This is a genomic window from Streptomyces sp. NPDC048277 (assembly GCF_040652235.1).
In the GTDB taxonomy this organism is placed as follows: Bacteria; Actinomycetota; Actinomycetes; order Streptomycetales; family Streptomycetaceae; genus Streptomyces.
In genome coordinates this window covers 857,123-970,608 of sequence record NZ_JBEZLQ010000001.1, presented here as the reverse complement: position 1 = coordinate 970,608, position 113,486 = coordinate 857,123, and the positions used below count along the sequence as shown (strand labels likewise).

The window sequence follows — 113,486 nt, the reverse complement described above, 5'->3', positions numbered from 1 at the left end:
ACTGTCTATGACCGACGCCACGCAGGGGGTGATTCTCAGGATTTTCTGAAGAACCATGAGGGGTCAAGACGAACCATATGAGCCGCTTCCGGCCACCGGCGCGCGCGAAGCGCCGGACGGCCCCTCGAACGAGTGACACCCATGCGACTGTCCGACACCGGTAATTCGCGTGGCCGCAAAGCCCTGTTGGGGCAGGATGGCCGACATGACCACCACTCACGACACACCCGTGGTCCTGGACCGGCGCGAAGGGCCGTACGGCGAGGTGGTGCTGCGCAGACACGGTGAACTCCTGCAGATCATCGCCAACGGCTGCTTCCTGATGGACACCTCCGACGGGCGCTCGGAGCGGTTGCTCGTGGACGCGGCCGCCGCGCACCCGGCCCTGGACGGGCGGGCGGAGCCGGCGGTGCTGATCGGCGGGCTCGGCGTCGGGTTCTCGCTCGCCCGTGCCGCGCAGGACCCGCGCTGGGGCCGGATCGCGGTCGTGGAGCGGGAGGCGGCGGTCGTCGCCTGGCATCGCGACGGACCGCTTTCCACTGTTTCCGCACGCGCGTTCACCGATCCCCGTACGGTGATCATCGAGAATGACCTCGTGGAGTACGTCAATGTGACGTGCGACACGTTCGACGCGCTGTGCCTGGACATCGACAACGGGCCCGGCTGGACCGTCGACGAGGACAACGCGGGGCTCTACTCGCCAGCCGGACTCGCGGGCTGCGCAAGGGTGTTGAGGCCGGGCGGGGTACTCGCCGTATGGTCGGCGCAACCCTCTGCGGAATTCGAAGAAACCTTGTGGAATGCCGGGTTCACGCAGGTGCGTACCGAAGAGATCCCGGTTGCCCGGGGCGTTCCGGACGTCGTTCACCTTGCCGTCCGCCCTGGATAGCGAGTGCGCCGCCTGTCCCCGTAATGTGCATCCCTGACGCGAATCATTCAAGCGTCAATCGCAGTCATGGGATCACCCCACTGGTTCCGGAAAGCACACAGGGGCGGGCGATGGAGCAGACACACACCTCCCACAACGGCACGGCGACGGCGACGCCCGGCGCCCAGCGCCGTGTTCTGGTCGTCGAGGACGACCCCACGATCGTCGACGCCATCGCGGCCCGCCTGCGCGCCGAGGGATTCCTCGTGCAAACCGCTGGTGACGGCCCGGCCGCCGTCGACACCGCCGAGGCCTGGCAGCCCGACCTGCTGATCCTCGACATCATGCTGCCCGGCTTCGACGGTCTGGAGGTCTGCCGGCGCGTGCAGGCCCAGCGGCCGGTGCCGGTGCTGATGCTCACCGCGCGGGACGACGAGACCGACATGCTGGTCGGCCTCGGGGTCGGCGCCGACGACTACATGACCAAGCCGTTCTCCATGCGGGAGCTGGCGGCACGCGTGCACGTGCTGCTGCGGCGGGTGGAGCGGGCGGCCATCGCGGCCTCCACGCCCCGCTCCGGCATCCTGCGCCTCGGCGAGCTGGAGATCGACCACGCGCAGCGCCGGGTGCGGGTGCGCAGCGAGGACGTGCACCTCACACCGACCGAGTTCGACCTGCTGGTCTGCCTCGCCAACACCCCGCGCGCGGTGCTCTCCCGTGAGCAGCTGCTCGCCGAGGTCTGGGACTGGGCGGACGCCTCGGGCACCCGCACGGTCGACAGCCACATCAAGGCGCTGCGCCGGAAGATCGGCGCCGAGCGGATCCGCACCGTGCACGGTGTGGGCTACGCGCTGGAGACCCCCACGCCATGAGCGCCGGGCCGACCGGACCAAGAGGCCCCGGGGGGTCCGGGCTCCCCGGGAGCCCCGGAGAGGAGCCCTGGGGCGGGGTACGCCCGTTCTCGATCAAGACCAAGCTGGGCGCGCTCGTCGTCGTCTCGGTGCTGATCACGACAGGCCTGTCGATGATCGCGGTGCACACCAAGACGGAGCTGCGCTTCATCACGGTCTTCTCGATGATCGCCACACTGCTGATAACGCAGTTCGTGGCGCATTCGCTCACCTCGCCGCTGGACGACATGAATCTGGTGGCCCGGTCGATCTCGCAGGGCGACTACACACGCCGGGTGCGCGAGAACCGCCGCGACGAGCTGGGCGACCTGGCCGAGACGATCAACGTCATGGCCGACGAGCTGGAGGCGCAGGACCGCCAGCGCAAGGAGCTGGTCGCGAACGTCTCGCACGAGCTGCGCACGCCCATCGCGGGCCTGCGGGCCGTCCTGGAGAACGTCGTCGACGGAATCGCCGAGCCCGACACCGAGACGATGCGTACGGCCCTCAAGCAGACCGAGCGTCTCGGCCGACTGGTGGAGACCCTGCTGGACCTCTCCCGCCTGGACAACGGCGTCGTACCCCTGCGTCAGCGCCGTTTCGAGGTGTGGCCGTACCTCTCGGGCGTGCTGAAGGAGGCCAACATGGTCGTCGGGGCACGCGGGCTCGCCTCGAACTCCGGCAGCCACACGCGTACCGATGTCCATCTGCACCTCGACGTGTCCCCGCCGGAGCTGACCGCGCACGCCGACCCGGAGCGCATCCACCAGGTCGTGTCGAACCTCATCGACAACGCGGTCAAGCACAGCCCGCCGCACGGCCGGGTGACGGTGAGGGCGCGGCGCGGGCCGCAGCCGGAGTCGCTGGAGCTGGAGGTCCTGGACGAGGGCCCCGGCATTCCGCGCTCGGAGTGGCACCGCGTCTTCGAGCGCTTCAACCGGGGGGCCGTACGGCGGCCGCACGGGCCCGGCAGCGACGGCGGCACCGGACTGGGTCTGGCGATCGCCCGGTGGGCGGTGGATCTGCACGGCGGCCGGATCGGCGTGGCCGAATCCGACCGGGGTTGCAGGATTATCGTCACCCTCCCGGGGCTTTCATCCATTCCAAGTTGACGTAAAGTTCGATCCGGAGCCTCAAGATCCACCTGTGGTCCGCACGGTCGTCGGCACAGCCGGACACGTGTGATCAGGTCCGGCCTTCGCGCACGTCGCGACGGGGGCCGGTGTGAGGTGATCACCGGGCGTGGCGGAGCCATGCCCGGTTGCATCCTTTCATAGCGGAACCACGCTTGTTTCCCGCCATTTCAAGCCCTGAAACACGTTTTCTGGTGTGACTTACACGACGATGCACCGGCCCGACCTGACCTTCGGGGTCCGGAAGGCGTAGCGTTTATTCCCGCTGTCCATAACCTTGTGAAGCGGAAGAGGGCGGTTGCCGCCGTGTCGCCACAGTCCCCCAGTAACTCGAGTGTCTCGACCGACGCAGACCAAGCGGGCAAGAACCCCGCGGCCGCGTTCGGACCGAACGAGTGGCTCGTCGACGAGATCTATCAGCAGTACCTCCAGGACCCGAACTCGGTAGACCGTGCCTGGTGGGACTTCTTCGCCGACTACAAGCCGGGAGCGCCCGCCGCCTCGGCTCCGGCGGGTACCGCGGCCGCGGGGGCCGCGGGCACCACGACGCCCGCGCCGGCGCCGCAGGCCGCGGCTCCGGTCGTCCCGGCGCCCGCGCAGGCCGCTCCCGCCGCCCAGACGCCCGCGGCGCCCGCCCCGGCCGCTCCGAAGGCCGCAGCGCCCGCTCCGGCGCCCGCGAAGCCCGCCGCTGCCGCTCCGGCTCCCGCCGCCGCCAAGCCGGCCGCCGCCGCGAAGGCCGCGCCCGCCACCGCGGCTCCCGACGGTCCTGACCTGGTCACCCTGCGTGGTCCGGCCGCCGCCGTCGCGAAGAACATGAGCGCCTCGCTGGAGGTGCCGACGGCCACCTCGGTCCGCGCGGTCCCGGTGAAGCTGCTGTTCGACAACCGCATCGTCATCAACAACCACCTCAAGCGCGCCCGGGGCGGGAAGATCTCCTTCACGCACCTGATCGGCTTCGCGATGGTGCAGGCCCTCAAGGCCATGCCGTCGATGAACTACTCGTTCGCGGAGAAGGACGGCAAGCCGACCCTGGTCAAGCCGCCGCACGTGAACTTCGGCCTGGCCATCGACCTGGTGAAGCCCAACGGCGACCGCCAGCTCGTGGTGGCCGGCATCAAGAAGGCCGAGACCCTGAACTTCTTCGAGTTCTGGCAGGCCTACGAGGACATCGTCCGTCGCGCCCGCGACAACAAGCTGACGATGGACGACTTCACCGGCGTCACGGTCTCCCTGACCAACCCCGGCGGCCTCGGCACCGTCCACTCGGTCCCGCGTCTGATGCCCGGCCAGTCGGTCATCATGGGCGTCGGCTCCATGGACTACCCGGCGGAGTTCCAGGGCACCAGCCAGGACACCCTGAACAAGCTCGGCATCTCGAAGGTCATGACGCTCACGTCGACCTACGACCACCGGGTGATCCAGGGCGCCGCCTCCGGCGAGTTCCTGCGCGGCGTCGCGAACCTGCTGCTCGGCGAGAACGGCTTCTACGACGACATCTTCGAGGCCCTGCGCATCCCCTACGAGCCGGTCCGCTGGCTCCGGGACATCGACGCCTCGCACGACGACGACGTCACCAAGGCCGCCCGCGTCTTCGAGCTGATCCACTCCTACCGGGTCCGCGGCCACGTCATGGCCGACACCGACCCGCTGGAGTACAAGCAGCGCAAGCACCCCGACCTGGACATCACCGAGCACGGCCTCACCCTGTGGGACCTGGAGCGCGACTTCGCGGTCGGCGGCTTCGCCGGCAAGTCGATGATGAAGCTGCGCGACATCCTCGGTGTGCTGCGCGACTCGTACTGCCGCACCACGGGCATCGAGTTCATGCACATCCAGGACCCGAAGCAGCGCAAGTGGATCCAGGACCGGGTGGAGCGCCCGCACTCCAAGATGGAGCGCGAGGAGCAGCTGCGGATCCTGCGCCGTCTGAACGCGGCGGAAGCCTTCGAGACCTTCCTGCAGACGAAGTACGTCGGCCAGAAGCGCTTCTCCCTGGAGGGCGGCGAGTCGGTCATCCCGCTCCTGGACGCCGTCCTGGACTCGGCCGCCGAATCCCGTCTCGACGAGGTCGTCATCGGCATGGCCCACCGCGGCCGCCTGAACGTCCTCGCCAACATCGTCGGCAAGTCGTACGCGCAGATCTTCCGCGAGTTCGAGGGCAACCTCGACCCGAAGTCGATGCACGGCTCCGGCGACGTGAAGTACCACCTGGGCGCCCAGGGCACCTTCACCGGCCTGGACGGCGAGCAGATCACGGTCTCGCTGGCCGCGAACCCCTCCCACCTGGAGACGGTCGACCCGGTCATCGAGGGCATCGCCCGCGCCAAGCAGGACATCATCAACAAGGGCGGCACGGACTTCACGGTCCTGCCGGTCGCGCTGCACGGCGACGCGGCCTTCGCGGGCCAGGGCGTGGTGGCCGAGACCCTGAACATGTCGCAGCTGCGCGGCTACCGCACCGGCGGCACGGTCCACATCGTCATCAACAACCAGGTCGGCTTCACGGCCGCCCCGGAGTCCTCGCGTTCCTCCATGTACGCCACGGACGTGGCCCGCATGATCGAGGCCCCGATCTTCCACGTGAACGGCGACGACCCCGAGGCCGTCGTCCGCGTCGCGCGCCTGGCCTTCGAGTTCCGCCAGGCGTTCAACAAGGACGTGGTGATCGACCTCATCTGCTACCGCCGCCGCGGTCACAACGAGTCGGACAACCCGGCCTTCACCCAGCCGCTGATGTACGACCTGATCGACAAGAAGCGCTCGGTGCGCAAGCTCTACACCGAGTCCCTGATCGGTCGCGGCGACATCACCCTGGAAGAGGCCGAGCAGGCCCTGCAGGACTACCAGGGCCAGCTGGAGAAGGTCTTCACGGAGGTCCGCGAGGCCACCTCGCAGCCGGCCACCGGTGCCGTCCAGGAGCCCCAGGACGGCTTCCCGGTCGCCGTGCCGACCGCGATCTCCACGGAGACCGTCAAGCGCATCGCCGAGTCCCAGGTCAACATCCCGGACTACTTCACCGTCCACCCGCGTCTGCTGCCGCAGCTGCAGCGCCGGGCGGCGATGATCGAGGACGGCACGATCGACTGGGGCATGGGCGAGACGCTCGCCATCGGCTCGCTGCTGATGGAGGGCACCCCGGTCCGCCTCTCCGGCCAGGACTCCCAGCGCGGCACCTTCGGCCAGCGCCACGCGGTCCTCATCGACCGCGAGACGGGCGCCGACTACACGCCGCTCCTCTACCTGTCCGAGGACCAGGCCCGCTACAACGTCTACAACTCGCTGCTCTCCGAATACGCGGTGATGGGCTTCGAGTACGGCTACTCGCTGGCCCGTCCCGACGCGCTGGTGATGTGGGAGGCGCAGTTCGGTGACTTCACCAACGGCGCCCAGTCGATCGTCGACGAGTACATCTCGGCGGCCGAGCAGAAGTGGGGCCAGACGTCCGGCGTCACCCTGCTCCTCCCGCACGGCTACGAGGGCCAGGGCCCGGACCACTCCTCGGCCCGTATCGAGCGCTTCCTGCAGCTCTGCGCCCAGAACAACATGACGGTGGCCATGCCCACCCTCCCCTCGAACTACTTCCACCTTCTCCGCTGGCAGGTGCACAACCCGCACCACAAGCCGCTGGTCGTCTTCACCCCGAAGTCGATGCTGCGGCTCAAGGCGGCGGCCTCGACGGCGGAGGAGTTCACGAGCGGGCAGTTCCGCCCGGTCATCGGCGACGCCTCGGTCGACCCGAACGCGGTCCGCAAGGTCGTCTTCTGCACCGGCAAGGTCTACTACGACCTGGAGGCCGAGCGGCAGAAGCGCGGCGTCACGGACACGGCGATCATCCGCCTCGAGCGCCTGTACCCGCTGCCGGGTGCGGAGCTCCAGGCCGAGGTCAACAAGTACCCGAACGCCGAGAAATACCTGTGGACCCAGGAGGAGCCGGCGAACCAGGGCGCCTGGCCGTTCATCGCCCTCAACCTGATCGACCACCTGGACCTGGCGGTCGGCGCGGACGTCCCGGCGGGCGAACGCCTCCGCCGCATCTCCCGCCCGCACTCCTCGTCCCCGGCGGTGGGCTCGGCGAAGCGCCACCAGGCGGAGCAGGAGCAGCTGGTGCGTGAGGTGTTCGAGGCGTAGGCCTCACGGCACGGTGAAGGGCCCGGTCCCCGTTACGGGGGCCGGGCCCTTCGGCGTGTACTCCCCGCCTCAGCTCGCCTGGGGCTCGAAGTCCCAGTACGGCCGGTTGCGGGCGCGCGCCGAGATGGTGTGGACGTGCTGCTTGCCCAAGGTCGCCTCCAGGTCGGACAGCGCCTCCTGCTCGACCTTCTCGGCCTGTTGCCGGGAGCGCAGACCGCGCAGGTCGGCAGCGTAGGCGACCCTGGCGGACAGGGTGAGGGGATGGGTGCGGCCCAGGGTTTCGGTGGCCCGGGCGATGGTGATCCTGCTCAGTTCAGCGGCGGACTCCGTCTCGCCGATGAGGTTGCGCAGGGCGGCCGCGTTGATCGCGCACCCCAGCGTGTAGGGGTGGTTCTCGCCCACGGCCTCGGTCATGTCGGCCAGCGCCTGCTCGATCAGGACGTGGGCGTGTTCGCGCTCGCCGACGTTGCGCAGCACCAGGGCCTGGTTCGCGCGGGCGCCGATGATGAACGGGTGTCCCTCCGGCAGCAGTTGCTCGTAGCGGGCCAGGATCGACTCGCTGGTCTCGCGGGCCAGGTCGATGTCGCCGTGCTCGCGGTTGAAGCAGCTGTGGCTGACGGCTGCGGAGAGGGTGAGGAGGTGGCGGTCGCCGAGTTTGCGTTCAAAGGCTTCCAGTACGCGGGTGAGCAGCCGCCCCGCCGCCGCACGGTCACCGCCCCGGAGCAAGCAGAGCGCCAGATTGTGCTCGGCACGCAGCGTGTCCTGGTTGGTCTCCCCCGCGACGATCCGGTACTCGCGCACATTCCTGGCCTGCACGGACTCGGCTTCCGGGTAGCGGCCCAGCAGCCGGAGGCCGATCGCGTACGACACCTCGGAGAAGAGCGTCCACAGGTGGCGGCCCGTCAGCACCAGGCGTCGTTGCTCCAGCGTCCGCTGGTCGATGTCCAGGGCCTCCTGGTAGCGGCCCATCAGCCGCAGGGTGAAGCCCCAGTTGTTCAGCGCGTTGAGGGTGCGGGAGTCCTGCTCGCCGAGGAGTTCCCGGTAGGTGGGATACAGCTCCTCGTCCAGTTGGAGGGCTTCGTCGTAGCGACCGAGGGCGCGTACGTCGGCGGCCAGTCCACTGAGCACGCGCAGATAGTCGAGGTCGCGTTCGCCCCGTTCCTGGCGCAGCCGCTCCACCGCCGCGCGCTCGATGGACTCCGTCTCCTCCAGCATGCCCGCCGCACGCAGCAGGTTGGCGTAGTGGTTGGTCACGTCCCAGATCCGCGGATGCGACTCGCCCAGCAACTCGCGCCAGGTGTTCAGGGCTCGTCGGGCGAGTTTCCGGCCGGAGGTGTACTCGCCCGCGAAGTACATGTAGCGCAGGCAGTTGAGGACCAGGGTCTGGACCTTGCGGTCCTTGCTGTTGAGGACATCGGCGTACTTCAGGTGCGGCACGAGCTCCGCGTACACCTCCCATTGGCGGGTGTCGGTCGGGCGGCCGGGGTCGGCCTCGGCCAGTGCCCGCCGCACCACGTCGATGAACTCCCTCCGGTCCTCCTCCGGCATGTCCCTGCCGACGACCTGGTGGACCATCCTGTGCAGGTACACCGACTCACCGGGCGACGGTGCCTCGTCCGCACCGATCTCGTGGGACTCCAGCCGGACCACGGAGTACTGGCGCAGCTGGTTGATCGCCTTGTTCCACAGCAGCGGATCGTCCAGCAGCCCGGTCAGCTGTTCCGGCAGGTCGTCGTGCGGCATCTCGCGCAGCAGGCGTACGGGGATGAAGCCCGGCGCGAAGAACGTGCACAGGCGCAGCAGGTCGACGGACTCCGGGACGGTGTCGCGCAGCTTGTTCAGCAGTATCGACCACGCGGTCTGGAAGGCCACCGGGAAGTCGGCGGACACCCTGACGACGTCCGAGTCGACGCCGCCCTCCAGCAACGCGATGTAGTCCTCGACGGACAGGTCGGAGTCGTTGAGCCAGCCGGCCGTCTGGTCCAGCAGCAGGGGCAGGTCCTCCAGGGCCTCGGCGAGCTGGTCGGCGTCCTGCTCCGTCAGCCGGGTCGCGCGGCGCCGGATGAAGGCGACCGACTCGTCACGGTCGTACACGCGTACTTCGAGCAGCCTGCTGTTGTGCTCGCCCCACTCCGGGTTCCGGGAGGTGATGATCACATGCCCGGGGCCGGTCGGGACAAGGTCCCAGATCTGGTCCGGTTCGTCGGCGCCGTCCAGGATCAGCAGCCAGCGGGAGAAGGGGGTGCCGCGGCGCAGGGAGTCACGGAGCACACGGAGGCGCTCGCCGTACTCGTCGCCCGTGGACAGGCCGAGTTTCGGGGCGAGTTCGGCCAGCAGTCGGCGGTAGGTGACCCGGCTCTCCGCGTTGACCCACCACACCACGTCGTACTCGGAACCGAACCGGTACACGTACTCGGCGGCCATCTGGGTCTTGCCGACCCCCGGCATGCCGTGCAGGGTGAGCACACCGGCGCCCGGCTCACTGCCCTGGAGCAGGTGGTACGCCTCGTTCAGCAGCGGCTCACGGCCCGTGAAGCGGGTGTTGCGGCGCGGTACGCCGCCCCATACCTCGGGCAGCGCGCCGGGGAAGCGGGGGCCGTCGGAACCGTCCACCGGCGGACGGGCGTCGGTCGGCAGGTCGAGCCGGTCCAGCAGTCGCCGCTCCGCCTGTTCCTCGCCCATGTTGGTCAGATCGACCGGTGCCAGTACGGCGATGGCCGAGGGCACGGACGTGTTGGTGACCGACACGGCGGCGAATCGGGAGCGGTCCGGGACCACCACCTCCTGCAGCGCCGCGTTCCACTCCTCGAAGGTGCGGGGACCGAGCTGGAAGTACCGCTCGCTCACGAGAATCAGCACCCGGCCCTCGGCCAGGGAGAGGCCGCGCAGGAGGTCCACCAGGGTCTCCTCGGCCGGGGAGTCCCAGCGCATGTAGACCACCCGGACACCCCGCCGCTCCAGCCTGTCCCCGATCCACGCCGCCCAGGCCCGGTTGAACCCTGCGAAGCTGATCGTGACCGACTGCCTCGCGGCCCCCCTCTCGGTCGACCTGACCGGCGTACGAGTTTCAGACATGCGACGGCCTCCACGCGTAGTCATAAAATCCTAGAACTTCGGTGCGGCTCTGGGGAGTCCGACGACCCCGGAACCGACACCTCGGCTCGACGATCTTCGCGCAGCGGGCCCTGAGAAGTCGTCATTTCGGCGATTCACCACGGGGCGGCCGCTGTGTCCACAGCGCACGCGCCGCCCGTACATACGCCTGGGCGCGCGCCCGGTGGCCCCGGGGCGCGGGATGCGCGGCGAGCCGTTCGTGGGTGGCGGCCATCTCCTCCACGAAGCGTCTGCCCACCACCGTGAGATCCGGCGAGGCCACCAGCGCGGGCAGCGCGGCCCCGACCTGGGCGTGGTAGCGCGCGTACTGCGCCCACGCGTCCTCGGCCCGCGCCGGGTCCGCGGTGCGCGCCAGGCGCTGGAAGAAGTCCGCGAGGGCCAGGTGGGAGTACGCGCCCTGCAGCAGACCGTCGTACGGCCGCGGGTCCGGGCGCCAGGGTGCGAAATACCGTGCGGCCGGGCCCGCCCGGTGCAGTTCCGTCATCTCGCTCAGCGCCGCCAGCTTGGTGTGCTGCAACTCGTGGACGAGGGTCGCCGCGAAGGCGACCGGGGTGACCGGGGCGCTGCTCAGCAGGGCGCCGAAGGCCTCGCGCCGGGTTCCGCTGCAGCTGCCCCGGTCGTCCGAGCCGGGCGGCATCTCCAGCGGGACCAGACAGCGCAGCAGCGCGAGCGCCTCCGTGAGCCGCCCCTCGCCTCCGGAACGCAGTGCGGCAGCCGTGCCGGACCAGGACTGCAGCCAGCGCTTGCGTTCGGCGTCGTCCGGGCCCGCCGGGCCGCTGAGCGGGTACTGGTCGGGTTCGCGGGGCGGCACCCGGTAGGGGTCGAGGTCGTCCAGGGGCATGGGGGCGGCGCCGGGCACCAGGCCCGGCAGCGCGTACGCCGGGGTCCAGGCGGGGGAACCGGACCACGCTCCGAAGCCGTGCTCCAGGCAAACGGTGACATCGGTCTCCCGATGATCCTGATGAAACGTCATACGGCCCGCGTCGTGCGTGACCCGGACCCGCCCGGCTTCCCGCCCCGCCGTGCGCAGCGCGCCCAGCGACGGCAGGACCAGGGTGCCGTCCCGGGCGGTCAGTTCGACGGTGAAGGGGATTCCGGCACGGGCCGCGGCCACCGCCGCGACGGCACTGAAGTAGGCCAGGTCCAGGGCGAGTTCGCGGCGCCGACGGGGGGCCGGGGTGCCGGTTCGCGGGTCGAGACCGGCCAGGCAGCGGCGGGCCCAGGCACCCGTCAGCGGGTACCGCAGCCGCGTCCGCGCCGAGGAGCCCGGGGCCGCCCGGTCCGCCTCCGTCAGCAGCGCCCAGTCCTCCCTGAGCCGCGACTTCGCCGCCGGTGGGCACACCGTCGCCTCCGCCGCCTCCGCCACGTCCAGCACCGCGCGCAATAGGAGCAGCCGCCGGATGTCCTGGTCCCGGACCAGGAGGGCGAGTGTGTCGGCGCCGCCCTCCGTACGCCCGAGTTCGGCGAGGGCCGGACCCGGGACCGCCGGAAATATCACGGGGTGCCCCCTTCATGAGAGGCCGGGGCCGGTGTCCCGTCCGCGGCGAGCCGGCCGGCCACATGCCGGATGAATCGCTCCAGGTCGGCGCAGTACACGGAGGGGTTCCGGAAGCCGTGTCCGGCGCGGTAGCGGTGCGCGTAGTGGCCGCCGCCGCACACCGCCAGCAGGGGGCAGGCCCGGCACCGGTCGGCCAGCGCGGCGATGCCCGCCTGTCGCGCCACCACGCCCGGATGCCGTAACGCGTCGTCGAAGGCGTGCCGGAAGACGTCCAGGCCGGTATGGGCGGCACCCTCGTAGGTCGACTTCAGCGAGTCGGCCTGCTCGATCGCCCCGTCCGTCTCCACCACCAGCGCGTCGAACGGCGCGAGCCCCAGCGACTCGGTGGCCGCCGGCAGTCCCAGCAGCAGCGCGATGCACTCCTCGAAGAGCCGCACCCGGGTCTCCCGCCGCCCGGCCGACCACCAACGGTCGAAGACGGCGCACAGCCAGTCGCCGTAGCGGATCCCCTTCCCCTCCGGTGGCGGTGCCGACCAGTTGCCGTAGGGAAGCAGCAGGTCCAGGCCGGGCGGGCGGAGTTCGAGGAGGGAGTCGTATGTCTCCACCGGGTCGAGAGCCGGGTCGACGACGGTCAGGATTCCCGCGTACGACTGCGGGAAGCGCTCGGCGAGCAGCCGCGCCCCTCGTACGGCGGCGGGCCAGGACGCCCGGCCGGCGTGGTCGACGCGACGTGCGTTGTGCTCCGGGCGACCGCCGTCGAGGCTGATGCCGACCTGGATGCCGTGCCGGGCCAGCACGGTCAGCCGGGCCTCGGTCAACAGGGTGGCGTTCGTCTGGACGACGGCCCGCACCGAGCAGCCCGTGGGGACGCGCGTGCGAACCGAGTCGGCGAACCGGGCGAGGGTGTCGACGCCCGCCAGCAGGGGTTCTCCGCCGTGCAGGACGAGGGAGACCGCGGTCAGGCCGTGGGCGTGGGCGTGTTCGGCGATGCGGTCGGCGGTACGGTCCAGGACGGCGGCCGGCGCGGCGGCCGGGCGGGTGCGCCAGGTGTGGTCGGGGCCCTCGTAGAGGTAGCAGTAGGTGCAGGCCAGATTGCAGCGGCCGTGCACCTTCACGATGAATTGGCGGAACGGGTGACCGGTCGTAGACACCCCAGCACCCCCATGCCGTACAGCTCCACCCGTGTCGAGCCGCATTCCCGGTCGGAGACCGGATGCAAACCCATTGCGATCGAAGTTGTCGTTTTCTACCTCTATTTGACCGAGCGAGACGGTCCTTCACAGCGCCATGTGGCTCACACCGCGTACTTCTTTCCTTCGCGCCCTGTGGTCACATCGTCTGGTTGAAGCCCCACAGCGTCTCGCTCGGCCGCTCCGCCCGTTCGCGCAGTTCCTCCAAGACAGCGCGCAGGACCGGATGCTGAAGGTTCCTCAGCTCCTCCAGGTCCAGGTCCAGCAGCTCCGGCAACGGCTCGTCCGTCATGTCCCCGTTCCTCTCCTGGTCCCTCTCCACGCAGCCGCTCCGCGGCGCGCTCACTCCAGTTCCGCGAGCCGCTCCGCCGTGTCGTGCGCCGTCGGGACGCCCGTGCTCAGCGTGCCCTCCGGCAGTCGCGACCACTCCGTGCGGGCGGAGCGGTAGGCCTCGCGGGCGGCCCTCGGGCGGGCGGCCGTCTCGTAGGACATACCCCGCCAGTGGTGTGCCTGCGCGCCCAGCACCACCGCTTCCTGGCGGCCGCGCTCGGTACGGGCCCTCTCCTCCGCCTCCCGGGCCGACTCGGCGGCGAGCCGGAAGGCGTCCACCGCCTCGTCCAGCCGGGTCGGACGGCCCAGGCTCCGGTAGGCCTCGTACTGCGCCTGGCCCAGCTCCAGCCGGCAGCGGGCGGCCAGCAGCGGGTCGTCCGCCGCGGACGCGGCGTGCGCCGCGAGGCCGAAGAGGTACTCCGCCTCGCGGAGGTCCACCCGGTCGCCGCGCCCGCGGTAGCGGAGGATCAGGGCCCGGCCGAGCAGCAGCAGGCGGTAGCCCGTCTCGCGGTGTCCCGACGGGGTCTCCCGGCGGCAGTCCCGGAGCACCCGGATCGCCTGGGACAGGGGCGCCCAGGCGCGGTCGCCGGGCTCCGAGGCCGCCCGGCGCAGCAGGGCCTCGCCCCACTCGGCCAGGACCTGGGAGTAGGCCGGGTCGTCCCTGGGCATGTCCGCGGCCGCGTTGGCGAACGAGGCGGCCGCGTCCTGGAGTTCGCGCGGGTCGCCCGTCTCGGTGTACCGGGCGACCCGGATGCGCCCGGCCCGGAGGTGCAGGGCGGCGCGCTGGCTGCGTTTCCGTGTGACCGCCAGGGCCTCGTCGACCCGGTCCTGGGCCTCGTCCAGGGCGCCGCCCGCGCGCAGCAGGGCGTCCACCAGGTCGAGCCGTACCCTGACCCGGTCGGAGGCCTCGGGGTCCGCCTCCAGGGCGTCGCGCAGGGAGCGGGACGCCTGTTCCGCGTAGCCGCGGGCCTGTTCGGGGTCGGTGGTCGCGCCGGAGAGACGCAGCAGGATCCGGCCGTGCGCGAGGGGGAGTTCGGGCGGGCGGTGGCGGCGGTCCGGCCAGGCGTCGGCGAACGCCTCCAGCATGCCGACCGCGCCCTGCAGCAGCGCGCTGTCGCCGCCCAGACTCCACTGCGCCTCCAGCGCGCCGACCCGTTCCAGGGTCAGCCGCAGCGCCTCCCGCTGGTCGAGGTCGGGCGCGCCGCAGGCCACCGCGTACTCCCGGTCCGCGCGGCGCAGCAGGTCGAGGGCGCCGTCCTGGTCGCCGCGCCGCCTGCGGTCGGTGGCGGCGGCCCGCAACACCCGTGCCAGCACGGCCCGTTCACGCCGGGCGTGCGGGTGGGCCACGGCCCGCTCCGCCGCCTCCTCGGCCTCGCGCAGCAGATCGGCGCCGCCCTGCACCTCCCACAGGCGCAGGGTGCAGATCGCGTACTCCGCCCACAGCTCCGGGTCCGCCCCTAGGGGCTCCTCGTGCTCGGTGGCCCCGCGCAGCAGCTGTACGGCGTCGATGACGTCCTGCACCATGCCCTCGGCGTCGAACCGGGTGAGCAGGGCGCGGGCCCGGTCGACCGCCTGGTGGGTGGGGCGTTCGCCCGGTCGTACGGCGGTGTCGCGGCCGCCGTAGAGCCGGAACTGCTCGGGCAGCGGCATGAAGCGTTCCAGGACGCGGGCGGCGACCTCGGCGAAGGGCTGCGGGACCAGGGTCGCGTCGCCGTTGTCGCCGTTGCGGGCCGGGTATCCGGTGCCCGGCGGGGTGTACGGCCGCCCGGAGCCGCCGTCGCCGAGCTGGGCGAGGGCGAGGGCCGGGAAGTTGGGGCCGCCCTTGCCGAAGCGCTGCTCGATGTACTCGGAGCAGTGCTTGAGGACGAGCAGGGCCTCGTCCCGGCCGAGGGCGTCGAGCAGGGCCTCCTGGACCTCGGGCTCCATCGCGTACCACTGGGTGCCGTCCGTGCCCTGGTCGACGCGGCCCTCGTGGGCGCGGGTGACCAGGCCGCCGAGCAGCACCTCGGCCAGTTCGGAGGGGCCGGAGTCGGGCAGCATGGTCCGCTGGACCAATTGCATCACCGGGAGGCAGAGCGGGGCGGCGGCCAGGTAGACGGCGAGGCGGCCGGCGCTCGGGGAGGCGACGGACTGGAACCTGCTGACGCGCTCGATCGGCGACGGGGCGCGCCCGGGGCGGGACGCCGGCGCGGGCGGCTGGTCCGCGCGCACCCAGCCCACCGCGCCCGCGACCGGACCGGCGCCGATCCCCGAGAGCAGCCTCGCCCAGGCCCCGAGCGCCACCGGCTCGGGCGGCAGCACGGGCACGGGTACGGCGCCGCGTGCCCCGCCCGACGCGGTCCCGGCCGCGGTACGCACCCGCAGCGCGGTGGCGCCGCCCAGCGTCTCGCCCCGGCTCAGCTCGCCGTACGTCACCGGCAGCCGGGTGCGGCTCCACATCCGCTGCGGCAGCGGCTGGAGCACGGCGACCGGGGCCTGTCGGGACAGGTGGTACAGCAGCCGGTGGGCCCGGCCGCTGCGCCACAGCGGTCCGGCGCAGTCGCTGACAAGGACGGTGATACGGCGCCCGGTCGGGTCGCTGAGGCGGTCGGCGGTGTGCAGCGGGGCCGCGTGCACGTCGGCGCTGCGGCTGACCGCCGCCTCGCCGTCGGGGCCGGTGTGCAGATGACTGATCTGGATGTCGCCGAAGGCGCCCAACTGGCCGAACACCTGGACCAGTTCGGCGAACATCCGGTCCCAGACCCGCATCGACGGCGAGGCCTCCAGGACCAGTTGGAGCCGGGCGTCGCCCCGGGTCACGGCGCGGTGCACGGGCAGGATCAGGCCGCCCGCGCGTGCGCTGTGCTCGGCGGTCGCCGTCTCGTCCAGTTCGGTGCGCAGGGGCGGCGCGGCGCTGCGGTAGGCCTGCAACGGCCGCAAAGCGCGCTGGAGTTCGAGTGGCGCGGGCAGGGCGGGGGCGGCGGGTACGCCGACCGGCAGCCCGGTGATCCGCCCGGCCGCCCGGGTGTGCCCGGCACCGGGCTGCGGCAGCGGGTAGAGGGAGGTACGGCGGTCGGCTCCGGCGGCCTCCGGGCCGACGGGCCGCGGCCGGGGCGGCCGGCCGGGTTCGGGCGCGGCCGGGGTGTCCCGCCCCGGGCCGTTCACCGGTACGGCGGGCCCCTTCGGCAGGCCCGATCCGGACCCGGCGTCAGGCGTCTCCTCCGCCGCCTCCACCGCGGGCCGCGCCCACCGGGCCAGCCACAGGGCGTCGCTCAGCCCCTCGGTGTCCGGATCAAGCCCGACCTCCCGCAACCGCCGCACGAGCTCGGCCAAGGAATCACCAGAGGAATCACCGTCGGAGAGACCACCCGGATCGCCGCCGCCACCAGAACCGCCGGGGCCACGCGGCCCGCCACCGCCGTCGAACCCGCCGGGACCACCCGGCCCGCCGGGACCACCCGGATCGCGACCGTCGCCGGAGCCGACAGGACCACCCGGCCCGCGTTCGTCGCCGAAGGCACCAGGGCCATCCGGCGGCCTGCGACCATCGTCGAAGCCACCAGGGCCGCCCAGCCGCCCGCGACCGTCACCGGAGCCGCTACGGTCACCCGAGTCGGGACCGTCGCCGGAGCCGCCGGGTCCGGCCGGTGTGATGGGCTCGGCGGCCGTGCCGGAGGGCTTGTTCGGCGAAGCCGGCGTCGTGGAGTCGTCCGCAGGCGTGCCGGGGTCGCCCGGTGCCCCGTCGGGGTCGGGTGGGAGGGGGCCGTGTCGCGGTGCTGCGTCCGGCATCAGCGGCTCACCTCGGGCGGTCGAGTCGCTGGATGAGCAGGTCGGCGAGGCGGTCGCGGCTGGGCGGGGCGGCCGCGTCGGTCAGGTAGATCGCGTTCAGCAACTGGTCGGTGGCGAGGAGTTCGCTGCGGGAGCGCTCAAGGAAGCGGTTGATCAGGTCGTCGCCCGCGCGGGCCGCCTCGTCGCCGAGGTGGGCGCGGACGAACGTGGCGAGCCGGTTGTGGTCCGGGCGGTCCAGCTGGAGGTGGATGCAACGGCGCATCAGCGGGGCCGGGAAGTCCCGCTCGCCGTTGCTGGTGAGGACCACGAACGGGAAGGCCCGGCAGCGCACCCGGCCGTCCCGGACCCGGACCTTCGTGCCGTCGGCGGTGAGCACCTCGGCCTCGCCGTCCGGCAGCCGGTCGGCGATCCGCTGCAGCTCGGGTATCTCGAACTCGCCCTCCTCCAGCACGTTCAGGAGGTCGTTGGGCAGGTCGATGTCGCTCTTGTCGAGCTCGTCGATCAGCAGGACGCGGGGCGTGTCGGAGGGGAGGAGGGCGGTGCCGAGCGGGCCGAGGCGGATGTAGCTGCCGATCGCCTCGACGGCCCCCGGGTTGCCGCCCGCCGCGCCGTAGCCCCCCTGCGCGGCGATCTGCACGTCCTGGAGGCGCGCGATGGCGTCGTAGTCGTACAGACCGTCACCGAGCGTGGAGCGGCTGACGATGGACCAGCGCAGTACGTCACCCAGGCCCAGCTCGTACGCCACCGAGTGCGCCAGTGTGCTCTTGCCCGCGCCGGGGCTGCCGGTGACGAGGAGCGGGCGGCGCAGATACAGCGCCGCGTTGATCATCTCCAGCTCCTCGGCGCCGGGCCGGTGCAGCTCGGCCAGGTGCCGGTGCGCGCCGAGCCTGCGGTTCTGGGAGCCGTCGGCCGTGTCCCGGCCGGAGAAGTCCCGCCAAGGGGGCGGCGGGGGCAGCCTGTTCATGCCATCGTGGGGTTCCCCGGCGCCTCGGTAGATGAGCCACTCACTGGATTCGGTCATGTCCGGTCCTCGTCGTCACTCGTCCGTCCCGTCCCCACGGCAGCCGTCGAACGTGCTTCACGTTATCGACCTTCAGCAGCCCGTGTAAGGGCCTCACACAGGGCGCGTGAGTTCATGGCGCGGAGTTCACGGTGCCTCCAGCAAGTCGCCCGTACCGGGCAGGGGTTGGTGCGGGTCGTCGTACAGGAGAGCGATGTCCTGGGCCCAGAACGCCTCCGTGAGCCCCTCGCGCACCTGTTTGCGCAATCCGTACACCAATTCGGGCAGTGCCCCGGCGCCGGCCGCGTCGTAGACGGTCATCCTGGCTCCCCGGTGGAACTCCCCGCACACGGAGTCGGTCTGGCGTCTCCAGCGGCGCCACAGCACCACGCCGTACCCCGCCCGGACGATCCGCCCGAGTGCGGTGGCGTCGTCCGGGTAGCGCTGGTCGCCCTGGCGGCACAGCACCGGGACGGTCCCGGGCGCGAGGAGGCGCAACACCCCCACGTCCGACACGGGCCGGCGCACCGCGTCGTCGCAGTCCAGTATCTCGGCCCTGGCGCTGGCGTCCGGCCGGTCACGCCGGTCGTGCACCCGGTGCCAGCGGTCGCGGCGGTCGGACTCCTCGTCGTCGCCGGGGAGTTCACCGCCGTACCCGCCGTCCTCCGCGGGCAGCTGGTCGCGGTCCTTGCAACGGATCACGACCGGCCGTTCGGCGCCCAGCGGCTCGGCGCCGGGCCGCAGCCGCCACTCGTCCACCGGCAGGTCGAGCAGCAGATGCGGCAGCGCGGCGTGCAGCGGGACCGGCCGGCCGGGCTCGTCACAGCGCCGGAACGCCTCGGCGAGCGACTCGGCGACGCGGCCGGCGAGGTCGTCGAGCGGGGCGTCCTGCCCTCCGCTCAGCGGGGTCGCCCCGCCCTCGGGCCCGGCCACCGCGACCGACCAGTCGCAGTGGCCGCGGTTCCAGGCCAGATGCTCCACTTCGAGCAGGACGGAGAGGGAGGTGGAGGGCGGCGGAACGGACCGGTCCGGGGCGGTGGCGCGCGAATGCGCCAGGGCCGACTCCGCCGCGGCGCCCGCGGTCCGGTGCTCGGCACGGTCGCGGCCGGCACGGTCGCTGCCAGCCCGTTCGCGGTCGCCCCGGTCACGGTCGCCCCGGTCACGGTCGCCCCGGTCACGGTCGCCCCGGTCGCGGTCGACCCGTTCGCGCCGCCGGTCGCCGTGGTGCTGGGCGCGTCTACGGGCGAGGTCGCTGCGGGTGTCGCTGTCCAGCCGGGTCGCGAGCTGCTTGATCCACTCCCACAGGGCTTGTTCGGCGTCGAGTACGAAGGGGGTGGCCGGGCGCTCGGCGGTCATGACCCGCATCGCGTACTCGACGACGAGCCGGAGCGCGCCGTCGTGCCGCGCGTTCTCGTACAGCGCGCCGAGTCCGTCGCGCCAGCCGCGCGGTGCGGGCGACAGGGTCGGCAGCCGGAAGCCCGGCAGCGAGTGGAGGATGTCGAGCAGCCCGCGGGTGCTGTCCGGCGGCGGCAGATCGGCGAGCCGGCCGAGCAGTTCGGCGCGCTCGTCCGGGCTCAGCGTCCGGCCCGGCCGGACCCCGCGTTCGGCCTGGAGGTCGGTCCAGGTGGGGCGCCCGGAGTCGGTGGGCTGCTGGCGGTCGCGGTGGTAGCGGTCGTGGGCGTGGAAGACGGCCTGGTAGAGGTCGTGCTGGTACGGGTCGTGATGGCGCAGGCCGTGCCGGTACAGGTCGTGCCGCCGGTCGCCCGGCGCCACCGGCAGGGTGCGCAGCCGCTCGATCCCGATCGAGGTCCCGCCCGATCCGTGGTCCGCGCGGGACTTCAGCACGCCGACGACCTCGCCGCGCACCGGATCGATCACGGGCCCGCCGGAGACGCCGAGCGGCAGGTCGTTCTCCCCGAGGCGCATCTGGGCGCCCGCCGACCAGCCGCCGATGGTGCCGTGCACGGTCAGAAAGCCGTCGTGCGGCTGCGGCTGCCCCTGGAAGGGGGCCCAGCCGGCGTAGAACACCCGCCCCTCGGTGTAGTGCGGCATCGGCCGCTCGGAGACGTACACACACTCGTGGTCGACGGGCTCACGCAGCCGGACGAGCGCCAGGTCGGGCGCGGGCCAGCCGCCCCGGACGGGCCGGTCGACCTGCTCCGGGAGGGTCGCCGCGACCTTGCCGGGCACGGCGGAGGGCTCGTCGAAAGGACCGGGCTGGTAGACCACGGTGACCTCGCCCCCCTCCCCGCCGTCGACCACATGGGCGCAGGTCAGCACCCAGTTCGGTGCGATGAAGAAGCCACTTCCCAAAAACTCTCCGGACTCGTCCGGGGCATACCCGACACCTGTGCGATGAATGCGCACGGTGGCCGCCATCACGAGTTCACGCAGCGCATGGTGGGCCGGGTCCCAGCCGCCGGATGCGCCCCCGTCGTGCCCTTCCGTCATTCCGCGCCCCCGGCTGCCGGGCCCTGGGCGCCCCCGTGCACCGGGGCGCCGCCGGATGCGCCCGCGCGCGCGGCCGGGGCACCGTCGTGGCCGGCGTCCGGATCGGGCGGGCCGCCCCCGTGCCAGGTCAGCGTCACCGTGATCGCGGCCTTCGCCTCCCCGTCCGCGAGCAGCCCCACGACCTTCCCGGCCTTCGCGGTCAGCTCGATCCCGAACTCGACGCTCACCTCGTCGGGCCGCACCGCGCGCAGCGGCTCGGCGAGCGACCGCGCGACCCCGCCCACCAGCGAGTGCAGACTCTCGACGCTCGCCTCCACCCGCTCGGCGAGCCCGGTGTCCGTGTACGACAACTCCCCTGTCGGCGCGGTCAGTTCCTCGGCCCCCGAGATCCGCGCCCACACAGGCGTACCGTCCGGCAACCGCACCCGCGCTATCCGCGTAGCGTCCTGCTCCATTCCGCTCCCCCGTTCCCCCGAGCCCCGTGTGCTCCCTACGCCGTACCGTTCCTGGTTTCCCGCCCTTCCCGCACGGGAAGACATCGCCGTTTCCGTCCCACGGGGAAAGACTCCTTCCCTCCCGAGACGGGCCCTACCCTTCACCGACGGCAGACCTTTGTCGTCCGCCTAGGCTGGTAGGCGCCCATCACCGGGCATCCACACTTGTACGCAGGAGAGCACCCCATGTACTTCACCGACCGAGGCATCGAGGAACTGGAGAAGCGGCGCGGCGAGGAAGAGATCACCTTCGAGTGGCTCGCGGAACAGCTCCGCACGTTCGTCGACCTGAACCCCGACTTCGAGGTCCCGGTGGAGCGACTGGCGACCTGGCTGGCACGACTGGACGACGAGGACGAGGAGTAAGGGCGGAGGAGCAGGGGGCTTTTCGAGCGCCCCGAGGGACAGCGTGCCCCTCAGGGGCGCGGGGAACTGCGCGACCAGCCCCCACCGGCCCGCAGCCGAAGGACGACGCGCAACCCGCGGTCCATCAATCACGCGGGAACACCGTCTCGTACGACAGCTCCAGCCCCCCGTGCGCCATCAGCACCATCCCCACCGCGGCCCACCCCACCCTGCGCCGCCGCACCCCCCACGCCGCCACCGGCACCCCCACGGCCACCTCGGCCAGGGCCAGCCGGTGGGCCCTCGGCATCCCTCCCTCGGCCACGTCGGGGCCAGCGCCCCCGACCCGCCTCGCGTCAGCCATCACGCGCAGGAGGCGGTGGGCCGGATCGCCGGCGTCGAGTCCCTCGGGCAGCTCCACCCCCGCCCGCGCGAGGACCGCGATCAGCCCCCGCAGGCGCGCGCGTGCGTCGGCCGCCGGGTCCGGCGCGGTCAGCCGGTCGAGGAGCCGCACGTCCAGCACGGGATCCAGCCCGAGCCGCGCCGCGATCGTGTGCATCGCCCCGCTCTCCCCCGCCGGCGTGCCGTCGGCGAGCCAGACGTAGCCGACCGGGCGGCGGAAGCCGGAGGCGAGGGTGCAGCCGGCGCGGTCGGCGTCCCACCACAGCGCGAGCACGGGCCACGCGGAACCCACGGCGAGCGCGGCGGCCCAGCCGCCGAGGACCCGGTCGACGGGCTCGCTCCCGCGCAGCCACGGTGAGCCCTCGGGGACCAGCACACTCCACTCGCCGGCCCCGGTCAGCAGCATCCGTTCCCTCAGGAGCGGGGCGAGCGGGGCGACGGCTTCGGGGGCGGCCCGGCAGAGCAGCAGGGCACCCCCGGCGGCAGGGGATTCGTCCGTCGACATGGACACACGCTAAGCAATTCATCCGCTTATCGCCCGATATGCACCCCAACAACCCCTGCCGAAGTCAAGTCTCGACCCAACCCATCACACGGAAGAGTGTCTTGACTTCCGACAGCCGCGATATATCGTGTTTCACGGAAGACGCGATATGGCGCGAACCGTGCATGCGCGTCCCTGTCCAGCCGCCATGCCATGCCCCGTCGAGGGAGGTCCGCACCATGTCCAAGTCCGAGTGGTCCGTCGCCAAGCCCAGCAAGCTCGACTTCGACACCGCCGTGAGCGATCTGCACGTCCGCATCGTCAACGGAACAGTCAACGTCGTGGGCACGGACGAGGGTTCCGCCCGTCTGGAAGTCTCCGAGATCGAGGGGCCGCCCCTGATCGTCACGTGCGAGGGCGGCACCCTCACCGTGGCCTACGAGGACCTGCCCTGGAAGGGCTTCCTCAAGTGGCTCGACCGCAAGGGCTGGCGCCGCAGCGCGGTCGTCTCGCTCGCCGTCCCCGCGGACACCCGCGTGGAGGTGGGCGTGGTCGGCGCCGCCGCGGTCGTCTCGGGAATCAGCGGCACCTCGGTGGTCAAGGGCGTCACCGGCGACACCACCCTGGTCGGCCTCTCCGGCGAGGTCCGCGCCGACACCGTGTCCGGGAACCTGGAGGCCCAGGCCGTCACCGGCGATCTGCGGTTCAACTCCGTCTCCGGCGACCTGACCGTCGTCGAGGGCTCGGGCTCCGCCGTCCGCGCCGACTCGGTCAGCGGCTCCATGATCATCGACCTGGACCCGGACGGACCGACCGACGTCAGGCTGACCAGTGTCTCCGGCGAGATCGCCATCCGGCTGCCGCACCCGGCCGACGCCGAGGTCGAGGCCAACACCGCGAGCGGCACGATCTCCAACGCCTTCGACGGACTGCGGGTGCACGGCCAGTGGGGCGCCCACAAGATCACCGGCCGTCTCGGCGCGGGCAACGGCAAGCTGCGCGCCACCACCGTCTCCGGCTCCATCGCCCTGCTGCGCCGCCCGCCCAAGGAGGACGACGACGAGAAGACGGCCTGGGAGGCCGAGCCGCCCACCGACGCCGGGCCGCACAGCGAGCCGGGAGACAATGCCGACGCGGCCCCGGCCGACGGTACGACCGACAAGAAGGTGCTCTGACATGCCTCCCGTCTTCGCCCATGGCCGCCTCCGCCTCTACCTGCTCAAGCTGCTGGACGAGGCCCCGCGGCACGGCTACGAGGTGATCCGGCTGCTCGAGGAGCGCTTCCAGGGCCTGTACGCCCCGTCGGCGGGCACCGTCTACCCCCGCCTGGCCAAGCTGGAGGCCGAGGGCCTGGTCACGCACACCACCGAGGGCGGCCGCAAGGTCTACGCCATCACGGACGCGGGCCGCGCCGAACTGGCGGACCGCAGCGGCGAGTTGGCCGACCTGGAGCTGGAGATCCGTGAGTCGGTGGCCGAACTGGCCGCCGAGATAAGGGCCGACGTGCGCGGCGCGGCCGGCGATCTGCGGCGCGAGGTGCGGGCGGCCGCCACCGAGGCCCGGCGCGGCGCCGGTGCCGGGGCCGGCGCCGGGGCCGGGGAGTTCGGCGACCTCGGCGACAAGGAGTCATGGCGGGTCGCCAAGGAGGAGATGCGCCGGGTCAAGCAGGAGTGGAAGGAGCAGGCCCGCCGCGCCAAGGACGAGAGCCGCCGGGCACGTGACGAGGCCCAGCGGGCCCGCCGGCAGGCCCAGGAGGCCCAGGCACGGGCGCGGGCCCAGGCCCAGGAGGAGATGCAGCGCATAGCGCGCCGGGTGCAGGAGCACGTCCAGGACCACTTCTCGCGCGGCGACTGGCCGACGGGGGTCCGCGAGGGCCTCAGCGAACTCGCCAAGGAGTTCGGCGAGTTCGGGAAGGACTACGGCAAGGAGTTCGGCAAGGACGTCGGCCGGGAGTTCGGCTTCGGCGGCCGTACCGAGCCGGAGCCCGGAGCCGGACCGGACCTGCGCAAGTCGGCACCGGCACCGGAGTACTCGGACACCCCGGAGGACTTCCCGGCACAGTTCACCCCGGCGTGGGCGCACGGCGACGAGACCGACACCGGAGACCCGGCCCGCGATCTCGACCGGCTCCTGGACCGCTTCCGCGACGACATCCGCGACGCGGCCCGCGACCACGGAGTCACCCCGGACCAACTCCACGACGCCCGCCGCCACCTGTCGACGGCGGCGGCCCGCATCGGGGCGCTGCTGCGCAACGCGAAGCCCTGAGCACCGGCACACGAAGGCGGGCCCGGACACCGAGCGGGCCCGCCCTCCTTCTCCCGTTCAGGAGGTGGTGAGCACGATCTTCCCGAACTGGTCGCCGGACTCCAGCCGTTCGAAGCCCTCGCGGGCGCGGTCGAGCGGGAGCAGTTCGTCGATGACGGGGCGTACACCGGTCGCGGCGCAGAAGGAGAGCAGGTCCTCCAGCTCGTCCTTGGTGCCCATGGTCGAGCCGACGACCTTCAGTTCGAGGAAGAAGATCCGGGTCAGCTCGGCGTGCGAGGGCCGGTCGCCGCTGGTGGCGCCGGAGATGACGATGGTGCCGCCGGGCCGCAGCGACTTCACCGAGTGGGACCAGGTGGCGGCGCCGACGGTCTCGATGACGGCGTCCACGCGCTGCGGCAGCCGGGCTCCCGGCTCCACCGCCTCCACGGCGCCCAGCTCCAGGGCCCGCTTGCGCTTCGCCTCGTCCCGGCTGGTGGCGAAGACCCGCAGCCCCGCGGCCTTGCCGAGCACGATCGCGGCCGTGGCGACACCGCCGCCCGCGCCCTGCACGAGGACGGAGTCGCCGGGACGTACGCCCGCGTTGGTGAAGAGCATCCGGTACGCCGTCAGCCAGGCGGTGGGCAGACAGGCGGCCTCCGCGAAGGAGAGTTCCCTGGGCTTGGGCAGGATGTTCCAGGTGGGTACGGCGACCTGCTCGGCGAAGGTGCCCTGGTAGCGCTCGGTGAGGATGGACCGGGGCTCGTCGGGGCCGACGCCGTGGCCGCTCTGGCCGATCACGGAGTGCAGGACGACCTCGTTGCCGTCCGCGTCGACGCCGGCGGCGTCACAGCCGAGGATCATCGGCAGCCGGCCCTCGGGGAGGCCGACCCCGCGCAGGGACCAGAGGTCGTGGTGGTTGAGGGAGGCGGCCCTGACATCGACGGTGCTCCAGCCGGGCCGGGCCGCGGGGGCGGGACGGTCCCCCAACTCAAGTCCGGAGAGCGGCTGGTCGCGGTCGATTCGGGCGGCGTAGACGGCGAACATAGGGCCGACGATAGGTTCCCCGGGCCGAGGGCGAAACCGGAGACCCCTGTGACACATCCCCTCTTGCGCACAGCGCCCCGCACTCAGCGCCCCGAAAGGGGCGCGGGGCTGTACAAATATGCGGCTCCGCCGCGTGGGCGCGCCCAGCCCCCACCGACCCGCAGGTGCCCACGGCCCCCAGGTCGACGGTCACCCCGCAAGCACCCGATCGGGCGGGCCGGTGGGCAAAGAAATGGCCCCGCCCAAAAAGGACGGGGCCATCGAAGTCACCGGCGAGCAACGCCCTCGGCCCGCGCGGCAGCCGCAACCGCCGCGGTCACCGCGGGAGCGACCCGCTCGTCGAAGGGCGACGGGATGACATAGTCCGCGGCGAGATCGTCGCCGACGACCGCCGCCAGCGCCTCCGCCGCCGCGATCTTCATCCCCTCGGTGATCCGGGAGGCCCGCACCTGGAGCGCGCCCGCGAAGATCCCGGGGAACGCCAGCACGTTGTTGATCTGGTTCGGGAAGTCGGACCGCCCGGTCGCCACGACCGCCGCGTACTTGTGGGCGACGTCGGGGTGCACCTCGGGGTTCGGGTTGGCCATCGCGAAGACGAAGGCTCCGTCGGCCATGGAGGCGACCGCCTCCTCCGGGACCGTACCGCCGGAGACGCCGATGAAGACGTCGGCGCCGGCCAGCGCGTCCTCCAGGGTGCCCTTGAGCCCGGCCTTGTTGGTGAACCCGGCGACCTGGCGCTTGACGTCCGTGAGGTCGTCGCGGTCGGCGGAGATGATGCCCTTGCGGTCGGCGAGGGCGACGTCTCCGATGCCGGCCTCGACCAGCATCTTGGCGATGGCGACCCCGGCCGCGCCGGCGCCCGAGATCACCGCCCGGAGCTGGCCGATCTCCCGGCGGCTGAGCCGCGCCGCGTTCCGCAGCGCCGCCAGCGTGACGACGGCCGTACCGTGCTGGTCGTCGTGGAAGACCGGGATGTCGACGCGCTCCTGGAGCTTGCGCTCGATCTCGAAGCACCGCGGGGCCGAGATGTCCTCCAGGTTGATCCCCCCGAAGGAGGGAGCCAGCCGGACGACGGTCTCCACGATCTCGTCGACGCCGGTGCAGGCGAGGGCGATCGGGACCGCGTCCACGCCGCCGAACTGCTTGAAGAGGATCGCCTTGCCCTCCATCACGGGGAGGGAGGCCTCGGGGCCGATGTCCCCGAGGCCGAGCACGGCCGTGCCGTCGGTGACGACGGCGACGACGGACGACTTCCATGTGTAGTCGTTGACCAGCTCGGGCTGTTCCGCGATCGCGGTGCACACGCGCGCGACTCCGGGCGTGTACGCGAGGGAAAGGTCGTCCTTGTCACGGAGCGGCACGGTGGCCTGCACGGCCATCTTGCCGCCGCGGTGCAGCGCGAACGCCGGATCGAAGGAATCGAGGGGCTCGGCCCCGCCGTCCTGGTCCGAATTGCCCGACGTGCTGTCGCTGCGAGGATTGACGATCTCCGCTGCCACTTGTCTTACCCCTTAGGTATGCATGGTTTGAGGGTCGGCCACTCCCGGTGAGGGGGTGGGCGGGCACCGCGCAGGGCCCGATCACTGATACGTACGAGTGGCACGTACGAGCACCTGCGCGACGGGCGCGCCGCACACGCGCCCTGAGCCCCGGATGAGGGGTGTAAAGAACCTTCTTACCGGACGGACGGCGCCTGCGACGAGTCGAATAGGTGCAAGGTCACATCACGGATGTCGTAGGTAACCGACAGATGAGCGGGGAAGTGACCGGTGGAGGGCACTCGACGGCATCGCGAGATGAACCGGAGATGAACCGAAGATCTTCCGGCCGAAAGGTCGGATTCCCGCAGATGTGCGGGGGCGAGGGGCCGGTGAAGGCTCGACCTGGCGCGTGTCGGGGGTCACCCGTTATCCGATTTTGACATGGTCGCACGCCTGAATGGAGCAATCCCAATGGCAGGATGCCGTAAACCCACGAGGTCGCGACACCCGAAGGTGTGTGTTTCCGTCGACCCATCGGCATTTCGACATATCAGACACATCGGTATATCGGCTTGTTCAACCCACCGCCGGAGGAACCCACCATGACCGCAAGCTCCACCCGTCGTACCACCCTCGCGCGCTCCAGGACGGCAGCGTTCGGTGCGGTCGCGGTCGCAGGCGCCCTGCTCCTCACGGGCTGCGGTGACCACACGGACAAGGGCAGCGGCAGCGGCTCGTCCTCGTCCTCCTCCTCGGCCCCGCTGGCGAGCAAGCTGCCGGCGGACATCCGCGCGGCCGGTGTGATCAAGGTGGGCTCGGACATCGCCTATCCGCCGGTCGAGTACATGCAGAGCGGCAAGGCCGTCGGTGTCGACCCGGACATCGCGGACGCGCTGGGCAAGCAGCTGGGCGTGAAGTTCGAGTTCCAGAACGGCAAGTTCGACCAGCTCATCGTGGGACTGCAGGCCAAGCGCTTCGACGCGATCATGTCGGCGATGAACGACACGAAGGACCGCCAGAACGGCATCGACTCCGACACCGGCAAGAAGGTCGGCAGCGGCGTCGACTTCGTCGACTACTTCACCGCCGGTACCTCGATCCTGGTCCAGAAGGGCAACCCCAAGGGCGTCAAGTCCCTGGACGACCTGTGCGGCCAGGTCGTGGCGCTGCAGAAGGGCACCACGTCCGAGGGCATCGCCAAGGCGCAGAGCACGAAGTGTACGAAGGACGGCAAGAAGGCCATCACGCTGCAGACCTTCGACACCGACCCCGAGGCGCTGCTCCGGCTGAAGCAGGGCGCCTCCGTCGCCGACCTGAACGACTTCCCCGTGGCCGCCTACAACGCCAAGACCTCCGGCAGCGGCAAGGACTTCGAGGTCGTCGGCGACCAGATCGAGGCCGGCCCGTACGGCATCGCGGTCAGCAAGGAGAACACCCAGCTGCGCGACGCGATCCAGGCCGCGGTGGCCGCCATCATCAAGAACGGCGACTACCAGAAGATCCTGGAGAAGTGGAACGTCACGCAGGGCGCGGCCACCGAGGCGAAGATCAACGGCGGCTCCTGAACGGCCCGGGCACGACTGAAGACCGACACGGGTCTATGAAGGGCTGTCACTGTGACTGACACGGTCGACAAGACTCCGGCGCCCTCGGTGCCGCCGGAGCAGATCAAGGCCATCCCGGTGCGCCACTACGGCCGCTGGGTGGCCGCCGCGGTGGTCATCGCCGTCCTGGTGCTGATCGGCATCGCGTTCTCCAACGCGAAGATCAACTACAGCATCGTCCCGGACTACCTGACCGACGGGACGATCCTGTCGGGCGCCTGGCACACGCTGTACATCTCGGTCCTCGCCATGCTGCTCGGCCTGGTCCTGGGCGTGATCCTCGCGATCATGCGGATGTCCTCGAACCCGGTCACCAGCACGGTGGCCTGGTTCTACATCTGGTTCTTCCGGGGCACCCCGGTCCTGGTCCAGCTGCTCCTCTGGTACAACATCGCGCTCGTGTTCCCCATCCTCAACCTGGGGTTCTACAAGAACGAGATGAACGAGGTGATGACGCCGTTCCTGGCGGCGCTGCTGGGCCTCGGCCTGAACGAGGCCGCGTACATGTCGGAGATCGTCCGGGCCGGTATCCAGTCCGTCGACGAGGGCCAGACGGAGGCCTCGCACGCGCTGGGCATGACCCAGAGCAAGACCCTGCGCCGGGTGATCCTGCCGCAGGCGATGCGGGTCATCGTGCCGCCGACCGGCAACGAGTTCATCAACATGCTGAAGACCTCGTCGCTGGCGTACGTGGTCCAGTTCAACGAGCTGATCAAGCGCGCCACGGACATCTCCAGCACCTCGCTGGCGGTGGTCGAGATGTACTTCGTGGCGTCCATCTGGTACCTGATGCTGACCACAATCTTCAGCATCGTGCAGTACTACATCGAGCGCCGTTACGCCCGCGGCTCCTCGCGCAGTCTGCCGCCGACGCCGTTGCAGCGCCTGCGCAGGAACCTGTCCCAGTGGGCTTCGTTCCGTCGCCCGGAGGTGGCCCGATGAGCGGTCTCGCCAAGGACATCCCCCCGCCCAGCAGCGGCGCCCCGATGGTCAAGGCCGAGGGTGTGCACAAGTCGTTCGGGCTTGCGCACATCCTCAAGGGCATCGACCTGGAGGTGCTCCCGCGCGAGGTGTTCTGCCTGATCGGCCCGTCCGGTTCGGGCAAGTCGACCTTCCTGCGGTGCATCAACCATCTGGAGAAGATCAGCGCCGGCCGCCTCTACGTCGACGGCCAGCTGGTCGGCTACCGCCAGCACGGCGACAAGCTCTACGAGCTGAAGGAGAAGGAGGTCGCGGCGCAGCGGCGGGACATCGGCATGGTGTTCCAGCGCTTCAACCTCTTCCCGCACATGACGGCCCTGGAGAACGTCATGGAGGCGCCGGTCCAGGTCAAGGGCGAGTCCAAGGCCGTGGCCCGGGAGCGGGCGCAGCGCCTGCTCGACCGGGTCGGCCTCGGCGACCGTACCGGCCACTACCCGGCGCAGCTCTCCGGCGGCCAGCAGCAGCGCGTCGCGATCGCCCGCGCGCTCGCCATGCAGCCGAAGCTGATGCTCTTCGACGAGCCGACCTCCGCGCTCGACCCGGAGCTGGTCGGCGAGGTCCTGGACGTGATGCGGGACCTGGCCGAGGACGGCATGACGATGATCGTCGTCACCCATGAGATGGGCTTCGCCCGCGAGGTCGGCGACAGCCTGGTCTTCATGGACGACGGCGTGGTGGTCGAGTCCGGCCACCCGCGCGACGTGCTGACCAACCCCCAGCACGACCGGACGAAGTCGTTCCTGTCGAAGGTGCTGTAGCCCGGACGACGACGTGAAAGGGGCGGTACGACATCCTCGTACCGCCCCTTCCTCGTACCGCGTGCCGGCACGGCAACAGGTCTGGTGAACCCCTACTTGAGTGCGAGCAACAGCGTGTCCGAGGGGGAGCACCACACCGGCCGGGCCTCGGCGAACCCCTTCTCCCGCAGTGTGCGCGCGTGCCAGGCCGGCGACGGCATGTCACCGTCCGCGTGTTCGCCGTAGATCTCGAACCGGCGGGCCGTCGGACCGGCCAGCACCGGGTCCTGAGCGGCCAGTTGCCACCACTCGGCCCAGTCCAGCGCCCCCGCCTCCTTGGCCTGATCCATCCGGCGATGGCGCAGCGCCCGTTCCGCCGCATTGATCCGGGGCGTGCCGTCGTCGATCATGTGGTCCGCGTTCATGAAGACACCGCCGTCGCGGACGAGTCCCGCGACCTGACCGTAGAGGGCCGCGAGGGGTTCGCTGTGCAGCCAGTGCAGGGCCGTGGCGGTCAGGACGGCGTCGTACGAGTCGTACGGCAGCCGCGCCGCCCACCGCGGGTCCGTGAGGTCGGCGGTGACGAACGTGACCCGGTCGTCGCCCGCGAAGGTGCCCTCGGCGATGGCGAGCAGGGCCGGGTCGAGGTCGACGCCGGTACTCACCGCGTCCGGGAAGCGTGCGAGCAGCCTGGCGGTGATGCTGCCGGTGCCGCAGGCGAGATCGAGCACCCGGGGTGCCGTGCCGACGAGGGCCTCGACCATGTCGAGCATGATCCGGAAGCGTTCCTCGCGGTCCGGCATGTACCACTCCTGCTGCCGGTCCCAGCTCTCCTGCCAGGCACCCCAGTCGGCCCCGGTCGTGGTCGTCGGTGCGTCCGTCATGGCAACCCTCCGCCGCACATATCCCGTAATACCCTGGAAGCACGACCGGCTGTTACCCGACCGCACCACCGACCATAGAGCGCCCTCGTAAGGACTACAAGTGGAACTGGCCTATTACTCGGATTACGCCGTCCGGCTCGTCAACAGTGAGGAACCGGCCCGGGGCAAGGACTCCCTGACCTCGGTCGAGGCCGTCCGCGATCTCTTCGGCGGCAACCAGCAGGCCGCCCGGCGCGCCACCGACGCCGATCTCACCCGCTTCCGCTCGGTGCGGGCCCGGCTGCGCGCGGTCTTCGAGGCGGCCGACAAGGGCGAGGAGACCCTCGCGGTGGACCTGCTGAACTCGCTGCTCCTGGAGTTCCCGGTCAGCCCGCAGATCTCCGGGCACGACTTCCGGGACGAGGACGGCCGCCCGCTGTGGCACATGCACCTGGCCGACCATCCGTCCAACGCCACCGCCGGCTACGCGGCGATCGCGGCGATGGGCCTGGCCTTCCACCTCACCGAGTACGGCGTGGACCGCCTCGGCCTGTGCGAGGCGACGCCGTGCCGCAACGCCTACCTCGACACGTCCACCAACCGCTCCCGGCGCTACTGCTCGGACCGCTGTGCGACCCGCGCCAACGTGGCCGCCTACCGGGCCCGCAAACGCCTGGAGGCGGAACGGCCCGACCGGACCGAACGGTCCGAGAGCACCGGCCGCGCCGCCGAGAGCGCCCAGCGCACCAGCGCCAGCGGCGAGCGCTGACCGGCCGCGCGCGGCCGGTAACGGAACAGGGCCCGGCCGAGGATCAGCTCCTCCGGCACGGTCCCGTAGTCATTGCTGTCACTGCTGCCCGACTGGTTGTCCCCCAGCACCCACCAGCCGCCCTCGCGCAGCTCCACGGCCCGCTTGACGACGAGCAGGTCCTGCTGGAAAGGGTGGCGCAGGACGACGACATCACCGGCCCTCACCCGGGCCCCGTACCGCACCAGGAGCTGATCCCCCTGGTACAGCGTGGGCACCATGGACGGGCCGGTCACCTCGGCCAGTCCGAAGGGCGCGGCGCCCCTCCCCCGCTCGGTCTCCTGCGACAGCTCCGGCATCCCCGGCACCTCCCCGGTCCGTTCCTCCACCAGTCTCAGTCTGACCCTGGACTTTTGTCCTAAGCCCATGGGGGCACTCGCGAAATCACGCTTCCCAGGGAGTAATGTCCCACCTGAGAAGACGATCACGAGGAAGGAACGCTCCATGCTTTCCCGCCTGTTTGCCCCCAAGGTCAAGGTCAGCGCGCACTGCGACCTGCCCTGCGGCGTGTACGACCCGGCCCAGGCCCGCATCGAGGCGGAGTCGGTGAAGGCCGTGCAGGAGAAGATGGCCGCCAACGACGACCCGCACTTCCAGGCTCGCGCCACCGTCATCAAGGAGCAGCGCGCCGAGCTCGCCAAGCACCACGTCTCGGTGCTCTGGAGCGACTACTTCAAGCCCCCGCACTTCGAGAAGTACCCGGAGCTGCACGTCCTGGTCAACGACACTCTGAAGGCCCTGTCCGCCGCCAAGGCGTCCACGGACCCGAAGACCGGTGAGAAGGCCCTGGAGCTCATCGCCGAGATCGACAGGATCTTCTGGGAGACCAAGAAGGCCTGATCTGCGACTGTTTGAGTTGCGAATGCCTTACCCAACCGCACCCGGACCCCGGCCCGCCGGCCGTCCGGGTGCGGTTTTTTTGCCGCGTGCCGCGTGCCGTGGGCCTTCGGGGGCGCCGGGGCGCCGGGGGCGGTCTGTTCAGCGCGAGGCCGCCAGGTCCCTGAGCGGTTCGCCGGTCAGGCGGCAGATGCGCCACTCGTCCAGGAACTCCACCCCGAGCGACTTGTAGAAATCGACCGCCGGCTCGTTCCAGGACAGCACCCACCACTCGAAGCGCTCGTAGCCGCTGCGCAGGCAGAGTGCGGCGAGGGAGGCGAGCAGCGCCCTGCCGTGGCCGCCGCCGCGGGCGTGGGGCCGTACGTAGAGGTCCTCCAGGTGCATGCCCCGGGTTCCGGTCCAGGTCGAGAAGCGCGGGAACCACAGGGCGTAGCCCACGGCCTCGCCCGTGCCGTCGTCCTCGGCGATCAGGGCGTAGGCGGCGGGGTGGGCCCCGAACAGCGCCTCGCGGAGCTGCTCCTCGGTGGCCCGGGCCTGCTCGACGGCCCGTTCGTACTCGGCGAGTTCGCGGATCATCGTACGGATCTCGGCGATGTCGTTCTCGGTGGCGGCGCGGATCATGCGGAAGATCCTGGGGCACCGTGCCGGGCCGTGTCCATCCGGTTCCAGCAGCAAACCGGCAGCAGCGAAGGGGCCGGCCGGATTGTCCGGCCGGCCCCTTCGGTGGTGGTGCTAGTGACCGCCGTCGTGGTCGTCCTCGCCGGCCTCCAGGAGGCCGGCCGCCGCACCCACGACCCGCGGGTCGGGGCTGCCGACGACCTCCTCGTCCTTGTCGGCGTAGTCGAAGCGGGCCAGGACGCTGCGCATCGCCTCGACGCGGGCGCGCTTCTTGTCGTTGCTCTTGACCACGGTCCAGGGCGCGTACTCGGTGTCCGTCTCGCGGAACATCGCGACCTTCGCGGCCGTGTAGTTGTCCCAGAGGTCCAGCGAGGCGAGATCCATCGGGCTGAGCTTCCACTGCCGTACCGGGTCGACCTGGCGGATGGTGAAGCGGGTCCGCTGCTCGCCCTGCGAGACCGAGAACCAGAACTTCACCAGGTCCACCCCGTCGTCCACCAGCATCCGCTCGAACAGCGGTGCCTGGCGCATGAAGCGCCGGTACTGGTCGTCCGAGCAGAAGCCCATGACCCGCTCGACGCCGGCCCGGTTGTACCAGGAGCGGTCGAACATCACGATCTCGCCGGCGGTGGGGAGGTACTCGACGTAGCGCTGGAAGTACCACTGGCCGCTCTCGCGTTCCGTGGGCTTCTCCAGGGCCACCACGCGGGCGCCACGCGGGTTCAGGTGCTCCGTGAAGCGCTTGATCGTGCCGCCCTTGCCGGCCGCGTCCCGCCCCTCGAAGACGATGACGATCCGGCGTCCCGTCTCCTTGATCCAGCTCTGCAGCTTCAGCAGCTCGATCTGCTGCAGCCTCTTGTGCCACTCGTACTCCTTGCGCTCCATGCGGTGCGCGTACGGGTAGTTCTCCCGCCAGGTGTCGATCGGGGATCCGTCCGGGCGGATGAGTACGGGGTCGTCCGGGTCGCTGTAGTCGACCTTCAGGTCGGCCAGGTCGGACAGCAGGTCCGGCGTCGTCATCCAGTCCTCCTCAGCGGCTTGGTGGGTCGGTGTCTCAGTGGAACTGCGGCACGATCAGGTAGATGCCGTACGCCACCACCGCCACGCAGGCGAGCAGGCACAGCCCTGCCTGGGCGGCGCCGACGGCGCTGGTGCCGCCCTGCTCCTTGGCTCCCTCGTAACGGGCGAGCCCGAGGACGCCGAGGGCGAAGACGACCACCACTGCGACTGTAACTCCGATGCTCACCGCGGTGACCTGGCCGAGTGCGGTCCAGTCGATGTTCATGGGGACTCCCTCACTCAGGCGGCGGTGCCGACGTTGGACGGGGGCTGGGTACGGACGGCGACCTCGTGGTGGTCGTTGACGTTGTCGGCGTGGATCGGGTTGCGGCGCGACAGCATGACGATGCCCGCCGCGAGCGCGGCGCCGACCAGCGCGACCACGACCGTGCCGAAGTTACCGCCGTGCTTGACCGCGTACGCGGAGATGCCGCCGACCAGCGCGGCGCACGGCAGGGTGATCACCCAGGCGGCCACCATGCGGCCCGCGACGCCCCAGCGGACCTCGGCGAGACGCCGGCCGACGCCCGCGCCGAGGATGGAACCGGAGGCGACCTGCGTGGTGGACAGGGCGAAGCCCATGTGGGCGGAGGTCAGGATGACGGCCGTGGAGGCGGTCTCCGCCGCGAAGCCCTGCGGGGACTGGATCTCGGTCAGGCCCTTGCCCATGGTGCGGATGATCCGCCAGCCGCCGATGTAGGTGCCCAGCGCGATGGCGAGACCGGCGCACAGGATCACCCAGACCGGCGGGCCGGAGTCGCCGGGGAGCGCGCCGACCGAGATCAGGGTCAGGGTGATGATGCCCATGGTCTTCTGGGCGTCGTTGGTGCCGTGGGCGAGCGAGACCAGCGAGGCGGAGCCGATCTGCCCGAGCCGGAAGCCCTTGGTCACCGAGTCCGCGCGGCCGCGGGCGGTGAGCTTGTAGGCGCAGTACGTCGCGATCAGGGCGGCGACGCCCGCCACGACCGGCGAGGCGAAGGCCGGGATGATGATCTTCTCGACAACCTTGTCGAAGTTCACGGCCCCGGAGCCCGCGCCGACCCACACCGCCCCGATCAGTCCGCCGAACAGCGCGTGCGAGGAGCTGGAGGGGAGCCCTACCAGCCAGGTCAGCAGGTTCCACAGAATCGCCCCCACGAGCCCCGCGAAGATCATCGCCGGAGTCACCTTGGCGTCGTTCACAATGCCGCCGGAGATCGTCTTGGCGACCTCCGTGGAGAGGAAGGCCCCGACCAGGTTCAGAACACCGCTGATCAGAACAGCTGTCTTCGGTTTGAGCGCGCCGGTCGCGATGGACGTTGCCATCGCGTTCGCCGTGTCGTGAAACCCGTTGGTGAAGTCGAAAGCGAGTGCTGTGACGATCACGACCGCCACGAGGAACGTGATGTGGTCCATTCCTCTATGCAAACAAGCGCGGGCCAATTGCGCGAGAACCGGAGGGAAACGGAACTCCAAGAACAAACCCGGTCCGTGTGCGCGATGTGCGTGCCATCCTGGGGCGATGACCCTGGAGGACCTGCGGCGGCTGCGCCGGGCCCGCGACCGGATGGACCGCGAGTACGCCGAGCCGCTCGACATGGCCGAACTCGCCCGTACGGCCCTGATGTCCCCCGGCCATTTCCAGCGCAGCTTCCGCAAGGCCTTCGGGGAGACGCCGTACAGCTACCTCATGACCCGGCGGGTCGAGCGGGCCAAGGCGCTGCTCCGCAGGGGTGACCTCACGGTGACCGAGGTGTGCATGGCCGTCGGCTGTACGTCGCTGGGTTCCTTCAGCTCGCGGTTCACCGAACTGGTCGGGGAGACGCCGAGCGCGTACCGGGCGCGGGACCACGAGGAGAGCACGGTGATCCCGTCCTGCGTGGCCCGTACCTTCACCCGCCCGCGCCGCCGGCCGTACTGACCGTTCGCGACGCGGTACGCGCCGTACCTACCCAGGTCACTCCCCGCTTCCCGGCCGTACACTGGCCGTCATCACCGTCATCATCAACACCGTTGCCCGACAAGGCATGTGGACCAGGCCTTGCACACATCCGGGGGAGCCGTGGCAACCGCGTTCATCTCCGTCCTCAGCCCCGACCCGGTCATGGACGCAGAGTCCCTGACCGACTGGCTCAGGGGCGAGCCCGCGCTCGCCGGCAAGGTCCGGCTGACCGGGGGCGCCCCGGCCGCGGGCCAGCTAGGCGTGCCGCTCGACACGGTGTCCGTGCTGCTGGGCGCCGGCGGCCCGCTCACCGTGCTCGCCTCCTGTCTGCGCGCCTGGATCACCCAGCCGCGCCGCAGCGACGTGAAGCTCAGCGTGAAGCACGAGAACGGGCCCGCGGTCGAGATCGACGCCAAGCGGGTCAGCCACGAGGACGTGGAACGGCTCCTGCGCCAGGCCCTGGACCGGCAGCAGGATCCGCAGGCGTGACGTGCGCCTACCCGACCCCCACCGCTCCCGGGTCGTGCTGATCGGCGCGAGCCGCTACTCCGACCCGGCCCTGCCCGACCTGCCGGTCGTCGGGAAGACCGTCACCGATCTCGCCGAACTGCTCACCGAGCCGTACTACGGGCTCGTCCCCGACAGCCACTGCACGATGCTGCTCGACGACGGCGACCTGCGGACGGTCGGCGACCGGCTGCGCTCCGCCGTGGCCGAGGCCGAGGACCTCCTGCTGGTGTACTACGCCGGTCACGGCCTGGTCGCCGGCCGCCGCCACACCCTGTATCTCGCCCTGCCGGACAGCCGCTGGGAGGCGCCCGAGTTCAACTCCCTGGAGTACGACAAGCTCCGCGACGCCGTCCTCGACTCCCCCGCCGAGACCAAGGTGGTCGTCCTCGACTGCTGCTTCTCCGGCCGGGCCGTCGGCGACGCGCTCGGCGGCGAGGCGGGGCGGATCGACCAGCTGGAGGTCACCGGCACCTACGTCCTCACCTCCGCCCAGCGCGACCAGGTCGCCCTCGCCCTGCCGGAAGAGGAACACACCGCGTTCTCGGGCCGGTTGATACGGCTGCTGCGCGAAGGGGTCGTCGGCGGGCCCGAGTTGCTCACGATCGACGACCTCTACCGCCGGCTGAGCGCCATCATGGCCGCCGAGGGCCTGCCCACCCCGCTCAACCGGGGCGCCGGCACCGCCTCTTCCCTCGCCCTGGGCATCAACCGCGCGTTCGCCACCACCGCGGGCCCCGAACTGCGCCGACGGCATGTCGACGCCGTCGAGCAGGGCAAGGCCGGGGACTGGGCGGGGGCCGCCGAGCAGCTCCGGAAGACCGTGGACGAGCAGACCCGGATCCTGGGCGCCGAGCACGAGGACACCCTGCGCGGCCGCCAGTCCCACGCGCACAGCCTGGGCGGCGCGGGCAGCCCGGTGGAGGCGGCGGGCCTGCTGCGCCAACTCCTCGCGGACCAGCTGCGGTTGCTGGGCCCGGACCATGAGGACACCCTGCGGACGCGGCAGTTCCTCGCCGTGAACCTCGGCGAGGCGGGGCATCGCGAGGAGGCGGTCGGGATGCTCCGGGTGCTGCTCGCGGACCGCGGGCGGGTGCTGGGCCCGGAACATCCGCACACCCTGCGGACCCGGCATCTGCTGGCCAGGAACCTGGCGTCCACCGGCGCGCGGGAGGAGGCGCTGGCGCTGCTCAGGGAGGTGGTGGCGGTGCGGGAGCGGGTACTGGGGGCGGACCATCCGCACACGCGGCGGGCTCGGGAGGACATGGCGGGGGTGAGCGGTGTACGAGAGGTTCGATGAGCGGGCGCGAGACGTAGTGGATCGAGCGCGGTCTCAGGCACGGGAGCTCAAACACGCGTACGTCGAGCCGGGGCACATCCTGCTGGCGCTGCTCGATCTGGACGAGGAGAACGTCGTCACCATCCTGGAGGCGCGGGCCGAAGGGCTGCGAGCGGGGCTGGTCTCGGCCCTGGGCAAGGGCACTGTCGAGCCCGGTGAGTTCCTGCCGCTGACCGGTGAGGCCACCGCCGTGCTCGAACTGGCGCCCCAGGAGGCCGACCGGCTCGGTCATGACCTCGTGGGGCCGCTCCATGTCCTGCTCGCTCTGCTGTCGGCCGGGAACACCCTGGTCGCGGACGTCCTCGCCGCCAACCTGGTCGACCCACGGCAGGCACACTCGTCGATCGCCGAACCGGAGATCACCTCCCTCACCCGGGACCTGACCGTCGTCTCGGGCCCCGTCATCGGCCGCGCCACCGAGATCGACCGCGTCCTGCAGACCCTGACCCGCCGCGACCGCCGGTTCCCCCTCCTCACCGGCGAACCCGGCGTGGGAAAGGAGGCGGTGGCCATGGGCGTCGCCCGAGCCGTGGCCGAGGGACAGGTACCGGCCGTCCTCCAGGGCCGCCGTGTCCGGGCCCTGGACCTGGCTGCCGTCCTGGCCGATCCCCGCCACCGCGCCCGTGGCAACGCCTTGATCGCCGGCCTTCTGAACGAGGTCAAAGACACCGCCGACCTGCTCATCTATCTGAACGGCGCCCTCACTCCGCTGCACCTCCCCGAGGGCACCACCACCCCCCTAGGCCTGCTCCGCCCGCTCCTCGACACCCCGGGTGTACTGGCCTTCGGCGACTGCGGACCCATGGAGTACGGCCACCGGGATCCCGACCCCGGCCTCGACCGCCTGATCCAGCCCATCCCCGTCGCCGAACCGACCGACGCCGACGTACTCGAGATCCTCCGTGTCTGCCGTGCACGCCTCGCGCACCATCACGCCGTGACCTTCACCGACGAGTCCCTGGCGGCAGCAGCCGCCCTGGCCCGCGATCACGTGCCCGACCGGGCGCTCCCCGGCTCGGCCATCGGCCTCCTCGACGAGGCGGCCGCCCTGGCCCGGACCCACGCCGCCCGCACCGGCACACCCCCGGGCCAGGACCCGGACCACCCCCTGACCGTCACCGACATTCACGTCGCCCAGGCCCTCGCCGCCGCCTCCGGCATCCGCACCCCGGCACCCGCCACCCGGGCCACCACGCCCCCCGCTCACGACCCCTACGTCTGGGCCATGAGCTGACCCGAGCCGGCCGGGCACGGCAGCCCGATACCTCCTAGCCTGAGCCCATGGACGTAAAACTCGCGCAGTGTTTCATCGCCGTCGACGACCACGACAAGGCCCTGGCCTTCTACCGTGACGTCCTCGGTCTGGAGGTCCACAACGACGTGGAGTTCGAGGGGATGCGATGGGTGACCGTCGGATCGCCGCAGCAGCCGGGCGTGGAGATCGTGCTGGAGCCGCCCGGCGCCAACCCGGACGCCTCCCCCGCCGACCGGCAGGCCATGGCCGAACTGCTCGCCAAGGGCATGCTGCGCGGGGTCATCTTCTCCACCACCGACTGCGACGCGTTGTACGAGCGGGTGCGGGAGTACGGCGGTGATGTGATCCAGGAGCCGATGGACCAGCACTGGGGCGTGCGGGACTGCGCGTTCCGGGACCCGGCGGGGAACCTGCTGCGTTTCACGGAGCGCCGGGACGGCGAGTAGCGCACTTACGATCACCGCATGAGCATCCGCTGGACGTACGCCTTCGCCGACCGCCCCGCCACGCGTCTCGCCGCCGCCAGGGCCTTCTGGACGGCCGTCACCGGCACCCGTCCCTCCGCACCCCGCGGTGAGAACGACGAGTTCATGACGCTGTTGCCCGAGGCCGGCGCGGACGCCTGCGTCAAGCTCCAGGGCGTCGGGGCGGGCTCGGGCGGAGCCCACCTGGACCTCTGCATCGAGGATGTGCCGGGCCTGGTGAAGCGGGCCCGGGAACTCGGCGGCGAGCCGGTCGCCGAGCACGAGGGCTGGGCCGTACTGCGGTCGCCCGCCGGGCAGTTGTTCTGCGCGGTGCCCTGGCACGGCGAGTCGGTACGGCCGCCGGTGGTGGCGGGCAGCCGGCTGGACCAGGTCAGCCTCGACATCCCGCCGTCCGCGTACGACACGGAGACCGCGTTCTGGGCGGAGCTGACCGGCTGGGAGCTGCTGACCGGTTCGCTGCCGGAGTTCCGGGTGCTGAGGCCACCGGCGGGCCTTGCCGTGCGCATCCTGCTCCAGCGGTTCGACGACGAGCAGCCCGCCGCCGCCCATCTCGACCTGGCCTGCGCGGACATCCCGGCGACCCGGGCCCGGCACGAGGAGCTCGGTGCCGTACACCTGGCCGACGGCCGGCACTGGACGGTGATGCGCGACCCGGCGGGCGGTGTCTACTGCCTGACCGGCCGGGACCCGGAGACGGGCGGGCTGCCGGCCGTCACCCCCGGGGCCAGGGCTCCACGTCCACCACGGCCGTGACCGGGATCGGCCCGTACACGTGCGGGAACTCCTCGCCGCCCGGCTCGACCGCCTCCCACTTCACCGGTACGCCCACCCGGGCCGGGTCCACGACCAGCACCACCAGCTCGTCCGGTCCGTCGTAGGAGCCGTACAGGAAGGCCGCGATACGCGGGAGCTGGTCGCGGGTGGAGCAGTGGATGAAGCCCTCCTCCCGGAGGGTGCGGCCGCGGGTGGACATCTCGTAGCCGCCCCGCGCGCGGGCCTCCTCCCACAGGGAGCGCTCGGTGATGTGCAGGATGTTCGGGAGTTCGGTCATACGGTCACGCTACGGCGTCGGACCGGAGACCGGCCTCAGGATTTCTTCGCGGCGGATCCGGGCGGAGGCGCGTGCGGCACCGACTGCCGCTCCGGCGCCCGGGACCGGCCGCCGTACTCGGCGCAGTCGGGGTTGCGGCAGGGTCCGGGGCCCCACACCGGAACCCAGGCCCCCAGCGTCTTGTACCGCCGCACCACAACGCTCTCGACGGGCTGTCCGCAGACCGGACAGGCCCGATCGCCCTGGCTGTCCATGTGCCCAGCGTAGGCCGGGGCGGCGGATGGCGCCCCCGCGCGCGGGGAGGGGCGGAATCGGCGGGCCCCGCGCACCGTGGGGATGCGCGGGACCCGTCGGGCCGGAGCCCCCGGGGGCCGTGCGGGGTCAGGAGCCGCGCGGTCCCGGGGACTCCGGGGTCTTCACCGGCTGCGCCGGGTCACGAACTCGGCGAGCGCGAGCAGGCCTCCGGCCGACCCGGGGTCGGGCACGGCACGGGCGAGCTCCTGCATCGCCCGGGCCATCCGGTCGGCCGCCTCGGCCTGCGCCCAGTCACGGCCGCCCGCCCGTTCCACGGCCAGTGCCGTCCGCGCGATCTCGTCGGCGTCGGCCCGCACATGCGGCTTGGCGTACAGCTCGGCGAGTTCGGCGGCGGCCGGGGTGCCGGAGCCGAGCGCCGCGACGACCGGCAGGGACTTCTTGCGGGCCGCCAGGTCGGCGCCGGCCGGCTTGCCGGTGCGCCGTGGATCGCCCCATATCCCGATGACGTCGTCGATCAGCTGGAAGGCGAGCCCGGCCTGCCGGCCGAAGCCGTCGAGGGCCGCCACCTCGTCCTCGTCCCCGCCCGCGTACAGCGCGCCCAGGGCGCAGGCGCAGCCGAGCAGCGCCCCGGTCTTGGCCTCGGCCATGGTGAGCACCTCGTCGAGGGTGACCTCGTCGGGGGCCCGGTCCTCCAGGGCCGTGTCCGCGTGCTGCCCGGCGCACAGTTCGAGGACGCAGTCCGCGAGCCGTGCGGCGGCCGCCCCGGACGCGGGGTGCGGGTCCTCGGCGAGCAGCCGGAGGGCCAGCGCCTGGAGGGCGTCCCCGGCGAGGATCGCGTCGGAGTCGCCGAACACGGTCCAGGCCGTGGGCCGGTGCCTGCGGGAGGTGTCCCGGTCCATGACGTCGTCGTGCAGCAGTGTGAAGTTGTGCACCAGTTCCACGGCGACCGCGGCCCGGACGGCGGACGCGCGGGCCCCCGGTCCGCCGAGCGCGTCGGCGGCGGCGAGGACCAGCGCGGGCCGGATGGCCTTGCCGGCGTCGCCGGAGGCCGGGGTGCCGTCCGCGTGCTCCCACCCGAGGTGGTAGCGCGCGATCCGCCGCATCGAACCGGGCAACGACTCCACGGCCGTGCGCAGTTCGGGGTCGACGGACGCCCGGGCGCGCTCCAGTATGACCGCCGCCTCCGGCCCGTCGAGCGGTTCGGACGGCTCGGGCGGCACCCCTGGGAACCGCTCCTGCCTCTCCGTCACGAACTCGGCCATGACCTCCCCCTCGCGGAGTGCGCATACGGTGGCGTCTCCGCCCCGGCTCGGCACGTACCCCGAGGGTGTACCCGCCCCGGAGGGCGGGGACACGGCCGCCAAGTGCGGAAACGTCACCTCCAGCGGCCGATCTCGACGTTCTCCAGCACTCCGAGAGCGTCCGGGACCAGGACGGCGGCCGAGTAGTAGGCGGTGACCAGGTAGTTGATGATCGCCTGCTCGTTGATGCCCATGAAGCGGACCGAGAGACTCGGCTCGATCTCGTCGGGGATCCCGGACTGCCGCAGCCCGATGACACCCTGTTCGGACTCGCCCGTACGCATGGCGATGATCGAGGTGGTCCGGGCCTCGGTCACCGGGATCTTGTTGCACGGGTAGATCGGGACCCCGCGCCAGGTCGGGATGCGGTTGCCGCCGATCTCGACGCTCTCCGGGACCAGTCCGCGCTTGTTGAGCTCACGGCCGAAGGCGGCGATCGCGCGCGGGTGGGCGAGGAAGAGCCTGGTGCCGCGCCGGCGGCTGAGCAGCTCGTCCATGTCGTCCGGGCTGGGCACGCCGTCGTGCGGCTGCAGCCGCTGGTCGTACTGGCAGTTGCTGAGCAGGCCGAACTCCGGGTTGTTGACCAGCTCGTGCTCCTGGCGCTCCTTCAACGCCTCGACGGTGAGCCGCAACTGCTGCTCGGTCTGGTTCATCGGCTGGTTGTAGAGGTCGGCCACGCGCGTGTGGATGCGCAGCACGGTCTGGGCGATGCTCAGCTCGTACTCACGCGGCCGGGCCTCGTAGTCGACGAAGGTGTTCGGAATGTCGGGCTCGCCGCTGTGGCCGGCCGCGAGGGCGACCTCCTTCTCGCCGTACTTGTTGGTGCGCTGCTCGGGGATCGCGCGCAGTTGCTGGAGGTGCTCGCGCAGCGAGTCGGCGCGCTCGGCGACCTGCTCGAAGTCCTGCCGGGACAGGGTCAGCACGGTGCAGGCGGTGTCCGCGCGGGCCGTGTACTCCCAGATGGCGTCGGGGTCCATCAGACCCGCCTCGCCGAAGTACGCGCCGTCGGCGAGGACGCCGAGCACCGCGTCGTCGCCGTACGGGCCGGTGCCGATCTTCTCCACACGGCCGTGGGCGAGCAGGTACACCTCGTCCGTCTGGTTGCCGAACGAGGCGATGACCTCGCCGGGGGCGAAGTCGCGCTGCCGGCAGCGCTGGGCCAGCTCTCCCATCACCTCCTGGTCCTCGTACGCCCGCAGGACCGGCAGTTCGCCCAGCTCCGCGGGGATGACCTCGACGCGGTCGCCGGTCTTCAGAAAGGTGATACGGCCGTCGCCGACCGTGTAGGTGAGCCGCCGGTTCACCCGGTAGGTACCGCCCTGGACATCGACCCATGGCAACGTGCGCAGCAGCCAGCGGGAGCTGATCTCCTGCATCTGTGGCGCGGACTTGGTGGTGGTGGCCAGGTTCCGCGCTGCCGCCGTGTCCAGAGACTGCTGCGGCTTGCCCTGATCCGTGCGGACCTCTTCGCCTACCGACATAAGGAAATGCCCTCCCATACCTGCGCGGGCGCCGAACTGCCCACGCATCGGTCTCACGGGCCACCCTTTCATCACGGAGCGTGCCGGGACCATTACCCGAAAGAGCGGGAATAGATCATCGGACCGCTGGGCATGCCGAGCGCTTGCGCGATGCGGGGCTGGTCCGGAAAACCAGACTTCTGTAGAAGTTCCATGACAGGTCGGCACGAACGCGAAGGAGGCGGTCATGGCCCCACCCATGTCCGCGGACGCTTTCCTCGGCGCGCTGCGGGACGAGGGCGTCAGGGTCGTCCAGGTCGGCGACTGGAGGGAACACAACCGGAACCACAAGGGTCCCTGGGGCCCCGTCCACGGCGTGATGATCCACCACACGGCGACCAGCGGCGCCGAACGCACGGTCCGGCTCTGCCGGGACGGCCGTCCCGACCTCCCCGGCCCGCTCTGCCACGGCGTCATCACCAAGGACGGCACGGTCCATCTCGTCGGCTACGGTCGCGCCAACCACGCGGGTGCCGGCGACGACGACGTCCTGCGCGCGGTGATCGCAGAGAAGGCGCTCCCGCCGGACAACGAGGCGAACACCGACGGCAACCGGCACTTCTACGGCTTCGAGTGCGAGAACCTCGGCGACGGCGAGGATCCCTGGCCCGCGGCCCAGCTGGAGGCGATCGGGAGGGTGGCCGCGGCGGTGTGCCGGCGGCACGGCTGGTCGGAGCGGTCGGTGATCGGGCACGCGGAGTGGCAGCCGGGGAAAGTGGATCCCCGCGGCTTCACGATGGCCTGGCTGCGCGAGCGCGTCCGCGACCGCCTGAAGTGACCCGGCACGGCCGCCCCGGGCGACAATGACGACGTGACCAGCGCCGACATACTCACCCCCCGGCTCCCCTCGCCTCTCCAGGAGGTGAGGGACGACCGTTTCGCCCGTCACGGCGTCCGTCTCCTCCTCAAGCGGGACGATCTGATCCACCCGGACCTGATCGGGAACAAGTGGCGCAAGCTGGTCCCGAACATCGAGGCGGCGGCGGGCCGGCCGGTCCTCACCTTCGGCGGCGCGTACTCCAACCACCTGCGGGCGACGGCCGCCGCGGGCCGCCTGCTCGGTTTCCCGACGGTGGGGGTGGTGCGGGGCGAGGAACTGGCCGGCCTGCCCCTGAACCCCTCCCTCGCGCGGTGTGCGGCCGACGGGATGCGACTGCGTTTCATCGACAGGTCGACGTATCGGCGCAAGGCCGAGCCGGAGGTCCTGGACGCTCTGCTGCGGGCGGCGGGCGCCGAGGACGCGTATGTGGTGCCGGAGGGCGGCAGCAACGCGGCGGCGGTACGGGGCTGCCGGGCCCTCGGGGAGGAGCTGCGGGGGCGGGCCGACGTGGTGGCGCTCGCGTGCGGGACGGGGGGCACACTGGCCGGGACGGCCGCCGGACTGGGGCCGGGTCAGCGGGCGTTGGGGGTGCCGGTGCTGAAGGGCGGGTTCCTGGGGCGTGAGATCGGGAGGCTTCAGGACGAGGCGTTCGGCGGGCGGCGGGGGGACTGGTCGCTCGACGAGCGGTTCCACTTCGGGGGGTACGGGCGCACGACACCTGAACTCCACGCCTTCGCGGAGGACTTCGAGGAGAGGCACGGGGTGGGGGTGGAGCGGTTGTATGTGGCCAAGTTGTTGTACGGCCTGGTCGAGTCGGCGGGGGAAGGGGTGTTCCGTCGGGGACAGACCGTGGTCGCGGTGATGACGGCCTGATCGAGGCGACCGCGGCCGCGACGGCTCACGCCGCCTCCCGGTACGCCGCCGCCTCCTCCAGGTCCAGTCGGCGCAGCAGTGTGCGGAGCATCTCGTCGTCGATGTAGCGGTGGTCGCGGAGGCGGACGAAGACCTCGCGTTCGGCGCTGATCATCTCGCGGGAGAGGCGGCGGTAGGTGTCGTCGACCGACTCCCCGGTGGCGGGGTTGGTCTGACCGAGGCGTTCCCAGACGGCGTTGCGGCGGCGTTCCAGGACCGAGCGGAGGCGGTCGGCGAGCGGCGGCGGGAGTTCGTTGCGGTCGTCGGAGAGGAGTTCGTCGAGCCGGTTCTCGGCCGCGCGGGACGCCTGCGCCTGGGCGTTGGCCTCGGCGAGGGTCTCGGCCTGCACGTCCCGGGCGGGGAACTTCATCAGGCGGATCAGCGGGGCCAGGGTGAGGCCCTGCACCACCAGGGTTCCGATGACCGTCGTGAAGGTCAGGAACAGGATCAGGTTGCGCTGGGGGAAGGGACCGCCGCCGTGCACGGTGAGCGGGATCGAGAACGCGACGGCCAGCGACACCACGCCCCGCATGGCCGCCCAGGCGGTGACCGCCGGGCTTCTCCAGGTGGGGTTGTCCTCGCGCTCGCGGATCCGCCGGGACAGGATCCGCGGCAGGAAGGCCGCCGGGTATATCCAGACGAACCGGGCCGCCACCACGACCAGGAAGAGGGCGATCGCGTACCAGGTGGCGGCCACGCCCTCATGCGCGCCGAGGCCCTTGAGGACCACCGGCAGCTGCAGTCCGATCAACGCGAAGACCGCCGATTCCAGCAGGAACGCGACCATCCGCCACACCGCCTCCTCCTGGAGGCGGGTGGCGAAGTCGACCTCCCAGCCACGGTGGCCGAGATAGAGGGCGACCACCACGACCGCCAGGACGCCGGAGGCGTGGAACTGCTCGGCGACGCCGTACGCGACGAACGGGATCAGCAGCGACAGCGTGTTCTGCAGCAGGGGCTCCTTCAGGTGCGTGCGCAGCCAGTGGATCGGCACCATCAGCACCCCGCCGACCAGCACACCGCCGAACGCGGCCAGCAGGAACTCGCCGATGCCGCCGACCCAGGACGCGCCCTCGCCGAGGGCGGCCGCGACGGCCACCCGGTAGGCGGTGATCGCCGTGGCGTCGTTCAGCAGGGACTCGCCCTGCAGGATCGTGGTGAGCCGGGACGGCAGCCCCACCCGGCGGGCGATCGCGGCAGCCGCGACCGCGTCCGTGGGCGCCACGACCGCGCCCAGCGCGAGCGCCGCGGGCAGCGGCAGTCCGGGCACGATCGCGTACGCGGCCCAGCCGACGACGAAGGTCGCGAAGAGCACGTACCCCACCGAAAGCAGCGCCACGGGCCGCATGTTCGCCCGCAGGTCGAGATACGAGCTCTCGGTGCCCTCCTTGTACAGCAGCGGGGGCAGCACCAGGGGCAGCACGACGTCCGGGTCGAGGGTGTAGTCGGGGACCCCCGGGACGTACGACACGGCCAGTCCGACGGCGACCAGCAGCAGGGGCGCCGGCACCGGAGTGCGCCGGGCCGCGCCGGCGACCGCGGCGCTCCCCGCCACCAGCAACAGCAGTGGCATCACGTCCATGATCCTCGCCCGCCCTCTTTTTTCGCGCGGCCACCCGCACAACCGTCGTAATCTGGCAATCATGAAACAGTGCACGCACCGCGACGCGCTGCCGCACCCGGAACCCGAGCCCCTGAACGAGACCTGCCCGGAGTGTCTCGCCAAGGGCTGGCACCCGGTCCAGCTGCGGGTCTGCCTGACCTGTGGCCATGTGGCCTGCTGCGATTCGTCGCCCGGAAGACACGCGACGGGCCACCACGAGACATCCGGTCACCCGGTGATGCGGACCTTCGAACCCGGCGAGGACTGGCGCTGGTGCTTCGTGGACCACGTCCTCGTGTGACACTGCACTACGACTGGTGAAGTAGCCCGCATCGACGGTTCGACCGTTCGACACCGGGGTACGTCAACCCGGCGCGCGCTCTTCCCAATTGGGCAAGGCAGACCCCTAGACACGGAGCGTATCCACAGGTTTACTGTGAGTGACGCCAGGGGGTTGGGGTCCCGGGGACGGAAAAGTTCGGAGCGCGGTAGCGTCACCGCTGAACCACGTAGTGCGTTACCCCGGGGGGCGACCCTCGGCCCCGAATAGCTTGTACCACCATGGAGGTGAGGGTGTCCCAGATCGCAGGCGAGCCCGCGACCCAGGACTTCGTGGAAGTCCGGCTGCCGGCTGCGGGTGCCTACCTGTCGGTGCTGCGCACGGCCACGGCCGGTCTCGCCGCCCGCTTGGACTTCACCCTGGACGAGATCGAGGACCTGCGCATCGCGGTGGACGAGGCGTGCGCGATCCTGCTCCAGCAGGCAGTCCCCGGCTCGGTGCTCAGCTGTGTCTTCCGCCTCGTCGACGACTCACTGGAGGTCACGGTCTCCGCCCCGACCACGGACGGCCACGCCCCTTCGCGCGACACGTTCGCCTGGACCGTGCTCTCGGCCCTGGCGGGCAAGGTCTCGTCGGCCGTCGACGAGGACAAGACCGTGTCGATCAGCCTCTACAAACAGCGCGGCGCGGGACCCGGGCCGGCGTGAGGAACGGGGACGGGCCGGTGCGGGACGAAGAGCGCGGCACACGGGAGCTGTCGGCCGGGGGCGAAGAGCCCGAGGCCGACGCCCGCCGCATGGCTGACGGCATCGACGGCATCCCGGAACAGGCCAGGCCGCACCCGGAGGAACCCTCCGCAGAGGCCGGTCTGGAGGGTGCCGTGCAGAGCGCGCTCCCGGATGGGCGGAACGGGGTCACGGCCCCGGACCGTGCCGGGGCGAAGGCTCGCGGAAGGGCGACGGGCGGGACGATGAGCGAGCACGAGCGATACGCCGAGGACGAGGCGCTGGCCGCGGAGGTTGTGCAGGCGACCCAGCACGCGTCTCAGGACCGCAGCGGGGCGCGCGCCTTGTTCATCGAGCTGCGCACGCTGAAGGAGGGCAGCGCCGAGTACGCGGAGCTGCGCAACCGGCTGGTCCGGATGCATCTGCCGCTCGTGGAGCACCTCGCGCGCCGGTTCCGCAACCGCGGCGAGCCGCTGGACGACCTCACCCAGGTCGCCACCATCGGCCTGATCAAGTCGGTCGACCGCTTCGACCCGGACCGGGGCGTGGAGTTCTCCACGTACGCCACCCCGACCGTGGTCGGCGAGATCAAGCGCCACTTCCGCGACAAGGGCTGGGCGGTGCGCGTCCCGCGGCGGCTGCAGGAGCTGCGGCTGGCGCTGACGACCGCCACGGCGGAGCTGTCGCAGCAGCACGGCCGCTCCCCCACCGTCCATGAGCTGGCCGAGAAGCTCGCGATCTCGGAGGAGGAGGTCCTGGAGGGCCTGGAGTCGGCCAACGCGTACTCCACGCTGTCCCTGGACGTCCCCGACACCGACGACGAGTCCCCGGCGGTCGCCGACACCCTCGGCGCCGAGGACGAGGCGCTGGAGGGCGTCGAGTACCGCGAGTCCCTCAAGCCGCTGCTGGAAGACCTCCCGCCCCGAGAAAAGCGGATCCTTCTCCTCCGCTTCTTCGGCAACATGACCCAGTCCCAGATCGCCCAGGAGGTCGGCATCAGCCAGATGCACGTCTCACGGCTGCTGGCCCGGACACTGGCTCAACTGCGGGAGAAGCTGTTGGTAGAGGAATAGATCCCGCTGCCTCTTTTGGCGCCCCGGGCTGAAGCGCCCCGTAAGGGGCGCGGGGAACTGCGCGCCCAGCCCCCACCGGCCCGCAGATCAGCTACTACGCCCGGGCCCCTTGATCCCAAGGGCCTGGGTGGTAGCCGAGTTCACCAGCAACACCAGCGAGGCGATCGAAACCACCGCGAGCGCGATCCCCACCGGAATCGCCACGCTGTCGGCCTGCAGCAGGTTGTAGGCCACCGGCAGCGCCATGATCTGCGTGATCACAGCCGGCCCCCGGCTCCAGCTCTTCCGCAGCAGCAACCCGCGCGCGGCAAGCAACGGAAGCAGCGCCAGCACGATCACGGTGATGCCCCCGGTGACCGCCTGCCCCCGGTCGTCCGGCGACCCGGTGAGCCCGAGCACGAGCATCCACACCCCGCCGGCCACCAGTGCCAGTCCTTCCAGCCCGGCCAGCGCGGCGGCATACGTCAGCCGCCGCGGACGGGGTCCGTCGGTCACATCGGCCTTCTCAGCCGTAGGCGCATCGCTCACGTCCAGAAGAGTAGCCCTCGCCCCGGAACGACGGCCGCGGCCCCGCAGGGACACGTGTTCAGACTCACGCCCCTTTCTCTTACCCGATCCCTAACTCGGTCTGGGCCGGGTACTTCCCAGTAGGTACGCTGCAGTCCATGCGTGCACTTCTCGTGGTCAATCCGGCGGCAACCACCACAAGCGCACGTAGGCGCGATGTCCTGATCCACGCACTCGCGAGCGAAGTGAAGCTGGAGGCGGTCACCACCCAGTACCGCGGCCACGCCCGTGACCTGGCCCGGCAGGCGGCGGAGAGCGACGACATCGACCTCGTCGTGGCGCTCGGCGGCGACGGCACGGTCAACGAGGTGGTCAACGGTCTCCTGCACGGCGGGCCCGACCTGGACCGGCTGCCCGGTCTCGCCGTGGTCCCCGGCGGTTCCACCAACGTCTTCGCCCGCGCCCTCGGTCTGCCCAACGACCCGGTCGAGGCCACCGGCGACCTGCTGGACGCGCTGCGCGAGAAACGTGAGCGGGTCGTCGGCCTCGGCCTGACCGCGGGCACGCCGGGCACCGAGGACGAGGCGGTCCCGGCCCGCTGGTTCACCTTCAACGCGGGGCTCGGCTTCGACGCCGGCGTGGTCGGCCGGGTCGAGCAGCAGCGAGAGCGCGGTAAGAAATCCACGCACGCGCTGTACGTTCGTCAGGTCGTCCGGCAATTCCTCGGCGAGCAGCACCGCCGGCACGGAACGATCACACTGGAGCGGCCCGGCGCCGACCCGGTCACGGATCTTGTCGTGGCGATAATCTGCAACACCTCGCCCTGGACGTATCTCGGCAATCGCCCGATGTACACGTCACCTAAGGCCTCGTTCGATAAGGGCGTCGACGTACTCGGTCTCACCCGTCTGTCGACCGCCGCGGCTGCCCGGTATGGCACACAGTTGCTCACTTCGTCCCCCGAGCGTGGACCCCATGGCAGGCATGCGGTATCCCTGCACGATCTGGACCAGTTCACCTTGCATTCGAAGGTGCCCCTCCCCCTCCAGATGGACGGCGACCACCTAGGACTGCGTACGAGCGTGACGTTCACAGGCGTACGCCGCGCACTGCGTGTGATTGTGTGAGCGGAACGGGCCAAAGTCCTTTCACTCGAACGTTTAGGCCAGGATCCACCCCATGGAAGTACGGCTGTGACCCAGTCGACACCGAGGAATCAAAAAAAACTTTCCGGAAGGGGTTGTATCCGTCGCTGAGGTTTGCGAGGCTCTACGTGGCGGTCGGGACAGCCCGCAACACCGGCGTCCGCTGATCACCGGAATCCCCCTTCAACTCACAGGACCCCTGCCAGGGAACCTGGCGGTCGGCCCTTCACTTGTTGAGGGATTCGTGAAAGCGTTCACATTCACAAGCAACTTGCACGTAATACCAAGGAGAGGTAGCAGCCATGGACTGGCGTCACAACGCCGTTTGCCGCGAGGAAGACCCCGAGCTGTTCTTCCCCATCGGCAACACCGGTCCTGCGCTGCTGCAGATCGAGGAAGCCAAGGCCGTCTGCCGTCGCTGTCCCGTTATGGACCAGTGTCTGCAGTGGGCGCTCGAGTCCGGCCAGGACTCCGGCGTCTGGGGTGGCCTCAGCGAGGACGAGCGTCGCGCGATGAAGCGCCGTGCCGCCCGCAACCGGGCCCGTCAGGCCACCGCCTGACCCGACCCACCCCGCTAGCCTGAGCTTGGCGGCGCGTACAGCGAGTACGCATCTCCCGCCCCCGAGCCGCAGCGCGCAGTACCCCCGATGCGCTTAGTTGGACAGAGCAGCAACGAGCGAGCAGCCCCGGACCCACCAGGTCCGGGGCTCTTTGCTGTCCGAGAGACCTATTTCTGCGCGCGCACCGGCACGTCCAGGATCACCCGGGTGCCCCGCTCCGGCGCCGGCACCATGTCGAACGTGCCGCCCAACTCGCCCTCCACCAGCGTTCGTACGATCTGCAGACCGAGGTTGCCGGAGCGGTGCGGGTCGAAGCCCTCGGGCAGACCGACGCCGTCGTCCTGGACGGTGACCAGGAGCCGGGACTCCTTGGTGGTGCCGCCGCGCACCGCCGTCACCTCGACCGTGCCCGTGTCGCCCTCGCGGAAGCCGTGTTCCAGGGCGTTCTGCAGGATTTCGGTGAGAACCATCGACAGCGGGGTGGCGACCTCGGCGTCGAGGATCCCGAAACGGCCGGTGCGCCGGCCGGTGACCTTTCCGGGTGAGATCTCGGCGACCATCGCGAGCACCCGGTCGGCGATCTCGTCGAACTCCACGCGCTCGTCCAGGTTCTGGGACAGCGTCTCATGCACGATCGCGATCGAGCCGACCCGCCGAACGGCCTCCTCCAGGGCCTCCCGGCCGCGCTCGGACTCGATGCGCCGGGCCTGGAGCCGCAGCAGCGCGGCGACCGTCTGGAGGTTGTTCTTCACCCGGTGGTGGATCTCCCGGATGGTCGCGTCCTTGGTGATCAACTCTCGCTCGCGGCGCCGCAGTTCGGTGACGTCCCGGAGCAACACCAGCGAACCGATGCGGGTGCCCTTGGGCTTGAGCGGGATCGCCCGGAACTGGATCACACCGTCGTCGGACTCGATCTCGAACTCGCGTGGCGCCCAGCCGCTGGCGACCTTGGCGAGCGCCTCGTCCACCGGCCCCTTGGTCGGGGCGAGTTCGGCCGTGGTCTGCCCCAGGTGGTGGCCGAGCAGGTCGGCGGCGAGGCCGAGGCGGTGATAGGCGGAGAGCGCGTTCGGGGAGGCGTACTGGACGATCCCCTCCCCGTCCACCCGGATCAGGCCGTCGCCGACGCGCGGCGAGGCGTCCATGTCGACCTGCTGGTTCGGGAAGGGAAACGATCCGGCGGCGATCATCTGCGCGAGGTCGGAGGCGCTCTGGAGGTAGGTGAGCTCCAGGCGGCTCGGGGTGCGCACGGTCAGCAGGTTGGTGTTGCGGGCGATGACGCCGAGGACCCGGCCCTCGCGCCGTACCGGGATGGACTCGACCCGTACGGGGACCTCTTCGCGCCACTCCGGGTCGCCCTCCCGGACGATCCGGCCCTCGTCCAGGGCGATGTCCAGCATGGGGCGGCGGCCGCGCGGGACCAGGTGGCCGACCATGTCGTCCTGGTAGGAGGTGGGGCCGGTGTTGGGGCGCATCTGCGCCACCGAGACGTACCGGGTGCCGTCCCGGGTGGGGACCCACAGGACGAGGTCGGCGAAGGAGAGGTCGGAGAGCAGCTGCCACTCCGAGACCAGCAGATGGAGCCACTCGAGATCGGAGTCGTCGAGCGCGGTGTGCTGGCGGACCAGTTCGTTCATGGAGGGCACGTCTGTGAGCGTACCTGGCGGTATGTGGATGGCCGAAAAACAGCGGCCTCGGGAACGGGAGAAACGGCCCCGGAAACACCCGCGGGCCGCGGCGCCTGAGAGGGACCCTCAACCCTCTCGGCACCGCAGCCCGGAGCAGCAACGGCCGCGGGGTGTGCGGTCCCGGTCGGCCGAAGGTGAGGATCCGGGGCAGTCAGGGCAGAGAGCTCCGGTTCCTCGGTCCGCCTTCCTGTGCGGGGAAGACGGAAGAGTGCGACTGTGCCGTACGGCCTGCCGTACGGGTTCAGCCCTCGTACGCAATTGTGGACTAGACCACGGTGTGTGTCCATGCGTTGGAGACTGTTCACAGTTGGTGCGATCGCAGCCTAGCCCGCCGGGGTCGGGCGTGGGGGCGGATGGCCGGGGCAATTTCCCGCGATCGGGCGGGGTCCGCCCGATCTCCGAGGATGTTTTTCATCATTCACCCCATCTGACGTATTCACGTAACCTCGCAGGCTGGTTCTGTTAGATTGATCCCGCCAGATTGGTCTAAACCACATAGCCACTCCAGACCCTCCAGCTCTCTTCAGAACGGCAGGCCCAGCGTGGAAGTTGTCATCGTTCCGGATGCCGCGGCGGGTGGCGAGCTGATCGCCGAGGCCATGGCCCAGCTGCTGCGCCACAAGCCGGACGCGCTGCTCGGAGTGGCCACGGGCTCGACCCCGCTGCCCGTCTACCAGGCCCTCACCGCCAAGGTCCGCGCCGGCACCGTGGACACCTCCCGGGCACGCATAGCCCAGCTCGACGAATACGTGGGCCTGCCGGCCGACCACCCCGAGTCCTACCGCTCCGTACTGCGACGCGAGGTCCTGGAACCACTCGGCATCGGCATGGACGCCTTCCTCGGCCCCGACGGCACCGCCGCCGACATCCAGGCCGCCTGCCAGGCCTACGACACAGGCCTGGCCACCGCCGGCGGCGTGGACCTGCAACTGCTCGGCATCGGCACCGACGGACACATCGGATTCAACGAACCCTGCTCCTCGCTCCGCTCCCGGACCCGGATCAAGACGCTCACCGAGCAGACCCGCATCGACAACGCCCGGTTCTTCGACGGAGACGTCGACCAGGTCCCCCACCACGTGATCACCCAGGGGATCGGCACGATCCTGGAAGCCCGGCACGTGGTGCTGCTCGCGACCGGTGAGGGCAAGGCCGACGCGGTCGCCGCGACCGTCGAAGGGCCGCTGGCCGCGGTGTGCCCCGCGTCGGCGCTGCAGCTGCATCCCCATGCGACTGTTGTCGTCGACGAGGGAGCGGCTTCCAAGCTGAAGCTTGCGGATTACTTCCGGTACACCTTTGTCAACAAGCCGGAGTGGCAGGGGATTTAGGGGTCGTGGGTTCTCTGCGGGACGGTGGGGGCTGGTCGCGCAGTTCCCCGCGCCCCTAAAGGGGCGCTCACGCGCCCGCAAGAACCTCCGCCGCTGCCCGACCGCACACCCTCGCCGCTCCGTGTGTCGCTATGTGCAGGGCGCCCCTCGGTGTCGCCTGGGGTACGCCCATTTCCACCACGATCGTGTCGGGGCGGGCCTTGAGCAGGGTGTCGAGGGCTCTGCCCATCCACTCGTGGCGGTGTTCGTCGCGTACCACCGCGACGATCCGGCGCTCCCCCGCCGCCGCCAGGGCCTCCTCGCCCGCGTGCTCGCCGGTGAAGCTGCCGGTCTCGGTGCCGGGCAGGAGGCGGGTCAGTTCGGCGGCGATGCCCCAGGGGGTCTCCGTGCTCACGGCGATGTTGACCATCGGCGTGAGGGAGGCGACGAAGGGGGCTGTGACCAGCGGGGCGAAGGAGTCGACGCGCGTCACATGAAGCGCGCGACGGGCCGCGACAAGGCCGATGTCGGTGCCCGCGTGGTCCGGGTGGGCCGGCTGTGCCGCCCTCGTCCAGCGGGCCAGCGCCCGTACCCGTTCCGCCGCCTCCGCCAGGCGCTCCTCCGGCAGTTCGCCGGAGCGGACCGCCGCGACCAGGGCGTCGCGCAGGCGCCGTACCGTCTCCTCGTCCGACAGGCCGCCGCCCACGCAGATCGCGTCGGCTCCGGCGGCCAGGGCGAGGACGCTGCCGTGTTCGATGCCGTAGGTCGCGGAGACGGCCCTCATCTCGATGCCGTCGGTGACGATCAGGCCGTCGTAGCCGAGTTCGGTGCGGAGGAGGCCGGTGAGGATGTCGGGGGACAGCGTCGCCGGTCGGGCCGGGTCCAGGGCCGGGACCAGGATGTGCGCGCTCATCACGGCTCGGCTGCCGGCGGCGATGGCGGCCCGGAAGGGGGCCAGTTCGCGGGCGTTCAGGACGTCGGCCGGCGCGTCGATGCGGGGCAGGGCGAGGTGGGAGTCGACGGCCGTGTCGCCGTGGCCCGGGAAGTGCTTGGTGCAGGCGGCCACCCCGGCCGCCTGGAGGCCGGTGACATAGGCGGCCGTGTGGCGGGCGACCAGGTCCTGGTCGGCGCCGAAGGAGCGGACGCCGATGACCGGGTTGGCCGGGTCGGAGTTGACGTCGGCGGACGGGGCCCAGTTGAAGTTCACCCCGCAGGCGGCGAGGCGGCGGCCCAGTTCGAGGGCGACCTGGCGGGTCAGTTCGACGTCGTCGACGGCGCCGAGGGCGTGGTTGCCGGGGAAGGAGGAACCGGTGCGGACCTCCAGGCGGGTGACGTCGCCGCCCTCCTCGTCGATCGCCACCAGGACGTCGTCCCGTTCGGCGCGCAACTGGGCGGTGAGGGCGGCGAGTTGCTCGGGCGAGGCGATGTTGCGGCCGAACAGGCCCACGGAGGCGAGTCCTTCGCCGAGCCGGCGCAGCAGCCAGTCGGGGGCGGTGGTCCCGGTGAAACCGGGCTGCAGGACCGTCAGCGCGTCGCGGGTGAGGGTGTCAGTGCCGCTCGCGAATGTCGTCATCGGATGGGGTTATCCCTTCACGGCGCCAGCGGTCAGGCCCGCGGCCATCTTGCGCTGGACGAGGAGGAACAGGACGACGATCGGCACGGCCATCATGGTGGAGCCGGCCATCATCGGGGCGTATTCGGTGCCGTGCTTGGTGGTGAAGTTGGCGAGCCAGACGGTCGCGGTCTGGTGCTCCTGGCTGAGCAGCATCAGGGCGTAGAGGTACTCGTTCCAGGCCTGGATGAAGGCGTAGACCGAGGTGGCGACCATGCCCGGGGCGAGCAGCGGGAAGACCACGCGGATGAAGGCGCCGGTGCGGGAGCAGCCGTCGACCATGGCGGCCTCCTCCAGCTCCTTCGGGATGTTGACGATGAAGCCGCGCAGGGTCCACACCGTGAACGGCAGGATGAAGGTCAGATAGGTGATGATCAGGCCGCTGAGCTTGTCGTACTGGTCCAGGTCGTTGAGGAGCAGGAAGACCGGGATGATCATGGCGACCAGGGGGACCATCTGGACCGCGAGGATGCCGACGATCACGACCTTCCGGCCGCGGAAGGCGAACCGGGAGATGGCGAGGGCGGCGAGCAGGCCGATGACCATGCCGATCGCGACGACGGAGAGGGAGACGATCAGGCTGCGGCCGACCGGGCCCCAGAAGTCGGCGATGTCCAGCGCGCGGCGGAAGTTGGAGAGGGTGATGCCGGTGGGCAGCAGGCTCGGGTCCGGGTCGATGGCGTCCTTCGCCGGCTTGAACGCGGTGTTGAGCATCCAGTAGACGGGGAAGCCGGCCGTGACGAAGACGAGGAGGCCGAGCAGGTTCCAGCCCCAGCGTGACCCCTTGCGGGCGGTGGCGACGGTGCTCATTCGACCTCTCCGATCTTCAGCATCTGGCGCATGTAGACGGCGACGACACCGAGCAGGAGGAGCACGGTGAGCAGGGCGATCGCGGAGCCCTGTCCGTAGTCGTTGACCACGAAGGCGCGGTCGTAGGAGTAGGTGGTCAGCAGCTGGAACTCGGGCTCGGGGTGGCCGCCGCGCATCACGAAGACCTGCGGGAAGACACCCATGTCCCAGATGACCGACAGGGTCGTGAGCATCACGATGATCGGCTTGAGGATGGGGAGCGTGACGTACCGGAAGACGCCCCAGGCGCCCGCGCCGTCGAGGCGGGCGGCCTCCTCCAGCTCCTTGGGGACCTGGGTGAGTCCGGCGCCGAGGGTGATGACCACGAAGGGCACGGCCCCCCAGACCACCAGGAGCATGATCACGGCCAGGCCCTGCGGCCCGCTGGCGAACCAGTTGTGGCCGATCATCTCGACCCCGGGGAGCTTGCTGAGCAGGGCGTTGAGGATGCCGTAGTCGGAGTCGAAGAGCCACTTGAAGAGCGTGGTGGCGACGATGACCGGCATGCCCCAGCTGGCCACCAGCACGATGTTGACCAGGGTCTTCACCCAGCCGGAGACCCGCTGGAGCAGCAGGGCGATGAGCATGCCGACGACCATGGTGAAGACCACGCAGCCGACGGCGAAGACGATCGTGCGCAGCACGACCTGCCAGAACTCACCGTCCCCCAGCACCCCGGAGAAGTTCCCGAACCCGACCCACTCGGCCGGCTTGAACCCCCACAGCTGGGACTGCCCGAACCGCTGGAAGGAGAGCGTGACCAGCCGGTAGAGGGGATAGCCGAGGACGAGCCCGAGAATCCCCAGACAGGGCGCGAGCAACAGCCAGGGCACGGCCGCCCCGCCGGAGCGCCGGTTCGCGCGTGGTCTTTGCGGGGACTCCGGTGGCGGTGCCGGCACCTTGGCGGGTGTGGTCGTATCAACGGCACTCATCGTGCGCTCCTAAGCAGATGAAGAGAGGCCAGCAGCAGCGCCCCGTCAGGGGCGCGGGGAACTGCGCGACCAGCCACAACGCACCGGCACGAACCCGCCAACCCGTCGCGGCACTTTCCGAGATCACCCACCGGCCGGACCTGACCCCCCGTCGACCAGGCCCGGCCGCAGGCCGACTAGTTGGTGCTGTTGATGACCTTGTCGATCGCCGCGTCCGCTTCCTTCGCGGCGGCCGCCACCGTCTCCTTGCCGGTACCGATGTTCTGCAGCATGTTCTGCAGCACCTGCGCCTTCTCGACCTGCCCCCAGCCCGGCGCCATCGGCACGAACCAGTTGGACTCGGCCGCGGTGGCCGGCACGGCCGTCGCCGGGTCGCTCTTCAGCGTCGCGAGGTCGGTCTTGTTGTTGGGCAGGTTGCCCTTGGCCATCAGGCCCTTCTGACCGGAGGGGCCGGTGAACGCGTTGATCCACTCGGCGGCGACGCCCTGCGCCTTGGACTTCACCGGGATGGCGAGGTCGGAGCCCCCCAGGAAGACCGGCATGTTCTTGCCGGACGGGCCGGGCATCACGAAGTTGACGAGGTTGTTCTTCAGCTTGCCGCCGGTCTTGTCGTTCTTCGGGTCCGCGGCGGTCGCGCCCTCCCAGGCCGCACCGAAGATCATCGCCGACTTGCCCTGGCCGTAGACGATGTACCGGTCGGACTCGTCCTTGGTCTTGTCACCGTGCATGTACTTGTCGATGACGGTCTTGAACTCGTCGAGGCCCTTGATGGACTCGGGCGAGGAGAGGTTGCCCTGCCACTTGCCGCCGGACTCGACGGCGATGGAGCCGCCGGCGTCGTAGACGAAGGACATGGCCGCGTACCAGTCACGGGTGGGCTGGTACCAGGCGCTGAACTTGTCGCCTTCCTTCTTCTGGATCTTGTCCAGGTCGGCGGTCAGCTCGGTGTAGGTCTTCGGCGTGGTCTTGATGCCGGCCGAGGCGGCGATGTCCTTGCGCCAGTTGGCGACGCGGCCGCCGGCGTAGTACGGCACGCCGTAGGTCTTGCCCTGGTAGGTGACGGAGGCCTTGAGGCCGTCGAGCCACTGGTCGGAGTTGGTGAACTGGGAGGCGTCGACGGGGGCGAAGGCGCCCTTGACCATGTAGCTGAGCATCTCGGTGTTGCCCATCTCGACCACGTCGGGGGCCTTGTCCGTGGCGAGGACGGCGTCCAGCTTGGTGTTCTTGTCCGGCCAGCCGTAGTACTCGTGGTTGATCTTGATGCCGGGGTGCTTCTTCTGCACGGCCGCGTCGGCGGCCTTCACCAGGTTCGGCCAGTTGTTCTGCGCGTCCACGGTGAGCCAGACGGTCAGCTCCTTGGCGTCCGCCCCCTTGCTGGAATCCCCGCCGTCCTTCTTGTCACTGCCACATGCCGCGATGGAGACGACCATGCCCGCGATACCGATCGCGGCTATCAGCCTGCGCTTCACGCCACCCTCCTCAGGATGCCCACACACCCCCCGGGCCATGAGGCCGGGAATCTGGACCAATGGTGTAGACCAGTACCGGGAGCTTGGACCAGACCACGAAGCCTGTCAAGAGACCCAGAAACACCCCTGACCAGCCGTTATGGGACCTATATATGCAGGAACCTTTAAGTAAGAAGGCAGCGAAAAGAGCACCGGCGGAGTACTCTCGTCCGCTAGACCAGTCGGCCTTGTGGACTAGACCAGAAGAGGCGGCGACGGTATACAGAAGGGATCACGATGTGACCCACACCGGGAGCCGGGAAGGCGGAGCATGAGCACCGACGTCAGCAGTGCGGAGAACGAGAGCGGGACAGCCGTCCGTACCGCGCGCGTGCCCAAGTACTACCGCCTGAAGAAGCACCTGCTGGAGATGACGGAGACGCAGGCGCCCGGCACCCCGGTCCCGCCGGAGCGCACGCTGGCCGCGGAGTTCGACACCTCCCGCACCACCGTCCGCCAGGCCCTCCAGGAACTGGTCGTCGAGGGCCGTCTGGAGCGCATCCAGGGCAAGGGCACCTTCGTCGCCAAGCCGAAGGTCTCCCAGGCGCTGCAGCTCACCTCGTACACCGAGGACATGCGCGCCCAGGGCCTGGAGCCGACCTCGCAGCTGCTGGACATCGGCTACATCACCGCCGACGACCGGCTGGCCGGCCTGCTCGACATAAGCGCGGGCGGCCGGGTGCTGCGCATCGAGCGGCTGCGGATGGCCAACGGCGAGCCCATGGCGATCGAGACCACGCACCTGAGCGCGAAGCGCTTCCCGGCGCTGCGCCGCTCCCTCGTCAAGTACACGTCCCTCTACACCGCCCTCGCCGAGGTGTACGACGTCCATCTCGCCGAGGCCGAGGAGACCATCGAGACCTCGCTGGCGACGCCGCGCGAGGCCGGCCTGCTCGGCACCGACGTGGGCCTGCCGATGCTGATGCTCTCCCGGCACTCACTGGACCGCGAGGGCCAGCCGGTGGAGTGGGTGCGCTCGGTGTACCGCGGTGACCGCTACAAGTTCGTGGCCCGCCTCAAGCGCCCGCGGGACTGACGCGGAGCGCCTTTCACAGAATCGACATACCGATGGCCCGACGGCTACTTCCGCTGCCGTGACACCGTGACCTAGATTGCCTGCGCATTACACAGGCGAACGGTGAGGGGACGGAGCCGCGGTATGTCGGATGTACCTGAAGTGAGGCAGCCGGTGGTGACACCGATACGCGTGGTGATCGCCGTCTGCCTCGTGGCGCCCTTCGTGGCGATGCTGTGGGTGGGCTCGTACGCCAAGACGGACCCGGCGTTCATCGGGATCCCGTTCTTCTACTGGTACCAGATGTTGTGGGTGCTGATCTCCACCGCGCTCACGATGACCGCGTACCAGCTGTGGCAGCGTGACCAGCGCGCCCGCAGGGCCGAGAGCGCGAGCGGGGGTGCGCAGCGGTGAAGGACGGTGTGAACGGCGTCGCGCTCGGCGTCTTCGTCTTCTTCTTCCTGGCCGTCACGGTCATGGGCTTCCTGGCCGCGCGCTGGCGCAAGGCCGAGAACGAGCACTCCCTCGACGAATGGGGCCTGGGCGGCCGGTCGTTCGGGACCTGGGTCACCTGGTTCCTGCTCGGCGGCGACCTCTACACGGCGTACACCTTCGTCGCCGTACCGGCGGCGATCTACGCGGCGGGCGCGGCCGGCTTCTTCGCGGTGCCGTACACGATCCTGGTCTACCCGCTGATCTTCACGTTCCTGCCGCGGCTGTGGTCGGTGTCCCACAAGCACGGCTATGTGACGACCTCGGACTTCGTGCGCGGCCGCTTCGGCTCCAAGGGGCTCTCGCTGGCCGTCGCCCTGACCGGCATCCTGGCAACGATGCCATACATCGCGCTGCAGCTCGTGGGCATCCAGGCGGTCCTCGACGTGATGGGTGTCGGCGGCGGCGACGGCACCAACTGGTTCGTGAAGGACCTGCCGTTGCTCATCGCCTTCGGTGTGCTGGCGGCCTACACCTACTCCTCCGGTCTGCGGGCGCCCGCCCTGATCGCGTTCGTGAAGGACGGGCTGATCTACCTCGTCATCGCGGTGGCGATCATCTACATCCCGATCAAGCTGGGCGGCTTCGACGACATCTTCGCCAAGGCGGGCAACGCGTTCGCCCAGGTCAACCCGGCCACCGGCAAGCCGCGTGGCGCGCTGACACCGGCCGATCCCAACCAGTGGACGTACGCCACGCTGGCGTTGGGCTCCGCGCTCGCCCTGTTCATGTACCCGCACTCGATCACGGCGACGCTCTCCTCCAAGAACCGTGACGTGATCCGCCGCAACACCACGATCCTGCCGTTGTACTCGCTGATGCTGGGCCTGCTCGCCCTCCTCGGCTTCATGGCGATCGCGGCCGGGGTCAAGGTCACCAACGGGCAGCTGGCGATCCCCCAGCTGTTCGAGAACATGTTCCCGGACTGGTTCGCGGGCGTGGCCTTCGCCGCGATCGGCATCGGCGCCCTCGTGCCGGCGGCCATCATGTCCATCGCGGCCGCGAACCTCTTCACCCGCAACATCTACCGGGACTTCATCAAGCCGGACGCCACGCCGAAGCAGGAGGCCCAGGTCTCCAAGATCGTGTCGCTGCTGGTGAAGGTCGGCGCGCTGATCTTCGTCCTCACCATGGACAAGACGGTCGCCATCAACTTCCAGCTCCTGGGCGGCATCTGGATCCTGCAGACCTTCCCGTCGCTGGTGGGCGGCCTGTTCACCCGCTGGTTCCACCGCTGGGCCCTGCTGGCGGGCTGGGCGGTCGGCATGGTCTACGGCACGGTCGCGGCGTACGGCGTGGCCTCCCCCACCCAGAAGCACTTCGGCGGCAGCGCCAAGGAGATCCCGGGCATCGGCGAGATCGGCTACATCGGTCTGACGGCGTTCGTGATGAACGTGGTGGTGACGGTGGTCCTGACCTTCGTCCTGAAGGCGCTGAAGGCCCCGGAGGGCGTCGACGAGACCGCGCCGGAGGACTACACGGCGGACGCGGGCGAACCCGGCGTCCAGGTGGAACTGCCGCCGGCCACCGCGGGATCCGCGCACTGACGAGACAGCCCCGGCCGGGCGCACCCCTGACTTCCTAGTCGCGGGTGCGCCCGGCCATCGCGTCCCAGAAACGGTCCAGTTCACGGACGCGCATGCCGACCCAGGGCGGTGTCCTGCGGTGCAGGAGCCGGGGGAACCAGCGGCGTACCCGGCCCGGCAGCAGGGCCTGCTGCTGGCGGCAGAACGGCTCGCGGATCTCTCCCCGGGGCAACCAGCCCCGGGGAGGGTACGGGCAGAGCTGGAACGTGCAGTCGGGCAGACAGGCTGATCCGGGTGCGGGCGGGGTGGAGGTGCCGATCCGCAGTCCGGGACTCAGCGGCTCCCGGTCCGTGCGGATGCACGGAGGCAGCGGCGTACCGGACTGCTCCGCACGGGCCATGCGTTCCTCGACCTCGTCCGGATGCCCGTCGCGTTCGATGAGGTTGAGCATGACCAGCACGTCGGCGACGAGGCGCTGCGCGCGCGGGTCGAGGGTGCTCCAGCCGACCGACGGCGGGATCCACAGGCTGTGCCTGCGGTAGCCCCCGGGGTGCTCGGCGCGGGCACCGATGTTGTCGGCGACACTCTTCTCGTCGATCCACAGGAACCGCTCGGGCTGCCCCGTCTCCAGCGCGAGGGCCACCAGATCGCCCGCCTCGGCGACGAACGGATGCAGGCGTCGCCGGACCTGGCCGCCGTTCTCTCCGGGCGGTCCCGGAGCCGTGTTCTCCGCGCCCGCCATGGACAGCCAGCGCTCCACCCTCTGTACGGCGGTGGCCCCGCCGTGCGAGTTCGGCCAGGGCCCGTCGGCGTGGCCGCCGTTCGGGCCCGGCGTGGCGTACCCCTGGTGGTCGTGGCGGGCGGTCAGGTCCGTGAGTTCCCACAGGCACAGCGCCTGGACCAGGCTGAGCTGCGCGTACCAGCAGCGGGACTGCTGCAGCACGGTCTCCGCCTGGCGGATCAGGTCGACGCAACCGCCCGGGCGGGCGTGGGGGTTCCGTCGGCGTCGGTTGGCCGCGTACTTGAAGCCCTGGGCCAGCGCGGCTTCCAGGGCCAGCGGCAGGTCGGGGGTGCCGCCGGTGAACTTGGGGTCCAGGTGGCGCAACCACTTGGTGAGGCGTTCCCGGGCCTCGTCGCGGTGGGCCTCGTCGACCGAGTCCAGGAGCATGGGGAGCGACCAGGCCCGTATCACGAACTCCCGGAAGAGAGCCACCCGTTGTTCACGGTAGCGCCGCTTGAGCTCCTGCCGGTCGTGCTGCAGCCGCCGGATGTGCTCGGCCGACGCGGCCTGCGCGGATGCCCCGGCCGCTCTCGCCCGCCCCATGCGCGCGGCCCACGTCTCGTAGGCGCGCCTCTTCCGGACCTTCAGGTTCTCGAGCCGGTCGTTGTACTCCTTCACGGGATCGGTGTTCAGCCCCACCCGCTCGCGGATCACGGCGAACGCCGCGTTGCCGCCTGCACCGACCTCCTGGGCGACGGCCAGGCGGATGGAGTAGGAGGGCTCCTCGATGCCCAGTTGGATGAGCTCCCAGTACAGCGGGGTGGTGTCGATCCGGTCGGAGACCTTCCGCAGCGCGGCTCCGAGTTGTTTGATCAGCCTCCGCTTGGCGTCCCGCAGGCTGCGCCGGTCGCCCTTGACCCCGGGCCAGCACGCGCGCACCGCGGCGACGATGTCGCCCAGCCGTCTCGGATCGTCCTCCCCGCTCTCGATCTCCACGGCCGCCGCGTAGAGGTCGAGGGCCTTCGGGTCGTCCGTACGACGGCCCGCGGCCGCCCTGAGGCGGTGGGCCGGGGTGCGGCCCCGCACGGGCGTCTGCCGGACCAGTTCGCCGATCTCCCTGCGCATCTCGGTCCGGATCCCGCTCCCCCTCCCCCCGGCGCCGGCCGACCGCGCCCGGGACAGCAGCACCAGGGCGATGAGCAGCTCACGGCTGGGACCGGGCGGCTGCAGCGCCTCCTCGACCAGTTCGCCGGCGCCCCGCTCCCCCAGGTGGTTCAGCACCCGGTAGCCGAAGTAGGCCTGGACGATGCTGTGCGGGAAACGGACCTTGTGCTCGGAGCCCTCCACCAACTTGAGCTTGCTCGCGTGGGCCGCGAGGCGGGAGAGGCCGGCCTGGCACTGGTCCATGTTCCCCTCGCTCAGCCGCCTGCGTTCCTCGTCGCCGAGCCGCCGGCACAGCACGTCCCACATCTGCTGCCGGTGCCAGAGGGAGAGGTCGTTCCCGTGCTTTCCGTACCGGTCGAAGGCGAGGCCGGCCCACAGGTGCTCCGCCCTGGCCCGGGCGCGCCCCACCGGACCGGGATGGAGGACCTCCGGGTCGAGCAGTTCGGCGAAGCCCACCTCCAGCTTGTCCTGGAGCAGTCCGACGCAGGCCAGGGCCGAGACCGCCTCGAGGGCGTCGCGCCGCTCCTGCGGGGTCAGCGCGACGTCCTCGCGCAGTCTCCCCTCGCACAGCGCCTCGGCCCAGGTCTCCAGCAGCCACAGCCGCACGGCGGCGCGATCACGGCGACGGGTGTTCAGGTGCTGCGGCTCGTCGCCCGGGCGATCGTGGTCCAGGGCGCCGTGCCGGTGGAGTTCACGGGCGATGTGGAGGTAGACGGGTGACTCGGTCACCTCCGCCGTCTCCACGATCCATTCGAGCCGGCGCTCGTCGCAGTCCGGGACGCCCGCTTCGACGAAGCGCAGCGCCGCCTCCTCGCCGAGCGGTTCCAGCTCGACGATCGCGGCGGAGGTGGTCTCCAGCGGACTGTGCGGACGGGACGCGATGACCAGGGGGAGCTTCTCCTCGCGGGCGAGCTCGATGGCACGGCGGATGACGTTGTCCCGGTTCTGCTGGTGACCGTCGTCCAGAAGGGCCTCTTCCAGCCCGTCGGCGAGGACGACCGGCTTGTCGTCGGCGAGGAGTTGCTGCCAGACCCGGTCGGTCTTGCTGCGCGCCAGGATGCCCTTGGGCGCCTCGTCGGTGAAGCGCCGCTTGGCCAGGTGTTCGAAGTTCAGATCGGCCCCGTCACCGGCGTCCCGCAGCCGGATCGGGACCGGTACGGCGTTCTGCCGGGCCAGGAGTTCGGTGAGCCGTACCAGCACGGCGGTCTTCCCCGCGCCGACCCCGCCGACGAGCAGATACGGCCGGCGGGTGTCGCGCTCCCGCAGCCGCTCGGCGATGACCTGGGCGACCTCTTCCCGGCCCACGATCTCCGCGGTGTCCGGCCCGGCGGTGGGCACCAGCCTGCCGGGGTCCCGCAGCGCCTTGGCGAGGTAACGGCGTTTGGTCCAGCGGTACCACCAGAACAGGAAGAGCGCGGCGGCGATCGAAGCGGCGAGGATCGGACCGACGAACTTGAAGACGGTGTCGAACCCCTGGTTGTGCTGCCGCCAGTGCTCGAACACGGTGGTGTGGCTCACGCTCACGATGTAGAGGCCCTCGACGCACCAGGCGAGCAGCGTGAGCACGGCTGCCAGCCAGACCAGCCTGGTGACATTGGCGTACGAGGCCCATCTGCGCCACTTCCTGGGGCGGGCGGTGCCCCGGCGGGCCTCCAGACGGATCGTCAGGGAGTGCCAGTGGCGGACGAGACGGCGTCCGGCCCGGCTGCCCGTGCGCCTCGGATCAGGTGTCGCCATCGGCGCGGCGCGCGGTCGCTCCTTGCCGGGCGGGTGACGGACGGCCCTCGTCATCGCGTGTTCCTTCCGAGAGCGGTACTCGGGACCAGGGATCTGAGGGGCGAGGGGCGAGGGGCGAGGGGCGACCACAGCTACCTCCATGGAATCACTCCCGCCCCACCCCGCAACCCGGCCGCGGCACGGCGGAAACCCCGTGCCCGGCCGTGGGGGCCTGCGGAAGACTCGGGGCCATGGACATCGTGATCAGGCGCGCGGAACCCGGCGAGTACGAGGCCCTCGGCGAGTTGACCGCACAGGCCTACCTCCGGGACGGACTCCTGGACTTCGGTGAGAGCGACGCCTACCTCGGCGAACTGCGGGACGTGGCGAAGCGCGCCGCGGCCGCGGAGGTCCTCGTGGCCGTGGCGGCCGGCCGGCTCCTGGGCGGCGTCACCTTCGTCGGCCGCCCCGGACCCATGGCCGACATCGCCGCCCCCGGAGAGGCCGAGATGAGGATGCTCGCGGTCGCCGGGGCGGCCCGCGGCCGGGGCGCGGGTGAGTCCCTCGTCCGCGCCTGTGTCGACCGCGCACGCGCCACCGACGGCTGCGTACGGATCGTCCTGTCGACCCAGCGCACCATGAGGGCCGCCCACCGGATCTACGAACGCCTGGGCTTCGTCCGCACACCGGAGCGGGACTGGAATCCCCTGCCGGAGCTGGCCGACGTCACTCTCCTCACCTATGAGTTGACGCTCTGACACCACCGCGACACAACATCTGGGGGTGACACGACAACCCGGCACTAGATGTATGCTCATGCTCGCTGTCGCCGCAGGGGAATCCGGTGCGAATCCGGAACTGTCCCGCAACGGTGTACTTGTGCATATCTGTGCGCAGGAGTCAGTCCGAGGACCTGTCGACAGCACGCCCGGCCGTCCGGCCCGGGTGTACTGACGTCCGGGCCTCGTGGAGTGGGCCGGGGACGCGACACGCGTGCGCTCGCCCGTGTGCTGCCCCCTGCCCTCCGCCAGGCCCCGTGCCGAGCGAGGGAGAGCCCCACGTGACCATCGCGCCAGCCGACCCGGTTTCAGCGACCATCTCTGTGGAAGAGGACGGTCCTGGTACCGCGTTGTTGCGGACCCTGACCGAGCTGACCGCCGACCTCCCCGACGCCGACCCCGGCCGGGTCGCCGCCGCCGCGTTGCGCGGCCGGTCCGCCCGGGCCGACGAGTCGGAGTTGCGCGAGCTGGCCACGGAGGCGGCCGCCGGCCTGATCTCGGAGGACCCCGCGTACTCGCGGCTGGCCGCCCGCCTGCTCACCGTCTCCATCCGCGCCGAGGCCGCCTCGCAGGGTGTGACGTCCTTCACCGAGTCCGTGGCGGTGGGGCACCGCGAGGGGCTCATCGCCGACCGGACCGCCGAGTTCGCGCGCCTGCACGCGGCCCGTCTGGACGCCCTGGTCGACCCGGCCGCCGACGACCGCTTCGGCTACTTCGGCCTGCGCACGCTGCACAGCCGCTATCTGCTCCGGCACCCGATCACCCGCCGTGTGATCGAGACGCCCCAGCACTTCATGCTCCGGGTGGCCGCCGGTCTCGCCGAGGACGACACCGCTCGCGCACTGGACGAAGTCGCCGCGCTCTACCGCCTGATGAGCCGCCTCGACTACCTCCCGTCCTCCCCCACGCTCTTCAACTCCGGCACCCGGCACCCCCAGATGTCGTCCTGCTACCTCCTCGACTCCCCGAAGGACGAGCTGGACTCGATCTACGACCGCTACCACCAGGTCGCCCGCCTCTCCAAGCACGCCGGCGGCATCGGGCTTTCGTACTCCCGGATCCGCAGCCGCGGTTCGCTGATCCGGGGCACCAACGGGCACTCCAACGGCATCGTGCCGTTCCTGAAGACCCTGGACGCCTCGGTCGCCGCCGTGAACCAGGGCGGCCGGCGCAAGGGCGCGGCCGCGGTCTACCTGGAGACCTGGCACTCCGACATCGAGGAGTTCCTGGAGCTGCGCGACAACACGGGTGAGGACGCCCGTCGTACGCACAACCTGAACCTCGCGCACTGGATCCCGGACGAGTTCATGCGCCGGGTGAACGCCGACGAGCAGTGGTCGCTGTTCTCCCCCGCCGACGTCCCGGAGCTGGTGGACCTGTGGGGCGCGGAGTTCGACGCGGCCTACCGCAAGGCCGAGGCCGACGGCCTCGCCCGCAAGACCATCCCGGCCCGCGACCTGTACGGCCGGATGATGCGCACCCTCGCGCAGACCGGCAACGGCTGGATGACCTTCAAGGACGCGGCCAACCGCACCGCGAACCAGACGGCCGTGCCCGGCCATGTCGTGCACTCCTCCAACCTCTGCACGGAGATCCTGGAGGTCACGGACGACGGCGAGACGGCGGTGTGCAACCTCGGCTCGGTCAACCTCGGTGCCTTCGTCGACACGGCGACCGGGGACATCGACTGGGAGCGGCTGGACGAGACCGTCCGCACCGCCGTGACCTTCCTCGACCGGGTCGTCGACATCAACTTCTACCCGACCGAGCAGGCCGGCCGTTCCAACGCCAAGTGGCGGCCGGTCGGCCTGGGCGCCATGGGCCTCCAGGACGTCTTCTTCAAGCTGCGGCTGCCCTTCGACTCCCCCGAGGCGAAGGCGCTCTCCACCCGGATCGCCGAGCGGATCATGCTCGCCGCGTACGAGGCCTCCGCCGACCTCGCCGAGCGCGGCGGCCCGCTGCCGGCCTGGGAGAAGACCCGTACCGCGCAGGGCGTGCTGCATCCCGACCACTACGGCGTCGAGTTCACCTGGCCCGAGCGCTGGGCGGCGCTGCGCGCGCGGATCGCGACGACCGGCCTGCGCAACAGCCTGCTCCTCGCGATCGCCCCCACCGCCACCATCGCCTCGATCGCGGGCGTGTACGAGTGCATCGAGCCCCAGGTCTCCAACCTCTTCAAGCGCGAGACGCTCTCCGGCGAGTTCCTCCAGGTCAACTCCTACCTGGTGCAGGACCTCAAGGACCTCGGCGTCTGGGACGCCCGCACCCGTGAGGCGCTGCGCGAGGCGAACGGCTCGGTGCAGGACTTCGTGTGGATCCCGCAGGACGTGCGCGACCTCTACCGCACCGCCTGGGAGATCCCGCAGCGCGGTCTGATCGACATGGCCGCCGCCCGCACCCCGTACCTGGACCAGGCCCAGTCCCTGAACCTCTTCCTGGAGACGCCGACCATCGGCAAGCTCTCCTCGATGTACGCGTACGCCTGGAAGTCGGGCCTGAAGACGACGTACTACCTGCGCTCGCGCCCGGCGACCCGCATCGCCCGCGCCGCCCAGGCCCAAGCCACCATCCCCGTCCAGCAGACGGCCGACCCCGACGCGGTCGCCTGCTCCCTGGAAAACCCCGAGTCCTGCGAGGCCTGCCAGTAATGTCCAGCAAGAACCTTCTCGACCCCGGCTTCGAGCTCACGCTCCGTCCGATGCGCTACCCGGACTTCTACGAGCGCTACCGGGACGCCATCAAGAACACCTGGACCGTAGAGGAGGTCGACCTCCACTCCGACGTGGCCGACCTCGCGAAGCTGTCCCCCATGGAGCAGCACCTGATCGGCCGTCTGGTCGCGTTCTTCGCGACCGGTGACTCGATCGTCGCGAACAACCTGGTGCTGACGCTCTACAAGCACATCAACTCCCCGGAGGCGCGGCTCTACCTGAGCCGGCAGCTCTTCGAGGAGGCGGTGCACGTCCAGTTCTACCTGACCCTGCTGGACACCTATCTGCCCGATCCGGAGGACCGCGCCGCCGCGTTCGCGGCCGTGGAGAACATCCCCTCCATCCGCGAGAAGGCCGAGTTCTGCTTCCGCTGGATGGACTCGGTGGAGAACCTGGACCGGCTGGAGTCCCAGGCCGACCGCCGCCGCTTCCTGCTCAACCTGATCTGCTTCGCCGCGTGCATCGAGGGCCTGTTCTTCTACGGCGCCTTCGCGTACGTCTACTGGTTCCGCAGCCGGGGTCTGCTGCACGGTCTCGCCACGGGCACCAACTGGGTCTTCCGTGACGAGACGATGCACATGAGCTTCGCGTTCGACGTCGTGGACACGGTCCGCAAGGAGGAGCCGGAGCTCTTCGACGACGAACTCCGCCGGCAGGTCACCGACATGCTGCGGGAGGCCGTCGAGGCGGAGCTGCAGTTCGCCCGTGACCTGTGCGGTGACGGTCTGCCGGGCATGAACACCGACTCGATGCGCCAGTACCTGGAGTGCGTCGCCGACCAGCGGCTCGGCCGCCTCGGCTTCGCTCCGGTGTACGGCTCGGAGAACCCCTTCTCCTTCATGGAGCTGCAGGGGGTTCAGGAGCTGACCAACTTCTTCGAGCGGCGCCCGTCCGCGTACCAGGTGGCGGTGGAGGGCACCGTCGACCTCGACGAGGACTTCTGAACCTCCCTCCCGCTGTGTGCCTCGTGGGCCTCCCTGATCTGCCGGTCGATGCGCCTGTCGCGCAGGATGCCGAGCACGGAGGGGAGGGCCATGAGGACCAGGATCCCGAGGACCAGGGCCATTCCGACGAGAGCTTCGATCTGGTTTCCATTCATGTGCACAACTCTGGCTCCGGATCCGCCTGCCCGTGAGTGGCAGGACTGCCGCACACCCTCGAATAACTGCCATCGGCGAGGCACACTGGCAGCATGCTGAAGAACGTGGCGACAGTGCTGCTGGACGGTGTGCACCCCTTCGAGCTCGGAGTGGTCTGCGAGGTCTTCGGCCTCGACCGCTCCGACGAGGGGCTGCCGGTGTACGACTTCGCCGTGGTCTCGGCGGAGGGACCCGCGCTCGGCACCCATGTGCCCGGCCTCACCATCTCCACGCCGTACGGCCTCGACCGCCTCGACGAGGCCGATCTGATCGCGGTACCGGCCTCCGACGCCAACATCGCCCGGGACTATCCGCCCGAGCTGCTCGACGCATTGCGCCGGGCGGTGGACCGGGGTGCCCGGGTGCTGAGCGTGTGTTCCGGCGTCTTCGTCCTCGGCGCGGCCGGGCTGCTGGACGGGCGCCGGTGTGCCGCGCACTGGCGGCAGGCGCCGCTGCTGACCCGGCGTTTCCCGCGCACCCGGGTCGAACCGGACGTGCTGTACGTCGACGAGGACCCGGTGATCACCTCGGCCGGCACCGCCGCCGGGATCGACGCCTGTCTGCACATCGTGCGCAAGACCCAGGGCCCCGAGGTGGCCGCGAAGATCGCCCGCCGGATGGTGGTGCCCCCGCACCGGGACGGCGGACAGGCCCAGTACATCGAGCGTCCGCTGCCGGCGGGCCCCTGCGACACGGTCGGCGGGGTGCTGGCCTGGATGACGGAGCATCTCGACGAGGAGGTCACCGTCGAGCAGCTGGCCGCCCGCGCCCTGATGTCCCCGCGCACCTTCGCCCGCCGCTTCCAGCAGGAGACCGGCACCACGCCGTACCGCTGGATCCTGCGGCAACGGGTGCTGCTGGCACAGGAGTTGCTGGAGGGGACGGACGAGACGATGGACGCCATCGCGGACCGCGCCGGCTTCGGCACGGCGGCCGCGCTGCGGCACCAGTTCGTGAAGACGCTGGGCACCACACCGAACACCTACCGGCGCACGTTCCGGGGCCCGGAGGCCGCCTGAGCGCGCGCCGGTATCAGGAGGTGGCCGCCGGTCGGGCCGTCACCAGGGCGCGGGCGTCAGCAGCAGGCGCTGGGGGCGCAGGGTGATGCCCACCCGGGTCGCGTCGTCCGAGCCCGGGACCTGTTCGAAGCGGTATTTGGCGCACAACGCCGCTGTGATCAGGCTCAGTTGGGTCATGGAGAAGTGGTCGCTGGGACATTTGCGGTTACCGACGCTGAAGGGGCTCATGGCGTATTTGGGTACGTCCTTGGCCCGCTCCGGCAGCCAGCGGTCCGGGTCGAAGTCGAGGTGCCCGGGGTACGAGCGGGCGTCGCGCTGGACGGCGTAGGGGCTGTAGACGATGTCGGCCCCGGCCGGAATGCGATAGCCACCGAGCTCGGTGTCGGTCTTGGCGCGCCGCGTCAATATCCATACGGCGGGACGCAAACGCATCGCCTCGACGACGACATTGTTGGTGTGCGTGAGACGCCGAACGTGCTCAAAACCAACCGGCTGACCACCCGTCACCGATTCGACCTCGGTCCGTACCTTCTCGGCGTGTTCCGGGTGTTCGGCGAGGACCTGGAGCAGCCACATGATCGTGGACGCGACTGTTTCGCTGCCGGGGGTGAGTATCGCGACGACCTGGTCGTGGATCTCCTGTTCCCCGATGGGGTCGCCATTCTCGTCCTTCGCCGCGAGCAATGCCGTCAGCAAATCGTCCGGCTTTTGACCAGATGACCGGCGCTCGGCGACGATCTCGTCGACGAGGAGATGCAAATCGGCCAGCGCCCGGTTGAATTCGCGGTTGGCGGGCAACGGCAGCCGGTAGAGCGGGCCGAGTGGTACGACCATCCGGCGGTACATACCGCGGAAGACGCTCGCGAGGTCGATGCTGAGCCGCTCCGCGCGCTCGTCCATGTACTCGCCGCGCAGCAGGCAGCGGGCGGCGATACGGACGGCGACCCGGAAGGACTCGGAGGTGCAGTCGACGGTGTCGCCGGGCTGCCAGCGCTCGGTCAGCGCATGCGCCTCCTCCTCCATGACCGGCCCGTAGCCGGGGATCGCGGCGAGGTTGAACGCGGGCTGGATGGTGCGGCGTTGGCGCCGGTGGCGGGGGCCGTTGGCGGTGGCCACGCCCTCCTTGCCGAGCAGCCCCTCCAGGGACTCCCAGAGCGGGCCGGCGATGAGGAAGTCCGGGTTCAGGGCGAGGGCGCCGGTGAGCGCCGGGGCGGTGACGGCGTACACCTCCTTGGGGCCCAGGCGCAGCCGCACCATGTCGCCGTACCGGCGCAGTTGGGACATGAAGGCGAGCGGGTCGCGGACCAGTTTCCAGCCGTGACCGAGTACCGGAACACCGCCGCCGGCGAGGGGCGGTTCACGCAGTTCGGTGGAAGCCCCGGGGGCCGTGGGCTCCACGGACTCGACGGTCATTTCTCACCTGCCGCTTCGTTGTTGACGTAAGGGGGCGTGGAGCGGTCGTCCCAGCTGTCGACCATGTACCGGCCGGATTCGTGGTGGAACCAGTAGACGGAACTGAACCAGTTCCGCATATTGGCGACACAGGCCAGGACCGCGGCACCGAGTTCCTTTCCCTGTACGGTGCCGTCGTCGAGTTGCTCGGCGAATCGAAGGGCTTCCTGCTCGGCGACCAGGAATTCACGAATGCATTCCTCGACGCGTCGCCTCACTTCCTCGACCGCCTGTTCCAGGCTCATTCCCTCATGGGTGACGAGACTGATGCCGAGATTGTGCACCTCGTCGCCCGCTATTTCCTTGGGAAGCGAGCAGAGGTCGTTGTACCAGGCGGCGAATTCCTGGCTGAGCAGCGCCGGGCGACGGTATGCCGGATGTTTCCGTACGGTGTCCGGGAGTTCGGCCCCGGCGCTCGGCTCCAGCAGGTCCGTCCATATCCAGTGGGCGAAGGTGAGGCGCCGCAGGGCGAGGTACTCCTCGACCTCGGGAACATATCCCTTGGTGCGGTTGCGGAACTCGCGGTCGTACGCCTCGATCACCTCGTGGAAGTGCCGGGCGAACCGCTGGTTCCAGGTCCCCGGCAGGAACGAGTACAGCCGCGCGACGCTGTCCGCGAACCCCGCGACCAGGGTGTCCGGGTGGTGCAGATGGTGCAGGGGGGCGTCGAGCGCCGTGTGCAGCCGGAACCGCAGCCGCCGCCAGTCCCCGGTCCGGCCGTGCACGACGTCGCGGTCGTGCCGGTCGTCCCAGACGAAGAACCAGGCGCTGTAGTCGCATATCGCCTGGATCACCTCCTCGGAGGCGCCCAGGTAGTACCCGGCCATCAGGTCGGTGTAGCACAGTCCGTCGGCATATTCCTGCACCTTGTCCGCCGGCATCAGCCGTTTTTCCAGCAGCCAGAGGCGGGTCTTCTCCTGGAGCCGCGGCCAATACGGATGGAGTTGCCGGGGAAACTCGTCCTCGATCAACGGCAGGGCGAGTTGTGGTGGGACCGCGAGCGCCGTCGGCGTCGATGTGGTGCTGTGTGGGAAAGCATGCACGAACAAACCCCTCTCAGCCGCCAGGAGCGCACGCCCCTCCCGCTGTGCCGGGCGTGCGCCGTTGTTGCGTATCCCCGCACTTCCCATTCAGCACTACAACTGACCGGTCTGGGAACGGATTTGCTTCACTCACTACCCCACAGTGCCGAGAATCTCCCCTTGTGTGACTGATTAAGGATCGCTAGAGGCGCACAAAGGATCGAATGTACGACGGACAGGTGAGCGAGTCTGACCGAACATGACGAACGCCTGGTCGAGGCGTTCCCGACCAGGCGTCACAACGGCCCTTTTGCGTCTCAGTCGTTGGCGACCACGGGGTAGCGTGGCTCGTTCTCGGCCATCTGACGCAGGGCATCCTTGCGCTCGCGCTTGGAGAGCCGGTCGATGTACAGGTAGCCGTACAGGTGGTCGGTCTCGTGCTGCAAACACCGAGCGAAGTAGCCGGTGCCGCGCACCTTGACCGGGTTGCCCTTCTCGTCCTGCCCGGTGACCTCGGCGTAGTCGGGGCGGGCGAGCGCGGCGTACGCGGTGGGCACCGACAGGCACCCCTCGTTGCTGTCGTCCAGCCGCCGCTTGTCCGCCGGCAGGTCGACGAGCTTCGGGTTGCACACCACACCCACGTGCCGGGCGCCCTCGTCGTCCTGGCAGTCGTAGACGAAGACCTTCAGGTCGACGCCGATCTGGTTGGCGGCGAGCCCGACGCCCTCGGCGGTCCGCTGGCTGGCGAACATGTCGGCGACGAGCTGGTCCAGCTCCGCGCCGAACTCGGTGACGTCCTTGCACTCCTTGTGCAGCACCGGGTTCCCGACGACGGTGATGGGCCGCGAGGTCCCCCGCTCACGCCAGGCGTTCTCGCGCTCCTCGGTCCCCTCGGTGTCGACGACGAATCCCTCGTCATCCACGGGGAGCACGCCCGCGTGCTGCTGATCGGTGTCCTGCTGCGCCATGACCGACGAAAGCCTTCCTAGGTAAAACAAGGGGGGATGTTGCTGATACAGGGTACGTGTCTGTTTTCAGGGGCGCGGGGAACTGCGCGAGCAACCGCTCACGACCCGCAGCGATCCACCGGCCTCAGCAGACCTCTTCCAAATCCCGCCAGTCCCGAGAGTCAGGGCTGTCGGCAACCCACCCGTCCAGCAACCCCCTCACCAGCGAAGCCGGCGCAGCCACCCCGCACTCCCGCTCCGGCACCCACAGCTGCCCGTCCGTCCGGTGCCCCAGCGGCCCCGGATGCCCCGGCTCACTGTGATCGTGGGGATCGAGATGCACCCCGTCGCCCTCGTCCGACGGCATCCGCGACTCGGAGCACATCCGGCACAGCAGCCGCACGGAAGAGGACCAGTCCTCCGCCGCGAACCCGGCGTCCCCCGCCAACTGCTCCAACGCGTCGCGGTCCGCCTCGGTCGCCGCCTCCAGCAGCACCACCCAGGTCGGCACCGGCGACGGCGCCCACAGCTCGATCTCGTCGAAGACGGGGTACGCGTGTCCGGTCGCCGTGGTCCGCTCCCCGTGCGGCACCCCGTCGTGCAGGACGACCTCGCCCCAGCGCCGCCCCGACGAGGGCAGCGGAATGGACTGCACCTCGATACGGGCGGGGTCCAGCCGCCGCCCCCACACCACCTCGGCCTCCCCCTCCGGGGACAGCCGTACGGCGGCGCTGCCCAGGTCCATCCCGGCCGGCTCACCGGACACGGCGGCACCGCCCGGCACCCGCAGCCCGTACGCCTGCCAGGCCCGCCGGGCCAGCGGCCAGTCCTGCAGCGCGGTCGCCGCGATGCCCACGTTCCACCAGTCGGGCGCTCCGGTCTCGCGGTCGAGGAGGGCCACCGCCCGCAGCCCGGCCGCCCGCGCCTGTTCCCAGTCGTGCCGGAACTTGTGCAGCAGCGCGAGGTTGAACCAGGACTCCGACAGCCAGGGTTCCAGATCGGCGGCGCGTGTCAGCAGTTCGCCCGCGTCCTCGTACCGGCCGTCGCCGATCAGCGTGAACGCGCGATCGGTGGCCTGCCGCCAGGAGGCGGAGGGCCGGTGCCGTCCCTTGCCGAAGATCCTCACGATTCCCGCCTGCCAGTTCCAGTTCCGCACAGTGGGCTGGCTTGTGCCCCCGGACATCACCCTCTCCCTCGCATCCAACCACGTACGACGGGAGGGCCGCTCATTACCCATGGGTTACCCAGCCGCCCGCAAGGTCAGACAGTCTCTCGAGAGCACGCGCGCCAGGGACTCCACGACCTCCGGAGCGTAGTCCCCGGCAGTGGCCAGCCGTAACTCCTCCAACGCGGTCAGCGCCCCGCCGGGCCCGGAATCCCGGGACTTCTCCTCGTACGCGTTGACGACCCGCACGATCCGCGCGGCCACCGGCTGCTCCCGGCAGGGGTCGGCCTGCCGCTCCACGACCACGGCGACGGCCGCGTCCACCCCGGTCTGCCGTACGACGGCCCCGCCGAGCAGGGCTATCCGCCGCTGCTCCGCCGCCGGGAGTACGGCCGTGGCCCCGGCCGGCACCGGGTCGACCAGGCTGAGCTGGCCGATGTCGTGCATCAGCGCCGCGTACTCCAGCACGGTGAGCTCCGTTTCGGACAGCCCCAGGTCCCGCCCGACGGCCTGGCTCAGCGTGGCGACCCGGCGGGCGTGCCCGGCCGGGGTGTACCCCGCTATCTCGGTGGCCCGGGCGAGGGAGGCGATGGTCTGCCGGTAGGTGGCCCGTACGGCCGCGTACCGGCGCAGGGACAGCTGGGTGAGCAGCAGGGGCAGGCAGAAGACCGGCAGCGCCCACAGCCCCACGACCGCGACGGCCAGCGCCATCACGGCGCCGGTGGCGCAGACCGCGGACCCGATGCCGAGCAGCCCGCGCAGCTCGTCCCGCAGCAACGGCCCGAACGGCCACCCGGTACGCGCGTGCTCCTGCGCGGCGGCCAGCACGGCGTCGCACAGCGCGGTGAGCACGAGCAGCGCGACCAGCAGCAGCGCGTACGCCGATCCACCCCACTGCTCCAACACGCCCCTGCTGTAGAGGGGTTGGAAGCAGACGGCGGCGAAGCCGACGGTGAGGACACGGCGGGCGAGGTGATCGAGGGTGGGCCGGCGCCCGGCGGCGATATGGGGCACGCTCCCGAGCAGCGAGGCCGCGCACACGACGGTGACGACCTGAAACGCCCCGTCGTGCGTGGCGACCCGGGCGTCGGCGCCCAGCAGGGCGTACGCCAGCCCCCCGGCGGCCGCGAGCGGCGCGGCCTCCCGGACCTCGGCCCCGGTCCACCGCCCCCACTCCCCGACCCCGACGAGCACCCCGAAGGCGAGGGCGGCACCGCGGTCGTCGAGACCGGCCCAGAGGGTCCCGGCGAGACAGCCGAGGACGAGGAGCAGAGCGGCGAGCCGGATCAACCGCAGGGCACGGGCAGGGGGGTGCCGAACCACCGGGGCGGGCCCGGCGGAGCCGGCCCCGACGCCCGGAGCCTCCGCCGACGGACCGGCAGGGCCGTGCCCCGCCTCCGTGCCGCGGGCCGCCGGATCCGCCGGATCCGCCGGATCGCGTGGATCGCGGTCCACGCTCCGGGACGGCGATCCCGTGGGGCCGCCGCCCGTGCCGCCGGCCCCGGCCCCGGCACCTGGCCCTTCGTCCGCATGGCCCCGCCGCGCCCCCGCGTGCCCGGAGGACGGACCGGCGGGGTCCCGGTCCGCGGGTCCCGGCATGGATGCCGCGCCGTCGGAGTTCACGGGGCTCCCCGGGCGACGCTCTCGCGGTCGCTCCCCGGCCGGTCGGAAAGGGGTGGGCAGACGTCGGCGGTGACCGCGGGGTGCCAGCCCTCCTTGTGCAACGCCCGCACCAGGGCGTCGACGGCCGCCGTGTCGAACTGCCGCCCGGCGCAGCGTCGTAGCTCCTCCACCGCCGCCCCGACCGGCCGGGCCCGGCTGTAGGAGCGCGTCGAGGTCATCGCGTCGAACGCGTCGGCGACGGCCACCACCCGGGCGGACTCGGGGATCTGACCGCCCGCCAGGCCGTAGGGGTAGCCGCTGCCGTCGATGCGCTCGTGGTGGTGGAGGATCGCCGCCCGGGCCTCGCCGAGGAAGGAGATCCCCCGCACCATCTCGTGGCCGTACTCGGGGTGGAGTTCGATGATCCGCCGTTCCTCGGGGGTGAGCGGTCCGTCCTTGCGGAGCAGCCGCGTGGGGACGCCCAGTTTCCCGACGTCGTGCAGGATGCCGGCGAAGCGGAGCACCTCCACCCGCTCCTCGTCCATGCCCAGCTCGCGCGCGATCATCACGGAGGCCTGTCCGACCCGCTCGCTGTGCCCCCGGGTGTAGCCGTCCTTGATGTCGACGGCCTGGACGAGCGCGCGGATGGTGGCCTGATGGGCGGCCTGCTCCCGGTGGTACTGGGCGAACACCCACCAGGAGACGCACATCGGCAGCAGGACGAGGAGCGCGGCGACAGGACCGTACGGACTGCGCCAGAGCACCGCCATCATCAGCCCGGCCAGCCCGTGCACCCCGATCGGTGCGAGGGAGCGGGAGAAGAGGCCGCGCCAGGCCCGTCGTACCGCGACCCTCTCGGCGACCGCCAGAATCCCCCCGTCGAGGAGGGCGAGGACGGCGCAGAAGGCGAGGACGGCCGCGGCGCACGGCACCAGCGCGTAGGGAAAGTCGCAGCCCACCACCGCGCCCCGCCCGCCCAGCATCCGGTGCACGGATCCGGCGCCCCACACGGCCAGGGCCAGCTCGGCGGCCCGCCACACCCTTCGCAGCGCCCGGGGCCGCTGCTCGACGTGCGAGAACAGCGCGCCCGGCAGCGGGACGAACGCGGCGGCGGGCGCCGGCAGCAGGAAGGCGCCGGCGAGCAGCACCGGGTAGAAGGTGCCGCCGAGGCGCTTGCGTACGACGTGCTCGCAGCCCGCGTACAGCCCGGCGAGGAGGGCCACCGCCCACCACGGGGTACGGATGTCGGGGAGCGGCAGCAGACAGAGCAGGGCGCTCAGGGCGGCACAGGCCACGTACACGCGCACCCGTGCCGGAACCGCCTCCATCACGCCCCTCCCCCGACCGTGCCTGTCCAGGCTCCGGAGCCTAGGGCGGGAGCCGGAGGGTCCGGGGGCTTATGACCGGAGGATTAGCACGTTCGGGTGAAGGCCGGGCCGGAGCGGAACGCTCAGCTCTCCTGCGGAGTCACCGGCGCGGCGGCCACGTCGTGCTCCGGGACGGTCCCTCCGGAGCGGATCAGGTCGAGCCGCCCCAGCACCTTGGACCGCAGGTCGCTCGGTACGTCGTCATGACCGCAGCAGCGCTTGACGAGCTTCTTCACGGCCTGCTCCAGACCGTACTTCTCCAGGCACGGAGAGCATTCGTCGAAGTGCTGCCGGAACTTGTCGCGATCGACTTCCGGCATCTCACTGTCGAGGAACTCGTACAAATGATCGAGTACCTCACTGCAGTCCGTCTCGTGCGGCTCTCCGCAGCTCATGAGCCCGAGCCTTTCGCTTCGTTCGACTCTCCGGCGCCGGCCGGGACGAGCCCGCGCTCACGGGCGTAGTCCTCCAGCATCCCGCGCAGCTGGCGGCGGCCGCGGTGCAGCCGGGACATCACCGTACCGATGGGGGTCCCCATGATGTCGGCGATCTCCTTGTACGCAAAGCCCTCCACGTCGGCCAGATAGACGGCGATGCGGAATTCCTCGGGAATCGCCTGCAGCGCTTCCTTGACGTCCGAGTCGGGCAGGTGGTCGAGCGCCTGCGACTCCGCGGAGCGCAAGCCGGTCGACATGTGCGACTCGGCGCGGGCGAGCTGCCAGTCCTCGATCTCCTCGGCCGCGGAGCGCTGGGGTTCGCGCTGCTTCTTGCGGTACGAGTTGATGAACGTGTTGGTGAGAATGCGGTACAGCCAGGCCTTGAGGTTGGTGCCCTCACGGAACTGGTGGAAGGACGCGTACGCCTTGGCGTAGGTCTCCTGCACCAGGTCCTCGGCGTCGGCCGGGTTGCGTGTCATGCGCAGCGCGGCCGAGTACATCTGGTCGAGGAATTCCAGCGCGTCCCGCTCGAAGCGCGCGGTGCGCTCCGAGGTCGACTCCGCGCTCGCGCCCTGGCCCTCGGGCAGCTCCGCCTGGCCGTTGTCGGTCCCTGCGTCGGTCCCAGTGACCGGACCCACCTCCTCAAGTTCCCGGGCAGGACCGAAACCGATCCCACTCGAATCGGAGGATAGAACACGACCCGTGCCTGCCGCCGCTCGAATAGGAGCGGTCTTCGCCGCGCGCAGCACCGACCAGTCCAGGTCAACGCTGCGCTCACGGCTCGGGCAGATGGTCGAACCCATGCGGCGGACTTCCTCTCCTACGGCGTCGGCGCTGGTGCCCCAGCACTTCTTTCTGTCCGCCTCAACAGTGGCCGGTCACTCTGCATTCCCGCGTGTTACCCGAGTGACACGGTCCACCCGACGACCGCCCGCGTGATGATTGCCACTGCGTCCTCCTGCCCGATCTCCGCCCGCTTGGGTACCGCGAAGCCGTGATCGGCGCCCGGCACCTCGACGAGTTCGTACTCCCCCTCCGGGAACTCGGCGGGCTTCCCGAACGGGTCGTTCCCGCCCTGCACGACGAGCGTGGGCACCCCGGCCCCCAGCAGTTCCCCGGCCCGTGACTTCTCCGGCCTGCCCGGCGGGTGCAGCGGGAAGCTCAGGGCGAGTACGGCGGCCGCGCCCAGCTCCGTCGCCGTACGGCAGGCGACCCTGGCCCCGGCGCTGCGCCCGCCGGACACCGCCGGCAGCCCCGGCGCGGCGAGCGCGGGCCACACGCCCCGCCAGCCCGTGTCGAGGGTCTTCGGCGCGGGCGCGACCTTCTTCCCCGCGACCCGCCAGGGCTGCTCGACGAGCGCGACCGTCACGCCGTGCTCCGGCAGCAAGGCGGCGATGGCCCGCAGGTCCCGCGCCTCGATCCCGCCGCCCGCTCCATGGCTCAGGGCGAGCACGAGCCGCGCCTGCTCCGCCTCGTGCCAGGTGATACGGGCGTCCCCCGCCTCCGTACCGACGGTCTTCGAGGCAGTCACATGAGAAGAGGTCGCATGAGAAGAGGTAGTCACGTCAGAAGGCTAGAAGAGTGTGCCCTCTTCGGGCCCCTCCAGCTCCGTCAGCAGCTCCGGGCTGTTGTTGCGGACGTTGCTGACGGCCGTGGAGACCGGGTAGGCCCGCATCAGGCCCTCCGGCGGCGCGGCGAGCAGCGAGCGCAGGTCCTCGACATCCGTCCGCGCCGGGTCGAGCCAGGCGTCCCAGCGGTCGGGCGTGAGCATCAGGGGCATCCGGGGGTGGATGTCCGCGAGCGTCCGCGGCCCCTCGGCCGGGGACACCGCCAGCGGCGAGGTCTCCGCCTCCGTGGTGATCACCGAGCAGGTCGCCCACCAGGCCAGCGGGTGCTCGTCGGGCAGCGTGCGGTCCCGCCAGAACTCGTACAGCCCCGCCATGGCGAACACCGACCCGTCGGCGGGGAGCACGAAGTACGGCTGCTTGCGCGGCCGCTTCTTCCTGCCCTCGACCTCCAGGTCCCGCTCGTCCTTGGCGGTGACCCACTCGTAGTAGCCGTCGGCGGGCAGGATGCAGCGGCGGGCGGCGAAGGCGCGACGGTACGACGGCTTCTCGTGCACGGTCTCGGCCCGCGCGTTGATCATCCGGGCGGCGCCCTCGGGCGACTTCGCCCAGGAGGGCACGAGCCCCCACTTGAGCCTGCGCAGCTGGCGAACCGGGCGGCGGTCCTCGGCGTCTTTCAACGGACGGTCGAGGACGGCGTACACCTCCTTGGTCGGAGCCACGTTGTAATCGGGCTCCAGGGTCTCCTCGGGCTCCCACTTCTCTATTTCAAAGACTCCTGCGAGATCCTCGGGCCCACGACTGGATGCATACCGTCCGCACATACGTGCAACACTGCCAGACTCCACATCACCAGAGGGAGCAACCGCCACACCATGGACAGCCTCGCCGCCCTCGCGCTGCCCGACCTCTGGGACCGGCTGACGGGCACCCAGCCCGACCCCGACCTGTGGGTGGTGATCGCGACGCTCGCCGCCGCGGCCGCCGTGGTCGTCCCGCACACCCTGTGGCGGATATCCCGCAACGCCATCACGATCGCCCACGAGGGCGGCCACGGCCTGGTGGCCCTGCTCACCGGCCGCCAGCTCACCGGCATCCGCCTGCACTCCGACACCAGCGGCCTCACGGTCAGCCGGGGCAAGCCGCACGGCCTCGGCATGATCCTCACGGCGGCGGCCGGCTACACGGCTCCCCCGCTCCTCGGCCTCGGCGGCGCGGCCCTCCTCGGCGCCGGCCGCATCACCCTCCTGCTGTGGGCGGCCAGCGCGCTGCTCATCGTGATGCTGGTGATGATCCGCAACGCCTACGGCGTCCTGACGGTGGTCCTCACGGGCGGCGCGTTCCTGCTGGTGTCGTGGCTGGCGGGCTCCCAGGTGCAGGCGGCGTTCGCGTACGCGGTGGTGTGGTTCCTGCTGCTGGGAGGCGTACGCCCGGCCTTCGAACTGCAGGCGAAGCGGTCGCGCGGCGGCGCGGGCGACTCGGACGCGGACCAGCTGGCACGCCTCACCCATCTCCCGGCGGCCGTATGGCTGTTCCTGTTCCACACGGTGTCGCTGTGTTCGCTGATCGGCGGGGGCAGGTGGCTGCTTCATATGTGACAAGGCCCGAAGGGGCGCTGTCACAGGGGCGCGGGGAACTGCGCGACCAGCCCCCACGGCGCCGCACCCGCCCACCGGCCGATAGGTCCTGCTGCCACTAAAGTGACCCCATGGCCGCAAACCCCACCGCACCAACCGCCCTCTGGCCCGCACCCCACGCGCGCGGAGCCGTCGACGCGACGGTTCACGTGCCCGGGTCCAAGTCGGTCACCAACCGTGCCCTCGTCCTCGCCGCCCTCGCCTCCGAACCCGGCTGGCTGCGCCGCCCCCTCCGCTCCCGCGACACCCTGCTGATGGCCGACGCCCTGCGCGCGATGGGCGTCGGCATCGACGAGGGCGTGGGACCCGACGGCTCCGGCGAGGCCTGGCGCGTGCTCCCCGCCGGGCTCCGCGGCCCCGCCACGGTGGACGTCGGCAACGCCGGCACGGTGATGCGCTTCCTGCCCCCCGTCGCCACCCTCGCCGCGGGCGACATCCGCTTCGACGGCGACCCCCGTTCGTACGAGCGCCCCCTGCACGGCGTGATCGACGCCCTGCGCGCCCTCGGCGCCCGGATCGACGACGACGGCCGGGGCGCGCTCCCGCTGACCGTGCACGGCGGCGGCGCCCTGGACGGCGGCCCGGTGTCGATCGACGCCTCGTCCTCCTCCCAGTTCGTGTCGGCCCTCCTGCTCTCCGGCCCGCGCTTCAACCAGGGCGTGGAGGTCCGCCACATCGGCGCGAGCCTCCCGTCCCTGCCCCACATCCGGATGACCGTCGACATGCTGCGCGCGGTCGGCGCCCAGGTGGACACCCCGGAGTCGGGCGGCGAGCCGAACGTCTGGCGGGTCACCCCGGGCGCCCTGCTCGGCCGCGACCTGACCGTCGAGCCGGACCTCTCGAACGCCCAGCCGTTCCTCGCCGCCGCCCTGGTCACGGGCGGCAGGGTGCTGATCCCGGACTGGCCGTCCCGGACGACCCAGCCGGGTGACCGGCTGCGCGAGATCTTCACCGAGATGGGTGGTTCCTGCGAACTGACCGAGTACGGCCTGGAGTTCACCGGCTCCGGCCGGATCCACGGCATCGACGTGGACCTGGGCGACGTCGGCGAGCTGACCCCCGGCATCGCCGCGGTCGCCGCCCTCGCGGACTCCCCTTCCACCCTCCGGGGCGTGTCCCACCTCCGCCTGCACGAGACGGACCGGCTGGCCGCGCTCACCAAGGAGATCAACGAGCTGGGCGGCGACGTCACCGAGACCGCCGACGGCCTGCACATCCGCCCGCGCCCGCTGCACGGCGGGACCTTCCACACGTACGAGGACCACCGCATGGCCACCGCCGGTGCGATCATCGGCCTGGCCGTGCCGGACGTCCGGATCGAGAACGTGGCGACGACGGCGAAGACCCTGCCGGACTTCCCCGACCTGTGGACCGGGATGCTCGGGAGCGACGGGGCATAGGGGCGTACGACCATGCGCCGCTACGGCAAGCACACCGACGAGGACGACATCCGCACCCGTCCCAACCGCAAGGGCAACCGGCCGCGGACGAACATCCGCCCCAAGCACGAGGACGCGGCCGAGGGCATGGTCCTCACGGTCGACCGGGGCCGGCTGACCTGCCTGGTCGACGACCGTACGATCCTGGCGATGAAGGCCCGTGAACTGGGCCGCAAGGCGGCGGTGGTCGGCGACCGGGTCGCCCTGGTCGGCGACCTGTCCGGCAAGAAGGACACCCTCGCCCGGATAGTCCGCATCGAGGACCGCAGCTCCTTGCTCCGCCGCACGGCCGATGACGACGACCCGTTCGAACGGGTGGTCGTCGCCAACGCCGACCAGCTGGCGATCGTCACCGCTCTGGCCGACCCCGAGCCCCGCCCCCGCCTGATCGACCGCTGCCTGGTCGCGGCCTACGACGGCGGCCTCACCCCCCTCCTGGTCATGACCAAGTCGGACCTGGCCCCGCCGGGCAAACTCCTGGAGCTGTACGGCGACCTGGAGATCCCCTACGTGGTCACCAGCCGCGAGGAGCTGGAGACGGGGGATGCGGCCCACCGCGTCCGGGACCATCTCGACGGCAAGATCACGGCGTTCGTCGGCCACTCCGGCGTCGGCAAGACGACGCTGGTGAACGCCCTCGTCCCCGAGGACCGCCGCCGTACGACGGGCCATGTGAACGCGGTCACCGGCCGCGGCCGGCACACCACCACCTCCGCCCTGGCCCTCCCCCTGTCCGGCGACGACGGCTGGGTCATCGACACCCCGGGTGTCCGGTCCTTCGGCCTCGCGCACATCGACCCGTCCCGGGTGATCCACGCGTTCCCCGACCTGGAGCCCGGCACCGCCGACTGCCCGCGCGCGTGCAGCCACGACGAGCCGGACTGCGCACTGGACGAGTGGGTCGCCGAGGGCCACGCGGACCCGGCCCGTCTCTACTCGCTGCGCCGGCTGCTGGCCACACGGGAGCGCAGGGAAGGCGACTGACCACCGCGTTGTTTGTACTGACCCGAGTTCGGTAAGTGCATAATCGCACCGAGCTGGACACACGGGAGGACAGCACATGGCGTGGCTGCTGGTGGTCGTGGCCGGAATCCTGGAAACGGGCTTCGCCGTATGCCTCAAGCTCTCCCACGGCTTCACCCGCCTGTGGCCGACGATAGCCTTCGCCTCCTTCGCCCTGGGCAGCTTCGGCCTGCTGACCCTCTCCCTGAAGAAGCTGGACGTGGGCCCGGCGTACGCGGTGTGGACGGGCATCGGCGCGGCGGGCACGGCGATCTACGGCATGGTGTTCCTGGGCGACCTGGTCTCCACCCTGAAAATCGTCTCGATCAGCCTGGTGATCGTAGGAGTGATCGGCCTGCAACTGTCCGGTTCCGCTCACTGAAGCGCCCCGACAGGGGCGCGGGGAACTGCGCGACAAGCCCCCACCGGCCCGCACACGACACCCAACCCCGTCTCACACCGGCTGCCGCGACAGCGCCCCGCGCACAAGCTCCGCCACCCCGCCCTCCCCCGGCGGCGCGGCCACACACGACAACGCCAGCCGCACAACAAGCTCGCACGACCGGGCGAGTTCACCGTTCCCCTTCACCGCCCCGCCTCCCGCCAGCACCGCCACCGCCCGGTCCCTGACGAGCTGCACGAAGTCCCCGGGTGACGGCAACGGCCCGTCCGCCCGCCGCTGCGCCGGCACCGCCGAGGAAGACGGCACGGCGGACAGCGTCGGCGAAGGCAACCGCTCGCTCCAGCACCCGGTGAGCATGGCCCGTACCAGCACGTTGTCGCGGGCCGCGGCCGCCATCCACTCGGCCGTCGCCGTAAGGCGCTCCCGCACCTCGGTATGACTGCCCAGCGCCCGTTCCACCCCGGCGAGATACCCGTCCGCCTCCCGGCGCACCAGCGCCCTCGCCAGGCCCTCCTTGCTGCCGAACTCGTTGTACAGCGTCTGCCGGGACACCCCGGCCGCCGCGGCCACGTCGACCATCCGCACCGCGGCCCACGGTCGGCGCGCGAGCGCGGCGTACGCGGCGTCCAGCAGGGATTCCCGGGCTGCAGGCATCATCGCCTCCTGGGGCGAGCGACTCTGCGCCCAGATTTGACGCGCACGAATCCACTGTCAAGGGTTCGCGAAGGCACCGGGGGGCGCCCTTCGGCCAACACACGCGGGCGCGCCGAGGTCACCGGCCGGTCACCCTGCGGCATCCCTCCGGCATCCCCCGGTGTCCCGCGGCCTCCCTGTGTAGCCCTGCCCCCACCCCGGCAGATACCGTTCGTCACATGCCGGACTACCTTGATGACCTGCGTCTCGCCCATGTGCTCGCGGACGCGGCGGACGCCGCCACCATGGACCGCTTCAAGGCCCTCGACCTGAAGGTCGAGACGAAGCCGGACATGACCCCGGTGAGCGAGGCGGACAAGGCGGCCGAGGAACTGATCCGCGGTCAGCTGCAGCGTGCCCGCCCGCGGGACGCGGTCCTCGGCGAGGAGTACGGCATCGAGGGCACCGGCCCGCGCCGCTGGGTGATCGACCCGATCGACGGCACCAAGAACTATGTCCGCGGGGTGCCGGTCTGGGCGACCCTGATCTCCCTGACGGAGGCGGCCGAGGGCGGCTACCAGCCGGTCGTCGGCGTGGTCTCCGCACCCGCGCTGGGCCGCCGCTGGTGGGCCGCGAAGGGCCACGGGGCCTTCACCGGCCGCAGCCTGTCCTCGGCCTCCCGCCTCCGCGTCTCGAAGGTCTCCAGGCTGGCCGACGCCTCCTTCGCGTACTCCTCGCTGGGCGGCTGGGAGGAGCGGGGGCAGCTGAACGCCTTCCTGGACCTCACCCGCGATGTGTGGCGCACGCGCGCGTACGGCGACTTCTGGCCGTACATGATGGTCGCCGAGGGGTCGGTGGACATCTGTGCCGAGCCGGAGCTGTCGCTGTGGGACATGGCGGCCAACGCGATCGTCGTGACGGAGGCCGGCGGCACCTTCACCGGCCTGGACGGACGCCCGGGCCCGCACAGCGGCAACGCGGCAGCGTCCAACGGCCTGCTCCACGACGAACTGCTGTCGTACCTCTCCCAGCGTTACTGAAACGGTCTCCTGAGGCACGGCTGAGCAGCCGTCCGCGGCACATTTGAGCGCGTGCGCCCTCAATTGGCGACACGCACCCCCTTGTTGACCCTCGCTTTACCTGCCACCCTAAGAGGACCCCCACTTGTGAATTTGTGAATCGCTGAACTATCTCCGCGATTCCCTAGGAGGTGGCACCTTTCATGCTCGTCCGTGACGCCATGAGCACGGTGGTTCTCACCGTCGGCCCCGCCCACACCCTCCGCCAGGCTGCCGCCCTGATGTCCGCGCGTCGCGTGGGCGCGGCGATCGTCCACGACCCGGACGCCGGCGGCATCGGGATCCTCACCGAACGCGACATCCTCGACTCCGTCGGCCTGGGCCAGAACCCGGACGCGGAACGCATCCACGCCCACACCACCAACGACGTCGTGTTCTGCACGCCGACCTGGACCCTGGAGGAGGCGGCGCGGGCGATGGCCCAGGGCGGCTTCCGCCATCTGATCGTCCTCGACGGCGGCGAGCCGGCCGGGATCGTCTCGGTCCGCGACATCATCCGCTGCTGGGTCGGGGCCCGCCAGCCCGTCTCCGCATGACCAGGAAGCCGACCCCTTATTGGACTTAGTCCAAGTCGAGCTCGACTCCAAAGTCACACCTATTCGGAAAGTGGTCCGGCTGCTGTTAGGCTGAAGAACATGAGTGACCTTCTGGAACGGCTGCGTGGACGCGGATGGCGGATGACCGCGCAGCGACGCGTCGTGGCCGAGGTCCTCGACGGCGAACACGTCCACCTGACGGCCGACGAGGTCCACGCCAGGGCTGTCGTCAAGCTGCCCGAGATCTCCCGGGCCACCGTCTACAACACCCTGGGCGAGCTGGTCACGCTCGGCGAGGTCCTCGAGGTCTCGACGGACAAGCGCGCCAAGCGGTACGACCCGAACGCGCACCGGCCGCACCATCACCTGGTCTGCTCCCGCTGCGGCTCGATCCGCGACGTCCACCCGACCGGCAACCCGCTGGCCGACCTCCCCACCTCGGAGCGGTTCGGCTTCACGGTGTCGGACGTCGAGGTGACGTACCGCGGCCTGTGCCCGAACTGCGCGTCAGCCCTCTGACGAACGTCCCGAAAGACCCCGGTGCCCTGGTGGCGCCGGGGTCTTTGCGTCGTACACGCACACGGGGTTCCCGAATCTGACGGTCCGTCATATGGTCAACGGGTCCGCACTCTTGCGAGGAGACCCCGTGGGAGAGCCGTATCCGCCGCCTTCGCCGCATCAGCCGCCTTCGCCCCAGCCGCCGTATCCGAAGCTCCGCGCCCACGCCGTGACCCGCGCCTTCGGCCGAACCCCCCACCGGGTCGAGGCCCTCGGCCCGCTCGATCTGACCGTCGCGAGCGGCGAGTTCGTGTGTCTCGTCGGTCCCTCGGGCTGCGGCAAGTCCACGCTGCTGCGCATCGCGGCGGGGCTGCTGCGGCCCAGCGGCGGCCGCCTGGAGATCCGTACCGACAGCCCCCGCCCGGCCGCGATGATCTTCCAGGACTACGGCATCTACGACTGGAAGACGGTCCAGGCCAACGTCCGCTTCGGCCTCGACATCCAGCGCGTCCCGCGCCGTGAGGCCGACGCCCGCGCCCGGGACTGGCTGACCCGGCTGGGCCTCGCGGACTTCGCCGACGCCTACCCGGCGGCCCTGTCCGGCGGTATGCGCCAGCGCGTGGCCATCGCCCGCGCCCTCGCCGTGGAACCCGAACTCCTCCTCATGGACGAGCCGTTCGCCGCCCTGGACGCACAACTGCGCACGATCCTCCAGGACGAGTTGCTGGCCCTCACCCAGGCCCTGCGCACCACCACCCTGTTCATCACGCACAGCCTGGAGGAGGCGCTGGTCCTCGGCGACCGGGTGCTGGTGATGTCCGCCCGGCCGGGCCGGATCATCGCCGAGCACCGCCCGCCGTTCCCGCGCCCGCGCACCGGCGGCATCCGGGACACCCCCGAGTTCACGGCGCTGAAGAGCGAGCTGTGGGAGCTGCTGCGGAAGGAGGCGGTACCCGCATGACCACCGTGACCCCGGTCCGTGAAACCCCCGTCCTGGTCCGCGCCCCCGGCCCGGCCGAACTCCACCCGGCCCGCACCCACCGGCGCCGGCGCGCCCTGGAACTGGTCCTGGCGACGGCCGTCCCCGTCCTCCTGGTCCTCCTCTGGCAGCTGGCCGCGACCCAGGGCTGGATCGACGACCGTGTCTACCCGGCCCCGTCCACGATCCTCTCCGACGGCTGGGACCGGGCGACCGCGGGCGACCTGTGGCCGGACGTCTGGGCGACCACCCGCCGGGTGCTCGCGGGCTACGCCGTGGGGACGGCGGCCGGCTACGCGCTGGGCCTGCTGATGGGCTCGCTCCCGCTGGTCAAGGCGGCCCTGGAGCCGCTCCTGGACGCCCTGTACGTCGTACCGAAGCTGGCCCTGCTCCCGATCTTCCTGAACATGTTCGGGCTGGGCGAAGGGCCGCAGGTCGCCCTGGTGGCCGTGACCGTCTTCTTCTTCGTCTGGATCTCCACGATGTCGGCGGTGATCGCCGTCCCGTCCGGCCATCGGGACGCGGGCCGGGTCTTCGGCGCCTCGCCGTGGCAGATGTTCCGGCACGTCCTGCTCCCGGCCTCGCTGCCGGCGGTCCTGGTCGGCGCGCGCATCGCCGCGGGAGTGGCGGTCCTGGTGATCGTCGCGTCCGAGCAGATCGCGGCCACGGACGGCCTCGGTCATCTGATCTTCGACTCGCGCGCGCTGTTCCAGAACGACGTGATGTTCGTGGGGATCGTCTGCGTCGCCGTGCTGGGCGTGGTCTTCTCCGAGCTGATACGGCTCGCCGGCCGCCTGCTCACGCCGTGGGCGCCGCGGGACCGGGGACGGGGGCAGTCATGAGAGCTCTTCGATATCGATATGTGGTGGCGACGGCCGCGCTGACCCTGCTGGCGACGACGGCCTGCTCGGCGAAGCACTCCGGCTCCGGGGACACCGAGACGGCCACGGCGCCCCGCACGGTCCGTCCGGTGGCGGGCTGCGGCAAGGCGTCCTGGACCGACCCGGCGGACCTCTCCACGACCCGCGCCCCGGCCCGCTGCTCACCGGGCAGTCCGGCGGCCGTCCCGCTGGCCAGGCCCCGCAAGATCACGATCGCCACCGGCACACTGAGCGCGGAGTACGTGGCACCGCTCGAAGTCGCCCTCGACAAGGGCGAGTTCAAGGCGGAGGGCCTGGACGTCACGCTCAAGGTGCTGCCCACCCCGGACGCGCTTCCGCTGCTGGCCAAGGGCGACATCGACGCGATGTGGGCGGCTCCCGAGGCGGCCGTGATGAACGGTGTCCGCGGCGGCTTCGACATCAAGTGGGTCGCGGGCAACTTCTCGCCCGACCTCAGGTCGCAGAGCGGCCTGTGGGTACGGCTGAAGAACGGCGAGAGCGCGGCCGGCGTAGCGATGGCGGGGCGCACGCTGGGCACGATGATCGGCAAGGGGTCGGTGATCGCCTACCCCATGCAGAAGGCGCTGGCGAGCCATGGCGGGGGCCTGGACAGGATCCGCTACCAGCAGCTGGGCTCGGCCGACGTCCTCACGGCCCTGCAGAACGGCGGTGTCGACTCGGCCTGGCTGCTGGACCCGGTGTGGCGCCAGGTCAGCGGCAAGCCGGGTTACGCCTTCCTGGGCGGCCAGCCCCTCGGCGAGCCCCTGGGCGGGATGCTGTTCGGCCGTACGCTGCTGGACGACGACGTGGACGCGGGCGTGGCGCTGCTCAGGGCGTACATCCGGACGGTCGACACGTACTTCGCCGGCGACTACAAGTCGGACGCGAGCTTCGTCACCTACCTCGCGAAGCTCCTGAAGACCGACGCCGCGATCCTGCGGGCCACCCCGCCGCTGCGCATGGACTGGGAGATCCGCGCGGGTACGACGACGCGTCTCCAGTCGGCGTACCGGGCCCAGGGCGTCGAACCGGGCTCGCCGCTCCCGGAGGCACGGACGGTCGACCGCGCGCTGTACGAGGAGGCGGTGGGCCATACGCCGTAGGCCATATGTCGTGGAAACACCGAGGGCCGGAGTCCTTTTCCGGACTCCGGCCCTCGGTCTTCAGTAGCGGGGACAGGATTTGAACCTGCGACCTCTGGGTTATGAGCCCAGCGAGCTACCGAGCTGCTCCACCCCGCGCCGGTGAACTGAACATTACGTGAGGGACGCGGGCAGAGGCAAATCAATACCGGTAAGCCCCTCTGACCTGCGGGAAGGCGCCGGCCTACGCCGACAGCTCCTGCCGCAGCGCGTCCCTCAGCCGCCCCGCGCGCTCGGTCACCTCCGCCGGTCCCAGCGCCACCGCGCGGTCGGCCCACTGCTGTCCCACCGCCAGCTCTCCCCGACGCGCGTAGACGAGGGCGAGCCGCAGCGCCGCCCGCCCGTGCCCCGCGTCGGCGGCCCGCTCCCACCACACGGCGGCCTCCGGCTCGCTGCCCTCCCGGGCCAGCAGCAGCCCCAGGTTGAACGCCCCGTTTCGCGATCCCGCCTCGGCCGCCGCCCGGTACCACCGGGCCGCCTCCACCACGTCCCCGCGCGCCGCGGCGAGCATCCCGACCCGCACCTGGGCCCTGCGGTGCCCCTGCGAGGCGGCCCGCTCGTACCACTCCTCGCACTCGGTCTTCACGTTCAGGGACGACTCCCCGAGCTCGTGCTCGGGCACCGGCGGCCGCCGTGCGTCGAGTACGGCGGCGAGCCGGTACGCGGCCTCGGCGCTTCCGCCGCCGGCCGCACACCGCAGATGCCGCTCCGCGGCGGGCTCGTCGCCCTCCCGCAGCCGGGCGATGCCGACCTGCAGCGCCGCCTCGGTGTGCCCGGCGGCGGCGGCCTGCTCGTAGCAGCGCAGCGCGAGCGCGTCGTCGCCCCGCCCGGCGTACAGGATCCCGAGGTTGAACGCGGCGTCCACGCTCCCGGCCTCGGCGGCCTTGGAGAACCACGGTTCGGCGCCGCTCGTGTCGCCGACCTGGAGCAGCAGGATGGCCAGCGCGTTCGCCGCCTCCCGATGGCCCGCGTAGGCCGCCCGCCGGTACCACTGCTCGGCCTGCGCGGTCCGCCCCTGCTCGGCGCAGAGCAGCCCGAGGTTGTACGCCCCGTTGTCGTCACCGGCGTCCATCGCCGCCCGGTACCAGCGCTCGGCGGTCTGCGTCTCGCCGCGCTCGGCGTGCAGCGCGCCGAGCGCGTTCGCCGCGTTGCCGTCGCCGTCCTGGGCGGCCCGCAGCCACCAGACGGCCGCGCTCTCGGTGTCCCCGGCGTCGCGCAGCAGGAAGCCGAGCGCGCAGGCGGCCCGGGCCTCGCCGTCCTTGGCGGAGGTCAGGTACCAGCGCCCGGCCTCCTTGAGCTCACCCCGTCTCTCGAGGATCGCCCCGAGGTGCAGCGCGGCCCGGCGGTGTCCGCGCGCGGCGGCCTGCCGGTACCACTGCTCGGCCTCGTCGGACTCCGGGGCCCCGGCGGCGGCCTGCGCGCCGACACCGTTGTCACCCCCGGCCTCGCCCTCGTTCACGGCCGCCCTGCGGTCGAGTGCGCGCGCCAGCCGGTAGGCGGCCTCCCGGTGCCCGCGCTCGGCGGCGGCCCGCATCCACGGGCCGGCGTCCGGGTCCCCCCGGTGCTCCAGCAGGTCGGCCAGTGCGTAGGCGCCGAGCGCGTGTCCCTGTTCGGCGGACTGGCGCAGCCAGTACTCGGCGGCGGGCTCGTCCCCGCGCTCGCGGTGGTAACGGCCCAGCGCGTGGGCGGCGGCCGCGGAGCCGGCGACGGCGGCGATCCGCCACCATCCGGCGGCCTCCTCGGGGTAGCCGCGCTGGTGCAGCAGGACACCGAGGTTGTTGGCGGCGGCGCGGTCACCGGCGGCGGTGGCGGCACGGAGATGGGATTCGGCTCCGTCGAGGTCGCCACGGCGCAGCAGCATGGCGCCGAGGACACTCATCGCCTCGACGTCACCGGCAGCGGCCTGCATCCGACGGCGCGCCTCCTCGGCGGCCTCGGCGGCCTCGTCGCGGGTCGGCTCCTCGCCCGAAGGCTGCACAAAACGCCCTGTCTCGAACAGAGTTGCCTTGTCCCCCATAACGTTCATCGTCGCACCACCTGCAACCTGGGTACACCACGTATACCGCAGACCGTGAGGTCACTTCAGCGTTTTGTCGACATGCCCACAGAACGACAAGTCAAACACATCTCCGCCAACTCCCCACAGCGGCGCGGCGACCCGTCCACCGGTACATGCGTTCGCCGTCCGTCCGAACGTCACCGACCATCGCCCCGGACACCACGAAGGCCCGGATCCCAAGAGGATCCGGGCCTTCGACTTCAGTAGCGGGGACAGGATTTGAACCTGCGACCTCTGGGTTATGAGCCCAGCGAGCTACCGAGCTGCTCCACCCCGCGCCGTTGCGTTGCAACCGTATCACGGCGCGGAGCTGAGCTGATCACCCCCGGTCTGCCCAGCCGCCGACCCGCTCAGCCGCTGGGGCTGGAGCTCCCGCTCGGACTGGGGCTGGTACTCGCACCGGGGCTGGGGCTGCTGCTCGGACTGGCGGTGCCGCTGCCGGTCCTGTCCGCGGCCTTGGACTGCGCCTCCTCGGCCCGCTTCAGCGCGTCCTGCAGTTCGGCCTGCGCCTTGCCGTACGCGGTCCAGTCGCCCTTCTTCAGGGCCTCCTGGCCCGCGTCGAAGGCCTTCTGGGCGTCGTTCAGCGCCTGTTGGACCGTGGGGTTGCCGGACGTCGGCGGTGTGGTCGTCCCGGTGTCCGAGGATCCCGTGTCCGAACCGTCCGAGCCGAACACCTTGTTGAGCGCCTCGTCGAGGGTGTTCTCGAAGGCGGTCTTGCCCTCGAAGGTCACCAGCACCTTACGCAACAGCGGGTACTTGACCCCGGCACCGCGTACGTAGACGGGCTCCGCGTACAGCAGGCCCCCGTCCAGTGGCACGGTCAGCAGATTGCCGTACTCCACCTCGGAGTCGCCGCCCTTGAGGAGCTTGATGGCGGCGGCGATGTCCTGTTCGGAGTTGAACTGGCTCTGGACCTGTTTGGGTCCGTCGACGGTCGTACTGGTCGGCAGTTTCAGGATTCTGATCTTGCCGTAGTCCTTCGAACCGGCCTCGGAGTCGACCGACATGAACGCGCTGAGGTTGTCACGCCCGTTGGGTGTGAACGTCGTCGACAGCGAGAACGTCTGCGCGCTCTGGTCGGGCATCTTCATGCTCAGGTAGTACGGCGGCACCGCGTCGCCCGACTTGTTGGTCGGGTCGTCGGGCACCTGCCACACCTCGCTGCCGGTGAGGAACGTCTGGGCGTCCGTCACGTGGTAGCGGGTGAGCAGCTCGCGCTGGACCTTGAACAGGTCCTGCGGGTACCGGAGATGGTCCATCAGGGACGCCGAGATGGCGCTTCTGGGCTGCACGGTGTCCGGGAAGGCCTTCATCCAGGTCTTCAGCACCGGGTCCTCGGTGTCCCACTGGTAGAGCTTGACGGCGCCGGTGTACGCGTCGACGGTCGCCTTCACCGAGTTGCGGATGTAGTTGACCTGGTTCTGCTGGGCCACCACCGCGCGGGAGGTGTTGGTCGCGGTCAGCGAGTCGGCCGTCGTGTCCCCGAGGGTCGTACGGGAGGCGTAGGGATAGCCGTTCGTCGTCGTGTAGGCGTCGACGATCCACTGGATACGGCCGTCCACGACCGCCGGGTACGCGTCGCCGTCGATGGTCAGCCAGGGGGCGACCGCCTCGACGCGCTCCTTGGGCGTGCGGTTGTACAGGATGCGCGAGCCCTCGCCGATCGCTCCGGAGTAGAGGATCTGCGGCTCGTTGAACGCCACCGCGTACGCGGCCCGGTTGATCGGGCTGGAGAGGCTGACCCCGCTCTTGCCCGCGTAGCTGGTGGTCTTCTCACCGCTGTCGTCGGAGTAGTCGATCTCCTTCTGGGGACCGCCGACGATCGAGTACGTGGTCGTCTTCTCGCCGTAGTAGATCCGCTGCTGGTACGTGCCCAGGTCGCCCGTGGACGGCAGGTCGGACTCGGTGAAGACCGGCTGGCCCTGGTCGTCGGCCTCGGTGCCCTTGGCGGCGACCACGCCGTAGCCGTGGGTGTAGCGGAAGTGGTCGTTGATCCAGTTGTTCTTCGGGATGCCGTCGAGGTTCAGCTCGCGCAGACCGATGACGGTGTCCTGGACCTTGCCGTTCTTGCTGTAGCGGTCCACGTCCAGATTGGTCGGGAACGCGTAGTAGTTCCGCATCTGCTGGAGCTGCTGGAACGTCGGCGAGACGATGTTCGGGTCCATGATCCGGATGCTCGCCGTGTCGTCGACGTCGCCCCGGAGCTTGGTCTTGTCCGTGGTGGTGCTCTTGCCCGTGTACTCGCTGACCTGGGTGTCGTCGATGCCGTACGCCTGGCGGGTCGCCTTGAGGTTCTTCTGGACGTACGGGGCTTCCTTGGCCTGCTCGTTGGGCTGGACCTGGAACTTCTGGACGATCGCCGGATAGAGGCCGCCGATCAGGATCGCCGAGAGGACCATCAGGCCGAAGCCGATGACGGGCAGCTGCCAGGTGCGCCGCCACAGGGTGGCGAAGAACAGCAGCGCGCAGATGACGGCGATGCAGAACAGGATCGTCTTGGCCGGCAGATACGCGTTCGCGTCGACGTATCTGAGGCCCGTCCAGTTGTCGGTGGCCTTGAAGTCGCTGGACTTCACGGCCAGTCCGTACCGGTCGAGCCAGTAGGCGACCGCCTTGAGGGCGACGAAGAAGCCGAGCAGCACCGAGAGGTGGCCGGTCGCGGCACCGGTGGCACGCGCGCCGGGGCTCGTGACGCGCAGCCCGCCGTACAGGTAGTGGGTGAGCGCGGCGGCGATCAGGGACAGGATCGCGGTGGCGAAGCCGAAGCCCAGCAGGAAGCGGTACCAGGGCAGGTCGAAGGCGTAGAAGGAGACGTCGAGGTGGAACTGCGGGTCCTTCTGGTGGAAGGGCACGCCGTTGACCCACATCAGCCAGGTGCGCCACTGGCCGGCCGCGGACGCGCCGGCGATCAGCCCGACCAGCGCGGTGACCGCGAGCAGCAGCCACTTCTTGTACGGCGCGATGCCCATCCGGTAGCGGTCGAGGCTCTGCTGCTCCATGGACATGGCACTCAGCGGGGGCCGCAACCGGTGCGCGAGCCAGATGTTGAGGCCCACCGCGGCCGCCATCAGCAGACCGAAGACGGAGAACAGCCCGATCTTGGTCCACAGAGTGGTGGTGAACACCGAGGAGTAGTGCACCGACCGGTACCAGAGCCAGTTCGTCCAGAACCCCGCGAACATGCTGAACGCCATGCCGAGTACGGCAAGGACGCCCAGTGTCATGAGCAGGGTACGGACGCGCCGGGACGGGTGGCCCGCCGCTCTGATCCGTGGCCCCGTCGGGCCTCCGCCGCGGTCCGGCATCTGGAAAGCCAAGGTGCGCACCTCGAAGTTCGCTGTCGTGTCTGCTTCTTGTTCCGTCAGGCCCCGGTGTCGGTGAGCCCTCCGTGGCCCCCTGTGATCGCGGGGCCACACCTATGCAACTTACTCACGGCTTACTCGGTTCCCGATTCCGGCCATGAACGAGGCAGGATTGTGACCATGTCCAACACTCCCATGGCAGCGAACCCGCTCACCCGGGCCGTACTCGAGATCGACGAGTACGCCTCCGGCCTCGGCTGGGACCAGCCCGCTCGCCTCTTCGCCCTTGTCGACACCGCACGGCTGCGCGCCCAGGAACCGGCTCTCGCCGCCCAGCTCGGTCTGGAGGACGAGTCCGCGACCACCGGTCTCACTCCGATCGAGCAGGACGAAGTGCCAACGGACAAGGCGCTCGATGAGTTCCTGGGCACCATCGCGTGGCCGGACGCGGTGGTCGGCTGTGCGCTCACGGTGGAGCGCCTGATGCTGCCCCCGGCCGCCGAGTCCCAGGTCCCGGAGGGGATGAGCGAGGCGAGGCTGGCGAAGTGGGTGGCCCAGCATCCCGACCGGCAGGAGGTCCGGATGACGGTCGCCGTGCTGCGCGACGGCACCCGCGACTCGGCGGTGCGCCTGCGCGAGAAGGACTCGCCGACGGAGGTCCTCACCGGGCCCGAGCTGGTCCCGGGCCTGGCGGAGGCGCTCAAGGCGACGTTCGAGGACTGAGGTCCTAGGCCGCGGTTACGGCACGAGGTCTTCGTCCACGGCACTGGGGGCGCCCCTTGTCAGGAAGGGCGCCCCCAGCCACGTCCGTGTCCTCCGTGTCCGTGCGTCAGCCCTTGGTGCTGCACTTCGGCAGGGCGCCGGTGTCGCCGCTGCGGATGTCCTTGAGGGCGCCGAGGGCGTCGCCGATGGTCTTCACCTTGACCAGGGTGAGCCCGCTCGGGGTGTCCTGGGCGGCCTCGGCGCAGTTGTCGGCCGGGGTCAGGAAGTACTGGGCGCCCTTGCTGCGCGCGCCGATGGTCTTCAACGAGATGCCGCCGATGGGACCCACCGTGCCGTCGTCGTCGATCGTGCCGGTGCCGGCGACGAACTTGCCGCCGGTGAGGCTGCCCGGGGTCAGCTTGTCGTAGATACCGAGCGAGAACATGAGCCCCGCGCTGGGCCCGCCGACGTCGGCGAGCTTGATGTCGATGGAGAACGGGAACGTGTGGTCGGTCCCGGCGGAGATCCCGACGATGGCCCGCTTGGTCCCGGTGTCGTCCGACGTGGCGGTCTTGATGGTGACGTTCTGGGTCTTGGTGGCCGTCTTGTTCGCCTTCTCGGCGGCGGCCTGCTCCTTGGCCGGTACGACGGTGAAGACGACGTCCTCGCCGGGCTTGTGCTTGGTCACCAGCGTGGCGACGTCGGCCGGCTGCTTGACCGTCGTCCCGTCGACGGCCTTGATCACATCACCGGCGTGCAGCCTGCCCTCGGACGGCGAGCCCTTGAGGACCGTCGACACGATCACCCAGGACTTCACCGGGATGCCCAGTTCCTTGAGGGCGGCGACCTTCGCGCTCTCCTGGGACTGGCTGAACTCCTCGGCGTTCTCCTGGGTGGACTGCTGCTCCGTCTTGCCGTCCGGGTAGAGCGTGTCGTGCGGCACGACCTTGTCGTCGTGCGAGAGCCAGCCGTAGACCGCCTCGACGAGATTCATCTTGTAGTCGGCGCTGGTGACCCTGACCGTGGTCATGTTCAGATGCCCGGAGGTCGTGTAGGTCTTGTGCCCGGAGATCTGCAGCACCGGCTCGCCGTCGTGGTTCCCGAGCGTGTTCACGGTCGGGCCGGGGGACATCTCCGAGTACGGCACGTTGATGAGCACTCCGGCGCACAGGAGCGCGATCAGCATCAGGGTGGAGGCGAGCATCGTCGCGGTGCGGCGTGGCATGCAAAGACAGTACGGGACGCGCCTGTCAGCGCACCGTCAGGGCCGCCGTCCCACGTGCCTCAGCCACCGGAGTGGGACTTCTCCATGGCTTCGCGGAACCGCGCGTACCCGTCCAGCTCGGGGCCGTCACTCCGGACTCTCCTCGTCCGATTGGCCCAGCTGCCCCACAGACCGGCACCGACCCCAGCCATAAGCGGAATCAGCAACCAGACGAGCGCCGCCATGCCGACCTCCCAACCCCATGAGCATCCGCGACTGACTGATCAGCAGATTAGCCATCCGCAGTGACAACGCTCACGCCGGGGGTGGGGTTACGCAACCGGAAGCCGGGCGGGGGCTCTTCAGCAGGCCCCGACCCATTCCTCGGTACCGTCCGAGAACGTCTGGTGCTTCCAGATGGGCACCTCGTGCTTGAGGTCGTCGATCATCTTCCGACAAGCTTCGAAGGCGTCCCCCCGGTGCGGACACGACACGCCGACGACCACGGCGAGATCACCCACCCGCAGGTCCCCCACCCGATGCACGGCGGCCAGCGCCCGCACCGGATACTCGGCGACGACCTTCTCGGCGATCCGCCGCATCTCGCTCTCGGCACTGGGATGACACGAATACCCGAGCGCGTCCACGTCGGCGCCCCCGTCGTGATTCCGCACGGTCCCCACGAAGAGCGCGATTCCCCCGGCCGCGTCGTCCCCCACGGCCGCGAAGACCTCGTCCACGGAGAGCGCGCTCTCCCGGATGCCGATCAGCTTGACGGGATCGTCGGCACCCTGCTCACCGGGATGATCGTTCATAGCAGCCATACCCCCATCGTGCCGCAAGCCCGGGACCACACGGAATACGGCTGACAGCAGGCACACGCGCGTGCGCGTTCGTAGGGTCCTCCAACACGAGGGACCTCAGATCCGCCGCCGGGCCTTCCTGGCCCGCCGCACCACGGCCGCCGCACCCAGCAGCGCGACCGTGGCACCCGCCGCACCCGCGGCCGTCGCGTCCTTGCGGCCGAGCCGCCGCCCGACGACGGTGTGCCGCCCGGTCACCTCCTCCAGCAACTCGGCGAGCACCTCCTCGTTCGTCCACCCGGGCCGCCACCCGGCGTCGTGCAGCCGGCTCCCGCTCACCACCCACGGATACATCGTGTACGCGAGATCCCCGGCCGGCGACGGCGTGAGACCGATCCGGTGCAGCCGGGCAGCCGCCCCCAGCGCGACGGCCGACGGCAGTTCCATCCGCCGGATCCCGCTGAGCTCCTCGACCTCCTCCTGCTCCAGCCACCCGTCGCACCCGACGGCGAGCTCCCCGTCGACCTTCTCCAGGACGGCGTACTCGAGCGCGCTGCACAGATCCTCGACATGGCAGAACTGCCAGGCGGGCCGCGACCCGGCGACGACCAGCAGCCGAGGCGACTCGAAGTACCTGGTCAGCGCGGTGTCGGTGCCCCCGACGAGCACCGCGGGGCGCACGACGGTGACATTGAGCCCGGGGTGCGCGCGGGGCGCCCGGCGCGCGAGCCGCTCGATCTCCAGCAGGTCCCCCACCCCCGTGGCCTCGGCGGTGGCACGCAACTCCGCGTCCTCGGACAGCGGCAGCTCGTTCTCCGGCAACGCGCCGTAGACCATCGAGGAGGTGCACAGCACCACCCGGTGCACCCCGGCGGCGGCCGCCGCGGTCAGCACGGTCTGCGTCCCGCGCACGTTGTAGGCCGTACGCGCCGCCGGATCGGTCTCCAGGTCCAGATCGAGCGCGAGGTGCACCACCACGTCGGCGCCACGGAGCTTGTCCGCGATGGCCGGATCCCGCACGTCGAGGATGTGCCACTGGGCGTCCGGGCACTCCCCGCGCCGCTCGTCGATCGCGATGACCTGCTTGATCTCCTCGGACGCGGCCAGCCGCTCGGTGAGCAGCGCGCCGACCCCGGTCGCGGCGCCGGTCACGGCGACGACGGGCCCGCGCACGGCGGGAGGGGTTGAGTGGTTTCGCGCTGCGCGAACCTGCGGATCTGGGGAACTCACCGGGCGTCTCCAGCGGTTGTCTTCAGTACGAGCGCGAGTGACGCGTACGTACCAGGTGGCATCCATCCTGCCGCAGGCCGACTGTCGGCGAAGCACTGAGGCCCGATCGGGTCCGGGTGTCTACGCTGGGTGGTGTTGTCGGGCAGCCGCGCCGCCGGAGAGAACCGGTGGCCTTACCAGCCGAGGATTCCCGTGAGTGACACCCCATTCGGTTTCGGCCTTCCGCCGGAGGAGCCGGAAGACGGCGACGAGGGCAAGAAGAAGGACCAGCAGAGCGGTGGTGGGCAGGGACCGGCCAATCCGTTCGGTTTCGGCACACCCGGAGCCGGCGGCTTCGGCGGCCCCGGCGCCGACAATCCGTTCGCTGCCATGTTCGGTTCGCTGAACCCCACCGACCTGGGCGCGGCCTTCCAGCAGCTGGGCCAGATGCTCTCGTACGAGGGCGGCCCGGTGAACTGGGACATGGCCAAGCAGATCGCCCGCCAGACGGTCTCCCAGGGCACGTCGGACGGCGTCAAGGACGCGAGCGTCGGCCCCGCCGAGCGCACGGCGGTCGAGGAGGCCGTGCGGCTGGCCGACCTGTGGCTGGACGACGCGACGTCGCTGCCGTCCGGTTCCGGCTCGGCCGTGGCCTGGTCGCGCGCGGAGTGGGTCGAGGCGACGCTGCCCGCCTGGCAGGAGCTGGTCGACCCGGTCGCCGAGCGGGTCGGCGCCGCGATGGGCGATGTCCTGCCGGAGGAGATGCAGGCCATGGCGGGCCCGCTGATCGGCATGATGCGCTCCATGGGCGGCGCCATGTTCGGCACGCAGATCGGGCAGGCCGTCGGCGTGCTCGCGGGCGAGGTCGTCGGCTCGACCGACATCGGCCTGCCGCTGAGCCCGGCCGGCAAGGCGGCACTGCTGCCGGTGAACATCGAGGCGTTCGGCAAGGACCTCGGCGTGCCCAAGGAGGAGGTGCGGCTGTATCTCGCGCTGCGCGAGGCGGCCCACCAGCGCCTGTTCGCGCATGTGCCGTGGCTGCGCTCGCACCTGTTCGGCGCGGTCGACGGCTACGCGCGCGGGATCAAGGTCGACACGGCGAAGCTGGAGGACGTGGTCGGCCAGTTCGACCCGCAGAACCCCGAGCAGCTCCAGGACGCCCTCCAGCAGGGCATGTTCCAGCCGGAGGACACCCCCGAGCAGAAGGCGGCCCTGGCGCGCCTGGAGACGGCTCTGGCGCTCGTGGAGGGCTGGGTCGACGCGGTGGTCCACGCGGCCGCGAAGCCGCGTCTGTCGTCCGCCGACGCCCTGCGCGAGACCCTGCGCCGCCGCCGTGCCACGGGCGGCCCGGCGGAGCAGACGTTCGCCACGCTGATCGGCCTGGAGCTGCGCCCGCGCCGGCTGCGCGACGCCTCCCGCCTGTGGGCCTCGCTCACCGACGCCCGCGGTGTCGACGGCCGGGACGCGCTGTGGGCCCACCCGGACATGCTGCCGACGGCGTCCGACCTGGACGACCCGGACGGCTTCGTGCACCGCGAGCAGCTGGACTTCTCCGAGCTGGACAAGATGCTCGGCGAGGCGGCGGAGAAGCCCGACCTGCGCAAGAAGGACGACCAGGGCGACGGCACCGAGTGAGCCTGTACGACGACGCGGTCCTCGCCCTCAAGGGGTACGAGGACCAGGACGAGCTGCGCCAGGCCTACCTGGACCATCTCGCGGCACACCCCGACGGCATGTGGAAGGCCTGTCACGCGGGCCATGTCACGGCGAGCGCCCTGGTCGTCGACCCCGAGCACGGCCGGGTGCTGCTGACCCTGCACAGGAAGCTGCGGATGTGGCTGCAGATGGGCGGCCACTGCGAGCCGGGCGACGCGACCCTGGCCGCGGCGGCCCTGCGGGAGGCGACCGAGGAGTCCGGGATCCCGGGGCTGACGCTGCTGCCGGGCGGCCCGGTCCGCCTGGACCGGCACCCGATCCCGGCACCGTGCCACTGGCACTTCGACGTCCAGTACGCGGCCCTCGCCCCGCGGGGCGCCGCCCACGCGATCAGCGACGAGTCCCTCGACCTGCGCTGGTTCGCCTACGACGAGGTCGCGGCGGTCGCCGACGACTCGGTCGTACGACTGCTGGAGGGCACCCGCGCACGGCTCTGACGCGGTGTCTCCGGTGATCGCGACGTATGTGTAAGGGGCGCCTGCCCAGGCGGGCGCCCCTTACGTCTTGGGCTCTCAGCTCCAGACGTTGCCCTGGTTCATCCCGCGCGCGCCCTGCTGGCCCATACCGAACTGGGCGGCGACGCCGTGACCGATCTGAGCGTTCTGCGGAGGCAGCAGTTCACTCGGCTGGACCAACGCGAAGCCACTTCCCATGAAGCTCAGCTCCCAGCCCTCTCCGGTGTTGCCGCGGCGCCGCCACACGCCCGAGGAATGCGTCTGGGCCTGCATCTGGACGCGCAGCCCGGTGGACCAGGCGACGATGGCGTCGGCGTCGCAGTTGACGTACTTGTCGGGCGTCACCTGCATCAGCAGCGGCGCGCCGGAGGTCATCAGGGCGACCTTGCCGCGCCCGGTGATGTTCAGCTGGTACTTCCCGGACCCGGAGATGCCGTAGAGGCTGTCGACGGCGACGACCTCGTAGTGCAGGGACGAGTCCAGGGCGAGGACGTAGCTGCTGTCCACGGTCAGGCCGTCCTGCTCGACGTCCAGGACGTGGATGTGCTGGGCCAGGTTGGCGAAGTAGACGGTGCCCTGCCCGTGGCAGCGCATCAGGTCCAGGCCCTCGCCGGTGTACGCACGCGCGCGTGCCTGCTGGTGGCCCTGGTACTCGGCGTCGAACTCGACGAGCCCCTGGTAGGCGACCATCGTGCCCTTGCGGGCGAGGATGTCGTCGTGGCCCTCCAGGACGACCCGCAGCATCTGCTTGTTCTGGAGGCTGTAGCGGTCCCGGGCCTGGGAGTCGTTGAAGGCGAAAAGCGGGCTCTGCATGGTTTCCTGACTCCCCCTCAGCCCCGGACCCGGAGGCGGTCGGTGCTGTCCTCGCTGGGCTGGACGACGACGATGCCCTGTCCGGAGAAGGCCATCTGGAAGGCCTCGCCGCTGCCCCGGCCGATCAGCGACTGTGCCTTGAAGCTGCGCTTGCCCTTCACCTTGAGGTTCGGGGACCAGGCGACCAGGGCGTCCGGGTCGACGTACGTCTCGTCCTCGCCGCCGCCGCAGTCGACGACGATCGGCTTGCCCCGGGAGGTCAGCGCGACCCACCCCTGCCCGGAGATCTTGGTGTTCCACAGCCCCTGCCCGGCGAACTTGGCGAGGCCCTTCACCCGCTCCACGCCCCACGTCAGATGGGCGTCGAAGGCGAGCAGATTGGTGGCGTTGACGGAGATGCCGTCGCCGTTGAGGTTGATGACGACGACGTTCGCGCCGTAGTCGGCGAGGTAGAGCAGTCCGTCGCCGGAGCACTTCATCAGGGGCGCGCCCTCGCCGGTCATCCAGTCCCGGGCGATCTGGCGCACGGCCGGCGGGTTGGGCTCGTACTGGACGAAGCCCTCGTAGGCGACCATCGACCCCACGCGCGCGAGGAGGTCGTTGCCGGTCTGCATGGCGACCTTGAGCATGTGGTCGCCGTGGTTCTCCATGCGGGCGGTGACGGGTGCGGGGGCGTAGCCCGCGAGCGGCTGGTTCATGACGGGCTCCCTCAGACCTCGTACGGCTGGACGACGATGAAGTTGCCGGGCGCGCCCCGGAACTGCAGGTTGACGCTCTCGCCGGTGTCGCCCGGGTAGGCGTTGCGGCGCATCCGGACCTGGCTGGAGACGATCACCTGGGAGGCGGCCGACCAGGCGACGATCGCGTTGCAGTCGGCGAACGTCGTCGGCGTCACGGGCAGCACGACGGGCGTGCCGTGCGTCTTGACGACGATCGTGCCGGTGCCCTGGAACTGCATCGTGAACAGCGCGCCGCCGGGGATGCCGTGTCCCTCGATGCGGCGGACCTCGTGCTGGAGGCTCTCGTCGAAGGCGAGGACGCTCTCGGCGGAGACGCAGATCGCGTCGCCCTGGAGCTCGATCGGGTGCAGGTAGGAGGAGTTCTCGGCGAAGAACACCTGGCCGTTGCCGGTGCAGCGCATCAGCTGCATCTCCTGGCCGGTGACGTTGCCCACGATCCGGCCGGCGAATCCGGCGCCCTTGTAGCTGAAGTCGACCTTGCCCTGGTAGAGCACCATGCTGCCCTGCCGGGCCAGCACCGGCTGACCGCCGATGCCGAGGTCGGCGCGGATGAGCTTGCTGTTCTGCGGCGTCCAGCGCTGCCCGGTGGGCGTCTCCTTGAACTTCTGGAGCGCGGCACCGACACCGGCACCGCCCTGGGGGGCGCCCTGCGGAACCGCGTAGGTCTGCTGGCCCGGGACCTGTCCGAACGGCGGCTGCTGGCCGTAGCCCGGCGGCGGGGCCGGGGCCTGGGGGTACCCGGGCGGCGGGCCCGGGGCCTGCGGGGGCGCCGGGGGCCGGCCGTAGCCGGGCGGTGGCATGGGAGCGGGCGGGGCGGGCGGCTGACCGTAGGGCGCGGGCGCCGGGGCCGGCGGCGGCACTGGGCCTGCGGCGGGCGGGGCCATCGGGGCGATGACGGTGGGCGCGCCGTGCACGTTCGGGACCGGCACGGGACCGGGGGCCGGAGGCGGGGTGAAGCCCTGGGGGGCGGGTGCCGGAGCGGGTGCGGGGGTGACCGGGGCGGGCGCGGGTGCGGACGGGACGGGTCCGGACGGGACGGCGAAGGCGGGCGGCGCGAATCCGGGCGCGGCCCCGGTCGCCGGCTGCTGAGGTTCCGGCGCGGCGGGCGCCTCCTCCAGCACCTCGCCGCCGAAGTTCTTCAGCAGCGCCTCCAGACCGCCGTCGAAGCCCTGTCCGACGGCGGCGAAGCGCCACACGTCCTTCAGGTACAGGTCGCCCAGCATCACGGCGCGCTCGGTGGAGAACTCCGAGCCGCTGAAGGAGTACCGGGCAACCTCCTCGCCGCCCGCGACGATACGGATGTACCCGGGAGCCACCTGCGACATCTGCCCGGCGCCGTCGAGGGTCGCCGTGAACGACAGCTTCTGGATCTGCGGCGGGATCCGGTCCAGCGTGACCCGGAAGGACTCCGTGTCGCCCGCCTGCGCGCCCAGCAGCTGGATGGACTCCTCGGGGGACTTCGGCTGGTTGAAGAAGACGAAGTAGCGGTCGTCCGAGAGGCGTTCGTCCGCGTCGAGGCCGAAGCAGCTGATGTCGAAGGTCAGCCCGGGTCCGGAGATCTGCACGCCTACGTACAGATCCGTGCCCGCCGTGAGATCACTGATCCTGGCCTTGTGGCCGCGTTGGAATTCCCTGGCCATGCGTTACGACCGTCCCCCATCCCGAATGCGAGTGCGTCGCGCCAGGCTAACGGCTAACTCGGACATCGGAGGAAGTCGGTACAGACCCGGTACACAACTGCGCTCAGCGGCCCCGAAGGGGGCACTCCCGGGGTGCGTCAGTCGTCGCGCGCGCCGGGCACCTGGGGCAGTCGGTCGGCGGCGACCACCCCTTCGAGGTAGCCCCGGGCCCGCTCGGTCCGCGGATACGCCTCCAGCAGCCGCCAGAACCGGGGGCCGTGCCCCGGCACCAGCAGATGCGCGAGTTCATGGCAGAGCACGTAGTCGACGACGTACTCGGGCATGCCCTGGAGCCGGTGCGAGAGCCGGATGCTGCCCTCGGCCGGGGTGCACGAGCCCCAGCGGGTGTTCTGGTTGGTGACCCAGCGCACCGAGGCGGGGCGGGCCCGGCCGCCGAAGTACTGGGCCGACAGCCGCTGGGCGCGCTCGGCGAGTTCGGCGTCGCCGAGCACTCGCTTGCTCTCCTGGGCAGCGAGTTTGTTGAGCATGACGGTCACCCAGCGTTTCTCCTCCGCCTCGGACATCCGGGCGGGGATCAACACGACGGTGCGATCGCCCTCGCGGTACGCGGAAACGGTCCGGCGGCGCCGGGTGCTTCGGCGAACCTCGATCGCGCTCGCCCCCGAGCCGCCGGGCGGCTGGCTCGTCGTGCTGCGCTGTGGCTTTCCGGCGCGGTGCAGTGGGTCGGCGGGCACGCCCCGACGTTACCCGCTGCACATGCGGGAAGTCCCGGGTCCGGGACGGTTCGATGCCGATCCCCCACCATGCGTTTGATTTGTACGACGAATGCCCACCGCCTGTGGACAACTTTCGGCACCCGTCCGGCGGGCCCGGCATGCTGGCACTCGTCGGCGGAGCACGACCGGTTCCACCGGCAGACCGGACCATTCCATGACCTTTCGACAGCTACGGGGGCCTGTCATGCATCCGTTGGTGAAGCCCGCGCTCCGGCGCGGCTGGCGCGATCTCAACACCGTGCAGTTCGGGATGACTCCGGCGCACGCGATGACACTCGGACCGATGGACACGGCCACCGGAAGCTTCCTGGACCTGCTCAACGGCGCCCGGGGACTCGCGCTGCTGCGCGAGGAAGGGCGCCGGATGGACCTGCCGGACGGACATGTCGACACGCTGGTGGAGCGGCTGGCCCGGGCCGGGCTCGTCGACGACGCGCGCGGCGGCGGACCGGCGGCGCAGGCGCTGCGCGAGAAGAAGGAGGTACTGGAGCGGCTGCGCCCCGACCTGGAGGCGCTCTCCCTGATCAGTGCGGAACCGGGCGGTGCGATCGGCCGGCTGGCGGCCCGGCGCACGCTGCGGGTCCAGGTGCGGGGCGCGGGCCGGGTCGGTGTCACACTGGCCGCGCTGCTGTCGGGTGCGGGTGTCGGCGGGGTCGACGTCCGGGACGTGGGCCGGGTCCAGCCGTGGGACGTGGCGCCGGGCGGGCTGCCCGCGGAGGCGGTCGGCGAGCGCCGGGACGAGGCCGCGCGCAGGGTCGTGCGCCGAGCGGCCCCGGACCGTCCGCCGCGCCGCCCGGACCGGGCCGAGGAAGAGACCGGTCTCGCCCTGGTGATCATCGCCCCGCGCGACGACGTCCTGGTGCATGCCCCGGACGCGCGCGCCGCCGAGCCGCTCATGGACTCGGGCACCCCGCATCTCTACACAGGCGTGGTGGAAGGCACGGGCGTCGTCGGCCCGTTGGTCCTCCCCGGCGGGACGGGGTGCGCCCGCTGTCTGCACGAGCACCGTACGGACCGGGATCCGGGCTGGCCGCGTCTGGTCGCCCAATGGCGTTCCGGGCAGGCCCGCCGGGTGGGCGCCTGCGATCTGACGCTGGCGACGGCCGTGGCCGGACTGGCCGCGGCGCACGCCCTGGCCTTCCTCGACGGCGAGTCGCCGTCCGTTGCCGGAGTGCGCTGGGAGGCGTCCGTGCCGACTCTGCACTGGCGTGCGCGCCCGGTCTGGCCGCATCCCGCATGCTCGTGCGGAGCGGCGGAGAAAGCTAAGGGGGAACACTCCTCAACCGACGGGGATCCACACGCGACAATGGTGGTGCAACGGCCGTCGGCGGAGCGACGAGAGCACGCGGACGCGGCGCGGCCGACTGGGACTTGGAGGGCGCATGTCTGATCTTCCCCGGAAGGCGGTCACCCGGACCGCCAAGCTCGCCGCGCTCCCGCTCGGCTTCGCAGGCCGGGCGACCTGGGGTCTGGGCAAGCGCATCGTGGGTGAGTCCGCGGAGATCGTCGGCCGGGAGCTGCAACAGCGCACGGCGGAGCAACTCTTCAAGGTTCTGGGGGAGTTGAAAGGCGGGGCCATGAAGTTCGGGCAGGCCATGTCCGTCTTCGAGTCCGCCCTGCCCGAGGAGATCGCCGGCCCCTACCGGGCCGCCCTGACCAAACTCCAGGACGCCGCGCCTCCGATGCCGACCCGCACTGTGCACTCCGTGCTCGCCGAGCGGCTCGGGGAGGACTGGCGGGAGCTGTTCATCGAGTTCGAGGACAAGCCCTCGGCGGCGGCCTCGATCGGCCAGGTGCACCGGGCGGTGTGGCACGACGGCCGCGAGGTCGCGGTCAAGGTGCAGTACCCGGGCGCCGGCGAGGCCCTGCTGTCCGACCTGGGGCAACTGAGCCGGTTCGCCCGTCTGTTGGGCCCGCTGATCCCCGGCATGGACATCAAGCCTCTGATCGCCGAGCTGCGCGACCGGGTCTCCGAGGAGCTGGACTACGCGCTGGAGGCGCAGGCCCAGGCGGCGCACGCGGAGGAGTTCACCGCCGACCCCGATGTGGTGGTCCCGGCGGTGGTGCACCAGTGCGACCAGGTCCTGGTCACGGAGTGGATCGACGGGATACCGCTCTCCGAGATCATCTCGGAGGGCACGCAGGAGCAGCGCGACCGGGCCGGTCAGCTCCTGGCCCGCTTCCTGTTCTCGGGCCCGGCCCGCACCGGTCTGCTCCATGCCGACCCGCACCCGGGCAACTTCCGTCTGCTGCCCGGCGAGCCGGAGGACGAGGAGGAGTGGCGCCTGGGCGTGCTGGACTTCGGCACGGTCGACCGCCTCGCCGGCGGCCTGCCCGCTCCGATCGGCGACTCCCTCCGGATGACGCTGGACGGTGATGCCGAGGCGGTCTACGAGCTGCTGTGCGCCGAGGGGTTCGTCAAGGAGTCCATAGAGCTGGACCCCGACGCCGTCCTGGACTATCTGCTGCCGATCATCGAACCTGCCCAGGTCGACGAGTTCACCTTCACCCGCAACTGGATGCGCAGCCAGGCGGCCCGTATCGCCGACCCTCGCAACCCCGCCCACCAGCTGGGCAAGCAGCTCAACCTGCCGCCTGCCTATCTCCTGATACACCGGGTGACCCTGAGCACCATCGGTGTGCTGTGCCAGCTGGGCGCGACGGTACGGCTGCGGGAGGAACTGGAGGCCTGGCTGCCGGGGTTCGTGCCCGAAGAGGCCGAGGAGTTCGCGGGAATCGCGGGAATCGAGGAAGCCGAAGAGGCTGAGGCCGCCGTGGAGGCGCAGTAGGGGGCGGTGTCGTCGTTCACCACCAGGACGAGTCGAGCCGGCCCTCGATCGCTCTGAGGTTCTCCCTGGAGCAGGCGTCGCAGAAGAACTGGCGGACGCCGTTCTCCACGGAGCAGGTCCAGGTGGTGGGCTGGGGGCCGTCGGCCGGGGTGCCGCAGCGGGCGCACACGAGAGGGTGGGGCCGCTCCGTGGCGGAGCCACCGTGATCACTGCCTCCGGAAGGACTCGTCACCCGGTGACGATAACTCCGCCGCGTGCGGATCAGTGGGCACAACGCACCGCGGGGGCCGGTCCGTTCGGCCGGACCGGCCCCCGCGGGAAGCTTTCGCCTCCCTCGGTCGGGAGGCCACCGCTTCAGGTGTTCGGGATCACTGCATGACGGCCATGGCGAGCGCACGGCGGGCGCGCAGCGAGGCACGCTCGGCCCGGCGCTGCATCCGGCGAGCGGTCGCCAGGCGCACGGCCCGGCGTTCCCGCTCGGCCTCGTGCAGTCGCTCGTGCATATGCGCACGAGCCAGAGCTTCTGGGATGAGTTGCATCTCTCGGGTCCTGTTCTGACGCGAGCCGGTGGTCGTACCGGCGGTGGTGAAGTCTGGAGTCGCGGAGCCTGCGGGCTCGCTGGTGGACGGCTTCATCGGGGCCTGCTTCTTGGGGTCGTGCGTGACGGGGCGATCGATCGTTCCTTGGATGTTCATGCCATGACCGGGTTCTTGCGCGGACGGCCACGCGGCCGCTTGCGGGCGACGACAACACCCTGGACGAACAGCTCGCCACCCCAGACACCCCAGGGCTCACGGCGCTCCTTGGCCCCGGCGAGGCAGGCCTCGATCAGCGGGCAGGTGCGGCAGAGGGACTTGGCGTACTCGACGTCGGCCGGCGACTCGGCGAAGAAGACCTCCGGGTCGTAGGAGCGGCAGGGGACGGGTACGCCGAGGTTCTCGATGGCGTCGTCGAGCGCGGTGAGCGCGGTGAGCGGGATCAAGGTGGAGTCCTCCGTGAGGCCGGGCGGGGGGATCGTTTCGGAAGGCGGTACGGACGGGGCGTGCGCTTCGAGTTGCACGGTTGGTCTTCCTCGTCTGGTCGTGCCGGTCGGGTTGGACCGGTTGGCGGCTGGTACCGGGTTCTGCTCTTGCCCCGAGGCCCCTTCGCTCCGCTCTCCCTGTTCAGGGAAAACAGAAGGGCCGCGGATCCCGGATGGGGTTCCGCGGCCCTGAAGGCGCCGGCCTGATCGATCAGGCTGGATCACTCCAGGGTTCTGGCCCACGGAAGGCCCACATCAGGTGGTGCTGCGTCGTCTGCTTCCGGCTTCCGGCACCGGCTGCCGTAAAGGCATAGGCCTGTGCCTGTGCCGCTACTGCTTCCAGTGCCTTGGTCGGTCGCTCATTGCGCTCACGGACGGGAAGGCCCGCGAGAGAAACGGAGGACACCAGAGACGCCGGACGCGCGGCAGGAATGCCGGACAGACCGGTGCCCAGGTTGGAGACGCCGAGCATGCACACGGAGACGGCCGAGAGATCGGTCATTTTGGCCGCGCTGATGTTGGTCTCGATGCTGATCACTGGACTCGCCTCCTCTCGGCGTCTAAGGGACTGGGGTTGAGCCAGTCCTTCGGATATGCAAGTACATCACGGAACCGGACCTTCGAGAAGGCCGCCGCTTCCGTGCCTAGAACCTATGGGGATTGCTGGGGCATGCGCAAACTATTTTTTCGACGAGTTCGCATCAGTCGCCCTCCGGGTCTCCCCCGGGTTCCTGGCCTGCGCAGATGGCCAGAACATCGGCGCCGTAACGGTTGAGCTTGCGCATGCCGACACCGGGGATGCGGGCCAGTTCGCGATCGTCGTCCGGGGCGCTCTCGGCGATGGCCATCAGCGTCCTGTCGGTGAAGACGCAGAAGGCCGGCTGGCCGCTGAGCCGTGCCTGGTCGGCGCGCCACTCCCGCAGCCGCTCGTAGAGTCCCTCGTCCATGTCGGAGGGGCAGCCGTCACAGCGCATCAGTTTCATCTCGCCGGCGTCGGTGAGGGTGCGTCCGCAGACCCGGCAGCGGGCGGGGGCACGCTGGGTGCGCCGGGGTACGACCACGGGGCCGCCGGTGAAGCCGCGTTCGACGCCTCCGCCGCCGGCGCCGGCGGCACGGCCGACGGTGCCGGTGGAGCCGGGGCGCAGACCGTCCAGGAAGCGGCTGGGCCTGCGGTTGGGTCTGCCGCCGGGGGTGCGGGAGAGGGACCAGGAGACATGGAGCCGTTCCCTGGCGCGGGTCACGCCGACATAGAGGAGACGGCGTTCCTCCTCGATCTGCTCGTCGGTCTTCGCATAGGTGATCGGCATCATTCCCTCGGCGACGCCGACCAGGAAGACGGCGTCCCACTCCAGGCCTTTCGCCGAGTGCAGGGAGGCGAGGGTGACGCCCTGGACGGTCGGGGCGTGCTGGGCGTTCGCCCGTTCGTCGAGTTCCGCGACGAAGTCGGCGAGGGTGGCGGCGGGCCGGGCGGCGGCCACGTCCTGCGCGAGGTTGACCAGGGCGGCCAGTGACTCCCAGCGCTCCCTGACCGCGCCGGAGCCCGCCGGGGGCTGGGTGGTCCAGCCTTCCCCGGACAGGACCGCGCGCACCTGGGAGGGCAGGTCCACGGTGTCGTCGAGCAACGCGTCGTTGCCGCCGAATCGGGCCGCGGCGCGCAGGGCGACGCCCGCCTTGCGCACCTCGGGCCGGTCGAAGAACCGCTCGGCACCACGCAGTTGGTAGGGCACCCCGATATCCGCGAGCGCCTGTTCATAGGCCTCGGACTGGGAGTTGGTGCGGAACAGGACGGCGATCTCGGCGGCCGGGACCCCGGCGTCGATGAGCTCACGGATACGGCGGGCGGCGCCCTCGGCCTCGGCGGGCTCGTCCGCGTACTCGGTGTAGACGGGCTCGGGTCCCGCGGGGCGCTGGGAGATCAGCTCCAGGCGGTGGTCCGCGGCGCGGCCGCTGGCCTGGGCCAGCAGGCCGTTGGCGAGGTGGACGACCTGGGGGGTGGAGCGGTAGTCACGGACCAGCTTGACGACGGTGGCCCCGGGGTGGCGGATACGGAAGTCGAGCAGATGGTCGGGGGTTGCTCCTGTGAACGAGTAGATGGTCTGGCTGGCGTCGCCGACGACGCACAGGCTGTCGCGGTCGCCGAGCCACAGGTCCAGCAGGCGCTGCTGGAGGGGGCTGACGTCCTGGTACTCGTCGACGACGAAGTGCTGGTACTGGGCGCGGACCTGGTCGGCGATGTCGTGCCGGTCCTGCAGGACGGCGACGGTCAGCAGCAGGACGTCCTCGAAGTCGATGACCGCGCGGTCGCGCTTGAGGTCCTCGTAGACCGAGTAGATCTGGGCGATCTCGGCCGGATCGCGCGGGGCCTCGCGGCCGGCCTTCACGACCGCGAGCGGATAGTCGGCGGGGACGGTCTGGGTGACCTTGGACCACTCGATCTCGGCGGTGACGTCCCGCAGCTCGCCCCGGTCGAGGCGGATGCGGCAGGCGGCGGCCGCGTCGGCGACGAGCTGGATCTTGCGGTCGACGAGCCGGGGCAGGGAGCCACCGATCGCTTTCGGCCAGAAGAACTGGAGCTGGCGCAGCGCGGCGGAGTGGAAGGTGCGGGCCTGCACCCCCTGCGCGCCGAGCTGGCGCAGCCGGCCGCGCATCTCTCCGGCGGCGCG

The 113,486-nt window shown here is 70.9% G+C and carries 103 protein-coding genes, 2 tRNA genes and 1 riboswitch (1 of these 106 cut by a window edge); of the genes, 48 read left to right on the top strand and 57 right to left on the bottom strand.

Translation table 11 applies throughout. The annotated features are described in order from the left end of the window. Positions 1–205: 205 nt before the first annotated feature. The 4 genes from AB0D85_RS04535 (at position 206) to AB0D85_RS04520 (ending at position 7,019) form a co-directional block, all read left to right on the top strand. Complete coding sequence (locus AB0D85_RS04535) at positions 206–889, top strand: spermidine synthase (protein ID WP_362313296.1); 684 nt, start codon at positions 206–208, stop codon at positions 887–889. 110 nt (positions 890–999) lie between these two features. Continuing rightward, positions 1,000–1,740 carry a response regulator transcription factor gene (locus AB0D85_RS04530; RefSeq protein WP_362313294.1) on the top strand — a complete coding sequence of 247 codons (741 nt, stop codon included), beginning with the start codon at positions 1,000–1,002 and terminating at the stop codon, positions 1,738–1,740. After that, complete coding sequence (locus tag AB0D85_RS04525; protein WP_362313291.1) at positions 1,737–2,870, top strand: HAMP domain-containing sensor histidine kinase; 1,134 nt, start codon at positions 1,737–1,739, stop codon at positions 2,868–2,870. The genes AB0D85_RS04530 and AB0D85_RS04525 overlap by 4 nt, the downstream gene beginning before the upstream one ends. A 327-nt stretch (positions 2,871–3,197) precedes the next feature. After that, positions 3,198–7,019, top strand: a complete 3,822-nt coding sequence (locus AB0D85_RS04520; protein ID WP_362313288.1) for a multifunctional oxoglutarate decarboxylase/oxoglutarate dehydrogenase thiamine pyrophosphate-binding subunit/dihydrolipoyllysine-residue succinyltransferase subunit — start codon at positions 3,198–3,200, stop codon at positions 7,017–7,019. Between the two features lie 69 nt (positions 7,020–7,088). Here the strand turns inward: AB0D85_RS04520 and fxsT are convergent, their stop codons facing one another. The 8 genes from fxsT to AB0D85_RS04480 all read right to left on the bottom strand — a co-directional run bounded on the left by fxsT (position 7,089) and on the right by AB0D85_RS04480 (position 20,825). Next, entirely contained in the window at positions 7,089–10,094 is a 3,006-nt protein-coding gene (gene fxsT / locus AB0D85_RS04515; protein ID WP_362313285.1) for an FxSxx-COOH system tetratricopeptide repeat protein, read from the bottom strand. A 121-nt stretch (positions 10,095–10,215) separates the two neighbouring features. Then, positions 10,216–11,628 (bottom strand): HEXXH motif-containing putative peptide modification protein, encoded by a 1,413-nt coding sequence (locus tag AB0D85_RS04510; RefSeq protein ID WP_362313522.1) that lies wholly within the window; start codon positions 11,626–11,628, stop codon positions 10,216–10,218. Next, entirely contained in the window at positions 11,628–12,782 is a 1,155-nt protein-coding gene (locus tag AB0D85_RS04505) for an FxsB family cyclophane-forming radical SAM/SPASM peptide maturase (protein WP_362313283.1), read from the bottom strand. The genes AB0D85_RS04510 and AB0D85_RS04505 overlap by 1 nt, the downstream gene beginning before the upstream one ends. Before the next feature lie 178 nt (positions 12,783–12,960). Further along, positions 12,961–13,113, bottom strand: coding sequence for an FxSxx-COOH cyclophane-containing RiPP peptide (fxsA, locus tag AB0D85_RS04500; protein WP_362313281.1), 153 nt, complete (start codon positions 13,111–13,113; stop codon positions 12,961–12,963). Positions 13,114–13,163: 50 nt separating this feature from the next. Next, positions 13,164–16,919 (bottom strand): SAV_2336 N-terminal domain-related protein, encoded by a 3,756-nt coding sequence (locus AB0D85_RS04495; protein ID WP_362313279.1) that lies wholly within the window; start codon positions 16,917–16,919, stop codon positions 13,164–13,166. Positions 16,920–16,926: 7 nt separating this feature from the next. Continuing rightward, positions 16,927–17,940, bottom strand: a complete 1,014-nt coding sequence (locus AB0D85_RS04490; protein WP_362313276.1) for a MoxR family ATPase — start codon at positions 17,938–17,940, stop codon at positions 16,927–16,929. Between the two features lie 126 nt (positions 17,941–18,066). Beyond that, positions 18,067–20,370, bottom strand: coding sequence for a trypsin-like peptidase domain-containing protein (locus AB0D85_RS04485; RefSeq protein WP_362313274.1), 2,304 nt, complete (start codon positions 20,368–20,370; stop codon positions 18,067–18,069). After that, positions 20,367–20,825, bottom strand: a complete 459-nt coding sequence (locus AB0D85_RS04480; RefSeq protein WP_362313271.1) for a CU044_2847 family protein — start codon at positions 20,823–20,825, stop codon at positions 20,367–20,369. The genes AB0D85_RS04485 and AB0D85_RS04480 overlap by 4 nt, the downstream gene beginning before the upstream one ends. 225 nt (positions 20,826–21,050) lie before the next feature. Here AB0D85_RS04480 and AB0D85_RS04475 point away from each other — a divergent pair, with 225 nt between their 5' ends. Then, positions 21,051–21,230, top strand: a complete 180-nt coding sequence (locus AB0D85_RS04475; RefSeq protein WP_152776632.1) for a DUF6104 family protein — start codon at positions 21,051–21,053, stop codon at positions 21,228–21,230. Between the two features lie 124 nt (positions 21,231–21,354). On the opposite strand, the gene AB0D85_RS04470 is transcribed toward AB0D85_RS04475, so the two are convergent. Beyond that, a complete protein-coding gene (locus tag AB0D85_RS04470) occupies positions 21,355–22,116 on the bottom strand; it encodes a hypothetical protein (RefSeq protein WP_362313268.1) in 762 nt (253 codons plus the stop codon). Positions 22,117–22,334: 218 nt separating this feature from the next. Here AB0D85_RS04470 and AB0D85_RS04465 point away from each other — a divergent pair, with 218 nt between their 5' ends. Both AB0D85_RS04465 and AB0D85_RS04460 read left to right on the top strand, forming a co-directional pair. Further along, on the top strand, positions 22,335–23,270 hold the full coding sequence (locus AB0D85_RS04465; RefSeq protein WP_362313265.1) for a hypothetical protein: 936 nt from the start codon (positions 22,335–22,337) through the stop codon (positions 23,268–23,270). 1 nt (position 23,271) lies between these two features. Continuing rightward, complete coding sequence (locus AB0D85_RS04460) at positions 23,272–24,363, top strand: PadR family transcriptional regulator (RefSeq protein ID WP_362313262.1); 1,092 nt, start codon at positions 23,272–23,274, stop codon at positions 24,361–24,363. 57 nt (positions 24,364–24,420) lie between these two features. Here AB0D85_RS04460 and AB0D85_RS04455 read toward each other — a convergent pair whose 3' ends face one another. Then, on the bottom strand, positions 24,421–25,386 hold the full coding sequence (locus tag AB0D85_RS04455) for a zinc-binding dehydrogenase (protein ID WP_362313260.1): 966 nt from the start codon (positions 25,384–25,386) through the stop codon (positions 24,421–24,423). A gap of 266 nt (positions 25,387–25,652) precedes the next feature. Beyond that, positions 25,653–26,885, bottom strand: a complete 1,233-nt coding sequence (locus AB0D85_RS04450; RefSeq protein WP_362313257.1) for an NADP-dependent malic enzyme — start codon at positions 26,883–26,885, stop codon at positions 25,653–25,655. A 584-nt stretch (positions 26,886–27,469) separates the two neighbouring features. On the opposite strand from AB0D85_RS04450, the gene AB0D85_RS04445 reads away from it, so the two are divergent. The 3 genes from AB0D85_RS04445 to AB0D85_RS04435 are packed head-to-tail and all read left to right on the top strand — an operon-like array spanning position 27,470 to position 30,210. Continuing rightward, a complete protein-coding gene (locus tag AB0D85_RS04445) occupies positions 27,470–28,432 on the top strand; it encodes an ABC transporter substrate-binding protein (protein WP_362313254.1) in 963 nt (320 codons plus the stop codon). 51 nt (positions 28,433–28,483) lie between these two features. After that, positions 28,484–29,413: an amino acid ABC transporter permease gene (locus tag AB0D85_RS04440; RefSeq protein ID WP_362313251.1), complete on the top strand. Its 930-nt coding sequence runs from the start codon at positions 28,484–28,486 to the stop codon at positions 29,411–29,413. Beyond that, positions 29,410–30,210, top strand: coding sequence for an amino acid ABC transporter ATP-binding protein (locus AB0D85_RS04435; RefSeq protein ID WP_362313248.1), 801 nt, complete (start codon positions 29,410–29,412; stop codon positions 30,208–30,210). Before AB0D85_RS04440 ends, AB0D85_RS04435 begins: the two co-directional genes overlap by 4 nt. Before the next feature lie 92 nt (positions 30,211–30,302). Here the strand turns inward: AB0D85_RS04435 and AB0D85_RS04430 are convergent, their stop codons facing one another. Continuing rightward, positions 30,303–31,073: a class I SAM-dependent methyltransferase gene (locus tag AB0D85_RS04430; RefSeq protein WP_362313245.1), complete on the bottom strand. Its 771-nt coding sequence runs from the start codon at positions 31,071–31,073 to the stop codon at positions 30,303–30,305. A gap of 100 nt (positions 31,074–31,173) precedes the next feature. Between AB0D85_RS04430 and AB0D85_RS04425 the strand changes: the two genes are divergently transcribed. Further along, positions 31,174–31,821 carry a CGNR zinc finger domain-containing protein gene (locus AB0D85_RS04425; protein ID WP_362313242.1) on the top strand — a complete coding sequence of 216 codons (648 nt, stop codon included), beginning with the start codon at positions 31,174–31,176 and terminating at the stop codon, positions 31,819–31,821. On the opposite strand, the gene sodX is transcribed toward AB0D85_RS04425, so the two are convergent. After that, the gene (gene sodX / locus AB0D85_RS04420; protein WP_362313519.1) at positions 31,707–32,159 is read right to left on the bottom strand and encodes a nickel-type superoxide dismutase maturation protease; all 453 of its coding nucleotides are present in this window, start codon (positions 32,157–32,159) and stop codon (positions 31,707–31,709) included. The genes AB0D85_RS04425 and sodX overlap by 115 nt on opposite strands. Positions 32,160–32,304: 145 nt before the next feature. Between sodX and sodN the strand changes: the two genes are divergently transcribed. Further along, a complete protein-coding gene (sodN, locus tag AB0D85_RS04415; protein ID WP_093780820.1) occupies positions 32,305–32,700 on the top strand; it encodes a superoxide dismutase, Ni in 396 nt (131 codons plus the stop codon). A gap of 138 nt (positions 32,701–32,838) precedes the next feature. On the opposite strand, the gene AB0D85_RS04410 is transcribed toward sodN, so the two are convergent. The 4 genes from AB0D85_RS04410 to AB0D85_RS04395 form a co-directional block, all read right to left on the bottom strand. Beyond that, a complete protein-coding gene (locus tag AB0D85_RS04410; RefSeq protein WP_362313238.1) occupies positions 32,839–33,318 on the bottom strand; it encodes a GNAT family N-acetyltransferase in 480 nt (159 codons plus the stop codon). 111 nt (positions 33,319–33,429) lie between these two features. Further along, positions 33,430–34,335: a polyphosphate kinase 2 gene (ppk2, locus tag AB0D85_RS04405; RefSeq protein WP_362313235.1), complete on the bottom strand. Its 906-nt coding sequence runs from the start codon at positions 34,333–34,335 to the stop codon at positions 33,430–33,432. A gap of 34 nt (positions 34,336–34,369) precedes the next feature. Beyond that, entirely contained in the window at positions 34,370–34,600 is a 231-nt protein-coding gene (locus AB0D85_RS04400; RefSeq protein WP_362313232.1) for a hypothetical protein, read from the bottom strand. A 14-nt stretch (positions 34,601–34,614) separates the two neighbouring features. Next, positions 34,615–35,769, bottom strand: a complete 1,155-nt coding sequence (locus AB0D85_RS04395) for an inorganic phosphate transporter (protein ID WP_362313229.1) — start codon at positions 35,767–35,769, stop codon at positions 34,615–34,617. Positions 35,770–35,875: 106 nt separating this feature from the next. On the opposite strand from AB0D85_RS04395, the gene AB0D85_RS04390 reads away from it, so the two are divergent. From AB0D85_RS04390 to AB0D85_RS04365, 6 genes are all read left to right on the top strand, one after another. Then, a complete protein-coding gene (locus AB0D85_RS04390) occupies positions 35,876–36,274 on the top strand; it encodes a helix-turn-helix transcriptional regulator (protein ID WP_316783852.1) in 399 nt (132 codons plus the stop codon). A gap of 141 nt (positions 36,275–36,415) precedes the next feature. Next, positions 36,416–36,784: a hypothetical protein gene (locus AB0D85_RS04385; RefSeq protein WP_362313226.1), complete on the top strand. Its 369-nt coding sequence runs from the start codon at positions 36,416–36,418 to the stop codon at positions 36,782–36,784. A 1-nt stretch (position 36,785) separates the two neighbouring features. Continuing rightward, positions 36,786–38,102 (top strand): tetratricopeptide repeat protein, encoded by a 1,317-nt coding sequence (locus AB0D85_RS04380; RefSeq protein ID WP_362313223.1) that lies wholly within the window; start codon positions 36,786–36,788, stop codon positions 38,100–38,102. Positions 38,103–38,118: 16 nt separating this feature from the next. Continuing rightward, entirely contained in the window at positions 38,119–39,375 is a 1,257-nt protein-coding gene (locus AB0D85_RS04375; RefSeq protein WP_362313220.1) for a Clp protease N-terminal domain-containing protein, read from the top strand. A 47-nt stretch (positions 39,376–39,422) separates the two neighbouring features. Further along, positions 39,423–39,842 (top strand): VOC family protein, encoded by a 420-nt coding sequence (locus AB0D85_RS04370; RefSeq protein WP_362313217.1) that lies wholly within the window; start codon positions 39,423–39,425, stop codon positions 39,840–39,842. A gap of 18 nt (positions 39,843–39,860) precedes the next feature. Then, a complete protein-coding gene (locus AB0D85_RS04365; RefSeq protein ID WP_362313214.1) occupies positions 39,861–40,634 on the top strand; it encodes a VOC family protein in 774 nt (257 codons plus the stop codon). On the opposite strand, the gene AB0D85_RS04360 is transcribed toward AB0D85_RS04365, so the two are convergent. The 4 genes from AB0D85_RS04360 to AB0D85_RS04345 all read right to left on the bottom strand — a co-directional run bounded on the left by AB0D85_RS04360 (position 40,594) and on the right by AB0D85_RS04345 (position 43,969). Further along, positions 40,594–40,932: a DUF952 domain-containing protein gene (locus AB0D85_RS04360; RefSeq protein ID WP_362313211.1), complete on the bottom strand. Its 339-nt coding sequence runs from the start codon at positions 40,930–40,932 to the stop codon at positions 40,594–40,596. The genes AB0D85_RS04365 and AB0D85_RS04360 overlap by 41 nt on opposite strands. A gap of 35 nt (positions 40,933–40,967) precedes the next feature. Further along, complete coding sequence (locus AB0D85_RS04355; RefSeq protein WP_362313208.1) at positions 40,968–41,186, bottom strand: hypothetical protein; 219 nt, start codon at positions 41,184–41,186, stop codon at positions 40,968–40,970. A 162-nt stretch (positions 41,187–41,348) separates the two neighbouring features. Next, positions 41,349–42,449 (bottom strand): family 2 encapsulin nanocompartment cargo protein polyprenyl transferase, encoded by a 1,101-nt coding sequence (locus tag AB0D85_RS04350; protein ID WP_362313205.1) that lies wholly within the window; start codon positions 42,447–42,449, stop codon positions 41,349–41,351. A gap of 113 nt (positions 42,450–42,562) precedes the next feature. Continuing rightward, positions 42,563–43,969, bottom strand: a complete 1,407-nt coding sequence (locus tag AB0D85_RS04345; protein ID WP_362313202.1) for a family 2B encapsulin nanocompartment shell protein — start codon at positions 43,967–43,969, stop codon at positions 42,563–42,565. A 226-nt stretch (positions 43,970–44,195) separates the two neighbouring features. Here AB0D85_RS04345 and AB0D85_RS04340 point away from each other — a divergent pair, with 226 nt between their 5' ends. Together AB0D85_RS04340 and AB0D85_RS04335 are read left to right on the top strand one after the other, a co-directional pair. Continuing rightward, on the top strand, positions 44,196–44,786 hold the full coding sequence (locus AB0D85_RS04340; RefSeq protein WP_362313199.1) for a peptidoglycan recognition family protein: 591 nt from the start codon (positions 44,196–44,198) through the stop codon (positions 44,784–44,786). 33 nt (positions 44,787–44,819) lie between these two features. Next, positions 44,820–45,701 carry a pyridoxal-phosphate dependent enzyme gene (locus tag AB0D85_RS04335; protein ID WP_362313196.1) on the top strand — a complete coding sequence of 294 codons (882 nt, stop codon included), beginning with the start codon at positions 44,820–44,822 and terminating at the stop codon, positions 45,699–45,701. A gap of 25 nt (positions 45,702–45,726) precedes the next feature. Here the strand turns inward: AB0D85_RS04335 and AB0D85_RS04330 are convergent, their stop codons facing one another. After that, complete coding sequence (locus AB0D85_RS04330) at positions 45,727–47,322, bottom strand: Na+/H+ antiporter (protein WP_362313193.1); 1,596 nt, start codon at positions 47,320–47,322, stop codon at positions 45,727–45,729. Positions 47,323–47,383: 61 nt separating this feature from the next. Between AB0D85_RS04330 and AB0D85_RS04325 the strand changes: the two genes are divergently transcribed. The 3 genes from AB0D85_RS04325 to AB0D85_RS04315 all read left to right on the top strand — a co-directional run bounded on the left by AB0D85_RS04325 (position 47,384) and on the right by AB0D85_RS04315 (position 49,421). After that, complete coding sequence (locus AB0D85_RS04325) at positions 47,384–47,644, top strand: UBP-type zinc finger domain-containing protein (RefSeq protein ID WP_362313190.1); 261 nt, start codon at positions 47,384–47,386, stop codon at positions 47,642–47,644. Positions 47,645–47,916: 272 nt separating this feature from the next. Further along, positions 47,917–48,330, top strand: coding sequence for an anti-sigma regulatory factor (locus tag AB0D85_RS04320; protein WP_004925829.1), 414 nt, complete (start codon positions 47,917–47,919; stop codon positions 48,328–48,330). 17 nt (positions 48,331–48,347) lie between these two features. Beyond that, the gene (locus tag AB0D85_RS04315; protein ID WP_362313186.1) at positions 48,348–49,421 is read left to right on the top strand and encodes an RNA polymerase sigma factor SigF; all 1,074 of its coding nucleotides are present in this window, start codon (positions 48,348–48,350) and stop codon (positions 49,419–49,421) included. 87 nt (positions 49,422–49,508) lie between these two features. Here AB0D85_RS04315 and AB0D85_RS04310 read toward each other — a convergent pair whose 3' ends face one another. Further along, positions 49,509–49,949, bottom strand: a complete 441-nt coding sequence (locus tag AB0D85_RS04310; protein ID WP_362313184.1) for a hypothetical protein — start codon at positions 49,947–49,949, stop codon at positions 49,509–49,511. Positions 49,950–50,086: 137 nt separating this feature from the next. Between AB0D85_RS04310 and AB0D85_RS04305 the strand changes: the two genes are divergently transcribed. Beyond that, positions 50,087–51,055: a diacylglycerol kinase family protein gene (locus AB0D85_RS04305; protein WP_362313181.1), complete on the top strand. Its 969-nt coding sequence runs from the start codon at positions 50,087–50,089 to the stop codon at positions 51,053–51,055. 320 nt (positions 51,056–51,375) lie between these two features. Next, positions 51,376–51,633: a WhiB family transcriptional regulator gene (locus AB0D85_RS04300; protein ID WP_010353616.1), complete on the top strand. Its 258-nt coding sequence runs from the start codon at positions 51,376–51,378 to the stop codon at positions 51,631–51,633. 167 nt (positions 51,634–51,800) lie between these two features. On the opposite strand, the gene AB0D85_RS04295 is transcribed toward AB0D85_RS04300, so the two are convergent. Beyond that, positions 51,801–53,267: a PAS domain-containing sensor histidine kinase gene (locus AB0D85_RS04295; RefSeq protein WP_362313516.1), complete on the bottom strand. Its 1,467-nt coding sequence runs from the start codon at positions 53,265–53,267 to the stop codon at positions 51,801–51,803. Between the two features lie 593 nt (positions 53,268–53,860). Between AB0D85_RS04295 and nagB the strand changes: the two genes are divergently transcribed. Further along, complete coding sequence (gene nagB / locus AB0D85_RS04290; protein ID WP_362313177.1) at positions 53,861–54,646, top strand: glucosamine-6-phosphate deaminase; 786 nt, start codon at positions 53,861–53,863, stop codon at positions 54,644–54,646. A 67-nt stretch (positions 54,647–54,713) separates the two neighbouring features. Here the strand turns inward: nagB and AB0D85_RS04285 are convergent, their stop codons facing one another. The 4 genes from AB0D85_RS04285 to AB0D85_RS04270 all read right to left on the bottom strand — a co-directional run bounded on the left by AB0D85_RS04285 (position 54,714) and on the right by AB0D85_RS04270 (position 59,487). After that, positions 54,714–56,198, bottom strand: a complete 1,485-nt coding sequence (locus AB0D85_RS04285) for a glycoside hydrolase family 3 protein (RefSeq protein ID WP_362313174.1) — start codon at positions 56,196–56,198, stop codon at positions 54,714–54,716. A gap of 9 nt (positions 56,199–56,207) precedes the next feature. Further along, positions 56,208–57,047, bottom strand: a complete 840-nt coding sequence (locus AB0D85_RS04280; protein ID WP_362313171.1) for a carbohydrate ABC transporter permease — start codon at positions 57,045–57,047, stop codon at positions 56,208–56,210. After that, positions 57,044–58,018: a sugar ABC transporter permease gene (locus tag AB0D85_RS04275; protein WP_362313168.1), complete on the bottom strand. Its 975-nt coding sequence runs from the start codon at positions 58,016–58,018 to the stop codon at positions 57,044–57,046. The genes AB0D85_RS04280 and AB0D85_RS04275 overlap by 4 nt, the downstream gene beginning before the upstream one ends. Positions 58,019–58,194: 176 nt before the next feature. Next, positions 58,195–59,487: an extracellular solute-binding protein gene (locus AB0D85_RS04270; protein ID WP_362313166.1), complete on the bottom strand. Its 1,293-nt coding sequence runs from the start codon at positions 59,485–59,487 to the stop codon at positions 58,195–58,197. A gap of 310 nt (positions 59,488–59,797) precedes the next feature. Here AB0D85_RS04270 and AB0D85_RS04265 point away from each other — a divergent pair, with 310 nt between their 5' ends. The 3 genes from AB0D85_RS04265 (at position 59,798) to mctP (ending at position 62,580) form a co-directional block, all read left to right on the top strand. Next, the gene (locus AB0D85_RS04265) at positions 59,798–60,562 is read left to right on the top strand and encodes a GntR family transcriptional regulator (RefSeq protein WP_362313163.1); all 765 of its coding nucleotides are present in this window, start codon (positions 59,798–59,800) and stop codon (positions 60,560–60,562) included. 123 nt (positions 60,563–60,685) lie between these two features. Further along, positions 60,686–60,955: a DUF3311 domain-containing protein gene (locus AB0D85_RS04260; RefSeq protein WP_362313160.1), complete on the top strand. Its 270-nt coding sequence runs from the start codon at positions 60,686–60,688 to the stop codon at positions 60,953–60,955. Then, a complete protein-coding gene (gene mctP, locus AB0D85_RS04255) occupies positions 60,952–62,580 on the top strand; it encodes a monocarboxylate uptake permease MctP (RefSeq protein WP_362313158.1) in 1,629 nt (542 codons plus the stop codon). The genes AB0D85_RS04260 and mctP overlap by 4 nt, the downstream gene beginning before the upstream one ends. A 34-nt stretch (positions 62,581–62,614) precedes the next feature. Here the strand turns inward: mctP and AB0D85_RS04250 are convergent, their stop codons facing one another. Beyond that, a complete protein-coding gene (locus AB0D85_RS04250) occupies positions 62,615–66,235 on the bottom strand; it encodes an ATP-binding protein (RefSeq protein ID WP_362313156.1) in 3,621 nt (1,206 codons plus the stop codon). A gap of 176 nt (positions 66,236–66,411) precedes the next feature. Between AB0D85_RS04250 and AB0D85_RS04245 the strand changes: the two genes are divergently transcribed. From AB0D85_RS04245 to AB0D85_RS04235, 3 genes are all read left to right on the top strand, one after another. Beyond that, a complete protein-coding gene (locus AB0D85_RS04245; RefSeq protein ID WP_362313154.1) occupies positions 66,412–66,918 on the top strand; it encodes a GNAT family N-acetyltransferase in 507 nt (168 codons plus the stop codon). 77 nt (positions 66,919–66,995) lie between these two features. Continuing rightward, positions 66,996–67,074, top strand: a riboswitch (cobalamin riboswitch). 146 nt (positions 67,075–67,220) lie between these two features. After that, positions 67,221–69,587, top strand: a complete 2,367-nt coding sequence (locus AB0D85_RS04240) for a ribonucleoside-diphosphate reductase subunit alpha (protein WP_362313152.1) — start codon at positions 67,221–67,223, stop codon at positions 69,585–69,587. Continuing rightward, entirely contained in the window at positions 69,587–70,594 is a 1,008-nt protein-coding gene (locus AB0D85_RS04235; RefSeq protein ID WP_362313151.1) for a ribonucleotide-diphosphate reductase subunit beta, read from the top strand. The genes AB0D85_RS04240 and AB0D85_RS04235 overlap by 1 nt, the downstream gene beginning before the upstream one ends. On the opposite strand, the gene AB0D85_RS04230 is transcribed toward AB0D85_RS04235, so the two are convergent. After that, positions 70,507–70,749, bottom strand: a complete 243-nt coding sequence (locus AB0D85_RS04230) for a hypothetical protein (protein WP_362313150.1) — start codon at positions 70,747–70,749, stop codon at positions 70,507–70,509. The genes AB0D85_RS04235 and AB0D85_RS04230 overlap by 88 nt on opposite strands. 93 nt (positions 70,750–70,842) lie before the next feature. Here AB0D85_RS04230 and AB0D85_RS04225 point away from each other — a divergent pair, with 93 nt between their 5' ends. Continuing rightward, entirely contained in the window at positions 70,843–71,808 is a 966-nt protein-coding gene (locus AB0D85_RS04225; protein WP_362313148.1) for a helix-turn-helix domain-containing protein, read from the top strand. A 39-nt stretch (positions 71,809–71,847) separates the two neighbouring features. On the opposite strand, the gene AB0D85_RS04220 is transcribed toward AB0D85_RS04225, so the two are convergent. The 10 genes from AB0D85_RS04220 to AB0D85_RS04175 all read right to left on the bottom strand — a co-directional run bounded on the left by AB0D85_RS04220 (position 71,848) and on the right by AB0D85_RS04175 (position 82,189). Further along, positions 71,848–73,221: a cytochrome P450 gene (locus AB0D85_RS04220; RefSeq protein ID WP_362313146.1), complete on the bottom strand. Its 1,374-nt coding sequence runs from the start codon at positions 73,219–73,221 to the stop codon at positions 71,848–71,850. Further along, a complete protein-coding gene (cyc1, locus tag AB0D85_RS04215; protein WP_362313144.1) occupies positions 73,218–74,303 on the bottom strand; it encodes an epi-isozizaene synthase in 1,086 nt (361 codons plus the stop codon). The genes AB0D85_RS04220 and cyc1 overlap by 4 nt, the downstream gene beginning before the upstream one ends. Positions 74,304–74,599: 296 nt before the next feature. Beyond that, the gene (gene def, locus AB0D85_RS04210) at positions 74,600–75,250 is read right to left on the bottom strand and encodes a peptide deformylase (RefSeq protein WP_362313142.1); all 651 of its coding nucleotides are present in this window, start codon (positions 75,248–75,250) and stop codon (positions 74,600–74,602) included. A gap of 124 nt (positions 75,251–75,374) precedes the next feature. Then, on the bottom strand, positions 75,375–76,355 hold the full coding sequence (locus AB0D85_RS04205; RefSeq protein WP_362313513.1) for a hypothetical protein: 981 nt from the start codon (positions 76,353–76,355) through the stop codon (positions 75,375–75,377). Between the two features lie 114 nt (positions 76,356–76,469). After that, positions 76,470–77,690: an HD domain-containing protein gene (locus AB0D85_RS04200; RefSeq protein ID WP_362313510.1), complete on the bottom strand. Its 1,221-nt coding sequence runs from the start codon at positions 77,688–77,690 to the stop codon at positions 76,470–76,472. A gap of 323 nt (positions 77,691–78,013) precedes the next feature. Then, positions 78,014–79,324, bottom strand: a complete 1,311-nt coding sequence (locus AB0D85_RS04195) for an HD-GYP domain-containing protein (RefSeq protein ID WP_362313140.1) — start codon at positions 79,322–79,324, stop codon at positions 78,014–78,016. A gap of 122 nt (positions 79,325–79,446) precedes the next feature. Further along, on the bottom strand, positions 79,447–79,758 hold the full coding sequence (gene rsrA, locus AB0D85_RS04190) for a mycothiol system anti-sigma-R factor (RefSeq protein WP_362313138.1): 312 nt from the start codon (positions 79,756–79,758) through the stop codon (positions 79,447–79,449). Beyond that, complete coding sequence (gene sigR, locus AB0D85_RS04185; protein WP_362313136.1) at positions 79,755–80,438, bottom strand: RNA polymerase sigma factor SigR; 684 nt, start codon at positions 80,436–80,438, stop codon at positions 79,755–79,757. The genes rsrA and sigR overlap by 4 nt, the downstream gene beginning before the upstream one ends. Before the next feature lie 260 nt (positions 80,439–80,698). Next, positions 80,699–81,364: an alpha/beta family hydrolase gene (locus AB0D85_RS04180; protein ID WP_362313134.1), complete on the bottom strand. Its 666-nt coding sequence runs from the start codon at positions 81,362–81,364 to the stop codon at positions 80,699–80,701. Positions 81,365–81,373: 9 nt separating this feature from the next. Next, entirely contained in the window at positions 81,374–82,189 is an 816-nt protein-coding gene (locus AB0D85_RS04175) for an SOS response-associated peptidase (protein WP_362313132.1), read from the bottom strand. Positions 82,190–82,240: 51 nt separating this feature from the next. Between AB0D85_RS04175 and AB0D85_RS04170 the strand changes: the two genes are divergently transcribed. From AB0D85_RS04170 to AB0D85_RS04155, 4 genes are all read left to right on the top strand, one after another. Beyond that, entirely contained in the window at positions 82,241–82,963 is a 723-nt protein-coding gene (locus tag AB0D85_RS04170) for a M50 family metallopeptidase (RefSeq protein WP_362313130.1), read from the top strand. Between the two features lie 110 nt (positions 82,964–83,073). Beyond that, positions 83,074–84,402 carry a 3-phosphoshikimate 1-carboxyvinyltransferase gene (gene aroA / locus AB0D85_RS04165; protein ID WP_362313128.1) on the top strand — a complete coding sequence of 443 codons (1,329 nt, stop codon included), beginning with the start codon at positions 83,074–83,076 and terminating at the stop codon, positions 84,400–84,402. Positions 84,403–84,414: 12 nt separating this feature from the next. Next, a complete protein-coding gene (gene rsgA, locus AB0D85_RS04160; RefSeq protein WP_362313126.1) occupies positions 84,415–85,425 on the top strand; it encodes a ribosome small subunit-dependent GTPase A in 1,011 nt (336 codons plus the stop codon). A 76-nt stretch (positions 85,426–85,501) separates the two neighbouring features. Then, positions 85,502–85,825, top strand: a complete 324-nt coding sequence (locus tag AB0D85_RS04155; protein WP_362313125.1) for a multidrug efflux SMR transporter — start codon at positions 85,502–85,504, stop codon at positions 85,823–85,825. A 72-nt stretch (positions 85,826–85,897) separates the two neighbouring features. Here the strand turns inward: AB0D85_RS04155 and AB0D85_RS04150 are convergent, their stop codons facing one another. Next, entirely contained in the window at positions 85,898–86,500 is a 603-nt protein-coding gene (locus AB0D85_RS04150; protein WP_362313124.1) for a TetR/AcrR family transcriptional regulator, read from the bottom strand. A 218-nt stretch (positions 86,501–86,718) separates the two neighbouring features. Between AB0D85_RS04150 and hisN the strand changes: the two genes are divergently transcribed. From hisN to AB0D85_RS04120, 6 genes are all read left to right on the top strand, one after another. Then, on the top strand, positions 86,719–87,519 hold the full coding sequence (hisN, locus tag AB0D85_RS04145) for a histidinol-phosphatase (RefSeq protein ID WP_362313122.1): 801 nt from the start codon (positions 86,719–86,721) through the stop codon (positions 87,517–87,519). A gap of 182 nt (positions 87,520–87,701) precedes the next feature. Continuing rightward, on the top strand, positions 87,702–88,094 hold the full coding sequence (locus tag AB0D85_RS04140; protein ID WP_362313120.1) for a CBS domain-containing protein: 393 nt from the start codon (positions 87,702–87,704) through the stop codon (positions 88,092–88,094). 99 nt (positions 88,095–88,193) lie between these two features. After that, the gene (locus AB0D85_RS04135) at positions 88,194–88,613 is read left to right on the top strand and encodes a Fur family transcriptional regulator (RefSeq protein WP_362313118.1); all 420 of its coding nucleotides are present in this window, start codon (positions 88,194–88,196) and stop codon (positions 88,611–88,613) included. Positions 88,614–88,740: 127 nt separating this feature from the next. Continuing rightward, positions 88,741–89,553: an ABC transporter ATP-binding protein gene (locus AB0D85_RS04130; protein WP_362313116.1), complete on the top strand. Its 813-nt coding sequence runs from the start codon at positions 88,741–88,743 to the stop codon at positions 89,551–89,553. Continuing rightward, the gene (locus tag AB0D85_RS04125) at positions 89,550–90,413 is read left to right on the top strand and encodes an ABC transporter permease (RefSeq protein WP_362313114.1); all 864 of its coding nucleotides are present in this window, start codon (positions 89,550–89,552) and stop codon (positions 90,411–90,413) included. Before AB0D85_RS04130 ends, AB0D85_RS04125 begins: the two co-directional genes overlap by 4 nt. Further along, the gene (locus AB0D85_RS04120) at positions 90,410–91,555 is read left to right on the top strand and encodes an ABC transporter substrate-binding protein (RefSeq protein WP_362313112.1); all 1,146 of its coding nucleotides are present in this window, start codon (positions 90,410–90,412) and stop codon (positions 91,553–91,555) included. Before AB0D85_RS04125 ends, AB0D85_RS04120 begins: the two co-directional genes overlap by 4 nt. Positions 91,556–91,619: 64 nt before the next feature. Here the strand turns inward: AB0D85_RS04120 and AB0D85_RS04115 are convergent. From AB0D85_RS04115 to AB0D85_RS04100, 4 genes are all read right to left on the bottom strand, one after another. After that, positions 91,620–91,693 (bottom strand) — tRNA-Met (locus AB0D85_RS04115). 85 nt (positions 91,694–91,778) lie between these two features. Continuing rightward, positions 91,779–93,620 carry a sel1 repeat family protein gene (locus AB0D85_RS04110; RefSeq protein ID WP_362313110.1) on the bottom strand — a complete coding sequence of 614 codons (1,842 nt, stop codon included), beginning with the start codon at positions 93,618–93,620 and terminating at the stop codon, positions 91,779–91,781. Positions 93,621–93,857: 237 nt separating this feature from the next. Next, positions 93,858–93,931 (bottom strand) — tRNA-Met (locus AB0D85_RS04105). A 72-nt stretch (positions 93,932–94,003) separates the two neighbouring features. Then, positions 94,004–96,958, bottom strand: a complete 2,955-nt coding sequence (locus AB0D85_RS04100; protein WP_362313508.1) for a UPF0182 family protein — start codon at positions 96,956–96,958, stop codon at positions 94,004–94,006. 177 nt (positions 96,959–97,135) lie between these two features. Here AB0D85_RS04100 and AB0D85_RS04095 point away from each other — a divergent pair, with 177 nt between their 5' ends. Continuing rightward, entirely contained in the window at positions 97,136–97,678 is a 543-nt protein-coding gene (locus tag AB0D85_RS04095) for a PPA1309 family protein (protein WP_362313108.1), read from the top strand. Positions 97,679–97,784: 106 nt separating this feature from the next. Here the strand turns inward: AB0D85_RS04095 and AB0D85_RS04090 are convergent, their stop codons facing one another. The 3 genes from AB0D85_RS04090 to AB0D85_RS04080 all read right to left on the bottom strand — a co-directional run bounded on the left by AB0D85_RS04090 (position 97,785) and on the right by AB0D85_RS04080 (position 100,894). Then, a complete protein-coding gene (locus AB0D85_RS04090) occupies positions 97,785–98,882 on the bottom strand; it encodes a PDZ domain-containing protein (RefSeq protein ID WP_362313106.1) in 1,098 nt (365 codons plus the stop codon). Positions 98,883–99,223: 341 nt separating this feature from the next. Beyond that, positions 99,224–99,685, bottom strand: coding sequence for a molybdenum cofactor biosynthesis protein MoaE (locus tag AB0D85_RS04085; protein ID WP_362313105.1), 462 nt, complete (start codon positions 99,683–99,685; stop codon positions 99,224–99,226). Between the two features lie 96 nt (positions 99,686–99,781). Further along, entirely contained in the window at positions 99,782–100,894 is a 1,113-nt protein-coding gene (locus AB0D85_RS04080; protein WP_362313104.1) for an SDR family oxidoreductase, read from the bottom strand. A 192-nt stretch (positions 100,895–101,086) separates the two neighbouring features. Here AB0D85_RS04080 and AB0D85_RS04075 point away from each other — a divergent pair, with 192 nt between their 5' ends. Next, positions 101,087–102,508 carry a zinc-dependent metalloprotease gene (locus tag AB0D85_RS04075; protein WP_362313103.1) on the top strand — a complete coding sequence of 474 codons (1,422 nt, stop codon included), beginning with the start codon at positions 101,087–101,089 and terminating at the stop codon, positions 102,506–102,508. Then, positions 102,505–103,026, top strand: a complete 522-nt coding sequence (locus AB0D85_RS04070; protein ID WP_362313101.1) for an NUDIX hydrolase — start codon at positions 102,505–102,507, stop codon at positions 103,024–103,026. The genes AB0D85_RS04075 and AB0D85_RS04070 overlap by 4 nt, the downstream gene beginning before the upstream one ends. A 75-nt stretch (positions 103,027–103,101) precedes the next feature. Here AB0D85_RS04070 and AB0D85_RS04065 read toward each other — a convergent pair whose 3' ends face one another. From AB0D85_RS04065 to AB0D85_RS04050, 4 genes are all read right to left on the bottom strand, one after another. Further along, positions 103,102–103,857, bottom strand: a complete 756-nt coding sequence (locus AB0D85_RS04065) for an AIM24 family protein (RefSeq protein ID WP_362313099.1) — start codon at positions 103,855–103,857, stop codon at positions 103,102–103,104. Positions 103,858–103,874: 17 nt separating this feature from the next. After that, a complete protein-coding gene (locus tag AB0D85_RS04060) occupies positions 103,875–104,555 on the bottom strand; it encodes an AIM24 family protein (RefSeq protein WP_362313098.1) in 681 nt (226 codons plus the stop codon). Positions 104,556–104,566: 11 nt separating this feature from the next. Next, positions 104,567–106,237 carry a TerD family protein gene (locus AB0D85_RS04055; protein WP_362313096.1) on the bottom strand — a complete coding sequence of 557 codons (1,671 nt, stop codon included), beginning with the start codon at positions 106,235–106,237 and terminating at the stop codon, positions 104,567–104,569. 137 nt (positions 106,238–106,374) lie between these two features. Further along, positions 106,375–106,971, bottom strand: a complete 597-nt coding sequence (locus tag AB0D85_RS04050; protein WP_362313095.1) for a M48 family metallopeptidase — start codon at positions 106,969–106,971, stop codon at positions 106,375–106,377. 226 nt (positions 106,972–107,197) lie between these two features. On the opposite strand from AB0D85_RS04050, the gene AB0D85_RS04045 reads away from it, so the two are divergent. Both AB0D85_RS04045 and AB0D85_RS04040 read left to right on the top strand, forming a co-directional pair. After that, the gene (locus AB0D85_RS04045) at positions 107,198–108,403 is read left to right on the top strand and encodes a TOMM precursor leader peptide-binding protein (protein ID WP_362313093.1); all 1,206 of its coding nucleotides are present in this window, start codon (positions 107,198–107,200) and stop codon (positions 108,401–108,403) included. After that, positions 108,396–109,802 carry an AarF/ABC1/UbiB kinase family protein gene (locus AB0D85_RS04040; RefSeq protein ID WP_362313092.1) on the top strand — a complete coding sequence of 469 codons (1,407 nt, stop codon included), beginning with the start codon at positions 108,396–108,398 and terminating at the stop codon, positions 109,800–109,802. The genes AB0D85_RS04045 and AB0D85_RS04040 overlap by 8 nt, the downstream gene beginning before the upstream one ends. 16 nt (positions 109,803–109,818) lie before the next feature. Here the strand turns inward: AB0D85_RS04040 and AB0D85_RS04035 are convergent, their stop codons facing one another. The 5 genes from AB0D85_RS04035 to AB0D85_RS04015 form a co-directional block, all read right to left on the bottom strand. Then, the gene (locus AB0D85_RS04035) at positions 109,819–110,034 is read right to left on the bottom strand and encodes a hypothetical protein (RefSeq protein ID WP_362313090.1); all 216 of its coding nucleotides are present in this window, start codon (positions 110,032–110,034) and stop codon (positions 109,819–109,821) included. Positions 110,035–110,170: 136 nt separating this feature from the next. Beyond that, entirely contained in the window at positions 110,171–110,497 is a 327-nt protein-coding gene (locus tag AB0D85_RS04030; protein WP_362313088.1) for a hypothetical protein, read from the bottom strand. Continuing rightward, positions 110,494–110,862, bottom strand: coding sequence for a WhiB family transcriptional regulator (locus AB0D85_RS04025; protein ID WP_351489655.1), 369 nt, complete (start codon positions 110,860–110,862; stop codon positions 110,494–110,496). Before AB0D85_RS04025 ends, AB0D85_RS04030 begins: the two co-directional genes overlap by 4 nt. A gap of 172 nt (positions 110,863–111,034) precedes the next feature. Next, positions 111,035–111,361: a hypothetical protein gene (locus AB0D85_RS04020; RefSeq protein ID WP_362313086.1), complete on the bottom strand. Its 327-nt coding sequence runs from the start codon at positions 111,359–111,361 to the stop codon at positions 111,035–111,037. Positions 111,362–111,524: 163 nt separating this feature from the next. Then, positions 111,525–113,486: the 3' portion of an ATP-dependent DNA helicase UvrD2 gene (locus tag AB0D85_RS04015; protein ID WP_362313084.1), read on the bottom strand. 234 nt of this gene lie beyond the right edge of the window; only the last 1,962 of its 2,196 coding nucleotides appear in the window; its start codon lies off the right edge, out of view; its stop codon occupies positions 111,525–111,527.

Excerpts from the sequence above, each read along its gene's own strand:
- AB0D85_RS04360 (WP_362313211.1), bottom strand. The coding sequence starts at position 40,932 with ATGACCGAACTCCCGAACATCCTGCACATCACCGAGCGCTCCCTGTGG.
- hisN (WP_362313122.1), top strand. The coding sequence starts at position 86,719 with ATGCCGGACTACCTTGATGACCTGCGTCTCGCCCATGTGCTCGCGGAC.
- AB0D85_RS04085 (WP_362313105.1), bottom strand. The coding sequence starts at position 99,685 with ATGGCTGCTATGAACGATCATCCCGGTGAGCAGGGTGCCGACGATCCC.
- AB0D85_RS04355 (WP_362313208.1), bottom strand. The coding sequence starts at position 41,186 with ATGGACAGCCAGGGCGATCGGGCCTGTCCGGTCTGCGGACAGCCCGTC.
- AB0D85_RS04345 (WP_362313202.1), bottom strand. The coding sequence starts at position 43,969 with ATGTCGGTAGGCGAAGAGGTCCGCACGGATCAGGGCAAGCCGCAGCAG.
- sodN (WP_093780820.1), top strand. The coding sequence starts at position 32,305 with ATGCTTTCCCGCCTGTTTGCCCCCAAGGTCAAGGTCAGCGCGCACTGC.
- AB0D85_RS04390 (WP_316783852.1), top strand. The coding sequence starts at position 35,876 with ATGACCCTGGAGGACCTGCGGCGGCTGCGCCGGGCCCGCGACCGGATG.
- sodX (WP_362313519.1), bottom strand. The coding sequence starts at position 32,159 with ATGCCGGAGCTGTCGCAGGAGACCGAGCGGGGGAGGGGCGCCGCGCCC.
- AB0D85_RS04330 (WP_362313193.1), bottom strand. The coding sequence starts at position 47,322 with ATGGACGTGATGCCACTGCTGTTGCTGGTGGCGGGGAGCGCCGCGGTC.
- rsrA (WP_362313138.1), bottom strand. The coding sequence starts at position 79,758 with ATGAGCTGCGGAGAGCCGCACGAGACGGACTGCAGTGAGGTACTCGAT.
- AB0D85_RS04110 (WP_362313110.1), bottom strand. The coding sequence starts at position 93,620 with ATGAACGTTATGGGGGACAAGGCAACTCTGTTCGAGACAGGGCGTTTT.
- AB0D85_RS04245 (WP_362313154.1), top strand. The coding sequence starts at position 66,412 with ATGGACATCGTGATCAGGCGCGCGGAACCCGGCGAGTACGAGGCCCTC.
- AB0D85_RS04250 (WP_362313156.1), bottom strand. The coding sequence starts at position 66,235 with ATGACGAGGGCCGTCCGTCACCCGCCCGGCAAGGAGCGACCGCGCGCC.
- AB0D85_RS04530 (WP_362313294.1), top strand. The coding sequence starts at position 1,000 with ATGGAGCAGACACACACCTCCCACAACGGCACGGCGACGGCGACGCCC.
- AB0D85_RS04265 (WP_362313163.1), top strand. The coding sequence starts at position 59,798 with ATGAGCACCGACGTCAGCAGTGCGGAGAACGAGAGCGGGACAGCCGTC.
- AB0D85_RS04175 (WP_362313132.1), bottom strand. The coding sequence starts at position 82,189 with ATGTGCGGACGGTATGCATCCAGTCGTGGGCCCGAGGATCTCGCAGGA.
- AB0D85_RS04480 (WP_362313271.1), bottom strand. The coding sequence starts at position 20,825 with ATGGAGCAGGACGCTACGCGGATAGCGCGGGTGCGGTTGCCGGACGGT.
- AB0D85_RS04155 (WP_362313125.1), top strand. The coding sequence starts at position 85,502 with ATGGCGTGGCTGCTGGTGGTCGTGGCCGGAATCCTGGAAACGGGCTTC.
- AB0D85_RS04300 (WP_010353616.1), top strand. The coding sequence starts at position 51,376 with ATGGACTGGCGTCACAACGCCGTTTGCCGCGAGGAAGACCCCGAGCTG.
- AB0D85_RS04305 (WP_362313181.1), top strand. The coding sequence starts at position 50,087 with ATGCGTGCACTTCTCGTGGTCAATCCGGCGGCAACCACCACAAGCGCA.
- AB0D85_RS04410 (WP_362313238.1), bottom strand. The coding sequence starts at position 33,318 with ATGATCCGCGCCGCCACCGAGAACGACATCGCCGAGATCCGTACGATG.
- AB0D85_RS04055 (WP_362313096.1), bottom strand. The coding sequence starts at position 106,237 with ATGGCCAGGGAATTCCAACGCGGCCACAAGGCCAGGATCAGTGATCTC.
- AB0D85_RS04325 (WP_362313190.1), top strand. The coding sequence starts at position 47,384 with ATGAAACAGTGCACGCACCGCGACGCGCTGCCGCACCCGGAACCCGAG.
- AB0D85_RS04125 (WP_362313114.1), top strand. The coding sequence starts at position 89,550 with ATGACCACCGTGACCCCGGTCCGTGAAACCCCCGTCCTGGTCCGCGCC.
- AB0D85_RS04455 (WP_362313260.1), bottom strand. The coding sequence starts at position 25,386 with ATGTTCGCCGTCTACGCCGCCCGAATCGACCGCGACCAGCCGCTCTCC.
- AB0D85_RS04065 (WP_362313099.1), bottom strand. The coding sequence starts at position 103,857 with ATGCAGAGCCCGCTTTTCGCCTTCAACGACTCCCAGGCCCGGGACCGC.
- AB0D85_RS04230 (WP_362313150.1), bottom strand. The coding sequence starts at position 70,749 with ATGAATGGAAACCAGATCGAAGCTCTCGTCGGAATGGCCCTGGTCCTC.
- AB0D85_RS04525 (WP_362313291.1), top strand. The coding sequence starts at position 1,737 with ATGAGCGCCGGGCCGACCGGACCAAGAGGCCCCGGGGGGTCCGGGCTC.
- ppk2 (WP_362313235.1), bottom strand. The coding sequence starts at position 34,335 with ATGACGACGCCGGACCTGCTGTCCGACCTGGCCGACCTGAAGGTCGAC.
- AB0D85_RS04120 (WP_362313112.1), top strand. The coding sequence starts at position 90,410 with ATGAGAGCTCTTCGATATCGATATGTGGTGGCGACGGCCGCGCTGACC.
- AB0D85_RS04485 (WP_362313274.1), bottom strand. The coding sequence starts at position 20,370 with ATGACGGAAGGGCACGACGGGGGCGCATCCGGCGGCTGGGACCCGGCC.
- AB0D85_RS04170 (WP_362313130.1), top strand. The coding sequence starts at position 82,241 with ATGGACAGCCTCGCCGCCCTCGCGCTGCCCGACCTCTGGGACCGGCTG.
- AB0D85_RS04370 (WP_362313217.1), top strand. The coding sequence starts at position 39,423 with ATGGACGTAAAACTCGCGCAGTGTTTCATCGCCGTCGACGACCACGAC.
- AB0D85_RS04235 (WP_362313151.1), top strand. The coding sequence starts at position 69,587 with ATGTCCAGCAAGAACCTTCTCGACCCCGGCTTCGAGCTCACGCTCCGT.
- AB0D85_RS04285 (WP_362313174.1), bottom strand. The coding sequence starts at position 56,198 with ATGACGACATTCGCGAGCGGCACTGACACCCTCACCCGCGACGCGCTG.
- AB0D85_RS04435 (WP_362313248.1), top strand. The coding sequence starts at position 29,410 with ATGAGCGGTCTCGCCAAGGACATCCCCCCGCCCAGCAGCGGCGCCCCG.
- def (WP_362313142.1), bottom strand. The coding sequence starts at position 75,250 with ATGGCGCAGCAGGACACCGATCAGCAGCACGCGGGCGTGCTCCCCGTG.
- AB0D85_RS04260 (WP_362313160.1), top strand. The coding sequence starts at position 60,686 with ATGTCGGATGTACCTGAAGTGAGGCAGCCGGTGGTGACACCGATACGC.
- AB0D85_RS04060 (WP_362313098.1), bottom strand. The coding sequence starts at position 104,555 with ATGAACCAGCCGCTCGCGGGCTACGCCCCCGCACCCGTCACCGCCCGC.
- AB0D85_RS04280 (WP_362313171.1), bottom strand. The coding sequence starts at position 57,047 with ATGAGCACCGTCGCCACCGCCCGCAAGGGGTCACGCTGGGGCTGGAAC.
- AB0D85_RS04195 (WP_362313140.1), bottom strand. The coding sequence starts at position 79,324 with ATGGAGGCGGTTCCGGCACGGGTGCGCGTGTACGTGGCCTGTGCCGCC.
- AB0D85_RS04045 (WP_362313093.1), top strand. The coding sequence starts at position 107,198 with ATGCATCCGTTGGTGAAGCCCGCGCTCCGGCGCGGCTGGCGCGATCTC.
- AB0D85_RS04340 (WP_362313199.1), top strand. The coding sequence starts at position 44,196 with ATGGCCCCACCCATGTCCGCGGACGCTTTCCTCGGCGCGCTGCGGGAC.
- AB0D85_RS04350 (WP_362313205.1), bottom strand. The coding sequence starts at position 42,449 with ATGGCCGAGTTCGTGACGGAGAGGCAGGAGCGGTTCCCAGGGGTGCCG.
- AB0D85_RS04135 (WP_362313118.1), top strand. The coding sequence starts at position 88,194 with ATGAGTGACCTTCTGGAACGGCTGCGTGGACGCGGATGGCGGATGACC.
- AB0D85_RS04295 (WP_362313516.1), bottom strand. The coding sequence starts at position 53,267 with ATGAACGAACTGGTCCGCCAGCACACCGCGCTCGACGACTCCGATCTC.
- AB0D85_RS04395 (WP_362313229.1), bottom strand. The coding sequence starts at position 35,769 with ATGGACCACATCACGTTCCTCGTGGCGGTCGTGATCGTCACAGCACTC.
- AB0D85_RS04150 (WP_362313124.1), bottom strand. The coding sequence starts at position 86,500 with ATGCCTGCAGCCCGGGAATCCCTGCTGGACGCCGCGTACGCCGCGCTC.
- fxsT (WP_362313285.1), bottom strand. The coding sequence starts at position 10,094 with ATGTCTGAAACTCGTACGCCGGTCAGGTCGACCGAGAGGGGGGCCGCG.
- AB0D85_RS04490 (WP_362313276.1), bottom strand. The coding sequence starts at position 17,940 with ATGACCGAATCCAGTGAGTGGCTCATCTACCGAGGCGCCGGGGAACCC.
- AB0D85_RS04030 (WP_362313088.1), bottom strand. The coding sequence starts at position 110,497 with ATGAACATCCAAGGAACGATCGATCGCCCCGTCACGCACGACCCCAAG.
- AB0D85_RS04365 (WP_362313214.1), top strand. The coding sequence starts at position 39,861 with ATGAGCATCCGCTGGACGTACGCCTTCGCCGACCGCCCCGCCACGCGT.
- aroA (WP_362313128.1), top strand. The coding sequence starts at position 83,074 with ATGGCCGCAAACCCCACCGCACCAACCGCCCTCTGGCCCGCACCCCAC.
- AB0D85_RS04535 (WP_362313296.1), top strand. The coding sequence starts at position 206 with ATGACCACCACTCACGACACACCCGTGGTCCTGGACCGGCGCGAAGGG.
- AB0D85_RS04495 (WP_362313279.1), bottom strand. The coding sequence starts at position 16,919 with ATGCCGGACGCAGCACCGCGACACGGCCCCCTCCCACCCGACCCCGAC.
- AB0D85_RS04100 (WP_362313508.1), bottom strand. The coding sequence starts at position 96,958 with ATGCCGGACCGCGGCGGAGGCCCGACGGGGCCACGGATCAGAGCGGCG.
- AB0D85_RS04225 (WP_362313148.1), top strand. The coding sequence starts at position 70,843 with ATGCTGAAGAACGTGGCGACAGTGCTGCTGGACGGTGTGCACCCCTTC.
- AB0D85_RS04275 (WP_362313168.1), bottom strand. The coding sequence starts at position 58,018 with ATGAGTGCCGTTGATACGACCACACCCGCCAAGGTGCCGGCACCGCCA.
- AB0D85_RS04460 (WP_362313262.1), top strand. The coding sequence starts at position 23,272 with ATGCCTCCCGTCTTCGCCCATGGCCGCCTCCGCCTCTACCTGCTCAAG.
- AB0D85_RS04465 (WP_362313265.1), top strand. The coding sequence starts at position 22,335 with ATGTCCAAGTCCGAGTGGTCCGTCGCCAAGCCCAGCAAGCTCGACTTC.
- AB0D85_RS04090 (WP_362313106.1), bottom strand. The coding sequence starts at position 98,882 with ATGCCACGCCGCACCGCGACGATGCTCGCCTCCACCCTGATGCTGATC.
- AB0D85_RS04470 (WP_362313268.1), bottom strand. The coding sequence starts at position 22,116 with ATGTCGACGGACGAATCCCCTGCCGCCGGGGGTGCCCTGCTGCTCTGC.
- AB0D85_RS04140 (WP_362313120.1), top strand. The coding sequence starts at position 87,702 with ATGCTCGTCCGTGACGCCATGAGCACGGTGGTTCTCACCGTCGGCCCC.
- AB0D85_RS04430 (WP_362313245.1), bottom strand. The coding sequence starts at position 31,073 with ATGACGGACGCACCGACGACCACGACCGGGGCCGACTGGGGTGCCTGG.
- AB0D85_RS04445 (WP_362313254.1), top strand. The coding sequence starts at position 27,470 with ATGACCGCAAGCTCCACCCGTCGTACCACCCTCGCGCGCTCCAGGACG.
- fxsA (WP_362313281.1), bottom strand. The coding sequence starts at position 13,113 with ATGACGGACGAGCCGTTGCCGGAGCTGCTGGACCTGGACCTGGAGGAG.
- AB0D85_RS04400 (WP_362313232.1), bottom strand. The coding sequence starts at position 34,600 with ATGAACATCGACTGGACCGCACTCGGCCAGGTCACCGCGGTGAGCATC.
- AB0D85_RS04040 (WP_362313092.1), top strand. The coding sequence starts at position 108,396 with ATGTCTGATCTTCCCCGGAAGGCGGTCACCCGGACCGCCAAGCTCGCC.
- AB0D85_RS04095 (WP_362313108.1), top strand. The coding sequence starts at position 97,136 with ATGTCCAACACTCCCATGGCAGCGAACCCGCTCACCCGGGCCGTACTC.
- AB0D85_RS04475 (WP_152776632.1), top strand. The coding sequence starts at position 21,051 with ATGTACTTCACCGACCGAGGCATCGAGGAACTGGAGAAGCGGCGCGGC.
- AB0D85_RS04220 (WP_362313146.1), bottom strand. The coding sequence starts at position 73,221 with ATGACCGTCGAGTCCGTGGAGCCCACGGCCCCCGGGGCTTCCACCGAA.
- rsgA (WP_362313126.1), top strand. The coding sequence starts at position 84,415 with ATGCGCCGCTACGGCAAGCACACCGACGAGGACGACATCCGCACCCGT.